At 43.4% G+C, this 115279-nt stretch carries 91 protein-coding genes and 1 riboswitch; of the genes, 48 read left to right on the top strand and 43 right to left on the bottom strand.

Translation table 11 applies throughout. The features are described 5' to 3' along the window. Nucleotides 1-315 precede the first annotated feature (315 nt). On the bottom strand, nucleotides 316-1749 hold the full coding sequence (locus ABYU67_RS02215) for a solute carrier family 23 protein (RefSeq protein WP_372843385.1): 1434 nt from the start codon (nucleotides 1747-1749) through the stop codon (nucleotides 316-318). Nucleotides 1750-2361: 612 nt separating this feature from the next. Between ABYU67_RS02215 and ABYU67_RS02210 the strand changes: the two genes are divergently transcribed. Next, nucleotides 2362-3795, top strand: a complete 1434-nt coding sequence (locus ABYU67_RS02210) for an L-serine ammonia-lyase (protein WP_372843384.1) — start codon at nucleotides 2362-2364, stop codon at nucleotides 3793-3795. Between the two features lie 111 nt (nucleotides 3796-3906). On the opposite strand, the gene ABYU67_RS02205 is transcribed toward ABYU67_RS02210, so the two are convergent. The 3 genes from ABYU67_RS02205 to xthA form a co-directional block, all read right to left on the bottom strand. Continuing rightward, complete coding sequence (locus ABYU67_RS02205) at nucleotides 3907-4305, bottom strand: DUF4377 domain-containing protein (RefSeq protein WP_372843383.1); 399 nt, start codon at nucleotides 4303-4305, stop codon at nucleotides 3907-3909. 313 nt (nucleotides 4306-4618) lie between these two features. After that, nucleotides 4619-5842, bottom strand: coding sequence for a bifunctional glutamate N-acetyltransferase/amino-acid acetyltransferase ArgJ (gene argJ, locus ABYU67_RS02200; protein ID WP_372843382.1), 1224 nt, complete (start codon nucleotides 5840-5842; stop codon nucleotides 4619-4621). Nucleotides 5843-5904: 62 nt separating this feature from the next. Continuing rightward, nucleotides 5905-6729, bottom strand: coding sequence for an exodeoxyribonuclease III (gene xthA / locus ABYU67_RS02195; RefSeq protein ID WP_372843381.1), 825 nt, complete (start codon nucleotides 6727-6729; stop codon nucleotides 5905-5907). 330 nt (nucleotides 6730-7059) lie between these two features. Here xthA and ABYU67_RS02190 point away from each other — a divergent pair, with 330 nt between their 5' ends. From ABYU67_RS02190 to ABYU67_RS02180, 3 genes are all read left to right on the top strand, one after another. Further along, on the top strand, nucleotides 7060-7629 hold the full coding sequence (locus tag ABYU67_RS02190) for a thioesterase family protein (RefSeq protein WP_372843380.1): 570 nt from the start codon (nucleotides 7060-7062) through the stop codon (nucleotides 7627-7629). A gap of 446 nt (nucleotides 7630-8075) precedes the next feature. Continuing rightward, nucleotides 8076-9773, top strand: a complete 1698-nt coding sequence (locus tag ABYU67_RS02185) for an AMP-binding protein (protein ID WP_372843379.1) — start codon at nucleotides 8076-8078, stop codon at nucleotides 9771-9773. Between the two features lie 605 nt (nucleotides 9774-10378). After that, nucleotides 10379-12079 carry an AMP-binding protein gene (locus tag ABYU67_RS02180; protein ID WP_372843378.1) on the top strand — a complete coding sequence of 567 codons (1701 nt, stop codon included), beginning with the start codon at nucleotides 10379-10381 and terminating at the stop codon, nucleotides 12077-12079. Between the two features lie 98 nt (nucleotides 12080-12177). On the opposite strand, the gene ABYU67_RS02175 is transcribed toward ABYU67_RS02180, so the two are convergent. The 5 genes from ABYU67_RS02175 to sohB form a co-directional block, all read right to left on the bottom strand. Then, the gene (locus ABYU67_RS02175) at nucleotides 12178-13047 is read right to left on the bottom strand and encodes an SDR family oxidoreductase (RefSeq protein WP_372843377.1); all 870 of its coding nucleotides are present in this window, start codon (nucleotides 13045-13047) and stop codon (nucleotides 12178-12180) included. A gap of 138 nt (nucleotides 13048-13185) precedes the next feature. Beyond that, nucleotides 13186-13950, bottom strand: a complete 765-nt coding sequence (locus tag ABYU67_RS02170) for a histidine phosphatase family protein (protein WP_372843376.1) — start codon at nucleotides 13948-13950, stop codon at nucleotides 13186-13188. 102 nt (nucleotides 13951-14052) lie between these two features. Beyond that, nucleotides 14053-15342, bottom strand: coding sequence for a phosphotransferase family protein (locus ABYU67_RS02165; RefSeq protein WP_372843375.1), 1290 nt, complete (start codon nucleotides 15340-15342; stop codon nucleotides 14053-14055). A 111-nt stretch (nucleotides 15343-15453) separates the two neighbouring features. Beyond that, a complete protein-coding gene (locus ABYU67_RS02160) occupies nucleotides 15454-16704 on the bottom strand; it encodes an acyl-CoA dehydrogenase family protein (protein WP_372843391.1) in 1251 nt (416 codons plus the stop codon). A 247-nt stretch (nucleotides 16705-16951) separates the two neighbouring features. Continuing rightward, nucleotides 16952-17926 carry a protease SohB gene (gene sohB, locus ABYU67_RS02155; RefSeq protein ID WP_372843374.1) on the bottom strand — a complete coding sequence of 325 codons (975 nt, stop codon included), beginning with the start codon at nucleotides 17924-17926 and terminating at the stop codon, nucleotides 16952-16954. 387 nt (nucleotides 17927-18313) lie between these two features. On the opposite strand from sohB, the gene aspS reads away from it, so the two are divergent. The 6 genes from aspS (at nucleotide 18314) to ABYU67_RS02125 (ending at nucleotide 25253) form a co-directional block, all read left to right on the top strand. After that, nucleotides 18314-20140, top strand: a complete 1827-nt coding sequence (gene aspS / locus ABYU67_RS02150) for an aspartate--tRNA ligase (RefSeq protein WP_372843373.1) — start codon at nucleotides 18314-18316, stop codon at nucleotides 20138-20140. A gap of 67 nt (nucleotides 20141-20207) precedes the next feature. After that, entirely contained in the window at nucleotides 20208-21134 is a 927-nt protein-coding gene (locus ABYU67_RS02145) for a lysophospholipid acyltransferase family protein (RefSeq protein ID WP_372843372.1), read from the top strand. Nucleotides 21135-21248: 114 nt separating this feature from the next. After that, complete coding sequence (locus ABYU67_RS02140) at nucleotides 21249-22049, top strand: glycosyltransferase (RefSeq protein WP_372843371.1); 801 nt, start codon at nucleotides 21249-21251, stop codon at nucleotides 22047-22049. Nucleotides 22050-22902: 853 nt separating this feature from the next. Beyond that, nucleotides 22903-24513: a glycosyltransferase family 2 protein gene (locus tag ABYU67_RS02135; RefSeq protein ID WP_372843370.1), complete on the top strand. Its 1611-nt coding sequence runs from the start codon at nucleotides 22903-22905 to the stop codon at nucleotides 24511-24513. Then, complete coding sequence (locus ABYU67_RS02130; protein WP_372843390.1) at nucleotides 24514-24618, top strand: glycosyltransferase family 25 protein; 105 nt, start codon at nucleotides 24514-24516, stop codon at nucleotides 24616-24618. A 44-nt stretch (nucleotides 24619-24662) separates the two neighbouring features. Beyond that, nucleotides 24663-25253 carry a glycosyltransferase family 25 protein gene (locus ABYU67_RS02125; RefSeq protein WP_372843369.1) on the top strand — a complete coding sequence of 197 codons (591 nt, stop codon included), beginning with the start codon at nucleotides 24663-24665 and terminating at the stop codon, nucleotides 25251-25253. 43 nt (nucleotides 25254-25296) lie between these two features. Here ABYU67_RS02125 and ABYU67_RS02120 read toward each other — a convergent pair whose 3' ends face one another. From ABYU67_RS02120 to glnE, 4 genes are all read right to left on the bottom strand, one after another. After that, on the bottom strand, nucleotides 25297-26277 hold the full coding sequence (locus tag ABYU67_RS02120; RefSeq protein ID WP_372843368.1) for a glycosyltransferase family 4 protein: 981 nt from the start codon (nucleotides 26275-26277) through the stop codon (nucleotides 25297-25299). An 11-nt stretch (nucleotides 26278-26288) separates the two neighbouring features. After that, nucleotides 26289-27257 carry a glycosyltransferase family 4 protein gene (locus ABYU67_RS02115; protein WP_372843389.1) on the bottom strand — a complete coding sequence of 323 codons (969 nt, stop codon included), beginning with the start codon at nucleotides 27255-27257 and terminating at the stop codon, nucleotides 26289-26291. 203 nt (nucleotides 27258-27460) lie between these two features. After that, nucleotides 27461-28390 (bottom strand): branched-chain amino acid transaminase, encoded by a 930-nt coding sequence (locus ABYU67_RS02110; RefSeq protein ID WP_372843367.1) that lies wholly within the window; start codon nucleotides 28388-28390, stop codon nucleotides 27461-27463. A 241-nt stretch (nucleotides 28391-28631) separates the two neighbouring features. Continuing rightward, nucleotides 28632-31478 (bottom strand): bifunctional [glutamate--ammonia ligase]-adenylyl-L-tyrosine phosphorylase/[glutamate--ammonia-ligase] adenylyltransferase, encoded by a 2847-nt coding sequence (glnE, locus tag ABYU67_RS02105; RefSeq protein WP_372843366.1) that lies wholly within the window; start codon nucleotides 31476-31478, stop codon nucleotides 28632-28634. 276 nt (nucleotides 31479-31754) lie between these two features. On the opposite strand from glnE, the gene tusD reads away from it, so the two are divergent. The 4 genes from tusD to ABYU67_RS02085 all read left to right on the top strand — a co-directional run bounded on the left by tusD (nucleotide 31755) and on the right by ABYU67_RS02085 (nucleotide 33321). Continuing rightward, on the top strand, nucleotides 31755-32186 hold the full coding sequence (gene tusD, locus ABYU67_RS02100; protein WP_372843365.1) for a sulfurtransferase complex subunit TusD: 432 nt from the start codon (nucleotides 31755-31757) through the stop codon (nucleotides 32184-32186). Nucleotides 32187-32207: 21 nt separating this feature from the next. Continuing rightward, complete coding sequence (locus tag ABYU67_RS02095; RefSeq protein WP_372843364.1) at nucleotides 32208-32531, top strand: hypothetical protein; 324 nt, start codon at nucleotides 32208-32210, stop codon at nucleotides 32529-32531. A gap of 83 nt (nucleotides 32532-32614) precedes the next feature. Continuing rightward, nucleotides 32615-32953 (top strand): hypothetical protein, encoded by a 339-nt coding sequence (locus tag ABYU67_RS02090; RefSeq protein ID WP_372843363.1) that lies wholly within the window; start codon nucleotides 32615-32617, stop codon nucleotides 32951-32953. 14 nt (nucleotides 32954-32967) lie between these two features. After that, entirely contained in the window at nucleotides 32968-33321 is a 354-nt protein-coding gene (locus ABYU67_RS02085; protein ID WP_372843388.1) for a TusE/DsrC/DsvC family sulfur relay protein, read from the top strand. A gap of 59 nt (nucleotides 33322-33380) precedes the next feature. Here the strand turns inward: ABYU67_RS02085 and ABYU67_RS02080 are convergent, their stop codons facing one another. Next, the gene (locus ABYU67_RS02080; protein ID WP_372843362.1) at nucleotides 33381-33941 is read right to left on the bottom strand and encodes a tRNA (cytidine(34)-2'-O)-methyltransferase; all 561 of its coding nucleotides are present in this window, start codon (nucleotides 33939-33941) and stop codon (nucleotides 33381-33383) included. 261 nt (nucleotides 33942-34202) lie between these two features. Between ABYU67_RS02080 and ABYU67_RS02075 the strand changes: the two genes are divergently transcribed. After that, nucleotides 34203-34343, top strand: a complete 141-nt coding sequence (locus ABYU67_RS02075) for an entericidin A/B family lipoprotein (RefSeq protein ID WP_011280495.1) — start codon at nucleotides 34203-34205, stop codon at nucleotides 34341-34343. A 118-nt stretch (nucleotides 34344-34461) separates the two neighbouring features. Here ABYU67_RS02075 and hemW read toward each other — a convergent pair whose 3' ends face one another. Next, nucleotides 34462-35799, bottom strand: a complete 1338-nt coding sequence (hemW, locus tag ABYU67_RS02070) for a radical SAM family heme chaperone HemW (protein WP_372843361.1) — start codon at nucleotides 35797-35799, stop codon at nucleotides 34462-34464. Nucleotides 35800-36038: 239 nt separating this feature from the next. On the opposite strand from hemW, the gene ABYU67_RS02065 reads away from it, so the two are divergent. The 4 genes from ABYU67_RS02065 (at nucleotide 36039) to accC (ending at nucleotide 40548) form a co-directional block, all read left to right on the top strand. Next, nucleotides 36039-36536, top strand: coding sequence for an EVE domain-containing protein (locus ABYU67_RS02065; protein WP_372843360.1), 498 nt, complete (start codon nucleotides 36039-36041; stop codon nucleotides 36534-36536). A gap of 382 nt (nucleotides 36537-36918) precedes the next feature. Further along, nucleotides 36919-38286, top strand: coding sequence for an MATE family efflux transporter (locus ABYU67_RS02060; RefSeq protein WP_372843387.1), 1368 nt, complete (start codon nucleotides 36919-36921; stop codon nucleotides 38284-38286). 261 nt (nucleotides 38287-38547) lie between these two features. Further along, nucleotides 38548-38976 (top strand): acetyl-CoA carboxylase biotin carboxyl carrier protein, encoded by a 429-nt coding sequence (accB, locus tag ABYU67_RS02055; protein WP_372843359.1) that lies wholly within the window; start codon nucleotides 38548-38550, stop codon nucleotides 38974-38976. Between the two features lie 210 nt (nucleotides 38977-39186). Beyond that, nucleotides 39187-40548, top strand: coding sequence for an acetyl-CoA carboxylase biotin carboxylase subunit (accC, locus tag ABYU67_RS02050; RefSeq protein WP_372843358.1), 1362 nt, complete (start codon nucleotides 39187-39189; stop codon nucleotides 40546-40548). A gap of 139 nt (nucleotides 40549-40687) precedes the next feature. On the opposite strand, the gene ABYU67_RS02045 is transcribed toward accC, so the two are convergent. After that, a complete protein-coding gene (locus tag ABYU67_RS02045; RefSeq protein WP_372843357.1) occupies nucleotides 40688-41302 on the bottom strand; it encodes a hypothetical protein in 615 nt (204 codons plus the stop codon). Between the two features lie 276 nt (nucleotides 41303-41578). Next, a complete protein-coding gene (gene leuA, locus ABYU67_RS02040) occupies nucleotides 41579-43363 on the bottom strand; it encodes a 2-isopropylmalate synthase (RefSeq protein ID WP_372843356.1) in 1785 nt (594 codons plus the stop codon). 217 nt (nucleotides 43364-43580) lie between these two features. Between leuA and ABYU67_RS02035 the strand changes: the two genes are divergently transcribed. Next, entirely contained in the window at nucleotides 43581-44069 is a 489-nt protein-coding gene (locus ABYU67_RS02035; protein ID WP_372843354.1) for an Lrp/AsnC family transcriptional regulator, read from the top strand. 45 nt (nucleotides 44070-44114) lie between these two features. On the opposite strand, the gene ABYU67_RS02030 is transcribed toward ABYU67_RS02035, so the two are convergent. The 5 genes from ABYU67_RS02030 to ABYU67_RS02010 form a co-directional block, all read right to left on the bottom strand. Continuing rightward, complete coding sequence (locus ABYU67_RS02030; protein WP_372843352.1) at nucleotides 44115-45371, bottom strand: YbfB/YjiJ family MFS transporter; 1257 nt, start codon at nucleotides 45369-45371, stop codon at nucleotides 44115-44117. 163 nt (nucleotides 45372-45534) lie between these two features. Further along, nucleotides 45535-46857 carry an ABC1 kinase family protein gene (locus tag ABYU67_RS02025; protein WP_372843350.1) on the bottom strand — a complete coding sequence of 441 codons (1323 nt, stop codon included), beginning with the start codon at nucleotides 46855-46857 and terminating at the stop codon, nucleotides 45535-45537. A gap of 73 nt (nucleotides 46858-46930) precedes the next feature. Then, complete coding sequence (locus tag ABYU67_RS02020) at nucleotides 46931-47728, bottom strand: ThiF family adenylyltransferase (protein WP_372843348.1); 798 nt, start codon at nucleotides 47726-47728, stop codon at nucleotides 46931-46933. A gap of 15 nt (nucleotides 47729-47743) precedes the next feature. Next, a complete protein-coding gene (gene prmC, locus ABYU67_RS02015; protein WP_372843346.1) occupies nucleotides 47744-48667 on the bottom strand; it encodes a peptide chain release factor N(5)-glutamine methyltransferase in 924 nt (307 codons plus the stop codon). Between the two features lie 47 nt (nucleotides 48668-48714). Then, a complete protein-coding gene (locus ABYU67_RS02010; RefSeq protein ID WP_372843345.1) occupies nucleotides 48715-50382 on the bottom strand; it encodes an MFS transporter in 1668 nt (555 codons plus the stop codon). Nucleotides 50383-50878: 496 nt separating this feature from the next. On the opposite strand from ABYU67_RS02010, the gene ABYU67_RS02005 reads away from it, so the two are divergent. Both ABYU67_RS02005 and ABYU67_RS02000 read left to right on the top strand, forming a co-directional pair. Further along, complete coding sequence (locus ABYU67_RS02005) at nucleotides 50879-51808, top strand: LysR substrate-binding domain-containing protein (protein WP_201609724.1); 930 nt, start codon at nucleotides 50879-50881, stop codon at nucleotides 51806-51808. 355 nt (nucleotides 51809-52163) lie between these two features. Continuing rightward, a complete protein-coding gene (locus tag ABYU67_RS02000) occupies nucleotides 52164-53171 on the top strand; it encodes an LLM class flavin-dependent oxidoreductase (protein ID WP_372843343.1) in 1008 nt (335 codons plus the stop codon). A gap of 137 nt (nucleotides 53172-53308) precedes the next feature. On the opposite strand, the gene ABYU67_RS01995 is transcribed toward ABYU67_RS02000, so the two are convergent. From ABYU67_RS01995 to ispF, 5 genes are all read right to left on the bottom strand, one after another. Then, nucleotides 53309-54268 carry an AEC family transporter gene (locus ABYU67_RS01995; RefSeq protein WP_372843341.1) on the bottom strand — a complete coding sequence of 320 codons (960 nt, stop codon included), beginning with the start codon at nucleotides 54266-54268 and terminating at the stop codon, nucleotides 53309-53311. 222 nt (nucleotides 54269-54490) lie between these two features. Further along, a complete protein-coding gene (mnmG, locus tag ABYU67_RS01990; RefSeq protein WP_372843339.1) occupies nucleotides 54491-56389 on the bottom strand; it encodes a tRNA uridine-5-carboxymethylaminomethyl(34) synthesis enzyme MnmG in 1899 nt (632 codons plus the stop codon). 242 nt (nucleotides 56390-56631) lie between these two features. Next, entirely contained in the window at nucleotides 56632-57162 is a 531-nt protein-coding gene (locus ABYU67_RS01985; protein WP_372843338.1) for a hypothetical protein, read from the bottom strand. Between the two features lie 264 nt (nucleotides 57163-57426). Beyond that, nucleotides 57427-57777: a Grx4 family monothiol glutaredoxin gene (grxD, locus tag ABYU67_RS01980; RefSeq protein ID WP_372843337.1), complete on the bottom strand. Its 351-nt coding sequence runs from the start codon at nucleotides 57775-57777 to the stop codon at nucleotides 57427-57429. 109 nt (nucleotides 57778-57886) lie between these two features. After that, a complete protein-coding gene (ispF, locus tag ABYU67_RS01975) occupies nucleotides 57887-58420 on the bottom strand; it encodes a 2-C-methyl-D-erythritol 2,4-cyclodiphosphate synthase (protein WP_372843336.1) in 534 nt (177 codons plus the stop codon). Between the two features lie 256 nt (nucleotides 58421-58676). On the opposite strand from ispF, the gene mnmA reads away from it, so the two are divergent. Both mnmA and purB read left to right on the top strand, forming a co-directional pair. Continuing rightward, nucleotides 58677-59903: a tRNA 2-thiouridine(34) synthase MnmA gene (gene mnmA, locus ABYU67_RS01970; protein ID WP_372843335.1), complete on the top strand. Its 1227-nt coding sequence runs from the start codon at nucleotides 58677-58679 to the stop codon at nucleotides 59901-59903. Between the two features lie 115 nt (nucleotides 59904-60018). Beyond that, nucleotides 60019-61410, top strand: coding sequence for an adenylosuccinate lyase (purB, locus tag ABYU67_RS01965; RefSeq protein WP_372843334.1), 1392 nt, complete (start codon nucleotides 60019-60021; stop codon nucleotides 61408-61410). A gap of 142 nt (nucleotides 61411-61552) precedes the next feature. Here purB and ABYU67_RS01960 read toward each other — a convergent pair whose 3' ends face one another. Continuing rightward, nucleotides 61553-61735, bottom strand: a complete 183-nt coding sequence (locus tag ABYU67_RS01960; protein WP_372843333.1) for an NF038104 family lipoprotein — start codon at nucleotides 61733-61735, stop codon at nucleotides 61553-61555. 152 nt (nucleotides 61736-61887) lie between these two features. Between ABYU67_RS01960 and ABYU67_RS01955 the strand changes: the two genes are divergently transcribed. Continuing rightward, nucleotides 61888-63060, top strand: coding sequence for a JmjC domain-containing protein (locus ABYU67_RS01955; RefSeq protein ID WP_372843332.1), 1173 nt, complete (start codon nucleotides 61888-61890; stop codon nucleotides 63058-63060). Between the two features lie 158 nt (nucleotides 63061-63218). On the opposite strand, the gene guaD is transcribed toward ABYU67_RS01955, so the two are convergent. The 7 genes from guaD to ABYU67_RS01920 all read right to left on the bottom strand — a co-directional run bounded on the left by guaD (nucleotide 63219) and on the right by ABYU67_RS01920 (nucleotide 77011). Then, nucleotides 63219-64676: a guanine deaminase gene (gene guaD, locus ABYU67_RS01950; protein WP_372843331.1), complete on the bottom strand. Its 1458-nt coding sequence runs from the start codon at nucleotides 64674-64676 to the stop codon at nucleotides 63219-63221. Between the two features lie 220 nt (nucleotides 64677-64896). Further along, nucleotides 64897-65880: an XdhC family protein gene (locus ABYU67_RS01945; RefSeq protein ID WP_372843330.1), complete on the bottom strand. Its 984-nt coding sequence runs from the start codon at nucleotides 65878-65880 to the stop codon at nucleotides 64897-64899. After that, entirely contained in the window at nucleotides 65873-68443 is a 2571-nt protein-coding gene (gene xdhB / locus ABYU67_RS01940) for a xanthine dehydrogenase molybdopterin binding subunit (RefSeq protein ID WP_372843329.1), read from the bottom strand. The genes ABYU67_RS01945 and xdhB overlap by 8 nt, the downstream gene beginning before the upstream one ends. A gap of 157 nt (nucleotides 68444-68600) precedes the next feature. After that, the gene (locus tag ABYU67_RS01935) at nucleotides 68601-70256 is read right to left on the bottom strand and encodes a xanthine dehydrogenase small subunit (RefSeq protein ID WP_372843328.1); all 1656 of its coding nucleotides are present in this window, start codon (nucleotides 70254-70256) and stop codon (nucleotides 68601-68603) included. Between the two features lie 757 nt (nucleotides 70257-71013). After that, nucleotides 71014-71703 carry a 1-pyrroline-5-carboxylate dehydrogenase gene (locus ABYU67_RS01930; RefSeq protein ID WP_372843327.1) on the bottom strand — a complete coding sequence of 230 codons (690 nt, stop codon included), beginning with the start codon at nucleotides 71701-71703 and terminating at the stop codon, nucleotides 71014-71016. An 11-nt stretch (nucleotides 71704-71714) separates the two neighbouring features. After that, the gene (gene putA, locus ABYU67_RS01925) at nucleotides 71715-74972 is read right to left on the bottom strand and encodes a bifunctional proline dehydrogenase/L-glutamate gamma-semialdehyde dehydrogenase PutA (RefSeq protein ID WP_372843326.1); all 3258 of its coding nucleotides are present in this window, start codon (nucleotides 74970-74972) and stop codon (nucleotides 71715-71717) included. A gap of 743 nt (nucleotides 74973-75715) precedes the next feature. Then, complete coding sequence (locus tag ABYU67_RS01920) at nucleotides 75716-77011, bottom strand: NCS2 family permease (RefSeq protein ID WP_372843325.1); 1296 nt, start codon at nucleotides 77009-77011, stop codon at nucleotides 75716-75718. Between the two features lie 512 nt (nucleotides 77012-77523). Here ABYU67_RS01920 and tolQ point away from each other — a divergent pair. The 5 genes from tolQ (at nucleotide 77524) to ABYU67_RS01895 (ending at nucleotide 81254) form a co-directional block, all read left to right on the top strand. Next, a complete protein-coding gene (gene tolQ, locus ABYU67_RS01915) occupies nucleotides 77524-78255 on the top strand; it encodes a protein TolQ (RefSeq protein ID WP_372843324.1) in 732 nt (243 codons plus the stop codon). Continuing rightward, complete coding sequence (gene tolR / locus ABYU67_RS01910; RefSeq protein ID WP_372843323.1) at nucleotides 78252-78710, top strand: protein TolR; 459 nt, start codon at nucleotides 78252-78254, stop codon at nucleotides 78708-78710. The genes tolQ and tolR overlap by 4 nt, the downstream gene beginning before the upstream one ends. Nucleotides 78711-78802: 92 nt before the next feature. Continuing rightward, a complete protein-coding gene (locus ABYU67_RS01905; protein ID WP_372843322.1) occupies nucleotides 78803-79825 on the top strand; it encodes a cell envelope integrity protein TolA in 1023 nt (340 codons plus the stop codon). Nucleotides 79826-79961: 136 nt separating this feature from the next. Next, nucleotides 79962-81008 carry a translocation protein TolB gene (locus tag ABYU67_RS01900; protein WP_372843321.1) on the top strand — a complete coding sequence of 349 codons (1047 nt, stop codon included), beginning with the start codon at nucleotides 79962-79964 and terminating at the stop codon, nucleotides 81006-81008. Nucleotides 81009-81041: 33 nt separating this feature from the next. Continuing rightward, nucleotides 81042-81254, top strand: coding sequence for a hypothetical protein (locus ABYU67_RS01895; RefSeq protein ID WP_372843320.1), 213 nt, complete (start codon nucleotides 81042-81044; stop codon nucleotides 81252-81254). Nucleotides 81255-81371: 117 nt separating this feature from the next. Here ABYU67_RS01895 and ABYU67_RS01890 read toward each other — a convergent pair whose 3' ends face one another. From ABYU67_RS01890 to ABYU67_RS01880, 3 genes are all read right to left on the bottom strand, one after another. Then, a complete protein-coding gene (locus tag ABYU67_RS01890; protein ID WP_372843319.1) occupies nucleotides 81372-82019 on the bottom strand; it encodes a cytochrome c in 648 nt (215 codons plus the stop codon). Nucleotides 82020-82063: 44 nt separating this feature from the next. Then, the gene (locus ABYU67_RS01885) at nucleotides 82064-83665 is read right to left on the bottom strand and encodes a flavin monoamine oxidase family protein (protein WP_372843318.1); all 1602 of its coding nucleotides are present in this window, start codon (nucleotides 83663-83665) and stop codon (nucleotides 82064-82066) included. Nucleotides 83666-83859: 194 nt separating this feature from the next. Beyond that, nucleotides 83860-85314 (bottom strand): cytochrome c, encoded by a 1455-nt coding sequence (locus tag ABYU67_RS01880; protein WP_372843317.1) that lies wholly within the window; start codon nucleotides 85312-85314, stop codon nucleotides 83860-83862. 582 nt (nucleotides 85315-85896) lie between these two features. On the opposite strand from ABYU67_RS01880, the gene ABYU67_RS01875 reads away from it, so the two are divergent. After that, nucleotides 85897-86067: a hypothetical protein gene (locus ABYU67_RS01875; protein ID WP_372843316.1), complete on the top strand. Its 171-nt coding sequence runs from the start codon at nucleotides 85897-85899 to the stop codon at nucleotides 86065-86067. 147 nt (nucleotides 86068-86214) lie between these two features. On the opposite strand, the gene ABYU67_RS01870 is transcribed toward ABYU67_RS01875, so the two are convergent. From ABYU67_RS01870 to ABYU67_RS01860, 3 genes are all read right to left on the bottom strand, one after another. Then, nucleotides 86215-86841 carry a flavodoxin family protein gene (locus ABYU67_RS01870; RefSeq protein ID WP_372843315.1) on the bottom strand — a complete coding sequence of 209 codons (627 nt, stop codon included), beginning with the start codon at nucleotides 86839-86841 and terminating at the stop codon, nucleotides 86215-86217. 138 nt (nucleotides 86842-86979) lie between these two features. Continuing rightward, a complete protein-coding gene (locus tag ABYU67_RS01865) occupies nucleotides 86980-87951 on the bottom strand; it encodes a polyphenol oxidase family protein (RefSeq protein ID WP_372843314.1) in 972 nt (323 codons plus the stop codon). A gap of 66 nt (nucleotides 87952-88017) precedes the next feature. Further along, nucleotides 88018-89175 carry an RluA family pseudouridine synthase gene (locus ABYU67_RS01860; protein ID WP_372843313.1) on the bottom strand — a complete coding sequence of 386 codons (1158 nt, stop codon included), beginning with the start codon at nucleotides 89173-89175 and terminating at the stop codon, nucleotides 88018-88020. Nucleotides 89176-89962: 787 nt separating this feature from the next. On the opposite strand from ABYU67_RS01860, the gene ABYU67_RS01855 reads away from it, so the two are divergent. The 15 genes from ABYU67_RS01855 (at nucleotide 89963) to yfaE (ending at nucleotide 107088) form a co-directional block, all read left to right on the top strand. Then, nucleotides 89963-91060, top strand: coding sequence for an outer membrane protein assembly factor BamD (locus tag ABYU67_RS01855; protein ID WP_372843312.1), 1098 nt, complete (start codon nucleotides 89963-89965; stop codon nucleotides 91058-91060). A gap of 199 nt (nucleotides 91061-91259) precedes the next feature. Next, nucleotides 91260-93383: a DNA primase gene (locus tag ABYU67_RS01850; protein ID WP_372843311.1), complete on the top strand. Its 2124-nt coding sequence runs from the start codon at nucleotides 91260-91262 to the stop codon at nucleotides 93381-93383. A 553-nt stretch (nucleotides 93384-93936) separates the two neighbouring features. After that, nucleotides 93937-95862: an RNA polymerase sigma factor RpoD gene (gene rpoD, locus ABYU67_RS01845; protein ID WP_372843310.1), complete on the top strand. Its 1926-nt coding sequence runs from the start codon at nucleotides 93937-93939 to the stop codon at nucleotides 95860-95862. Nucleotides 95863-96239: 377 nt separating this feature from the next. Next, nucleotides 96240-97487, top strand: a complete 1248-nt coding sequence (locus ABYU67_RS01840; RefSeq protein WP_372843309.1) for a multidrug effflux MFS transporter — start codon at nucleotides 96240-96242, stop codon at nucleotides 97485-97487. Beyond that, the gene (locus ABYU67_RS01835; protein WP_372843307.1) at nucleotides 97474-98064 is read left to right on the top strand and encodes a TetR/AcrR family transcriptional regulator; all 591 of its coding nucleotides are present in this window, start codon (nucleotides 97474-97476) and stop codon (nucleotides 98062-98064) included. Before ABYU67_RS01840 ends, ABYU67_RS01835 begins: the two co-directional genes overlap by 14 nt. 341 nt (nucleotides 98065-98405) lie before the next feature. Then, a riboswitch (TPP riboswitch) is annotated at nucleotides 98406-98524 on the top strand. A gap of 123 nt (nucleotides 98525-98647) precedes the next feature. Next, the gene (gene tenA, locus ABYU67_RS01830) at nucleotides 98648-99295 is read left to right on the top strand and encodes a thiaminase II (RefSeq protein WP_372843306.1); all 648 of its coding nucleotides are present in this window, start codon (nucleotides 98648-98650) and stop codon (nucleotides 99293-99295) included. A 101-nt stretch (nucleotides 99296-99396) separates the two neighbouring features. Then, nucleotides 99397-100095, top strand: a complete 699-nt coding sequence (locus ABYU67_RS01825) for a class I SAM-dependent methyltransferase (protein ID WP_372843305.1) — start codon at nucleotides 99397-99399, stop codon at nucleotides 100093-100095. Nucleotides 100096-100339: 244 nt separating this feature from the next. Next, a complete protein-coding gene (locus ABYU67_RS01820; RefSeq protein WP_372843386.1) occupies nucleotides 100340-100645 on the top strand; it encodes a YbeD family protein in 306 nt (101 codons plus the stop codon). A gap of 562 nt (nucleotides 100646-101207) precedes the next feature. Then, a complete protein-coding gene (gene nrdA / locus ABYU67_RS01815) occupies nucleotides 101208-103484 on the top strand; it encodes a class 1a ribonucleoside-diphosphate reductase subunit alpha (RefSeq protein WP_372843304.1) in 2277 nt (758 codons plus the stop codon). Between the two features lie 144 nt (nucleotides 103485-103628). Continuing rightward, nucleotides 103629-104510 carry a P63C domain-containing protein gene (locus ABYU67_RS01810; RefSeq protein WP_372843303.1) on the top strand — a complete coding sequence of 294 codons (882 nt, stop codon included), beginning with the start codon at nucleotides 103629-103631 and terminating at the stop codon, nucleotides 104508-104510. Between the two features lie 113 nt (nucleotides 104511-104623). Further along, nucleotides 104624-104875 (top strand): type II toxin-antitoxin system Phd/YefM family antitoxin, encoded by a 252-nt coding sequence (locus tag ABYU67_RS01805; protein WP_372843302.1) that lies wholly within the window; start codon nucleotides 104624-104626, stop codon nucleotides 104873-104875. Beyond that, nucleotides 104865-105152, top strand: a complete 288-nt coding sequence (locus tag ABYU67_RS01800) for a type II toxin-antitoxin system RelE/ParE family toxin (RefSeq protein WP_372843301.1) — start codon at nucleotides 104865-104867, stop codon at nucleotides 105150-105152. The genes ABYU67_RS01805 and ABYU67_RS01800 overlap by 11 nt, the downstream gene beginning before the upstream one ends. 38 nt (nucleotides 105153-105190) lie before the next feature. Continuing rightward, nucleotides 105191-105544, top strand: coding sequence for a hypothetical protein (locus ABYU67_RS01795; protein ID WP_372843300.1), 354 nt, complete (start codon nucleotides 105191-105193; stop codon nucleotides 105542-105544). 91 nt (nucleotides 105545-105635) lie between these two features. Further along, complete coding sequence (gene nrdB, locus ABYU67_RS01790; RefSeq protein ID WP_372843299.1) at nucleotides 105636-106769, top strand: class Ia ribonucleoside-diphosphate reductase subunit beta; 1134 nt, start codon at nucleotides 105636-105638, stop codon at nucleotides 106767-106769. A gap of 52 nt (nucleotides 106770-106821) precedes the next feature. Next, a complete protein-coding gene (gene yfaE / locus ABYU67_RS01785; RefSeq protein ID WP_372843298.1) occupies nucleotides 106822-107088 on the top strand; it encodes a class I ribonucleotide reductase maintenance protein YfaE in 267 nt (88 codons plus the stop codon). Nucleotides 107089-107209: 121 nt separating this feature from the next. Here the strand turns inward: yfaE and ABYU67_RS01780 are convergent, their stop codons facing one another. Beyond that, entirely contained in the window at nucleotides 107210-108538 is a 1329-nt protein-coding gene (locus ABYU67_RS01780; protein WP_372843296.1) for a S1C family serine protease, read from the bottom strand. 266 nt (nucleotides 108539-108804) lie between these two features. Here ABYU67_RS01780 and ABYU67_RS01775 point away from each other — a divergent pair, with 266 nt between their 5' ends. Both ABYU67_RS01775 and ABYU67_RS01770 read left to right on the top strand, forming a co-directional pair. Further along, nucleotides 108805-109623, top strand: a complete 819-nt coding sequence (locus ABYU67_RS01775; protein WP_372843294.1) for a Nif3-like dinuclear metal center hexameric protein — start codon at nucleotides 108805-108807, stop codon at nucleotides 109621-109623. A gap of 1119 nt (nucleotides 109624-110742) precedes the next feature. Further along, nucleotides 110743-111951: a transglycosylase SLT domain-containing protein gene (locus ABYU67_RS01770; protein ID WP_372843292.1), complete on the top strand. Its 1209-nt coding sequence runs from the start codon at nucleotides 110743-110745 to the stop codon at nucleotides 111949-111951. Between the two features lie 97 nt (nucleotides 111952-112048). On the opposite strand, the gene ABYU67_RS01765 is transcribed toward ABYU67_RS01770, so the two are convergent. After that, on the bottom strand, nucleotides 112049-115102 hold the full coding sequence (locus ABYU67_RS01765; protein WP_372843290.1) for a LysM peptidoglycan-binding domain-containing protein: 3054 nt from the start codon (nucleotides 115100-115102) through the stop codon (nucleotides 112049-112051). Nucleotides 115103-115279 lie beyond the last annotated feature (177 nt).

The raw sequence follows: 115279 nt of genomic DNA, 5'->3' as shown, positions 1-115279 counted from the left end.
TGCCATTATTGTCTGATATCTTCTTGACAGCTTCTGCTTTAAATTCGTCACTGTAGATTCTTACTTTCTTGATCATGATAAACTCCGATTAATACGCTTAGTTTACCAAGTTTACCTCTACGGTTTCTTCAGCATAGCTCAACGTGCCCTACGCCGTTATCGGTTTTTTGCACGGTTTTATAAGCGTGATTATAAATAAAGCTTGGCTATGATAACCATCATAAATAAGCGCCATAATAGAAAAAAGCCACAATAAATATTGTGGCTTTTACTTATCAATATAGCGAGTCATTTTAAGCTAAAGATCGCTAAGAACTACGTTTTTTGACGATTAAACAAGGCGTTGAGGACAATTGCCGTCAAGGTAGCCGTACCGATACCACCCAAATCAAAGCCGCCTAGATGTAAGCTAAAGTTACCGGTTCCCATGATAACAGTGACGGCTGCAATGATAAGATTGCTGTTTTTACTAAAGTCGATATGGTTGTCTATCCAAATTTTCGCACCAGCAATCGCAATCAAACCAAAGACCACAATAGAGGCACCGCCCAATAATGCGGGTGGAATGGTTTGAATAATCGCGCCAAATTTCGGTGACAAGCCCAGCATGATAGCAACCAAACCTGCTACGACAAAAATAGTCGTGCTATATACTTTGGTTACCGCCATCACACCGATATTTTCAGCATAAGTCGTCACTCCTGTCCCACCAAAACCTGCCGAAAAAGTCGTCGCTAAGCCATCAGCAAAGAAGGCGCGCCCCATATAAGGCGTGACTCGCGCTTTCGTCATGCCTTCTACCGCTTTAAAATGTCCCAAATTTTCAGCAACTAAAATAAAGGCAACGGGTGCAATTAATATAATGGCGCTCATCTCAAAACGCGGCGCATGAATACTTGGAAGACCAAACCATGACGCCGCCGACACAGCACTAAAATCAATCGGCACGCCGTAGCCCAGTATATTAGTCATCACAAAATAAGCGATATAAGACAATATTAAGCCAACTAATAACAGCAAACGGCGTAGCATGCCGCGGGTAAATACCGCGACCCCACTGATCAGCAATACCGTCAGCGTGGCCATCCATGCATCAAACTGGTTGGCAGATACTCCTTGAATGGTGACGGGCGCTAAATTAAGACCAATGATCATTACAATCGCACCGGTAACAATCGGTGGCATCAAGCGCTCAATCCAGCCTGTACCCGTCTTCATGACTAGCAGACCTATCAATGCATAAATAATACCGCAGGCCATAATGCCGCCGAGTGCAACATTCAGATTGGCATTAAACCCTACGTCAGCATATGCCGTCACGGCAATGACGGGACCAATAAAAGCAAAACTCGATCCCAAATAACTTGGCATACGTCCACCGGTAATCATAAAAAACATCACCGTACAAATACCAGACATCAAAATAGCTAAGTTAGGGTCAAAGCCCATCAATAATGGCGCAAGCACGGTCGCCCCAAACATTGCAAAGGTATGCTGTATACCCAGTAGCATGCTTTTGGAAGGCGGTAAATACTCATTGATACCGACCGGATCACGATCCAAATCACCACTATACGGACGCCATATTGGAAACCAGCGACCATTATCAAAGTCTGGATTGTGCGGTAAATTCATTGTCGCAGAATTAGTTGCAACCTCAATACCTGCTGCTTCTAAGGCATTTGGCGTTAATGGTTCTTTTTGATTATGCAGCGTTGATTGAGACGAGTTTTCGGGAGGGGTTATCATGCGCGATTGTCCTATGGGCTTAAGCTAATAATAACAGGCTAATAATAACTCACTGATGATACAGACTAATAATAGCTTAAATAAATAAAGAGGTGACAAACAATGGGGTTTACTTTAAGTGCTGTGATAAGCAATGGTTATTATATGAGACGGTTGTCTATTTTCGCTGAATATTACTGTTTCGCAAGAATACGCTTATTATTGCTATGTTTTTCTACACTTTCTTGATATCTCCAATCAGCTGTTTGGAGATATCCTAATATTAGGCCTTATCTTATAGAATCACTATATTTTTCTAGCTGTATTGACTAAGATATGCTTTACTAAATTCATCGCTTTAGCTGCTCATACCCTGTATTGTATAACGACAGCTAACTTACAGGATGTTACATAAGCGTTGATGCCGAGCATCATAACGGAATTTAATAATAAACAACAGCTATTATTTACCCGTCACTCGAACGAACACGTTTAAACATCTCCATAGACAATGTACTAAATTTATCGATGATCGATAATTATTATTTATTGTTGCCCATTATCATTTTATATGGGCGCCATGGTCTTTGTTATGCGGTTTTTCTGAATCCCCTTTATTTTTGGTAACTTATTATGATTAGTGTCTTTGATTTATTTAAGATCGGCGTTGGCCCTTCAAGCTCTCATACGGTTGGACCTATGATAGCGGCTAACTTATTTGTGCAGTCACTCCTAAAGCAAACCAACCTGAGCGACATCCAGTCTTTAGAGATTGAGCTGTATGGTTCGCTTGCGGCAACTGGTAAAGGGCATGCTACAGATACTGCTATATTGCTAGGCTTACTCGGTCATGCACCTAGTACCATTGATACACGTTTGACCAGTGAATATCTGGCACCGATCTTTTCAGACCATCAGCTCAATATCGCAGGCGAGCACGTTATTACTTTTGATACCGCTCGTGATATTCACTGGTATGATGAAACCGTCCTTCCCTATCATCCGAACGCCATGACTATTCGTGTGTCTTTGGCAGATGATAGCCACTATCAGCAGACCTATTATTCTGTCGGTGGCGGCTTTGTTATCAATGAAGAGGATGCGACCAATCCTGATGAAGACAACGCCACACCGACTATCGATATGATTCCTTATCCTTTTAATAGTGCTGCAGAGCTGTTAGAGCAATGCCGTCAGCATCACTTAAGTGTAAGCGAGCTGGTACTGGCAAATGAATGCCATTACCGCGAGCAGTCAGAAGTGTTCGCGTATTTAGACTCTATTTGGGAGTCGATGCAAGATTGTGTGACCCGTGGCTGCCAGAACAGCGGTATTTTACCGGGTGGCTTAGATGTGAGACGCCGTGCGCAGGCCCTATATGTACAGCTATGCGCTGAAAAAGACCAACCCATTGCGAAAAATGACAAATTGGTGGCGATGGATTGGATTGATTTATACGCTTTGGCAGTTAATGAAGAAAACGCCAATGGTGGCAATGTGGTCACCGCTCCTACCAATGGGGCAGCAGGTATCATTCCTGCAGTGATGCATTATTATCGCGATTTTTTATCAAACTATAGCCTTGATGGCGCGCGCAAGTTTTTGTTAAATGCTACAGCAATTGGCAGCTTAATCAAACAAAACGCTTCAATATCAGGCGCTGAAGTGGGCTGTCAAGGCGAAGTCGGTTCAGCTTGTGCAATGGCGGCCTCTGCACTGGCAGAGATCCTAGGTGGCGATCCTGCCAAATGCCTTAATGCCGCCGAGATTGGTATTGAGCACAATTTGGGTCTGACTTGCGATCCTGTTGGCGGCTTAGTGCAAGTTCCTTGCATCGAGCGCAATGCCATGGGCGCAGTCAAAGCGGTCAATGCTGCGCGTCTTGCCTGCCGTGGCAATGGTCAACATTTTGTCTCTTTAGACAAAGTCATTGAAACCATGAAAGTGACTGGCGCTGATATGCTGGATAAATATAAAGAAACGTCTCGCGGTGGATTGGCGGTATATGCCGACAATCGCATACCAACTGCCACTCATGGGGTCAGCGTAAAATATAGCCAATGTTAATATTTTGGTAATTATTGATTGTATGAGAGACATAAAAGCTCATTATAAAAAAGACCTCTATTGATTAGAGGTCTTTTTTTAAACTAACTATAGTGATTGATCGATTAGCAATTATTCTGCTTTTTTCGATACCACTTCATTTAGTATCCAAACAGGCTTAACTTTGTTAGTGACTTCATCCATCATCGCTTCTTGGCGAACGTCAAGAATATAACGATAGTTTGGCTCATAAGTAAAGCCTTGAATACTGCCATTTAAAGGCGTGTAGTTCTTTTGATAGGTTTGGCGATATTGCAAGCACTCTGACTCAATCATAGAGCCATTAGAAGCTTGTAGCTCACAAACTGCTTTGAGTGGAGCAACTTCTATTTTGAAACTTGGAATGTTGATGACTTTCACAATTGTTGGTTGACCTTCAACGACCATAGTACGTGCATCATCTGTCGCCATCGTTGAACAACCTGACAAAACAAACGTCGTCATTACTGCTGCTAATGCTAATTTTTTCATTATAAAATCCTCAATTTATTCGTAGTTATTGTGTTTTTTGGCTACGTTTTACTCTTTTTAGAATAAACGTTTTTAGATAGCACTTATCATTAACTCAATCAGTATAGGGTGCAAGGTAACTGCAGCTCTACAACTGCTTTGTAACGTAACGTCAGCTTTTGCAACGCATGTTAATCAATAGTAAATAAGTATTTTTGCTATTATTGACACAAATATCCCACTTTTAATACTCTTACTTCGAAGTTTTAGATAAAAAAAACGCTCAGAATCATAATGACTCTGAGCGCTTTTTATTAATAAGTATCAAAATCGTTTAGCTACGATAGTCCGCATTTATTTTGACATAATCATAAGATAAATCGCAGGTGTATACCGTGTCATGGGCATCACCGCGCGCAAGATCGATATGAATGGTAATCTCAGGACGACTCATGACCATCTTGCCAGCCTCTTCCCTGTAGCTTGATGCCACACCACCGTTTTGACATATCATCACCTCGTCTAAATAGACATCGACTTGTTCAGTATCCAGATCTTCAATACCAGCATAACCGACAGCGGCTAATATACGTCCCCAATTGGCATCACTGGCAAAAAATGCCGTCTTGACCAAGGGTGAATGCGCAACCGCATATGCAACATCGCAGCACTCTTGCGTGGTTTTACCACCTGTGACTTTTACCGTCATAAACTTAGTAGCGCCTTCACCATCACGTACGATCAATTGTGCCAAGCGTATAAAAACTTCAGCTAAGGCCTCGAACACCGGCTGATAGTGAGGATGCTCAGGGCTGTCAATGACATCTGAGCTCGCCGCACCTGTCGCTATCAATACACAACAGTCATTGGTCGAAGTATCACCATCGACCGTAATACGGTTAAAAGACTGCTCATTGATAGCACTTAACATCTCTTGTAATAAGTCAGCGGCGATATTGGCGTCAGTTGCCACATAGCCAAGCATGGTCGCCATATTTGGACGTATCATGCCTGAGCCTTTTGACATGCCAGTAATATGATAGCTAGTGTCGGCAATATCTACTTTTTGGCTGGCAAGCTTTGGAATGGTATCTGTGGTGCGGATACCGTTCGCGGCAGCAAGCCAATTATCAGGCGCTAGATTGGCTAATGCGTTATCTAAACCTGCGATAATTGCCTCACTATTTAGCGGCTCGCCAATCACACCCGTCGAAAATGGCAATACCGTATCACTATCCACGCCAGCTTTGGCAGCCAATGCCGCACAAATATCTGCGGCGCGGCGCTTACCATTAGCACCCGTACCCGCATTAGCATTACCCGTATTGGTTACCAAATAACGCGGTGTCGCTTTAGCAAAGTGCTCACGCAATATACGGACAGGCGCTGCACAAAATGTGTTTTTGGTGGTCACAACTGCCGTGGCTGCATCAGCCGCTATTTCAATGACCACGAGATCATCTCGATCTTTATAACGGACACCTGCTGCGGTGGCGCTTAATTTAATGCCTTCAATAGGATAAATCGTCTCAGGTACTGCAACATTACCAACCGCCATAGCTCAATCCTTATTTATTCATATTTATTGGTGATACCGTTTTGCCTATCATGCCAAAAATATTATACTTTATTTAAATCAAATGCTGTCCAAATGGGGGCATGATCAGAGGGTTTTTCCATAGCGCGCAGCTCGTAGCTGATACCCGCGTCAACACAACACTCAACCAAATCAGGCGTACATAAAATGTGATCGATGCGCAGTCCACGCTTAGGATCATCGTCAAAACCACGACTACGATAATCAAACCAGCTGTATAATTCGGTACTTTCTGGATAATGCAAACGGTAGGTATCGGTCAGCTCACGTGACATCAGATTACGGTACCACTCACGCTCCTCTGGCAAAAAGGATGTTTTCCTGTTTTTTAACCAGCGCTTCGCATTTACTTCACCGATTCCGATATCGATATCTTCTGGGGCAATATTCATATCACCCATAATCACCAGCGAGCGCCCTTCTGCTTTTAGGGTATCAATATATGCCATTAAATCGGCATAATAGGCGCGTTTCATCGGGAATTTGGTCGGATGATCTTGGCTCTCTCCTTGTGGAAAATAGCCATTGAGCACATCAATCTCACGCCCATCAAACTCGTAACGCGCATGAATAAAACGTTTTTGCGCCTCTGCATCTTCTCCCGGGAAGCCTTTTTGCACAAAAATAGGCGCAACTTTTGATAATAATGCTACCCCGTAATGTGCCTTTTGTCCAAAATACTCAACATGATAGCCCAAGCCTTCTATATCTTTTAAGGGGAACTGCTCATCATGTACCTTGGTTTCTTGCAGACCCATGACATCAGGATCGATAATATCTCGCACCGCCTCCAGCTGATGTTGGCGGGCTCGGATACCATTGATATTAAAACAAACAAAACGGGTCATAAATTATCCTATACTAATAAATGAAAAAACGGTACTTCTATAAGCAATGCTATTTTGAATAACAGTTTTGATAAAAAAGTTTTAGGGTATGCTAATAAACCGATCTAAGATAAATACGCTATGATAGCAGACTTAGAAAGCGCCACTGTTGCGCCCTTTTATATCTTGAGTGAGAGTGGTTATTGACCATCTGACGCTCTCAATCTATGCGCACTCACCTCATCGCTGTCTATCACTATTCAGCATTATTTTTATAAAAGACTACTTATCGAACAGCGGTATCTAATCAACTAATAACACCTTATCATTAAAAATCTATTGAGCATTATTATGACAAAAGCAAACGATAAAAATTCAACTTCCGTATCAAAGCCTCTTACAACCACACCATTATTTGCGACCAACTATAAGGTCTATATCAATCATACTGACGCTGGCGGTATAGTCTATCATGCCAATCACTTGGTGTTCTTTGAAAACTGCCGCCGGGATTGGTTTACTGAGCTTGGTTTAAATGGTTATTTTTTGGAGACCAATGACGGTCAGATTCAGCATTTTGTCGTCACGCAAGCGGACTTACAATATAAACGCGCTATTTTATTAGACGAAGTCATTAATGTCCGCATTGATAACGTTGAGATCAAACCTGCTAGCATTGTATTTTATCAAAGTATCTATCGTCAGCCCGCTCAGAATGACACTGCTGATAACTCTAAAGCCATTTTGCTAAGCAGTACTAAAATCGTTGTCGCCTGCGTACAAAACCAAATCACACCGGATGCTATAGATAATGATGGGTCACATAAAACCAACATCAATACCGCGCCAATGCGCCCTATTCGCGTACCAAACAAACTACGTGTAGCTATTGAGCAAGCTAGTTCAGCAGCTAATAAATAGCTTCTATAACAATTAATTTCTTAAATACTTTTAAAAAAAGCTGCTCTTTCTATGGAGGTCGTAAGTAAAGTCATATTATATTCACATAAAAGAATACTAGCTGTACTGAGCAGTACTCTTATCATCGTAGTTCCTTGAGCGATATTCATGCTAACGTATTGCTTAAATGTATCATTATATATTTGATATATTATTTTTTTGTGGCAGATAATCGGTAAAAATTCACTCAGCTGTTTTTTAAGCTTTATTATCTAGCTTTTTAACAAAACACTTATTTTTACTATTGATTGATGCCAGATAAACCAATACAACCAGTAGTCTGTCAATAAATAAGGATGTTATCAAATTCAGTGACAATTTTATGTCAGCGCTGTTTTTTTATTGACACGGACCTGACTGCTTAGCTAGCAACATTTAACCTCTCTCATATTTCAAGGACGCTGACTATGACGCCAAACAAACCTTGGCTTGCAAATTATCCCACTGGTGTGCCAAAGACGATTGATCCAGACAAATATAGCAGTATCATGGAGCTATATGAAGAGTGCTTCGATCGCTTTCGCATGCATCCGATGACCATCTGTATGGGCGTCACTCATACCTATGATGATGTTGATAAAGCCTCTATCGCGGTTGCTGCATGGTTACAGGCAAAAGGTCTGCCCCAAGGTAGCGTGGTTGCTCTTATGATGCCAAACGTGCCGCAGTACTTGCCAACGATGATTGGCATTTTGCGCGCCGGTTATATCTGTACCCCTGTAAATCCTTTGTATACTGGTCGCGAGCTGCGCCATCAATTGAACGACTCTGGCGCTCAGGTTATTTTTGTCGTCGATAACTTTGCGCAGGCACTTGAGCAGGTCATTGAAGAAACCCATATCAAACACATTGTCCTATCAAAAATGGGCGATATGATGGGTCTAAAAGGTATTTTGGTCAATACCATTATCCGTCAGGTCAAACGCTTGGTACCCAAGTATAATCTGGACGACCCAAAATACGACGTCACCAAATTCCCTAATGTACTCAAAAAAGGCAAAAACCTGTCGTTCCAAAAGCCAAAACTGTCTTTGAGTCAAACCGCCTTTTTACAATATACCGGTGGTACAACAGGGCTGTCTAAAGGCGCTATTTTATCTCAGCGTAATATCGTCGCAGGCGCTATGCAGTCTGAGGCTTGGACTCGCCCTATTACCTCTGAGATTAATGAGGTATATATCAATATGGTGATGGCATTGCCGCTATATCATATTTTTGCCTTTATGCTAAGCTCACTGGGTATGCGTGCCGGTTATACCTTCATCTTGATTCCTAACCCACGTGATATACCAGGGTTTGTTAAAACGTTATCCAAACAGCCGTTCCATATTTTCCCTGCGGTCAATACCTTATTTAAAGGCTTACTTGACAATCCGAACTTTAAAAACTTAGATTTTAGCTCGCTACGTATCTCACAAGCAGGCGGTATGGCAGCGACTGAGCAAACAGCCAGACGCTGGCTTGAGACCACAGGCTGCCCTATGATTGAGGGTTGGGGAATGACAGAAGGGGTGGCTGTTGGTACCGCTAATGTCATCACTGATCGTAAGTTTAATGGTACGATTGGCGTCCCTGTGCCTAGTGTGGATGTCATTATTATCGATGACGAGGGCAATCCGGTCGGCGCCAATCAAGCGGGCGAGATGTGTGTCAAAGGACCTAACGTCACCTCAGGCTATCTCAATAGAGACAGTAGTGATGACTTTACCAAAGATGGTTACTTCCGCACAGGCGATATTGTCAGCATGGACGAAAAAGGCTACTTTAGACTCCTAGATCGTAAAAAAGACATGATTTTGGTATCAGGGTTTAATGTGTTTCCAAATGAGATTGAATCGGTCATGCTTGATTGTGACGGCATTATTGATTGTGCTGTCATTGGTATCCCTGATGAGAACCAAGGTGAAGCGGTCAAAATCTACGTCGTCCCTGCGGACAATAATGTCACCACAAGCTCCATTAAAGAGTTTGCGTTAGACAATATGACCGGCTATAAATGTCCACGTTATATTGAGTTTGTGACTGAGCTGCCAAAAAGCAACGTTGGTAAAGTATTGCGCCAAAAACTTCGTGAGAAGCATATGATAGACAATCCGCAGTTGTAATCAAAGCTGATTTTTAATGGTTAAAATAAAAGCGCCTTACATTAAATGTAAGGCGCTTTTATTTTAACCATAATCTCAATGATTTTAAACTTTATACCCGTAGCGCCTTATGATATTTATACTTATTTTTTTACGACTGACTGTATCTTATCTCTGCAATCGCTTGACGAGACTTACTGAAAACATATATTTTTTAATATATCAAGTAGAACGGCAAACTCTCAAGTTCTTTTATAGCAATAACTCTCTTAAATACACTTATGTTAATGTATTGCCAAAATATGTTACGCTATTATTTATGATGTTAAATCAGTCACCCATTTAACTAGGCTTATAGGCTTAAATGGGTAATCTTAAAACAGCAGTACATTTTTCAAAAATAATTACAAACCAGTTATTTACTCATTCAGATACTTTTTCTGTATGAGTAAATATATTTTAGTTCAATCACCTTGTATAAAGGCCGCCGTATTTTAGCAGTTTGTGAATAAATGGGATAGCACTCGACAATCCATCGCACAGCTTGCGATGACTGGTATTGTTGACATGGATGTGACTACTTTTGTATCGAGCCTTAACTGATCGCGAATTTAAGGACACTCAGTATGAAAACAGACAAACCTTGGCTTGCTCAATATCCAGAAAATGTACCCAAGACTATTAATCCTGATCAGTATGAAAGCCTCATCGAGTTGTATGAAGAGTGTTTTGACCGTTTTCGTATGCATCCTATGACCATCTGTATGGGCGTCTCTCATACTTATGGAGACGTAGACAAAGCGTCTCTTGCTGTCGCTGCTTGGTTGCAAGCACAAGATATCCCTAAAGGTAGCGTTGTGGCAGTCATGATGCCAAACGTGCCGCAATACTTGCCAACCATGATTGGTATCTTGCGCGCAGGCTACGTTTGCACCCCTATCAACCCGCTATACACGGGTCGTGAGCTACGTCATCAGCTTAATGATTCGGGCGCTCAGGTTATTTTTGTCGTCGATAACTTTGCTCAAGCACTCGAGCAGGTCATCGAAGAGACCAATATCAGACGTATTGTTCTCTCAAAAATGGGCGATATGATGGGATTAAAAGGTATCTTAGTCAATACCGTTATTCGTCAGGTCAAACGCTTGGTGCCTAAGTACAATTTGAATGATCCTAAATACAATGTTACCAAATTCCCTGATGTGCTTAAAAAAGGCAAAACCTTACCTTTTCAAACACCAAAAACCTCACTACAACAAACCGCTATTTTACAGTATACCGGTGGTACAACAGGGCTGTCTAAAGGGGCTATCTTAACTCAGCGTAACGTTGTCGCGGCCGCCATGCAATCAGAAGCATGGTATCGCCCTATTACCTCAGAGATTAATGAGGTATATATCAATATGGTGATGGCATTGCCGCTATATCACATATTTGCCTTTATGCTAAGCTTGCTAGGTATGCGTTCAGGCTATACTTTTATATTGATACCCAACCCAAGAGACATGCCCGGATTTGTCAAAACCCTCTCAAAACAGCCGTTCCATATTTTCCCTGCGGTCAACACCTTATTTAAAGGCTTGCTGGATCAACCAAGCTTTAAAAGTTTGGATTTTAGCGCATTACGTATCTCACAAGCAGGCGGTATGGCCGCGACTGAGCAGACAGCAGCGCGCTGGTTAGAAGTTACTGGTTGCCCGATGGTTGAGGGTTGGGGTATGACGGAAGGGGTTGCCGCGGGTACTGCTAACGTCATTACTGATCGCAAGTTTAATGGCACGATTGGCATTCCTGTACCTAGTGTCGATGTCATCGTGGTTGATGACAATGGCGAGCGCGTAGGTTTCAATCAATCTGGTGAAATGTGCATTAAGGGACCAAATATCACCTCAGGCTATTTTAATAAAGACAACACCAATGATTTTACTAAAGAGGGCTATTTCCGTACTGGCGACATCATTAGTATGGATGAAAAAGGCTATATCACCTTACTTGATCGCAAAAAAGATATGATTTTGGTATCAGGTTTTAATGTCTTTCCAAATGAGATTGAGTCCGTCATGCTCGATTGCAAAGGTATTATTGATTGTGCTGTCATCGGTATCCCTGATGAACACCAAGGCGAAGCGGTCAAAATTTATATCGTTCCTGCTGACAACAATGTGACCAAGAGTGATATTAAAGAATTTGCTTTGGACAATTTGACAGGCTATAAATGTCCGCGTCATATCGAATTTGTGAGTGAGTTGCCAAAGAGTAATGTTGGTAAAATATTGCGTCAAAAACTGCGTGAAAAACACATGGCAGACAACCCTCAAACGTTATAATCTCTAAAATCCATACACATTAATACCCATAAAAAACCCCTCTATATCAGCATATAGAGGGGTTTTTATGGGTATTAATACTATTAATATCACTTATGCTAACTGACTTTATTGACTACCTGCAATGGCAAGTGCTTCATTGCTTGACCGACGATAGACCATGGTAGACTGGGCACACAAGCTTCATCAATCTCAGCTTCAATCGCTGCAACGATGGATTTGGTGCCTGTATCTGCATCTACTTCAAAGGGTAATGGCTTGGCATTTTCATTGATTTCAGTACGGATATAACCTGGATAAATGGTAGACACTTTGATAGGCAATTTGGTCAACAACATGTCCGCACGGATACCCTCTGCCAAATGTGCCAAACCTGCCTTACTCGCACCATAGGCAGTTAAGTGCTTAGGTAATCCACGCATCGCTGACATACTAGATATCACGACCAGATGACCGCTGTTTTGTGCGCGAAAAATATTCATCGCCGCCTCACACTGCGCAAGCGCTGAGATAAAGTTGACCTCAACCGTACGGCGGTTGGTATCGAAGCGCCCTTTACCAATACGGCGGCTCTCGCCGATGCCTGCATTGACCACAACACGATCAATATGATTAAAGTCAGCTTTAAAGGCATCAAATACTGCAAAAATAGCATCGTAATCACTGACATCTAGCACACGGTACTCGATACGAATATCAGGATATTGTGCCATCAGCTCTGACTGTAGATTCTCTAGGCGGTCGGTACGGCGTGCACAAATAGCGAGGTTATAACCAAGCTTAGCAAACAATCTTGCCATGCCCTCGCCCAATCCTGAGCTGGCACCCGTGATTAATACCGTTTTTTCACGACCAACCTGCTGTTTCTCTAAACCTTTTAGATAACGTGCTGGTTGTACCGCGCCAAACAATTGATTTTTACTTTTTGTGGCTTTTTTTGTCACTAGGCTTAGTAATTTATTTTGCATGAACATTCCTTTATATATCAATGATAGCCTCAAGATAACGCAAACCCTGCCAACTGTCTATCTGGCTTTGGTGTCATCTGTGCTAATCACTAGCCGCTATAGCCTTTTTATAGCAAGGTTTTAGCAATTCATCTTCAATTATCGCCATGTGACAAAACGCTTACCATCAGCGAATAAATGACTGTATTCATTTAATGACAGTAAATGCGAATGCTGCTCTTTTAAAGTAATAGAGGTCACCCCCGTATTAACCAAGCTTTTATTCAACTGATATGCAGTTTGACTGCCTTGTTGCAAAAGTTGCGACGTAATAGCCGCAATCACACCGCCTGAAGTAAATACCAACACCGTACTATCACGATCTAAATTTAGCGTTGCCACCTGTAGCCGTATTTGCTCAAGCGCTTGCTTAGCGCGCTCATTGAACTGTGACCAGCTTTCAATATAATCCTGATCATAATCGCCACCATGCCAGCGCTGCATCGCTTTATCAAAAAGCTCTGCCAAACGTACCATCGGCACCTTCGCCTTAGCAATCTCAGCTGCAATGGATGCTCGATTGCTAAAAGCAGGATCTGATTTAATAAACACATCTTGATGATTAAATTCATCAAACTGCGGCAAAATATAGCTATCAGGCTCATCTATCTTAATAGCGGGCAATATAGGCGTATCGTTCTCACTATTAACCATAACAGCAGACTGATAACGCTGCCAAAAATGCCGTGCAGAGTCCTGTTGCCTAACCAAACTCCCCGTAAAAATCGCATCGATGCGGCGCTGGGTCGCGGCATAATGCTGGCCGAGCATTTGCGCCTGCTTGCCACCCAAGTCTGAAAGTTGATCGTAATTCTCTTGTCCAAAGGACGCTTGGCCATGACGTGCCAAAAGAAGGGTTGTCATAAGATACTGCCTCATTAATGATGCTTTTATAATGTTTAAACGTCCTAGCTTTGTAACCTTTAAGCTATTTAAAGCTACTTTGTTAAAGCTACTTTGAGCTACTTACTTTTCAGCTTTAGACACGCTTTGTGCAAAATAACTCTTTGGTAATATACCTTTGATAACCGCTTGTATAGGACTTGGCAGCTGCTCAATCATCGCAGCATCAACACCCATATCTTGTAAATGCGGTTGTACTCGGCTGCTAAACAAAACCTCACCTTCGTACTGCGCAATCAGCTTAAGACATTTGGCATGTAGTACGTGCACAATAATCCAGAAGTTTTTAAAGGCTGGATTGGTCGTTTGTTTATGATAGTAACGATAGTAAATCTGCTGCACAATACCTGCCAGACGGAACAAACCAAACACTTCATAAAACGTCCAATTGTCTATCTTGAGACCCGATTGTTTAAGATAGTAATCCACCACTTCATCACGGGTCATCATGCCTTTTAAATGCGTCGGCTGACGGCGTGACTGCTTCATAATGATGTTGTCATCTTCTTCAATCCAGTAAGCTAAAGCGCTGCCCAAATCCATTAACGGATCACCCAATGTCGCCATTTCCCAGTCAAGCACGCCGATAACCTTGGTTGGATCTGCTGCATCCAAAATCACGTTATCAAAACGCCAATCATTGTGAATGAGGCAAGTCTTACTATCAGCAGGCGTATGCTTGCCAAGCCATTGACGAACTAAGGCAAAGCTTGGGACATTAGGGGTTTTGGCTTTCACATAACGCTTGTCCCAACCAGTTACTTGGCGTTCGCAATAACCTTCACCACGTCCCAGACTGACCAAGTCAGGATGCGCTTTATAATCGACTTGATGCAGGTCAATTAAAGCATCGATCACATTGGTACATAATGCCTGTGTTTGCGCCACATCTAAATCGATGCCTTTTGGCAAATTGGCACGAGGAATAATACCCTCCATACGCTCCATGACATAGAAATCGGCACCGATAACCGCTTCATCCGTACATAGCGCGACCATTTTTGGCACATAAGGATAAGCATCTTCCAAGGCTTTTTGTACGGTGTACTCGCGTACCATATCGTGTGCTGACTTGGCTTTGGTCCCCTTTGGTGGGCGACGTAAAATAAGGTCTTGGCTTTTATTTTGAGCATTACCCTCACCTTCATATTGCAGCCGGTAAGTCCAGTTTGAAGCACCACCAGAGAATTGAGTAACGACTGGCATACCTGTTACATCGATACCTTGTTCGCGTAGCCAGTTACTAACCGCTTTAGCATCGAGCTCCTCACCTTCGCGGACATCGCCGCCTTTATCCAACACTTTATTAGCTACTTCTTTATTTATATTTTCGCTCTGACTGGCAGTTGCCATAAGATGTTCCTTATCGTGTGGTCAATTATTGTTATCCATCATTACAGGGATGAAAAATTCACTATTAAAGGCTTAATAGTGAATTTTTAGAGGTACTATTTTAACGTTATATTAAGATTTAGCAGGTTTCGACGAACGACTAAAACCCTGACGCTTAAGCTCTAATTTTGCAATCATGATTTTATGTACCTCATCAGGACCGTCAGCCAGACGTAGCGCTCGAGCTTGCGCATAAAATGACGGCAGCATGGTATCTTGGCAAACGCCCATGCCACCATGGATTTGAATTGCCATATCAACCACTTCTTGTAACACCGTCGGTGCAACGACTTTAATGGCAGAGATTTCAGTCAATGCTGCTTTGGTGCCTTGCGCGTCCATTTTTTGCGCTGCATATAATGTCAACAAACGCGCTTGGTCAATTTTGATACGAGCCTCAGCGAGTCGCTCAAAATTACCGCCTAGTTGTAATAATGGCTTACCAAAAGCCGTACGTGCCATACCGCGTTTTACGGCCAGCTCTAGCGACTTTTCAGCAGCACCAATACAACGCATACAATGATGAATACGACCTGGTCCTAGGCGACCTTGGGCAATCTCAAAACCCATACCAGCTCCGCCAATAAAGTGGCTAACGGGCACACGTACATTATGAAAGCTGACCTCGCCATGACCGTGCGGCGCATCATAATCGCCAAATACTTTGAGCATACGCTCGATATTGATGCCCTCTGTTTTTGCTGGTACCAACACCATCGAGTGCTGATGATGACGGTCTTTATTCTCATCTGGGGTATACGCCATGACAATCAAAACATCTACTGCTGGGTCGCCCAGACCTGATGACCACCATTTACTGCCATTGATGATAATCTCATCACCATCGACCACAGCTGTTGCTTGCATATTGGTCGCATCACTCGATGCCACATCAGGCTCAGTCATACAAAACACCGAGCGCGTTTTACCTTCTAAGATTGGCGTAAGCCACTTATCTAGCTGCTCTTGTGACCCATAACGCCATAACAGCTCCATATTGCCGCTATCAGGCGCATTACAGTTAAACACATAAGGCGCTAGTAAGCTGCGACCCGTCAGCTCAGCAATCGGTGCATAATCGGTAACCGAAAGACCAGCACCTAAAGTATCATCTGGCAAAAACAGATTCCATAAACCCGCTTCACGTGCTTGCTTACGTAAGCTTTCATACTGCTTAGGCCATTGCCAATTTTTCCAATGACCATCAGGATTTTGCGCATGACAATCTGCCCAAAACTGTGCTTCGATCGGCTCGATATAGGTTTCGATAAAGGCTTTTACTTGAGCATGGATGGCTTGACCATGTTCTGTTGCTGTAAACATCAAGGCGCTGCTAGACATAATGACTTCCCTATCCTTATTAATTATTTCAATCGCATTTTTATAAACATCTTCATAGTGTACGTACGTAAACTCTGTATCGTATGCTCCATTTATAACACAGCGATTATTTTTAAACAGCAAAAAGGCGCGACCCGTTAGGACACGCCTTTTACAAAATACAAACAATGTACGGATTTAGGTTAAAACTCTAAAGAGTAGTCATGCAATTGGCACTTATCTCTCAATCTTATTTAAGGATATTTAAACGGTTATTAAAGTCAAATCGTGCTAATGCCTCTGGCAGCTTATCAATTGCCATACCAAGCGTTGCTTCTGCCGCTTGCGACAGACCCAACTTTTCTGCAAGCGTTGGCTTTTGGCGTGATTGCAGCGCATATACCTCGTTGTGTTCCATACGCTCTAATAGATAGCTGTCTGATGTCTGTAGCTTATCTACCAAGTTCAAATGCAGCGCATCTTCACCGTACCAATGCTCACCTGTTGCAACTTTATCTACATCAAGCATGCCGCGGTAACGATTGACAAAGTGCTTAAACAACTCATGTGTCTGCTCTAGCTCTTCTTGGTATTTGGCACGATCTTCATCATCGTTTTCACCAAATACTGTCACGGTACGTTTGTAATCACCAGCCGTAAACATCTCATAATCGACATCATGATTTTTTAGCCATTTATGAAAATTGGGCAGTTGTGATACCACACCGATGGAGCCAATAATAGCGAATGGCGCCGCCACAATATTATCCGCTACGCAGGCCATCATATAGCCGCCGCTGGCTGCAACCTTGTCGACACAGACGGTGAGTTTTAAACCGGCATCCTTTAGGCGAGCCAGTTGTGCCGCTGCCAAACCATAGCCATGAACCAAGCCGCCGCCCGACTCTAGACGAACTACAACTTCATCGCCTTTATTCGCCGTACTGATAAGTGTGCTAATCTCTTCACGCAGATGTTTAACAGCAGTTGCTTTGATATCACCATCAAAGTCAAGTACAAAAACCTGCTGCTTACTATCACTATTTTTTTTCTTGTTTTTCGTCTTTAATGCTTGTTTTGCTTTTTTAGCCAAAGCCTTTTTGAATTGCTTGAGGGCAGCTTTACCTTGAGTCGCTTCCATCAAAACTTCACGGCGCTGCTCTTGGTTTTTATTGAGATGGATAACTCTTAGCTCAACAGGATTTTTAGAGGGGTTAAAAAGCATGAGGACGTTTCCTTAAGTGATTGAGACAGTCTTAGTCTTGGTATGATTTTATAAGTCAGTGTAATTTTATAAGTTAGGCTGATATGCGCACGCGCGCTTATATTTTCAAGCAAAGGAGCAATATTTAATCTAATGCAATTGTTACGGGATAAATACGGCTTATAGCCATCTTTACTGAGTCTTGATTGGGCTGATTCGGTTGTATAACAAAGGCAGATTAGGCATAATATACGTTTACATCAAATTTTCTGTAGCCAACGTGATGACTATTTGTCTTAATCGCGTTGTTTGTGCTTCTTTTAACCATCAACTGATTTGGTTAAAAGAAGCGCAGCGATGGCTGCATTATTGTATTTCGAATTGGGCTGACAACTGGATAATTATATTATGACGCATAGCGAATACCGAGACGAATATTGCGGAGCCGTAACCGAAAGCTTAATTGAGCAAACCATTAGTGTCGTAGGCTGGGTACATCGTCGTCGCGATCACGGTGGTGTGATTTTCTTAGACATGCGTGATCGCGCTGGTATCTTGCAGGTAGTTGTCGATCCTGATACTCCAGAAGCGTTCGCCACTGCTGATGCGGTACGTCCTGAATATGTATTAAAAATCACAGGTCGTGTTCGTCAACGCTACGCGGGCACTGAAAACGCTAATATGACCAGTGGTCAAATTGAGCTATTGGGCAAAGAGATTGAAGTATTGGCAAAGTCTGAGACGCCGCCGTTCCCATTGAATGATGAGAAAAGCACAGTATCAGAAGATTTGCGTCTCAAATATCGCTATCTTGATATGCGCCGTCCGCAAATGCAAGAGCGCATGGTCTTCCGTGCCAAAGCCACCTCAGCGATTCGTCGTTATCTAGACGATCATGGCTTTTTGGACGTAGAAACCCCTATCTTGACTCGTGCAACGCCAGAGGGCGCACGTGATTATCTGGTGCCTTCACGTACCCGTCCGGGTAACTTCTTTGCCCTGCCGCAGTCACCACAGCTGTTTAAGCAATTGTTAATGGTGTCAGGTTTTGACCGTTATTATCAAATCGCTAAATGCTTCCGTGATGAAGACTTACGTGCAGATCGTCAGCCTGAATTTACCCAAGTCGATATCGAGACTTCTTTCTTAAATGAAGAAGAGATCATGAATATCAACGAAGGTCTGATTAAGCATGTCTTCAAAACCATGATGGACGTAGAGTTTGAGCAATTTCCGCGTATGACTTACGCTGAAGCCATGCGTGACTATGCTTCAGACAAGCCTGACTTACGTATTCCTCTTAAATTGATTGACGTTGCTGATTTAATGAAAGACGTTGACTTTAAAGTGTTTGCCGGTCCTGCTAACGACCCTAAAGGCCGTGTTGCTGCCCTACGCATACCAGGTGGCGCTTCATTAAGCCGTAAGCAAATTGATGCTTATACCAAGTTCGTTGGTATCTATGGTGCACGCGGTTTGGCTTATATTAAAGTCAATGACGCTAGCAACATCAATAACGGCGTTGATAAAGAATCTGGTTTACAGTCTCCTATCATCAAAAATATGACCGATGAAGTACTTACAAGCTTAATCGAACGTACGGGCGCCCAAAGTAACGATATTATCTTCTTTGGTGCCGATAAAGCCAGTGTGGTCAATGATGCTATCGGTGCGTTACGTCAAAAGATTGGTCTAGATTTAGAGATGACCACTTGTGAGTGGGCGCCACTGTGGGTAACTGACTTCCCGATGTTTGAAGAGACTGAAGATGGGCGCTGGACATCCATGCATCATCCGTTTACTAAGCCAAAAGGGTCAGTTGAAGAATTAAAAACCAACCCTGAATCTGCGCTTTCTATCGCTTATGATATGGTATTAAACGGCACTGAAGTGGGCGGTGGTAGTTTACGTATCAATACGCTTGAGATGCAAACCGCTGTATTTGAAGCATTAGGTATCGATGATCAAGAAGCAGAAGACAAGTTTGGCTTCTTACTTGATGCCTTAAAATTCGGTGCGCCGCCGCATGGTGGTTTGGCTTTTGGTTTGGATCGCTTAATCATGCTAATGGTAGGTGCAACCTCTATCCGTGACGTGATTGCTTTCCCTAAAACCAAAACTGCTGAATGTCCGTTAACGCAAGCACCGGCTGAAGTCAATACCAAACAGCTACGTGAGCTTGGCATCCGTGTCCGTGACAAGGTACAAGCTGACACCAGTAAGTCTGCTGAATAATTAGTCTGATCATGCAAAGCTATTTTTTACAGTGCTTGTTATGTGATTCATTACTGTGTGACTGGTCATGAATCCGTATCGTATTTTCAAAATCGTGCCACTGTCTGTCTTACAGATGCTGGCACGTTTTGTTGCATGGATAATTTTAAGGATGCCAAGCGCGAGTATCATGCGCACGGTTAAAATCAACATAGCACTGATAGCGCCGGCATTATCTGAGCTACAAAAACAGGCGTTGACCAAAGAGATTATCTATCATCAATGCTTAACCAGCATTGAATCAATCAAAAGTTGGGCGATGCCACCTGATTGGAGTATCGCTCAAATTTGTGATGTCCATAATAAAGACATCTTACTTGAGGGACTTGCAAGCCCCAATGGAATGCTTGCCATCGTACCGCATCTGGGTACGTGGGAGATGATGAATGCGTGGCTCAATCAATTTGGCTCGCCAACCATCATGTATAAGCCCGTAAAAGGTGATATTACCAACGATTTTATATTACAAGGTCGTGCCCGCCTCAATGCAACATTAGTTCCGACAGATGGTAGCGGCGTCAAGGCGGTATTTAAAACCCTCAAACAAGGGGGTTTTAGTATTGTCTTACCTGACCATGTTCCTGACCCATCAGGTGGTGTCATTGTGCCATTTTTTGGTATTGAGACATTAACCAGTACTCTGGCCTCCAAACTAGCTAGCAAGACCAAATGCGCTTTAGTGGGCTTATCTTGTATACGTCGTGATGATGGACGTGGCTTTGACATCTATTGCTATAAACTCGATGACCCAGCCCTGTATGATCGCGATACTGCAACGGCAGCCTATGCACTTAATCAGGCCATGGAGCGTATGATTGAAGACAATTACAGTCATTATATGTGGGGCTATCGACGCTTCAAGCATATTCCTATCATAGACAATCCTTATAACACCGATGAAGCCAATCTAGCGGCATTTATTCGCAAATATAATGCTAGTGCCGATAACCGATAAAATCATTAAAACCAAGACAGTGAAATGTGTACACTACTAATATCCTCTTTATTCTATTCTTCTTTATCAATTTCATAAGAGTTAGTCCCTTATTTATACAAATATGAGTGTTCTATGGCAACTGACATGAATCAAAACTTACCAACCAATCAAACGCAAATACATAGTGAAAACTCCGAACAGCGTTATATCATTTGTATGAAATGGGGTGATAAATACGGGGCTGAATATGTCAATCGTCTGTATAACATGGTCCGTCGCAACTTGACGTTGGACTTTCAGATGGTTTGCTTGACTGATGACAGTACAGGTATCAATCCTGCTGTTATCTGCCACCCTATCCCTGAGATGGATCTGCCAGCTGGTCCTGAGCGTGGCTGGAAGAAACTGACGACCTTTAAGCCAGAGCTGTATGACCTCAAAGGCGTCGCCTTATTCTTAGATATTGATATTGTGATCGTTGATAATATCGATGGATTCTTCACTTATAAAGCTGAGCATGAAGATAGCGTCGTCATCATCCGTGACTGGAAAAAGCCTTGGCGCATGATTGGCAATAGCTCGGTATATCGCTTCAATATCGGTATGAATACGTATCCTGATTTATTAGCAAATTTTGAGCGTAATTTTGATACTATTCGCACGCAAGTTCGTCATGAGCAAGCTTATCTGTCTAATTATTTGCGTGAGCATCATCATTTAGAATACTGGGATAAAGACTGGTGTGTCAGCTTTAAATATCAGTGTATTGCCCCGATTCCGTTCAATCTAGTACGGGCACCTACTTTGCCAAATAATGCTAAAATCGTTATCTTCCATGGTGAGATCAATCCACCAGATGCCATCAATGGCGGCGGCGGTAAATGGTATCGTCATGTGAAGCCAAGCCCTTGGTTGAAGGAGCATTGGGTATAATTTGATTATCAAACCCTCAATACTTTAAAATTTCTGAAGTTGAAATTAGGATTGTCCCTTATGATTGAGTTTGAGATTGGTCATCAGTCTTTCTCTATTCGCGCGTTTCACGCATAAGAAAGCCAATAGAACCTTGACCGACAAACTGTCAATATCATTGCCGAGTAATATTTTAAAGAATATTAGATACAGCTACTATTTTTATTAATAGTTGACAGACCATGCGGTGGGAAAGCAAATGATTCAGAATTTAGTCGCTTATTGTTAAAAGACCTGTCACGACACCAAGCACCTATCAGATATTCTTTAGACATTACACACAACTTTATAGAAGCCGGCACAGTGGATAACGGCTATATTTAAATCTTATGCTTCAATGATAACATAACCAAAGCGCTCATAGTTTAAAGTCATAACAAGCAGTACGCACCAGCAATGCTCGCTGCAACCTGTTTATAAGCAGCAGCTTGGCGAGTTTCTATATTAAACAGCGGTTATTGTAAGGGGCGATCAATAATGCATACGATAATCTAAGCGCATATTCGCCATACCTTTTAAGCAAAGCACATGGACATCGTAATCCATATCTATATAGGCACGCGCTAATATCATGACCATACATTATGTATTGCACCCTTCTGACGCTTTTGATATCAGTAAAATAACTGTTTAATATTGCAGCGCTCTATCTTTGTATGCTAGTCTCCTCTATTTTTAGATTACGAACTAGAGTGTATTAAAACACTTTCTTCTCAACTCTCTAATATTATTAAATCAGTAAGCTGTAGGCTACTATCTTTTAGGATAGTAGTCCTTATTTTGATACAAATCACTATCTACAGGAGCATAAGGTGTGAATCATGTAAAAGATATTAGGTCATACCGCTTATCAGTAGTAATAATAGTTAAAAATGAAGCCAAAAACCTTGCTATTACTCTACCTTCTCTACAAGGATTGGCTGATGAAATTATTGTATTAGACTCGGGCAGTACCGATAACAGCCGTCAGCTTGTAGAGCAATATGGCGGAACATGGTATGTCAATACAGACTGGCAAGGATTTGGCAAACAACGTCAACTGGCACAGTCGTATGCAACTGGTGATTGGATTTTTGCATTAGATGCTGATGAAGAAGTTACTCCTGAACTGAAGAAAAGTATATTAGAGGTCATCACACAAAAACCTGCTAATACAGTCTATGGCATCAAGCGTATCGACTGTATTTTTGGTCATGAAATTGACCCTAGCTATTGGGCAATAAAAGCACATTGGCGCTTATATCCCAATCATTTTTCATATAATGATAATCTCGTTCATGAGTCTGTCATTCTAAATAATGCTATTACCAATACGTTAAACGGTTTTATGCGCCATCATACAGCCGAAACCCCACTATTTTGGCTAGAAAAACGCTTAGATTATGCAAAGGCATGGGCTGAAGATCGTCACAAGAAAGGTAAAAAAACTAGCTTTTACAAGCTTATTTTAAATCCACTTTGGGCATTTATTAAGCAGTATTTCATAGATGGACGCTTCTTAAAAGGCAAATACGGACTTATATATTCACTGCTATTTACCCAATATACTTTCAATAAATACGCTATTTTATATGATCTAACTCACAATCAAGCAGAGCAAACGTTTATAGAAACGTTAAAAATAGCTGAAAACCTACAGCCGATAGATGTATCGAAAAAGCAGAGCAGCTTGTCTTTAGTAATGATTGTGAAAAACGAAGCCAAGCATTTAGAAGCGTGTCTGAAAACGGTGCAAGATATTGTCGATGAAATCATTATTTTGGATTCTGGTAGTACAGATGGCACTGAAGCGATTGCCCGGCAGTATGGTGCTAAATGGCATGTCAGTGAGCAGTGGCAAGGATTTGGTAAACAGCGACAGTTGGCACAATTTTATGCTACTTGTGATTACGTCTTAGTACTCGATGCAGATGAGCGTCTAGAGAGTGATTTACGACATTCTATTATTAATTTGTTAAATGAGCCGCTACAGACCGATAAAGTATTCAGTGTGGCACGTGTCAATCAATTTTGTGGCGTCGAAGTACAAAATCGTATGTGGTATACAGATAAACTAGCACGCTTATACGCCAACCGATCATTTAAATACTCTGATTTAGATGTTCATGAGTCATTAGATCAAAAAGGCATGCCAAGTGAGGTGTTGCAGGGTTACTTATTACACATCACCAATGATAATTTACATCATTTTTTGATGAAAAACGTGCGCTATAGTCATGATTGGGCACAAGATAAACACCTTAAAGGAAAAAAAATAACGCTATTAGGAGTGTTATTACGCTCTTGGTTTTCTTTCTTTCGCGAATACATCATGCGAGCTGACCTATTAGGCGGAGCCTACGGTTATATTCTAGCTTTTGCCTCGCTAGGTTATACTATGGATAAATACATCATGCTCTGGCAACTTAACCAAGAAAAAAAGTAAATACAGAACTGTGTCATCAGCCTAACAACCGCGACTGATCGTCATCCGCACATCACTGAAGCATTTACAAAGCAAAACATCCCTTTTGAGTTTTTGATGCGATAGCAGTTCTTCAACTGGAGGAAGCATCTAGAACATTAGATTTACGCTTGGCAGAAAGTGGGCGTTTATTGCCTATAGAAAAAGCTTGTTTTTTAAGCCATGTTTGCTTATGGCAAAAAGCCATAGACGACAATCTCGAATATATGTCAATATTTGAGGACGATATTTATTTAGGGAAAAATGCTGATAATTTTTTAACTGAGTACAGATGGATATCAGAAAACCTTACTGACATGGATGTTATTAAGTTAGAAATAACTCTTGAAAAAACTCATTTTAATCAAGCATCAATTAGCTATGAGAACTGGCACTTTTCTCGCCTGAAAAGCTGTCATACAGGAACAGCTGCTTACATTATCTCAAAAAAGGCAGCCAAGACCTTTATTCAGCATGTCCGAGCTTTGAGTGCAACTGACTATATAGTAATGGATCACTTAATATTTGGTAAGTTATTAGCTGTTACCTATATTTATCAATTATCTCCTTCTTTAAGTGTCCAATCTACCATTTTAGAGCCAGAAAACCCTACTTTAGAAAGCGATATAAGTAAGGCTCGCCTAGCACATAATAATAGCATGATTAAAAACCCAAGAGACCTCAAACACTTTTTCAGAAAAAATAAAACGAAGTGTAAGTAAACGTATGTTTTATACTATTGTACCTTTCGACTAATTCACTAAATCAGCTTCTCATTTTTAATCTGTCTTTAATATTTGCTTTGGCCTTTGGTTTTTCCGTATTAAGTGCTTCACCTGCAAGCACTTTTTCATAACATTGCATATAACCTTTTGCCATAGCCACATGACTAAAGTATGTCTGTGCATGATGGTGGCAAGCGCGCCTATCAAATCTATCAATATTTTTGGTCGCATCAATAAGCTCAGCATAACTGCTGGATACAATACCAATATCACCTTGCGTGATAATATCTGGTAAAGATCCAAAAGGTGTTGCCAATACAGGACAACCAAGATATAAACTTTCAATCACTGCCAAGCCAAAAGGCTCGTGCCACAATACGGGAAAGAGCAATCCTTTAGAATGACGAACCAACTGACTCTTTTGCTCACCACCAACCATTCCATGAAACGTCAGATTTGAAGACATATAAAAGTAAGGGTTTCGGCGGATATTAAAACGTTCACCACCTAAGATATGTAGCGGTATATCCGCTTGCTTTGCTATTTTTACAGTTCCCTGCAGGTTTTTAATGCGCCAAGAAGCTTTTGCTAAAAAATGAACATAATTTTTAGGACTAAAGTTTGGCTCACCATAATCATTCCAATATAGGCCATTGTGGACATAGCAGCTGGCATTATAGTTTTCCGCATGCTTCTTCGATAAGTAGATCGTATTGACAGGATATTCTTGTTCAATCTCGCTGTTACTGTGTTCAGTACAAACGAATGGGATGTCAATATCTCCATCATAGCGAAAATGAAAATGAATGATATCTGCCCACCCTTCTATCTGCTTTTCTAAAGACAGCTGCTCATCGAAATAGATCGCATCCTCATGTGAGCTTTTGTGCTTGGTTAAAAACCTAACTTCATGCCCTAGTGATTTTTGTCCTTGATACAATCCCCACAACACGCGTTCAGTACCCCCATAATCTTTAGGCGGGATACTTAACTGAGTCAAAAGCACATGTAATATTTTCATCATCTAACCTTTTAATCTTTTAAGACAAACTCATAGGGGAGGTTTTTAGTTACCTCAGGAGCTGTCTTATGTAAAGTATGACCATTTAAGACTTTTTCATAATAATATAAGTAGTTTTTACTCATCACTAGGTGACTAAATGTGTCTCGTGCATAATCATGACAGCGCTGACGACTAAATTGTCCAATATTTTTTAGAGTATCTATCATCACAGTTTTACTATCGGTACTAATACCAACATCTTGATTAATGAGCTCTGGCAGAGAACCACATCGACTACCAATAACAGGGCAGCCTAAATATAAGCTTTCAATCATAGCTAAGCCAAAAGCTTCATTTGTTAATACGGGAAAAATTAATGCTTGCGAGTTGCGAATAACCTGATTCTTTTTGTCACCGCCAAGCATGCCATAAAACTTAAGGTCATTACCTGGATAAACGTAAGGTTGGTATTTGCCGTCTTTACGCCATTTTAGGCAGTAACGTTTGCTACCAATGGCATGCAATTTTTTATTTGCTTTTCTTGCAATATCCACACTGTCTTTTAAATTTTTATCTTTATATTTTGCATTTGCTAAAAAATGTACATAGTTTTCTGGCTGTTTTATATTAGGTCGACCATAATCTTCCCAGTATAAACCATTATAAACATACGCTTCCCCACCACTACGTTCAGCATGTAACTTTCCCAAAAAGATAGTGTTTTTAGGAAATATAGCGGGGGTAATCTGTTGATTATGTGTTGTACAGACAAAAGGAGTTTTTAATGTTCCTTGAAATAAGAAGTGAAAGTGAATAACATCGGCCCACCCTTCTACTTGATCTTCAATTCTCTGAGAAGGGTTATATAAAATTGAATCAGGATGTTGGTTTTGATATTTGGTCATAAACTTAACGTCATGCCCCAACTCCTTTTGCCCTTTATATAGTGCCCAGACAACTCGTTCGGTGCCGCCATATTTTAAAGGCGGTATAGGCATTCTAGTTAACAGAACATGAAGGATTTTCACAGTTACCTCAAGATGATAGACATTAAAAGCGGATCAAGAAAACAGTTCATAAAGCAGTTATTACTGATTTTTTGTGCAACTACTATATGTTGTTTATATTTAAAAAATTGATTTAGTCATAAAAAAGCTGGACAGTAATGTCCAGCTTTTTTCAAGAAGATAAACTAATACACCTAATCAATAAAGCTTAACCAATCCATATACTGCTCATTACGCCCATGTACCACATCAAAGTACAAGGTTTGCAGCTTTTCGGTCAACGGACCGCGACCACCATTACCGATGGTACGATCATCGTATTCACGAATAGGCGTGACTTCAGCAGCGGTACCAGTCATAAATATCTCATCCGCTAGGTAAAACTCATCACGAGTGATACGACGCTCAATGACTTTAATACCTAAGTCATGAGCGAACTGAATGATAGTACGACGCGTGATGCCATCTAATGCACCGCCTGCTAAGTCTGGTGTATGTAACACGCCATCTTTAACTAAGAATAAGTTCTCACCTGCGCCTTGGCACACAAAACCTTGTGGATCCATCAAGATGGCTTCGTCATAACCATTACGGGTAACTTCTTGGTTAGCCATAATAGATACTGGATAATTGCTTGAGGCTTTCGCTTTACACATGGTTACGTTTGGCATGTGATGGGTGTATGACGAGGTCTTAACTCGGATGCCGTTTTTGATACCTTCTTCACCCAAATAAGCGCCCCAATGCCAAGCGCCAACCATCGCATTGACGCTGTTGTCACGTGACGACAAGCCAAGTTTTTCTGCGCCAATCCAAATCAGTGGGCGAATATACGCTTCTGCTAGATTGTTTTGTTTGACCACATCTTTTTGTGCTTGCTCAAGGGTTGCCGCATCAAAAGGCACATCTAGCTGGAAAATTTTAGCCGAGCCTAGCAGGCGCTCAGTATGCTCTTTTAGACGAAAAATCGCGGTACGATTATCAGCAGTTTGATAAGCACGCACGCCTTCAAATACCGCTATACCGTAATGTAGGCTGTGGGTAAATATATGAACCTTGGCATCTGGCTGATCAATCATCGTGCCATTCATCCAAAGCTTGCCTTCCTGTGTTGCCATATTCATCTAATAATCCTTATGCTAGCGCTAACGTCTAACTTTTTTTGTTGAGTGTTAAGTAAATGTTTCAATTAAAATTTTATAATGATACTGAGTGCCTGTTTTAATGCACGAATATCCTGTGCAAATTTAATGCGCAAATGATTATATCACCAGCACGCCAAGCAAATGAAATATTTTAGTTCATTACGACAGTGCCTTTATTTATACAGCGTTAAATATCAATGCCAAGACCGTTTTAGCACTGCTATTCAGCCGATTCCACACCCATTAGTTGCTGCCACTGTGTCTGTACCAGTGTACGGGTTTCGGTCCAAAGCGACTCATCGACCAATAATGTCTGCTCGGATAATGCCAACTGATGCGTCGCGGCGCGGATGCGTAAATACGCATCGGTCAAATCTTGACAGATCTCACTCTCCCAAATACCTAATGCCGCCATCTCTTCAAAGATACGGACGTTATCACTCCATTTGGTCAAGGTTGGATGCTCATGCGAATAGGCCAATACGGCAAATTGCGCCAAAAACTCGATATCAACGATACCGCCTGCATCTTGCTTAAGATGAAACTTACCCGCTTGCTGCTGCCATTGACTGGTACCCAGATGCTTTTGCATTTTAATACGCATACTGGTTACTTCAATACGAACTTGCTCAATCGTGCGCGGTAATGCCAAAACAGTACGGCGAATATCACAAAAACGGGCTGTGACGCGTTTGTCACCGCAGATTGCCCGAGCCCGCACCAACGCTTGATGCTCCCAAGACCACGCTTTCTCAAGCTGATAGGTTTCAAACGCATGACAAGACACCACCATCATGCCAGCATTGCCTGAGGGACGCAGGCGCATATCCACCTCATAAGCACGGCCATCACGGGTTTGGGTATTTAGATAGGTCATAAGCTTTTGTGCCAAGCGTGCCGCAAACTTCATACCGCTGACCGATTTCTCACCCGTGGTCATACCCTGCTCTTTTATCTTATGCAAAAATACCAAGTCTAAGTCTGATGAATAAGACAACTCAAGCCCGCCAAGCTTGCCATAACCGATAATCGCAAAGCCGCAGTCCGCTTCGGTGACCGGATCGCCATCTTGACCAATAGGATACCCATAACGTTTGACAATCTCGGCAAAAGCACGCTCAAGCGCCGCTTCTAATACTACCTCAGCAATATAGGTTAAAGAGTCCGATACCTTCATGATGGGACGTTCAGCGAGTACGTCACTGGCAGCAACCGCCAATACTTGATTCTTTTTAAACAGTCGCAGGACGCTGAGTAACGACTCTTCATCATCAGGCTCTACTCTTAATAACTGCTGACGCAAGATATCACGCAGCTCAAGCTTGTCCGGTAAATGCCGATAACGTTGCTGTAAAAAGGTATCCAATAACACTGGATACTGCGCCAACTCTTTGGCAATCCAAGGGCTAGCGGATAACATCGGAATCAACTCAACCGTGGCATTTGGGTTTTCTGCAATCATCACTAAGTAGATAGAACGACGACAAATCGCCTCAAGCAAAGCAATCAAGCGTGGTAAGGCAGTATTCGCCAGTTGCTGCTGATCTTGATGAGCAAGTAGCGCATGTACAATGACTGGATACGCTCCATCCAAGCGCTCACGCGCCTCATCGCTTAAATTGGCAACCATCTTTGACTGCCAAAAATTTTGCAATTGAGCATGATTCTCATCCGTCAAAACATCATGTAAACGGGCAACTTGCTCATCCAAGTTGGCAGGTTCAAGCTCATCATCATGAGCCGGCACTTGCCTTTCAGTCACCATGCGCTCAAACGGCACATTGACATGATAGCGGTGATGGTTCAGGGTAGCTAATAACCCCTCCCACTCTTTGAACCCAAGCGTCAGTGCCAGATTGTGCTGCCAATATACATCGTGAGGGAGGCGCTGGGTTTGCTGGTCATTAATCGCCTGAATACCGTGCTCAAGCCGGCGTAAAAACCGATAAGCGCTCTGCAGATTTTGATAAGTGATTGCTTCTAAATACTTAAGCTCATATAGCGCCTGCATCGCCTTCAAGCAAGACTTAACCTGTAGCTGTGGATGCCGTCCGCCATAAATCAGCTGAAAGGCTTGGACGATAAACTCGATATCTCGGATACCGCCAGCGCCAAGCTTGATATTGTCCAAATCTTCGCGCTGTGCCACTTGGTTTTGAATCAGAGACTTCATCTCTCTGAGTGCTGAAAAAGCACTATAGTCGACATAATATCGAAAGACAAACGGCTTAATAAGCGCCTGAATATCCTCATAAAACGGCTGCTCTATATGACCAACCACGCGCGCCTTTAACCAAGCAAACCGCTCCCATGCCCGCCCATGCTGAGCAAAGTATTTTTGTAATGCCGACAGATGAATTGCCAAATCGCTACCATCGCCCCATGGACGCAGGCGCATATCTACTCGAAACACAAAACCATCTGCGGTATTGTTATCAAGCAGCCTGATGATACCTTGACCGAGCCGCGTCATAAACCGCTTATTATCAATACTACGCGTGCCTTTGGCTTTATCACCGTCAGTCTCACCGCGTGCCTGATGAATAAAAATTAGGTCAATATCACTCGATAAATTCAGCTCATGAGCGCCAAGCTTGCCCATCGCCATGATTGCCATATCATCAACTTGTACATTGCCCATCTCATTTATAAAGGTAGGCTGACCATATTGAGTCACCAGCTGCTGATAGGTATAGTCTTTGGCAAATAAAATACAACCATCAGCAAATTCAGACAATTCATCGGTCAGCTGCTCAAGCGCAATCACCGCCAATGCGTCTTGCCATACCCAGCGCATCATAAGCAGCATGCGCAAGTTGCGTAAGCCACTCATCACTTTGGTTTCGTGACCAAGCTGGTAGTTTTCATCTAAAGTATAATCTTGAATAAGATCGTCAATTTGCTGGCGCGTTAAGGTTGTATCCAAAGGATAGCTGCGTAAAAACGTCTGGCAGGCACCCGTGCGACTTTGCCATACCTGATAGGCAAACTCACTGGCAGTTTGCAGTACTTTTAGCTGTTCTGATGTGGGCTGATAGCCGTTACCATTGGGGGTGGTAGATAGCATAATGATATTACCTCATTGCAGCATAGAGCCATAAGCCTACGTGAACTGGGCGAATAAGTTTATTGTTTTTTCTTACGGGACGGTCATAACTGCTATGAATCAGCGAGACACCATGCTTTTATAGTAACATAAATAAGGCCATGTGCAGCTAAGAGCAAGCATACTTGCAAAAAATGAAAAAGCGCTGAATGATGCTACAATATACGTCAATAAGGTCTCAGTCCTTTTAACCATTCATTTATTCAATGCTTATTCTTACTATGTGATACCGCGATTATGACAACCTCAACACCCCTACTTTTAATCACCGCTGACCCAAGCCATCCACTTGCCCATTTGGCATTACGCTATGCGCGCGCTTATTTACAAAACGCCTCTTTAGCCGATAATACGCCTAATAGCACCACTCATGAAAATCCCACATTAAACCTCTTTTTTTATGCAGATGCAGCACATACTGCCAATCGTTTACGCTGGCAATCCGCCGATCAGACAAATATTACCCAAGAGTGGCAGGCACTTGCTGAGCAATATAATCTTGTGCTGCCGGTGTGCGTCAGTACGGCACTTAGCCGCGGTATCAGTGATACGGACAATAGCACACGCCATCAGTTAGAGACAGAGAACCTAGCGACAGGTTTTAAACTCGTAGGTCTGAGTGAGCTTGCGATGATGATGCAAGGCGACTGCCGATTACTACAATTCTAATAAAAAATTAGGAACACCCCCATGAAACTTCTCATTCGACTGCATACGCCCACTGAGATGGCAAGCTATGAAGGCTGTGCGCTGGCTTTGACATTAGCGACTTTTGGACATGAGGTGCAGCTGTATTTGGATGCACCCGTTTTTGGATTTTTAATGCAGCCAGATTCACGCTTGCAAGGTATGATTCAAGCGCTTGAGCTTTATGATATGCCGCCTGCGTGGCTACCTGATGATGTTTTTAGTGGCTGGATAGCGGGCATGCTACCAACGGACTTGGCAGCGCAGTTGGTTTTGATTCCAGAAGAAGTAAATTTACAAGCATTTGAGCAAATTCTGACTTTTTAAACTTAGAACCATCTCTAGCAAAGCTGATGTACCATTTTATGGTTTTAAACCTATAGATAGATAGCAACCAATCGGACACAAGTATGGCAACTTTATATCAATTACATAGCAGTATGGATACGCTCAGACGCACTACAGAACAAATGGCTCTATCATGGCAGGCAGGCGATAGCATCCTTTTATTGGGCACGACCGTTGCGTATATAGATTGGTTCAATGCGTATTTGGGTGATATCGAAAATACGGAGATAGATACCATTGCTGGTATTTATGCGCTTGCCGATGATGTGGCACAGTTGCATGAAAATACCGCAGCAAAGCTTAATCTAGCAGCAAAGCTCACTGGTATTTTAAGTGATGCAGAATGGGTCGCGATGACCCAAGACAGCCAATTTGATAAAGTGGTAACGATTGCCTTATGAGTATTTCTACTGACATGTCGCCATCCTTGCTGAGCCCAATCGATGTATCATTAGACGATGTTGCATTGGATCAAGATGGACATTTATGCGACCATACTGTCTGGACGCCAATTATTGCACAGCAGCTAGCCAATACTTTGGACGTGCATTTAAATGCTGAGCACTTGGCCATATTGCAGCAAGTACGAGCGTTTTTTATAAAATTTAATCATGCCCCCGCTACCCGCCCGTTGATCAAATGGCTGCAACAGACTTTGCCCGATAATGACATCAGCAATCAAAAGCTACAGCAGCTATTTAATACAGGTCTGGTCGCCCGCCACGTCAATCGTCTCGCTGGGCTACCCAAACCGCCGAATTGCTTATAAATGCTCATAAAAAAGGCAGATAAATTCTTTTATTTATCTGTCTTTTTATAATACAAGTACTATTTTGGGTCGTAGACAGTCAAGGTTTCATAGCCGATACTACGACCCTCATCACCCCTAAAGCCTTGCTGTCGCCATACTTCATATAAGCATATTGCCACGCTGTTCGACAGATTCAAACTGCGCGAATCTGCTAACATCGGCAATCGTAGCCAGTTATCAGCGCCAATATCTTCACGTATATCCTCTGCCAGTCCCGCTGTTTCTGAGCCAAAAACCATGGCCACGTTATTTTTAGACAACTCACTGCCCGACTCTGCCAACGCTTGCCCGCCAAAATCATATTCATAAAAAGGCTGACTTAACTTGGTCGTTAATGCCGTAATGGTATGGCAGTCAGCATCTTGCAGTGCTTGCTTTGTTATTAACCAATTGTCATGTACTTGCAGATGGGCATACTCATGATAATCCAATCCTGCACGGCGCAATTTTTTATCATCCAACTCAAACCCTAATGGTTTGACCAAATGCAACTGCGCCCCACTATTGGCACACAGACGAATGATATTGCCGGTATTACTGGGCATTTTTGGCGCTACCAGCACGATATGAATGGTCATACTCTCTCCGTCATTAGGATTAGGGTTGTTTTTCTGGCTTATATGGCAAGGGTAATTAAAAGTTACAGTTTACTGCCAATAATTACATTTTGATACTGGGCACGTATTTTAACTTTCATTATGATGGCTATAACGGACAACGGGATAATATAAAAACATTGTCATCGTCTGTTATCATCTTGCAGTGCAACTTAGGATTAACATTAGGTTTCACTGTAATTATACTACTTATCTATCTCTGTCTTTTTTGAGGAATATACCATGAAAAAATTAGTTATCGCATCTTTGGCTGCTATGTTTGTACTAACTGGTTGTAATACTTTTAAAGGTCTAGGCCAAGACGTATCAAGCGCTGGTAGCGCTGTAAGTGGTACGGCACAAGAAGTACAGAACAAAATCTAAGCTGTGAATATTTAGATTATTTAAAGGGCTTATCATTTATGTGGTAAGCCCTTTTTCTTAAGCTTAAACCTTATACAGTAGCGCTTTTTCATTTTAGGCCCTTAATCAGACCATTACGCTATAAGAACGCTCTTAACATTTGATTGAGATATCTTTTACCAAGCTCGGTTGGTTGCAACTGCTCCGAATGATCTATCAATAGACCTTGCTCGATCATTCTAGTAACTTGTATTGCAATGCTGTCATAACTTAACCCCGTACGTGCTTCAAATAACGACCATGCTACGCCACCATGTAAACGTAAGGCATTGAGCATAAACTCACTAACCAGCTCCTCTTGATCAATGGCTTGCCAGCCAATCATCTTTGGCGCTTGTCTTACTTGTACTAAACTCAACTCTTGCTCTTTGGCTTCGTGATACTCCATATAATCTTTTGGCATACGGGATTTACTAAAGCGATAGATACCTGATTGTGTGTTTTCGCTATCCATACTCCATACATCGGCAGGCATATGATTGCTTATATTTTGCCCAACAATATCTTGTCCGACAGTCGCTTTGCCATGCGCACCTGCTCCGATTGCTAAATAGTCACCAAACTGCCAATAATTGACGTTATGACGACATGGCTTATCTGCTGACCCAGACCACGCAGACACTTCATAATGGTTATAGCCTAAATCCTTTAATAACGTCTGACCCGCTTGTTCGATATCTGCCAAACGATCCTCATCAGGTAAAATCGGCTGACTGCGATAAAAAACGGTATTTGGCTCAATGGTCAGCTGATACCATGAAATATGAGTCGCACCAGCGTCGTGTGCCATCTGAATATCATCTAACGCTTCGCTCGTGGTTTGTCCTGGTAATCCATGCATTAGATCTACGTTCACACGCGAAAACCCTGCTTCTCGAGCCGCTTTAATCGCAGAGAGCGCCTGGATAGGATTGTGAATACGCCCAAGCGTGGTTAACTGTTCAGCAGAAAAGCTCTGCACACCGATCGACAAACGATTGATCCCGACTGCCAAATACTCAGCAAATGGCGCATGCTCAAGAGTGCCTGGATTTGCCTCCATCGTCACCTCAATATCATGTGCAAATCTAAAAATCTTACGCAATTGGGTAAACAAGCGCTGATACTGCACAATGGGCAACAATGAGGGCGTACCGCCGCCGATAAATATAGAGCTGACCTCGCGACCTTGGGTCAATATCTGCTGCATAGCAGCATCTTTTAATAGCGCATCTACATATTCGTCATACATGGACAGCTGACTATCAACTGGCAACTCATGTGAATTAAAATCGCAGTAAGGGCATTTTTTGACACACCATGGGATATGGATATATAACGCCAACGGAATGTCGCTTACCTCTATCGTATGGGTAGAGTGCTCATCATAAGCAGGTTTTGCTTGCTGAGACAGCTGATTGGGTTTGATATTTGACATAAGCGCACTTATCTATAAATAGGTTGCTGCTATCAGTAGCAGAAAATACCGCTAGGATAACGGCTAAGTACTGTAAAAAAAAGCTTAACTTTAAGAAAAAGCTATGGATAACAAAATCAATGACAAACTTTTATGTTAAAGACCTTTAGTAATGGGCAAAATAACTTAGGATCACCATCACTATATAAAACACTGATCAATGAATAAGTGTTAAAAAAAGATAAAAAGGATCAAAAAGCATGGCATATTGGCTTATAAAATCTAACCCAAGCTGTTTTGGTATAAAAGATTTAAAAGAGGCAGGCACTGAGATGTGGGATGGGGTGCGCAATTACCGAGCTCGCAATTTTATGCGTGATGATATGCAAGTGGGTGACAAGGCATTCTTTTATCATTCCAGTGCTAAGCCTTCTGGCGTTGCTGGTGTCGTAACCATTAGCAGAGCGGGCTATCCTGACACCACCCAGTTTTATCCTGAGCACCGACATTACGACCCTAAAGCAACTGCGGATAAGCCGCGTTGGTACATGGTAGATGTGACCTTTGAGCAAACTTTTAATGATATTTTGCCGCTGTCAGAGCTAAAGTTTTTGCCCGCCCTCGAAGACTCTTTGCTACTTAAAAAAGGCTGTGAGCAATTGACCATCATACCACTTGAGCCTAAACACTGGTATGCGATTATGGATATGGCAGAAAAGCTTCATTTACTGTCAGAAGATACTGACTCTATTGAATAAATCACTCTGGCTGACAAGTACCAAAATTGATGTTTGATTCTTCTATCAAGTGCTTAGTACAGCCGTATCTCCAACTTTTACCAAACCGTTCTAACACGTTTACATCATAGCCTAACTTCTTTACCATTTGATTAACTGCTGACCTGTCACTTCATTACTTGAGTTGACGGGTTATTTTTATTTTTGCAGCAGTGATTATTTTTTTACACTGTATCTTGAGTCTTATTAAAAATGGACTTGCTCATATTATTTATCGGAGTATTATCGACGCACAAACCTTCTGTTTTACCATCTCGCTATTGATTTATTAATGATCCTATTCGTTCATTAATAACATTTATTTATCAAAAATAATTATTGTAAAGAATAAAAGTTGCTCATTATGGTTTTCCCATTGTCTTTTGTAGATTTTAAAAGTTACAGTTTACGCTTAGGTATACTCGCGCTTCCCATTTTAATTACCCAATTTTGTCAAGCAGCGCTTGGGGTTGTCGATGCCATTATGGCAGGTCAGGTTTCGGCGCTTGATTTAGCAGCCGTCGCTGTTGGTTCTGGCATCTGGCTACCATTGTTTTTATTAGCCACAGGTATTTTGATTGCGACGACGCCTCTGATTGGTGAAGCCATTGGTCAAAGCCAACTTGATAAAGTGCCGCATATCACCCAGCAGTCATTATGGACGGCTGGTGTCATTGGCATCCTAGGTTTTATCATTGTCAATTTGGCACCCAATGTCCTTGGTATTATGGGTGTTCCTGAAAACATCCAACCGATAGCGACGCAGTATCTGCATGGCGTATCATTTGGTTTTCCTGCGATTGCGGTTTATGCGGTGCTGCGTAGTTACTGTGAAGCGCTTGGTCGACCTGAGCCGGTGACGGTTATTAGTATCATAGGTTTGCTTGCAGATATCCCGCTTAACTATATATTTATCCACGGTCTGTTTGGTATGCCTGAGATGGGCGGTGCTGGCTGCGGTGTGGCAACCGCCATCGTTTTGTGGATTAACGTTTTATTATTAGCCGCTTATACCAGCTTTACTAAGCGTCAACAGTTTGCCAGTACGCGCTTTTTTTATGCCTTTGCCAGCCCCAATCGGGTACAAATCAAAAAACTGCTCAAGCTTGGTATTCCAATTGGCGTTTCTATCTTTTTTGAAGCCAGTCTATTTAGCTTAGGCGCATTGGTGATTAGCCCGCTGGGTGAAATAGCAACTGCATCGCACCAAGTCGCCCTCTCAGTGACCTCGCAGCTGTTTATGATTCCCATTTCGGTTGCGATGGCTCTGACTATTATGGTGTCCAATCGCTTTGGTGAAAAAAACCTGATGGCACTGCGTCAAGTACAAGCTACCGGTCTTATATGGACTATCCTCATTGCGTTTGCCTGTATGATTGGGGTGTGGTTATTTAGACCGCAATTGGCAGCAGCGTTCACTGACAATCCTGTGGTACGAGCACAAGCCATGCATCTGCTGGTCTTTGCGCTCGCGTATCAGCTGTTTGATGGCTGGCAAGTCAACGTTGCGGGCATATTACGCGGCATGCAAGATACAACGATACCGATGTGGGTGACGTTATTTTGTTATTGGATAGTGGCGCTGCCCCTTGGTATTTATTTGGTACGTTTTACTGAGCTTGGGGCGCAAGGTTTTTGGATGGCGTTAATCACAGGGCTATTCTTATCGTCTATTCTGCTGACCATACGTCTGCGCTACCAACAAAAGCGCTTATTGGCGATGTGGGGTTAACGATACCGTTAGATTTACACAAGTTTGTCTAAATGTTATCGCTAATAATCATCACTGGCGCTCGCAAGTCACATAGACTATGATAAATTCTTGAGCATTTCTTACTCAAACGGGCGCTTACGTCATAATATGTAAAAAAACTCAGTTAACAACTGTACATCGATTGCTCATTGCCGTGAATATAGGTATCATTAGCAATTATCTACACAATATTTAGTTACACTATTTTTCTCGAATTTGTTACAAGGCAAAAATACGATTATGGATATTGAAAAAATACGCACCCTTATTGCACTCATGGAAGAAAGCGAACTGGTTAATTTAGAAATCAGCTCAGACGACGAGCACATCAGTTTGACTCGCCATTATGATGCACCAGCGCCTACCATGATGGCCGCACCTGCTGCTGGCCCTGCGCCTGTTGCTGCTGAAGGCAAGCCTGCGACGAAAGCAGGTAGCGTTGAGACGTCGCCTATGGTTGGCGTTTATTACTCAGCCCCTAGCCCTAATGATCCACCATTTATTAAGGTTGGTCAAAAAGTACAGGCTGGTGATACGCTTGGTATCATCGAAGCGATGAAAATCATGAACCCGCTTGAAGCAACACAAAGCGGTGTCATTGATGAGATTTTGGTCAATAATTCTGAAGTGGTACAGTTCGGTCAGCCTGTCGTACGCTATAAAGCGTAACCAGATTTGCCAACCTTTACCTCGTTATGAGGGAGCGTGTGCTATTTAGTAGGCAATATCAATTTTTTTACTTAGGCTATTTTAGCTCAACCTGATTTTATCTATGCTTAAATATCGCAAAGTTGGATAATAACTGGGTTTAATAATAAATTTGATATTGCTCAGCATAGCACCTCCATTAAAAAACGCCGCTTCAACAAGGATGACCCCATGATAAAAAAACTGCTCATCGCCAATAGAGGTGAGATCGCCCTACGTATCGTTCGTGCCTGCAAAGCCCTTGGTATCAAAACCGTTGGCGTTTACTCTACGGCCGATGCCAATTTGATGCATTTACGCTTTGTTGACGAAGCCATCTGTATCGGCGAGCCAAATGCCAGTCAAAGCTACCTAAATATCAATACTATTTTGACCGCGGCGGAAATCACTGGCGCTGATGCCATCCATCCCGGTTATGGTTTTTTGGCTGAAAATGCTGAGTTTGCTGAACGTATTGAAGAAGCTGGATTGACCTTTGTAGGTCCTACCGCAGATCATATTCGCCTGATGGGCAATAAGGTTTCCGCTATCAATGCCATGAAAAAGGCAGGTGTTCCGACAGTACCGGGTTCAGTAGGTGCGGTAACACTACACAATGCTGAAGAACAAGCACGCAATATTGGCTTTCCTTTGTTGATTAAAGCGGCATCGGGTGGCGGTGGTCGTGGTATGCGTGTGGTTGAGCGTTTTGAAGAAATTATCGGTCAAGTGCAAGCGGCTAAGCAAGAAGCTGAATTGTGGTTTGGTGACGATACGGTTTATATGGAACGCTATCTTCAAAATCCGCGCCATGTAGAAATACAAGTACTTGGTGACGGTAATGGTAATGCCATTCATTTATATGACAGAGACTGCTCATTGCAGCGTCGTCATCAAAAAGTGTTAGAAGAAGCCCCAGCCCCTGATATTCCTGATGATGTCCGTCAGCCTATCTTAGATGCCTGCGTAAAAGCCTGTAAGCTGGTCAAATACCGCGGTGCTGGTACTTTTGAGTTTTTGTTTGAAAACAATGAGTACTTCTTTATTGAGATGAACACTCGTGTGCAAGTTGAGCATACCATTACTGAGATGATCACGGGCATCGATGTGGTCGTTGAACAATTAAAAATTGCAGCGGGCTACGGCTTATCTTATCGCCAAAGTGAAATTGAAATTCAAGGTCATGCGATCGAATGTCGTATCAATGCTGAAGATCCAGTGACGTTCATGCCTTCGCCGGGTAAAGTGACTCAGCTGTATTCACCTAGTGGAGCTGGTGTGCGTTTTGACTCACATCTGTATCCTGGTTATGAGATTCCAAGCTACTATGATTCACTGATTGGTAAGCTTATTTGTCATGGTCAAACGCGTCAGCAAGCGATCTCTAAAACCCTGCAGGCACTTGATGAATTGGTTATTGAAGGTATCAAAACCAATATCCCGCTGCACCGTGATGTGATCTTATCGGATGATAGCTTTGTCAATGAAGCACAAAATATCCACTATCTTGAAAGAGAGCTGTTGACTGCGAATAAAGAAAAAGCCAGCTTGTAAACTGACTATCGCACTCAAGCACTTGTATCATCAAGAACTGCCTTCACTAAAAAACCGCTATCTATATGGATAGCGGTTTTTTAGTGAATATTATAAGCAACTCCAAATTAAGCAACTCCAAATGATGAAAAAACTGCTGCTATGGCAGGATTCTAGTAAAGTTCATAAAGCACTCTGTGCCATCAGGGTCAGCGCACCACTGCATTTGATCGCCATCATGATTTAAAAATGCAATCAATGCCTCATTGCTCTGATCTATCTGGTTACCTGAGCAATCTATTTCATTATTATCATAAACCGTTTTAATGGCAATGATAGGTAGCCCCTCTTCACGATGGGTAATCAGATAACGTCCATAAGTCCATTCTTTGCCACTGACAGACCACATCTCATTATCAGCAGCAAAGTTATATAGCTCACGGCATTGAGCAGATTTCTTAGCTGATGGGATGGTTTTTCTGTTGGTATCCGGCTGAATATTAATAAGGCGTTTCTCGTTTTGTGTCAATAGTCCTGCACCGGCATCGACTTTAGGTTCGTCACTTTTAAGCTGACTCTTATCTTTTAACGCTGCTTGTCGCGCTTGTGCTTCTTTGGTCATCGTGATACTGCTGTCTAAATCAATCTCCCACTGCCCAGCAATCGCAGGACTGATATGCGTGGTGATGGTCGGCTTATTAACTGCTTTACCGTTTACTGGCAACGACGCCAAAATAGCAGCTAATGAAAATGAAGCAAAGGAGAGAGGTTCCATAGTTAACCTTGTTATTTATACTATTATAATAATGAATGCTATGTACATTAGCGTAAGTCTTAGTCACTAAAAACACAAGTAACATTATGCTATTAGGCTCTACCCTTCTGAGTGATAATCATCTCAGTAAAACTCTCAGTTACCTAGTAACTCCTTAGTTTTAAAAATAAAAAATAACGCCATGGCTCTGAGCGGCTTAGCGCAATGAGTCATGACGTTATTTTTATAGCACCCTAAGCTTCTATGCCTAAATAGTGCTTGTTCAGTATTTAGCTATCAAGCCGCGACAGTGCTAACTGCTTGAGCAAAAGCCGATAAAGCACCTTTAAGCATGGCCGATACTGTGCTGCTACAAGTACCGATACCAGAATATACTTCACCATCGACATTGAGCTGGATATAGGCGGCGGCATTGGCATTGGTCTTATTGTCACTATTGTTATCATCGTCGATACCATTACCACTGTTGTGCTGTGGATTGATGGCATGCTCAGCATAGTTTATAACATGGATTGATTTGCCTGTATGCTGTGCTAAGCCATCAATAAACGAAGATAATGGACCGTTACCATTACCATCTATAGTGATGGTATCACCATTCATCTGCACCTGACCGTTAAAGTAGACTTCACCGCCTTTATTATTGACCGTATAGTCTAACAGCTCAAAACTGCCTTGCTGTAAATAAGTATCTTCAAAGGTTTGTAAGATTTCATCATTTTGCAATTCGCGAGCCGCCGTTTCAGCTTGTTTTTGTACCACACCACTAAAGTCAATTTGCATCCAACGTGGCAAATTAAAGCCGTAATTGCGCTGTAGAATATAGGCAACCCCGCCTTTACCAGATTGGCTATTAATACGTACCACATCCTGATAGCTGCGACCGATATGCGCCGGATCAATCGGCAAATAGGCTACATCCCAGACGTTTTCTGTTTCATCAACATGCTTCTCGTTATAATCGAGGCATTTTTTGATCGCATCTTGGTGCGAGCCACTAAAGGCGGTGAATACCAGCTCACCCACATAAGGATGGCGCGGATGTAGTGGCAAATTATTGCACTCACTCACAACCTGTACAATCTCACTCATATTACTAAAATCAAGCTTAGGATCGATACCTTGGCTAAATAAATTCATCGCCATGACCATGATATCCATGTTGCCAGTACGCTCGCCATTACCGAGCAAGGTACCTTCAATACGATCAGCGCCAGCAAGTACGCCAAGCTCAGCGGCCGCAACCGCACAGCCACGGTCATTATGGGTATGTAAGCTAATGGTCACATGCTCACGCTTGGCAAGGTTACGACAAAAATACTCAACTTGATCAGCAAATAAATTGGGCATTGACGCCTCAACAGTCGCTGGCAAATTCAAGATGACTTCTTGACCATGCTCTGGCTGCCATACATCACAAACAGCATCACAGACTTCTACGGCATAGTCGGTTTCTGTTTGGCTAAAGCTCTCTGGTGAATACTGGAATACCCACTCTGTTTCTGGATATTTTGCCGCATACTCCACCAATAATTTGGCACCAGTCACAGCAATCTCTTTGATATCTTCTTTGTCTTTGCCATATACTTTTTCGCGCTGAATACGGCACGTTGAATTATAGACGTGTACGATGGCACGTTTAGCACCTTTTAACGACTCAAAAGTACGAGCAATCAAATGCTCGCGTGCCTGCACCAATACTTGCAAAGTAACGTCATCAGGCACATGGTTTTCTTCAATCAATTTACGAGCAAAATCAAACTCTACTTGCGCCGCTGATGGGAACCCTATTTCAATCTCTTTAAAACCCACACCAACTAAGGTTTCAAAAAAACGCATTTTTTGCTCAATGGTCATCGGATCAATCAATGCCTGATTGCCATCACGCAGATCCACACTTGCCCATATCGGTGATTTCTCTAGCGTTTTGCTCGGCCATGTACGATCTGGCAACAGTGGCGCAAATGCAAAGGGGCGATATTTACGGAAATCGAAAGCGGCTTTTTTGGGTGTAGTCGTTGCAGCGGCTGGCGCTACAGGGCGTGTTGCATGGTCAGACATAATCAATCCTTAGATGGCATTAGGGTTGTATTTTTGATGAGGCAATCAATGCCAAAATCCTGCTTTATCATACGAGATAATACGAACTTATGCCATTATAATATCAAAGTTTATAAGGTGAATATCGGCTTTATAGCCAGTATATTTGCATATTATTAGTGAATTCCACTAAAATAATACATATTATTAATACAATCTACCAATATAGGTGCTTTTTATGCAACATACTCATTCTAAGCAGTTGTTAATCACAGATATTGATGACACTGACAGACGCTTATTGCGCTTATTGCAAACCGATGCCCGTATGAGCATTACTGAGCTTGCTGAACATGTCAATCTATCGGCAACCCCTTGCGCGCGCCGTATTAAGCGCTTAGAAGATAGCGGCATTATCACCGGTTATCATACCCAAACCAATGCCCAAAAACTTGGCTACCCTTTAGCTGTATTTATTGCGATTAGTATGGATCGTCATACCGCTGACCGTTTTGAGCAGTTTGAGCGCAAAGTTAGAAGTTTTGATGAGGTGATTAGCTGCAGCATTGTCACTGGTCGCTCTGAGGATTACTTAATCAAAGTACGCGTGCGCGATATGGCACATTATGAGGAGTTTTTATTGCACAGACTAAATCGCATCGAGGGCGTGGCCCAAGTCCATACCAGTTTTGAGCTGCAAGAGGTATTTAGTCGCAGTATGGTGTAGTCATACTTATGTTATCAGCTTAAAAGGCTCCTTTGCCTAGATGATTTATCTAGACGACTTTCCTACCTTTATTTGACGCCAAAAACAGAAGACCAATACCAATCCTATTAATAGCCCGATTGCCGCTACCAGTAGTCCAGCATTAAAATTATCATTGTCACCAGCCAGCGCTACTGTTACCAACGGTCCGATAAACTGCCCTAATGCATATGCCAACGTTGCCAGCCCTATCAGTAGGTTTGAATAAGTAGGATTGATGTTTTTGATAATTGTCAGCGTCATAGAAACCATACCGACGAAAGTTAATCCCAAAATCATCGCGTTACCATATAAGCCAATGGGACCATCAATCCCTATAGGTAAGTACATACCAAGCGCTTGTAATAACGTCAATCCCATCAAGGTCTTGACCTCACCAATACGCTTGGCAAGGGCGCCCCATATTGGGTTTGAAATCATAGCGAAAATACCGACCACCAACCAAATGGACAGTCCAGCACAAGCCTCTGTAGTAAGCCGCTGCGCTGCCATGACGGGTAAAAAAGTCGCTGAGGTTATATAGCCAAATCCTGCCAATACATAGCTAGCCAGCAATAATGCAATGGCTTTATGATGACCAACAATGGCTTCATATAAAGAGCGTTTAAAGTTGCGATAGGTTTGGCGAATGGAAGAGGCTTGATCCTTGCCTAACTCAAAAGCCATGGCGTCCACTGGGCGTATGGCATACAACAGCCATAAGACAGGTAAGCCAATTATACCAGCCACCAGCCATATCACCTCAAAATGATAACCAAGGCTCAATAACCACCATGTCAAGATAGCGGAGGCGCTAATACCAACGCCAATACCTGCATAATGCACCGTTGAGAGCACTGAGCGGCGCTCATCACTGAGGCTTTGGATAACAAATGATGAGCTTAAAATCATCGCTATGCCGCTTGCGATACCTGATAATAGCCGAACGATATACCATAGGTTTAATGACATATTTGGCACGACCAATAGCATGGTCGTGATGACACTGACTATCGTCCATAAAATGAGCATGCGCCATGTCAAACGCTGCGGCACAAACATCGCAATGAGCGCACCGATAAAGTAGCCAATATAATTGATAGAGGCAAGCCAACCAGCTATGGTCGTCGATAAGGGCAACTGGGTCATGATATCAGGCAAGGTTGCGGTAAATAAAAAGCGCCCAAACCCCATGACCACTGCCATGCAGTACATACCAATTAGCGCAATAGCGGTTTCATTGGTGATAATAATAGCAGCACGGCTTTTTAGAGCAGTCATCATGACAGAGCCATTTTGTGGCAGTAAGCACACAATCCTTTGTGTTAAAAAATTCAGCAATTGTAAACGGATAGTTATGTATAGTACAAGATGATGGAGTCGCTGCTATTAAGATCTATACTACTGACTAAAAAGTATCTATCAAGCAAGGCTAGCTATTCCTAATCTAGACCGTCTCACTGTGCCCCAACATCTGTACGCGCTGATCACTAAACATATCCATATCAGGGGCAAGCGTGCGCATAAAGCGGTCAAAATAGAGCATTTGCTTGGTTAGTAAAGCAAAGTCACGCGGAAAATGAATGCCATGACGTTTGCCAACCTCAACGATTTCTAGCATCATTTTATTAAGCTCATCCGCCTGCTCTTTACTATTAAAAGGCACACCGCTAGTAAATGCCTTATCCTCTGCCATGATAGTCTTCATCATACGCTGCAAATCATCACCCAGTGCCATGACATCGACCTGATTACCGCCATGAGTCATCTCCATATCGACCATATTACGCGCCATCGCATGATAGTCATTGTCTTGCAGGGCTTGCATCATGCCCATGCAGGCGCGCCAACTCTCAGCCTTTAATTTACCGACAATACCAAAATCTAAAAATCCGATACGTCCATCAGTCAGTAGCATGAGATTGCCAGCATGCAAATCAGCATGGAAACTATTGCATAACATCAGGCTTGCAAACCAGGTATTGAGCGTATCTGCCATCACTTGCGCAGGGTCAGCACAATACTGACGCATCAAAGATTCATCTACCATAGAGACGCCATATAAGCGGCTCATGGTCAACACACGCTTGGTGGTCAGTGCCTCGTATACGGTTGGCGCAACCACGCGCGTATTGCCTGATACTGCCAAGAACTGCTGAAAATCACGAATATTTTGCGCTTCAGCAATAAAGTCTGTCTCTGCAAGCATGCGCAAACGAATCTCATCGATAATCGGTGCAATACTGGCAAATTTCATCGACGGCATTAGCAGCTCAACCAATTTTGTCACCCCATGCAATACGCCCAAATCCGTTTGCATGATGGTTTCGACACCAGGTTTCTGTACCTTTAATACCACTTCCTCACCATTATGCAAACGCGCTGCATGAACTTGGGCGATAGAAGCTGATGCCAATGGCTTTTTATCAATATGAGCAAACATATCATCAAGGGTCTGTCCGTCAACAGCCAGCTCTTCTTTTAACACCTGTTCGATATAAGTATAAGATAAGGGCGTCGTTTGATCTAAGCAGCTCTGAAACGCTTGTACATAGTCGCGCGGGAATAATGACGGCGTACTGGCAATAAACTGCCCGATTTTGATATAAGTGGTGCCCAGTTGCTCAAAGGTCTCTTTTAAGAGCATGGCATCAGGTTTTTCGCCTTTTGCGACTCTCAGCGCAGATAGACCAGCGACACTTGCCGTTTGTCGAACCCGATTGACGACATTAAAGGTATGTTTTAATAAATGCGGACGATGTATTTTCATAAAAAACAACTGTGCTTATATAAAGGATATTTGAGGATGAGTGAGGATAATGCTTTATAGCAAACGATAAAAATTAACAAAGGCTATTGCAGACAGGGCACTCGATATCTTTTCGATAGCCCATCAAGCGCTGCTGCATCTGATTACCATCCCATAACAGCAGTTTATTTGTCAGTGGATTTTTGGTTAATCCTAAATATTGCAAGGCCGCATTGGCTTGTAGATTACCCATGATAGCGGTCGTACTGGCAAGTACGCCTGAATTGGCACAGGTACGCTCATCTGCCGCGGCATCGGGTATCACTGAGCCAAACACACAGTGGTAGCAGCCTGTATTTAATTGCGGCTCATACAATGCTAACTGCCCTTGCATGGCAATAGCAGATGCTGACAATAATGGAATCTGATAACGGACACTGATACGATTGATAATATCACGGGTAGCAAAATTATCAGTGCAGTCTAATAGCAGATCAGGCTTACCAGATGCCATATCAAGCAGCTCATAAGCGTTGTCTGTACTCAGGCGCGCGACCGTTCCGCGCGCAATTATCAAAGGATTGATACGCACTAGCATTTTCGCCGCGGTCAGTGCTTTAGACTTACCGATATCATCAGGTAAAAATAAGGTTTGACGCTGCAAATTACTGGCCTCAATCACATCATCATCGATCAGATGCACCTGCCCTAACCCTGCTCGCACCAGTGTCTCAGACGCCGGACAGCCAAGACCGCCTGCGCCTATCATAACGATACGCGATGCTTTTAGACGTAGCTGAGCATCAATATCCCAACCATCTAGCAGTATCTGACGTGCATAACGCAGCAGCTCATCATCTGACAACATCTCTGTTTCTACCAACTTACTCATATTTATAACCACTCATTAAGATTTAAGCGGATGTTTATTCAATTGTCCAAGCGTCACTCTATCGTTTGAGCCAAAATCTTTAACCGTTTGGATATTACCAAAGTCATTATCGGCAAATAATTGGCGCACAGCAAATCCTTGGTCAAAGCCATGCTCAATCGCCAATAATCCGCCTATTTTTAGATATTTAGGGGCTTGTTGGGCGATATGCTCAATATCAGCAAGCCCATGATTGGGTGCACTCAGAGCGCTCATAGGTTCAGCTACCAAACGTACTAAATGCTCATCGGCTTCATCGATATAAGGCGGGTTTGAGACAATCACATCAAATAACTGCTCATCTTGAGTCGATAGTGCCTCGTACCAGCTACTATGAATAAACTCAATGTCTACCGCATTATTAACGGCATTATGCTGAGCAATCTTTATTGCCTCTGTTGATAGATCAACGGCAACGACTTGCCAGCGTATTTGTTTTAACTTATCAGCCAGCTTTAGCTCATGGGCAAGGCTGATAGCAATACAACCAGAACCTGTGCCCAAGTCTAGCAGACGCTTCTTAATCGTCTGCTCAGATTGCGCGACAGGCTGGGCGTTTATCCATGCCAGTACCGTTTCTACCAATACCTCAGTATCAGGTCTGGGTATCAGCGTATGCTCATTCACCGCAAATGTCAGCGACCAAAACTCTTGCTCACCTGTTAGATAAGCTAAGGGTATGCCCTGCTGCATTTTGATGATACCTGCATTAAACTGCTCAAGCTCGCTATCGGTCAGTTGATAATTTTCATCAGTAATTAAAAACGAGCTTGGCTGCCCAATGACAAATAACAACCAATCAGTGAGCCAAAATGGCGGTACAGATAACTCTTTCGCCATTTGCGGCGCTTGCTGTTTGATTTTCTCTATCGTAATGCTTGCTGCTTTGGGCACTGTCATAAATGACTCTTAATGATTGTCTCTGGTTTACCTTTAAAACCCGCGCTCTACTCTGAGGCGCGCGGCGGCTCATTGGTATTGGTTAAATTAGGGTTGGCTTTGGTTAATTCAACGCCTTCATGACTGCTATTACTGCCATCATTACTATCGTTGCTATCACTGTAAAAGTCATCGTTATCACCAATAACGATATACTTATCAACATAATAAATCAGCGCTAAAATAGGAATGCCAATTAAAAAGGTAAACATAAAGAAGAATGGATAGCTGGTACTGTCAACGATGGTACCTGAGTAACCACCAACTACTTTTGGTAGTAAAGTCATGAGTGATGAGAATATCGAGTACTGCACGGCGGTAAAGCGAATGGAGGTTAATGCAGATAAAAAGGCAATAAATACCGCACTCGCAAGACCAGCAGCCAAGTTATCAAGAATCACTGCCAAATACATGTAAGGTAAGCTACCAGGATGATAGGTCAGTAGGATAAATAATAAGTTGGTCACACAGGCAAGAATTGCCCCGACCATCATGGCGCGCATGATACGCATTTTTTGGGCCAATAAACCACCCAAAAAACCACCTGCAATCGCCATAACAACGCCAACCAGCTTGACGGCATTGGCAATATCAACTTTGGTAAATTGCATATCTTGATAAAAGACGTTAGAGATGACCCCAGCGACAATATCGGATATACGGTATAAACCAATGAGCGCCAGTAATAATAAAGCCTTTTTGCCATAACGACGGAAAAAGTCAGCAACAGGCTCAATCCATGTGGTCTTAGCAAACTCTTGCTCTACAAGGTTTGCTTTTACTAAACCGTAACCAATAGCCAACGCCGCAGCCAAGCTCGCTAGCATGCGCACCACTTCGTTTATAAAGCCTGCAAACACACCTTCTGTCTCAGGTAATACCAATCCTGCATTGGCAAATACCAACACAAAACCTATGACTGAGATAGCAAATACCAATACCAAACGGGTATAGTCTGAATTTTTACGCTCAACCACGACTTGTTGTCTAATCGGCTCATGGATCACTAAAGTGGTAATAACCCCAATACCCATGATCGCGGCCATAATCCAGTAAGTATTTCGCCAAGCTTCATAGCTATAAAAGCTCTCCGTAGAACCAAAATAATCAGCCAAATACAATGCCCCAGCGCCAGCAACGATCATCCCGATACGATAACCGGTCACATACATGGCAGACAATACTGCCTGTAAGCTTGGCGGCGCCAATTCAATACGGTACGCATCGATAACAATATCTTGTGTCGCTGATGAAAAGCCAAGCAGTACTGCGCCCACGGCCATCAGCACTAGGCTGCCCTCATTCGCTGGATTGACACTCGCCATGATACAAATGGCGGCAATAATCATCACCTGCGACACTAGTATCCAGCTGCGCCTACGACCTAAGAGCTTGGTTAGTATCGGTAAGGGTATCGCATCAATTAAGGGCGCCCAAATAAACTTAAAAGCATATCCAAGTGCCGCCCAGCTAAACATGGTCACCACGCTACGATCAATCCCTGCTTCACGCAGCCATAATGACAAGCTTGAGAAAATCAGCAAGATAGGAATGCCGGCGACAAAGCCTAAAAACAGCATGATAATCGAACGTCGATCAAGATATGCCTGCAAAGATTCGCTAAGTGACTTCTTGGCAATCGGAGGATTGGGCGGAATAGGTTTGACTGCAGACATAATAACTCACCAAAATTTAGACAAAGAATACGACAGCGCGCTATCTTTTATCCAAAAATCCTATCTACCGGCAGTGTGCTATTGAGATTATCAGGATAAAAAGGGACAAAAAATCGCCTAGCTCTGTACAAAGAAAATGCTACTTGCTGCAAAATTGAATAATGGTACTTGAGAACGTCTATCTTGACTAGATGTTTTTGCATTAACTGCTTGATTGAGCGTATCGGCTACACTCTATGACTAGCCTTGTTAATCGTGTGTATCTCAACCTTACTTAATTATAAACCATCCTCTTCTCTTTATAGATTTTCCCATGGATTTTTCATATGAGCTATCCCTCAATAAAATCTCTATATTCCTTATCTACATAAATAGATACCTATTTATTATATACAAGAATAATAGCTTTGATTTACACTAACGACTTATTGAATATTTCTAGGTTTTTATTTTTATATACAGATGGGTTTGTATATTTATACAATAGGGTTAAGTGATGGCAATCGACGTAGTGGTCAATCAGCGACATCTGCAAATTCAACTCAAACAGTTGGAGACCGTGTGGCATACCGTAATCAATGGCTACAACTTAAGTCAAGCAGCTACGGTACTGCATACCAGCCAATCAAGTCTATCTAAGCATATCGCAGCGCTTGAAAACCAGCTTAAAACTGAAGTATTCGTGCGCCAAGGCAAACGTTTGACTGGGCTTACGACCATGGGTACGGCGCTTATGCCGCATATCGAATCTATCTTTGCTGAGATTCGTACCATTGAAAACTTAAGCTTGGATTTTAATAACCCCAATATTGGCACGCTGACGATTGCTACCACTCACACGCAGGCACGTTATGTACTGCCAGAGGTGGTTAAAGCTTTTAAAGAGCGCTTTCCTAAAGTCAATCTCATCTTGCAGCAAGCAGACCCTGAAACCATCGCCCAAATGGTGATACGTGGACAAGCCGATATTGGTATTGCGACCGAGTCGTTGTTACACAATAACTATCTACGCTGCTATCGCTATTATGACTGGACGCACCGCGTTATTGTGCCAAGTGATCATGAACTTGCCGGCCTAGAATCTATCGACTTACCAACCCTTGCCAGCTATCCGATCGTGACCTATCACGGTGGTTTTACGGGGCGCGGCGCCATTGACAAGACCTTTAGTGACGCAGGACTTGAGCCAGATATTGTCCTCGCTGCACTTGATGCCGATGTGATTAGCACTTATGTAGGACTGGGATTAGGCATTGGTATTATTGCCGAAATGGCATTTGAGCCAAGTCACTACCAAAATTTAACGGCTATTCCAGTAGACCACTTTGGTCGCTTTACCAGTTGGATGGCGGTACGTGATGATGCAGAGATTCGTCAATATGGACGCGCCTTTATGGAGCTATGCCAAAAACAGTTTAGTCAATAGCTATTAATTTAATCAGTAGCTGGTTAAGTAGCTGCATTTGAGCAATGAACACCGACTTCAAGTATCGAGGCTAAATAATCGCCTTGCTAACCAATAAAAACAGCACCGTTATCACTGATAGCGGTGTTTTTCTTTTATGAGGCTATCAATTTCGGTAAGACACCTGCGCGGCACTCTTATATGCGCCTCGAATTATTACGATTTGTTATCACCTTGGGCATTGACCTTTATATTCTCTATAACTGCCCCATCATATGAGCTACTGAATAATCAGCATACTTTTTTATTACTGATGTTTAAAAAAACCAACTATAAAAATGTCGTTGAATGGCGCCATCATAACCATAGGTGAATTATGAGCAACACAATCCCACTATCTTTTTTAGATTTGGCTCCCGTCCCCGAGGGCAAAACCATTGCTGAAGGTATCGCTCAAACCGTTGAGACCGCGCAGCAAGCCGAAAAATCCGGTCTAAACCGGTACTGGATGGCAGAACATCATAATATGCCCGGTATCGCTAGCGCAGCGACGTCAGTGCTGCTGTCACATATCGGTGCTCAGACCAAGCGTATACGTATTGGCGCAGGCGGCGTGATGCTGCCCAATCATGCACCGCTTGTTATCGCAGAGCAGTTTGGTACTTTGCAAGCTTTATACGGCGATCGCGTAGATTTGGGTTTGGGTCGTGCGCCCGGTACCGATGGTGCTACCTTTCAAGCATTACGTCGCCAGATGCAAGATGCTGATCGCTTTCCACAAGATGTGCAAGAGTTGATGTACTTTTTGGGAAATGGTACAGACGATAGTCCGGTACAGGCGTTCCCCGGTGCAAAATCAAACATTCCTATCTGGATATTGGGTTCGTCTCTTTTTGGGGCAACCTTAGCAGCACACTTAGGATTGCCATATGTCTTTGCCTCGCACTTTGCACCGCAAATGCTTGGGCAAGCCATCAATGCTTATCGCGAACAATTTAGACCATCAGCTTATTTAGACAAGCCCTATGTCATGCTAGCGGCGAATTTATTGCTGGCAGATGACGATGCAACCGCCCATTATCACTTTACTTCAGCGCAGCAGAGCTTTGTGCGTTTGCGCCGTGGTGAAACCGGTCAAATGCCAAAGCCTACTCATAATATGGATAGTATTTGGAGTGCGGCTGAGAAAATGATGGTAGATAGTGCATTGTCGGTAGCATTTATCGGCTCTGTTGCAACCGTCAAACCCAAGCTTGCAGCGTTCCTTGCTACCCATCAGCCAGATGAGCTGATTGTGACAGCAAATATCTATGACCAAGCAGCACGGGTGCGCTCGCTTGAGCTTGTCTCTGAGCTTGATTTGTTTGACTTACAGCCAACGTAAATATTTGCATAATACTAAAAAGCCTCCCCTTCTATAAAGATGAGGAGGCTTTTTAGTTAGAGCTTTAGAAGCAATTAATAAAGGTCTTTTAATTGAATCATTGTTTGATACGTCTGTGGTCATTTATCAAGCCATGGTTAAATTAGCCCCATGGCGCGCAGTATTGCCGCGCCAATCGCCATACCAAACATACCTACGACGGTGGTAAACGCTAAAATATTAGCGGCCAATATATCATTCCCACCCATGGCCTTTGCCATCACATAACTGGCAGCGGCAGTCGGTGACGCCACCATTAAAAACAGCACACCCATATGCATACCCGATAAGCCAAAGCCCAGCCCAACGGCAATAGCAACCACAGGGGCAATGACAATACGCCCAATACTGGCCTGCATGGATAACCCCGACAAATGTAGCATCGACCTTAAATCAATACTTGCTCCAGCGCAAATCAATGCCAGCGGTAGTGCCACCGCTGCTAGCAAATCGCCGGTCTTATGAATCACGCCCGTAATCGGCGGCAGCGATAACGCCTTATAAGCAAATGCTGCGACCAAGGCGATGATTAATGGATTGGTAAACAGCTTTTTGACAATCATGGTACTACGACTGAGCCACGTATCGTCCGTGCTTTTAGACACACGACTTAGGGTAATGACAGCTAAGATATTAAATAATATCGTCACCACCCCCATATAAACGGCGCCAATACTTAAGCCTTGCTCACCATAGGCGTTGGCAACGGTTGCCAGTCCGATAATCGCCATATTACTACGAAAGATACCTTGTACAAACACCCCTTGGTCAGCTGGCTTACTGATAAAGCGGTTGGCATAGAGCTCAGAACCGATAAACAAGATAAAGGTCACCACAATGCCTGCAATAATTAACACCATTTGCTTGGCATAATCGACCTCACTGTCAACGACGCTAAAAAACAATAAGCAAGGCAAACAATAGTTAAAAACGAAGCTGGAAGCTTGATCGATAAACGCTTGACTCACCTCGCCGCGTCGCTGCATAAAAAAACCCAACCCCATTAAAAATAGGTTAGGCAGGACAATGGTGATGGCAAAAATAATAGCAGCGGTCATAAATAAGCTCAACGGGGTAACAAGCTCACCATATTATGAACAACAGCGAGATAAATAATGAATAAGTGAGATGAGTTGTCGCATTAGTATAGAGACAAAACAGCCAGCAAGACAAGCGGGTACGCAGCTTTCTTTTTATCCCAATAATAATTGGCTAAAAAAAAGCCCATAATGAGGTGTCATTATGGGCTTTTTACGTTTATGTCATTATAACAACACGCCTTATGACGCGTTTAATGCTGCTTGTACTTTTTTCTGTTTTTTAACGGTCATCGCTAATAACTGAATAGCAGCAGGCGTGACTCCGCTAATGCGTCCCGCTTGGGCAAGCGTTGCAGGACGGATCTGCGCCAGTTTCTGCACAATCTCATTGGATAAGCCCGATACCACACTATAATCAAAATCCAGTGGTAATGCGGTATTCTCCAAACGCTTCATCTGGTCGATGTCTTCTTGCTGACGATCAATATAGCCTGCATATTTGACAGAAATCTCAATCTGCTCACCGACTTGACTATCAACCTCTGAGTCTGTAATCGCTGCAATATCATTAAAGTGAATTTGTGGGCGTTTCAATAAATCATAAGCATTTGATTCTTTAGACAGCACCTCTCCTGTTTGCTCTGTGACTTTCGCCCCTAGCGCATTGGTAGGCGTCGCCCAAATATCTTTTAGACGTGCGGTTTCTGAGGCTATCGCTTCCATCTTTTCTTCATAAGCCTGCCAGCGCACATCATCTACCAAGCCAAGCTTACGACCAGTTTCGGTTAAGCGTTGATCAGCATTGTCTTCACGTAACAGCAAACGATACTCAGCACGACTGGTAAACATACGATATGGTTCAGTGGTGCCATGGGTAATCAAATCATCGACCAGTACGCCAAGATACGCTTCATCGCGGCGCGGCGTCCAAACATCAAACTCACTGTTTTCACAAGTGACCAGTGCCGCATTGGTACCTGCTAATAGACCTTGTACGCCCGCTTCTTCATAGCCTGTCGTACCATTGATTTGCCCAGCAAAATACAAGCGCTCAATCGACTTGGTCTCTAAAGTTGGCTTTAAGCTCTGTGGATCGAAATAATCATACTCAATCGCATAGCCTGGGCGGGTGATATGCGCGTTCTCTAAGCCTTTCATACTATGGATAAAGTCTAACTGCACATCGAATGGTAAGCTGGTTGAAATACCATTTGGATATAGCTCATGCGTGGTCAAACCTTCTGGCTCGATAAAGATTTGATGACTGTCTTTATCGGCAAAACGGTGGATTTTGTCTTCAATAGATGGACAATAACGCGGACCTACGCCTTCGATTTTGCCAGAGAACATCGGTGAGCGATCAAGGTTTTCACGAATGATGTCATGAGTACGGGCATTGGTATGGGTGATATAGCAATTGACCTGCTCAGGATGCATAGACACATCGCCCATATAGCTCATGACTGGGAGCGGCGTGTCACCCGGCTGTACAGTCATCACACTAAAATCAACACTGCGCGCATCAATACGCGCAGGCGTACCCGTCTTTAAGCGACCAACAGGGAGTTTCAGCTCACGTAAACGATCAGCAAGCTTAATAGACGGCTGATCACCTGCGCGCCCTCCTTTTGAGCTCTCAAGACCAATATGAATCACCCCACCTAAAAACGTACCTGAGGTTAATACCACCGTTTGCGTCTTAAAAACAATACCCGTCGCAGTCACAACCGCTGTGGCTCGACCGTTTTCAACCAAGATATCATCAGCCGCTTGCTGAAAGATATCAAGATTTGGCTGATTCTCAAGCGTATGACGAATAGCAGCTTTGTAAAGAATACGATCTGCTTGCGCGCGCGTGGCTCGTACAGCGGCACCCTTACGGCTATTGAGTACGCGAAACTGGATACCTGACTTATCCGTTGCCAGTGCCATGGCGCCGCCAAGCGCATCAATCTCACGCACCAAATGCGACTTACCGATACCACCAATCGCGGGGTTACAGCTCATCTGCCCTAGCGTCTCAATATTATGCGTCAATAGTAAAGTTTGCGCACCCATACGTGCGGCCGCCAGAGCCGCTTCTGTACCAGCATGACCGCCGCCGATCACTACCACGTCGTAATTTTTTGGGTATTGCATGTATGCCTCACTTGACTGTCAACGCTACCATAAGCCAAAAGCTATGTTCAAATAGCTTGGCTACAGGTAAATAAACGTCAGTCGAATTTAAAAAGAGATAACGACTCAGAGCCGCCGTTAAAGATAGGTTAGATAGCCGGTAATTATAACAATTTTTTGCCGCTTAAAAAACGTTAGAACAAAAACTATTAAAATTAAGTTTGAGCATCAGCAAACATAGCCATCAATAGTCTAATAAACAGCTATGAGTTACCAGGACTGAGCGGTACAATTTGGTCTGATTGACCACTGCTCAGCATATGCTGACTGCCATAACCTTCTGGATTGATCTGTAAATAGGCATTCATCAGACCAATAGCATCACCATCATCACTGGCTAAAATCTGCTCTTTAATCATGTCAACGGGCGGTAGTAGCAGGTTTTTTAATAATGCTAAACGCTGCTGATTGTCGCCTTTATTAACGACCAGCTCAATCAGTTGACGCGCATCGATGGGCAAATCTGGCGTATTTTGTGCCAATAGCGCCAAATGATAGGCACCAGCAGTATCTTGATCAGCGACGATACGCTGTTCAATCGCAATATAAGTGGCTTCGGTAGCACCGCCTGCCACACTCAGCTGATGGATACATTTAAGGGCAGAATTTGGCTCACAATCTGCAATATCGATAATACGTAGTGATTCAGTTTTTAGATGCTCGCGACGTTTTTCAATCGCAGCTTGCTCGGCATCTTGTGTTTGTGCTGCTTGGCTGTTTAACTCTTTAGTCATAGAAGGCTCTTATTATTGATTGAGTGTGTCAGTATTTCTCAATGCTTCGCTGCTTCGATGTTTCAAACATCGATATTAAGAATAATATGGGGACAAAGTTGGCAAAAACAATTTACTTTAAACAATTGAACGTGCTGCCTATCAATATTAAAAAATAAAAATCCGAGCCACCTTTGATAAGGTAGCTCGGATTTGGAGCTTAAATGTGAACGTTACTTATATCAACATTCAAATATCAAACGCTAATATATAGTATGTTAGATATTAAGCAGCTGGGCTGTTTGCTTCTACCAATGGCTTAAGCTCGCCTGATTGGTACATTTGCAAGATGATATCTGATCCGCCCATCAACTCGCCATCGATCCACAGCTGCGGAAAAGTTGGCCAATTGGCGATTTGTGGTAACGTTGCACGGATCTCTGGGTTTTCTAAGATATTGACAAACGCAAATGGACGACCAATTTGCGTTAAGACTTCAATCGCTTTGGCAGAAAAACCACACTGTGGAAACTGTGGTGTGCCTTTCATATACAAAATGACTTTGTTGTCTTTGATTTGGTTACGAATCAGTTGTTCAATATCATTGGCAGCCGTATTTGGGGTTTGCTCGCTCATAAAAACTCCTATTTATATAAAAGACATTTAACATTAAATTTTTCGTTTGGCTGCTATATGGGGCAGTATCAACCAGATTGCAAGTTATTTTGATAGCTGGCAGCCATAATCATAGGCTCTGATCTGCTATTGTAGATGAAACGCCAGACGCATTCGGCACCAATAATACCACGGCATTGGCCATAATACCCTCTTGGCGACCGGTAAAGCCCAATTTTTCAGTGGTGGTTGCCTTTACACTGATATTACTCACATCGGTCTGCAAGTCGCTCGCGATATTGGCGCGCATGGCTAAATTATGCGGTGCCAGTTTGGGGCGCTCACACATCACGGTGATATCAGCATTGCCTAACATATAACCGGCAGCCAATACTTTTCCATACACATAACGAAGCAATACGCGCGAATCTAAACCAGCATTTGCCGCATCGGTATCTGGAAAATGTTGCCCGATATCACCGAGTGCCAAGGCGCCAAGCAACGCATCGGCAAGCGCATGCAATACCACATCACCATCAGAGTGCGCAAGCAAACTGTGCGTATGATCGATCGGCACACCTGCCAGCACTACATATTGCTGCTGCTGACCGTTGTTATGAAACGCATGAACATCAATACCTTGACCAATTTTTATCATTCTCATTCCAAATAAATTAATGGTGATTAGGATAATTGAAAACCATTATCTAAATTTTTAAAGCGGTTTTATAGCCAGTAAGATGCCATAGCTCGCCACCAGTTTCAATTAACTGGTATAATATGACGCTTATTTTATCATAATACCCAGTCTAAAAGAAAAACCGGCACTAGCAACTTGCTCAGCTTATCATGATAGCTCCTGCATTTAGCGTCTGTGCCATTATAAATCTTGGACAAAGTATAAATAGTTGAGCCGCTTTATGTCAGCCATACCAAACGCTTCTAACACCTCAGTCTCTGCTGCTTTTGACGCCCATCGTCCCTTAACGCTTGCCGATATCGATAACCCTAGCACTAAGCATGTGATTGTCGGGATGTCAGGCGGAGTCGACTCTTCTGTCTCTGCTGTATTACTTCAGCAGGCAGGCTTTGTGGTCGAAGGTCTTTTTATGAAAAACTGGGAAGAAGATGACGGCACGGAATACTGTACCGCGATGGATGACTTGGCTGACGCGCAAGCAGTGTGCGACAAAATTGGCATAAAGCTGCATACCGCCAACTTTGCCATGGAGTATTGGGATCGTGTTTTTGAGCATTTTTTAGCAGAATATAAAGCCGGACGTACACCCAATCCAGACATCCTATGCAACAAAGAGATTAAGTTTAAAGCATTTTTAGACTATGCCTTGACGCTTGGCGCTGATTATATCGCTACTGGTCACTATACCCGCCGCAGTGTGAATTATGAGAATAGTAATGGTATTGAAGTAGCGCAGCTGCTGCGCGGACTTGATAACAATAAAGACCAAAGCTACTTCTTACATGCCGTAGGCGGTGATAAAATTGCCAAAACTTTATTTCCAGTTGGTGAGCTTGAAAAGCCAGTGGTACGTCAAATCGCTGAAGAGCATGACCTGATTACCGCCAATAAAAAGGACTCAACTGGTATTTGTTTTATTGGCGAGCGCCGTTTTAAAGACTTTTTACAGCAGTACTTGCCGGCACAAAAAGGCGATATCGTCACTGACGATGGTCATATCATTGGTACGCATGACGGTCTGATGTATTACACCTTAGGTCAGCGCGGCGGTATCGGTATTGGCGGTGTCAAAGACCGTCCTGAAGAGCCGTGGTTTGTGCTCGCAAAAGACCTAGATAACAATCGTCTTATTGTCGGTCAAGGTCACGAGCATCCTATGATGCTGAGCAATGAGCTGCAAGCTTATAAGCTTGATTGGATAGACGGTCTACCACCTACTGATATCTTTAGTCCTGATGGTTTGCGCTGTATGGCAAAATCTCGCTACCGTCAGCCCGACCAAGCCTGTACTGTATTTGCTAGCAATGAAGACGGCTCTGAGGTACGAGTCGTTTTTGATGAGCAACAACGCGCCGTTACCCCCGGTCAATCAGCCGTATTTTATATCGATGAGGTTTGCTTAGGTGGCGGTGTGATTGCCGCTATTGATGCGCCTTGTGGATTTTAAAGCTATTTTTCTGTAAAAATTAAACGTTGTATTATTTGTTAGTTTGTAGTCATTCTTAATTTCCAACCCTTCTGATCACTACTTGTTACTACTTGACACTACTTAAGGTATCTTTATGAATTTACTTACCGCCCTATCCCCAATCGATGGCCGTTATGCATCTAAAGCCGACAGCTTACGCCCTTATTTATCTGAATTTGGTCTAATTAAAGCCCGCGTCACGGTTGAGATTCGCTGGTTACAGTCATTAGCGGAAAACAATGCGATTGGTGAATTGGCAGCATTTGATACCGAGACCAATGCGTTTTTGAATGCTATCGTTGATGATTTTAGCGAAGCTGATGCACAAGCGATTAAAGATATCGAAGCAACCACCAACCATGATGTCAAAGCGGTTGAGTATTTTATCAAAGACAAATTCCGTGGTCAGGCAGCGCTTGAAGATTCATTAGAATTTATTCATTTTGCTTGTACCAGTGAAGACATTAACAACCTATCTTACGCATTAATGCTAAAAGACAGCCGCGACATCGTCGTTGCCAAAATGCAGCAAGTCACAGATAGCATCGTTGACTTAGCAATTGCTCATGCTGACCAACCGATGTTATCACGTACGCATGGTCAAACTGCTAGCCCGACAACTTTAGGTAAAGAGATGGCAAACGTCGCTTATCGTCTAGCCCGTCAAATCAAGCAAGTCGGTGAAGTTGAGCTACTTGGTAAAATCAATGGTGCCGTTGGTAATTATAACGCCCATTATGCTTCATACCCTGATGTTGATTGGCAGACCCATGCTGAGCAATTTATCAATGAGCGTCTAGAATTGACATTTAATCCGTACACCACGCAAATTGAGCCGCACGATTATATCGCTGAGTTGTTCGACGTGGTAAAACGTTTTAACACTATTCTTATCGATTTCAACCGTGATATTTGGCAATATATTAGCTTAGGCTATTTCAAACAGCGCCTAAAAGATGGTGAAGTTGGCTCTTCTACGATGCCGCATAAAGTCAATCCAATTGATTTCGAAAACTCTGAAGGTAACTTGGGCGTAGCCAATGCAATGCTTGCTCACTTAGGTGAAAAACTGCCAATTTCACGTATGCAGCGCGACTTGTCTGACTCTACCGTATTACGCAATATCGGTGTTGGTTTGGCGCAAAGTATGATTGCTTATGATGCGTGCCTAAAAGGCGTAGGCAAACTTGAATTAAATGCCCAGCGTCTAAACGATGATTTGGACAGCGCCCAAGAAGTATTGGCAGAGCCGATTCAAACCGTGATGCGTCGCTACCGTGTTGAAAACCCATACGAGAAGCTAAAAGCTCTCACCCGTGGTAATGCGATGACCCGTGAAGCCATGCTGACTTTCGTTGAGAGCGATGAGCTGTCTGCGGTGAGCGATGCTGATAAAGCGCGCCTACGCGAGATGACACCAGCGACTTATGTGGGTAATGCGGCTGAACAAGCACGCACGATTAAAGAGTGGATTGCTAAAATTTAACTGGCAACCAGCTCATCTTTATAAAGTGTGAAAAAGCTATAAATGAGCACTCATTTATAGCTTGATAAAAAACCTTACTCTAAATGCTATAAGTTATCTTTAAAGATGCGTCTTTGAAAATACATAGCTTTTGGGTAAGGTTTTATTTTTTATCTTCATCATCACTGTCACCCGGTATAATAGCCTTGCCTACAGCAACCGTACCCTTTACCACGCCTTTAGTGGTTTTATAAGCGATTTTGGCAGGTACTGTCACTATCTTATGCACACAGGCTTGTAATAAAAACACACTGACGATAATGACGATAAAATGCAGTTTTTTCATAAATACCCTAAGAATTATTGGATGCTCTGATAATAGTCTTTAATACTATGATAGTAGCTATCAGATGGATTATCATCATAAACTATTAGAGCTGCCCTATAAAGCATCCCTCGTTACTTCTCTGATACCCATTTTCAAATACGGATTTACCCATGACTTCTATACTCATTTGTTTACCAGATTCCATCACACCAGAACAATTTTTAAATGACTATTGGCAAAAAAAACCGCTGTTGATTAAGCAAGGCCTACCACAATTAATTGGTATGTTTGAGCCAGAGGATATTTTAGGCTTATCAATAGATGAAGACGCGACCGCAAGGCTACTCACTCAAGCTGCCAGCAAGCAAGACGGTCAGCCTCAATGGCAACTTAAAAAAAGCCCGCTAGCTGAAGCAGATTTTGATAGTTTGCCTGAGCAATGGTCGGTATTGGTACAGAACCTTGAGCAATGGTCGCCGGAACTTGGCGCTCTCTGGCAAGCGCTTGATTTTATCCCGCAGTGGCAGCGCGACGATATTATGGTCTCTTATGCGCCAAAAGGCGGCTCAGTTGGCAAGCATTATGATGATTATGATGTGTTTTTAGCGCAAGGTTATGGCTCTAGACGCTGGCAGTTGGGTAAGTTTTGTGATGAGCAAACCCAATTTGTCGCCGATGAGCCAATACGTCTATTTGATGATATGGGCGAGATTATCTTTGATGAGATATTAGAAGCCGGTGATGTGCTGTATGTACCGCCAAAGTTAGCGCATTTTGGCGTGGCGCAAGATGATTGCCTAACCTTCTCATTTGGCTGCCGTCGTCCGAACTTGATGCAAATCATTGACAGCCTTGCCGATGTGGCAACCAATGACAGCGCTTTATTTATCCCGATGTTATTGCCACAAGCTGTGCAAGCATCAGGTGAATTAAAAACCGACAGTGTCGAGGCGATTAAAACGCAATTATTACAACTACTCCAATCTGAGCGCGGTGATACGATTATTCGCCAAGCTGTGTCTGAAGTGGTCAGCAAGCGTCAATATGATGTGCTCGTCCCTGAAGAATCGCTAACGACCGATGATATGATAGCTGCATTGGCAGCTGGCGCGACGTTACAAGCCGATTATAGCAATCGCTTGTTATATACCCAAGTGGATAATGACATCGTTTTATATGCCAATGGGCAACGCCTAGATGATTTGCATGAAACATCTATAGCACTACTCGTGCGCTTATCGAATGGCGAGCATTTAACCCTTGACGATATGGAAGGGGTTGACCCTGACGAAGTCATGGAGTGGCTAGAAAATGGTTGGATATGGATGAATCATCCAGAGTAATGACATAGTCTTTAGTTAATTCTACAGCACATTGGCTATTAAGCACTATCTAAGAAACATCAGCGTCTATTTACTAAGATTTAAATGTCTTAATAAATAGGCGTTGATTTTTATGTAAAAATTCTTATTTAAGCTAAAAATACTTTCAACACTTCCCTTTATGCAGCAACCGCCTTTTTATAACGACTCACGCCAGCGATAATCGTTTCTTCAATCACTCTATCATCACCTAACATCATCAGCACAAATAACTGCTCATCAAGCGACTTGGTCTGTGTCATACGGCGCTCCATTAAATCAGTACCACCCATATCTATCACCACAAAATCTGCTTCTTTATTCGGCATAAAGTTACCGATTTTATTATCTAATAACAGTGACTGCGCGTTGCCTAAAGTAATTTGATATAAGCCTTGATGCGCCGATAGCGGATTACTCTGTAATTGCTGAACTTTATAGGCTTCTGATAACGTAGTAAGCATCGATAAACTGGTACCTGCACCGACGTCGGTTGCGATACTGACGCCGGTATAACTTAGGGTTTTGGATAAATCAAACAGTCCACTACCTAAAAATAAATTGGACGTCGGGCAATGAGCTATTTGGGTGCCAGTATCACGTAGCACTTCATACTCCGATGTCGAGAGATGGATACCATGCGCTAGTGTCGTATGCCGACCAAGTAAGCCCATATCGTGATAAACGTCGAGATAACCTTTATGGTTGGGGTAAAGCTCACGTACAAAGGCAATTTCATCAAGGTTTTCAGCCAGATGTGTTTGTAGATAAACGCTGTCATAGCTGCGATATAGCTCACCTGTCATTTGCAATTGCTTCGGCGACGAGGTAATGGCAAATCTTGGCGTAATCGCCACATGCTGACGTCCTCGCTCATGCCATTTATCAATGATATTCTGCGTATCGCGAATGCCCTGCTCTGTTGGCACACATAGACGCTCAGGGGCGTTTTGATCCATCAATACATTACCCGTAATCATACGAGTATTCAGACGGCAGCTTTCGTTAAAGAACGACTCTACTGACTGCGGATGACTGGTAGAGAACACTAAGGCGCTCGTTGTGCCGTTAGCCAGCAGCTGCTTTAAAAAGAATTTTGCGGTATCATCAGCAATCTTTGCATCGCCAAAATTGGCTTCAGTCACAAAGGTATAGTTATTCAGCCAATCAAGCAATTGCTCACCAAACGCAGCAATCATATCTATCTGCGGATAATGCACATGAGTGTCGATAAAACCTGGCATGATAAGCTTATCTTTATAATCATGAATCTGTACTGGTGCTTTGGCTTCTTGACTACTGGCGTTGCCGTACTGCGACATAATTGAAGTACAATCACCATAACCTACCACACGACCAGTTGCATCATCGACCACCAAGGCACCATTGGCAATATACTCAGGATAAACCTTGACCCCTGCCACCACCGGCAGCAAGGTAACGTTTTTATCGACCACCGTAATGCTAGGTCGCTCAGCATTGGTTAAATGAGCATCAGTTAAAGCATCTGTCTCTAAATGAGCACGCTTGGCTCTGGTGGCCAGATTCTCTTCTGTTAAATAATGCAGCAACTGTGCTTGATAAATATGTATAGTCATAAAAAATCTCACAATAAAGGATAAGTATGTTAGTTAAAGATTCATCCACATCATCTGTCTACCCAAGTACAAGCACATAAATATAGGCACATAAATACAAGCACAAAGTTACTGAGCGCAGCCTACATCTTGTGATGGCTGACAAGCTAAAACCAAGGTCTTAATGCATTTAGGGCAGATAGATGAAGAATGAAAAACGGCTAATTAGGGTTTATGTTGGTTATAAATCATGATAAAGCTGCATCATTTGCGCCGCGATAGAGATAGCGACCGCCATTGGCTCTTTTCCGCCCGTATTAAGACCGATTGGCATGGTCAGTTTATCAACGACCTGCTCACTATAGTCACGCTGTAGTAAGCGATCTCTAAAACGCTTGGCTTTGGTCGCTGAGCTGATACAGCCAAGATAAGGCAAGAAGCTGCTATCTATGCCTGTTTTCCCATAAGCATCGAGCGTGGCACGTACCAAATCAAAATCAAGGCTGTGATCATGAGTCATGACCAGGATAAAATACTGAGTACCCTTTTTTGTTGATGCATTCAAAGCATTTTGAATGCTTTTAGCGACAAACGGTTGGATAAAATCAACCGGATCTTCATCAATATGCGGGCGAATATGAGGAGGCAATTGATAACTCGCTTGCCCCTCTGCAGTATCGGCATTATAGGTCAAATACCGCTCAAACATCTCAGCTCGGCTGTCTACCCAGTCAACTTGACAAGGCAGCTCAGCAAGAATACTCATCAATGCAGCCGCTACATGTCCTGCACCAAATACCAGTAAGGTCATGGGCGGCGTCACATTAAAGCATTCAAACATTACCGTGACGCTACCACCGCAGCATTGAGCCAATGTAGCGCCCAATGGATAATGCTTGGTATATACGGCATCACGGCTTACTGCGTGGGCCTTTGCAGACTTGCCCTCTTTTAATGGCTGGGTACTTCTTGTTTCAGTCATATCAAGCTCGCCATTTAGCAACTGCCGAGCAGTTGTTGTCACGTCATGTTCGAGGCTGCCGCCTCCTAAGGTGTCACAGCATGCATCAAGCGTCACAATCATTTTGGATTGAAGCTCACGAGGTGCTGAGCCATTGACCGCAATGACAGTGGCCAAAACATGTGCAATACCTTGCTGCTGATAGTGCGCCAGTCCGTCATACCATTTTGTTAGGGGCATCGGTGCGATGAGTGACTTATTCACTATGCGCCGGTCCACGAGCCGTTGATACATTTGGGTTTTCTATCGCTTCAGGCTGATCATCCGTTAACTTGCCGACGACTTCTGGGGGATTAATATCTTTGCCATGTGCGACCTGCTGCGGCTTGACTTTATCATCATCAATACCGCCATCATCATTGGTTACTGTCAGACTTGCGATCGTACCAGTATCCGTTTTGACAGCGATATCCCACGCTTGACCCTGCATACGCATGACAGATTTTAATACCGCTTCTGGCGTTGCCGGCATGGTCAGCTCAGGGTTTTTCTGATAACCCCCTAAGCTTGCAACCGCGTTATTAATCGCGCACCAAACACTAGCCGCTAGCATAAATGGTGGCTCACCAACGGCTTTGGAGTTATAAATGGTCTGCTCTTCATTTTTACGTTCAAACAGCTTAACGCTCCACTGTTTAGGTAAATCATGGGCGGTTGGAATTTTATAATTGGCAGCGCCATTGGATGCAAGGTTGCCTTTCTTATCCCAAACCAGCTCTTCAGCGGTCAACCAGCCCATACCTTGCACAAAACCGCCCTCAATCTGCCCGATATCAATCGCAGGATTGATCGACTGCCCCACATCATGCAAGATATCGCAGCGCAATACTTTATATTCACCCGTTAGGATATCAATCTCAACCTCAGAACAAGACGCGCCCAAGGCAAAGTAAAAGAACGGACGACCCCATGCTTTTGAGCGATCATAAAATATCTTGGGGGTTTTGTAGTAGCCAGTAGACGACAAGCTAACGCGGTGCTGGTATGCCAGCAATACCATCTCTGCAAAGGTCAGTGTTTCTTTATCACCGATATGGACATGATTGCACTCAAATTTGATATCTGCTGCATTTACGTCAAAATGTTCAGCAGCAAACTCAACCAAACGCTCTCTGATGATAATACAAGCGTTCTGCGCCGCTTTACCATTGATATCAGTGCCTGACGACGCCGCCGTTGGCGAGGTATTGGGTACTTTATCGGTACGAGTTGCGGTTACCTTTACGGTATCCAAATCTACATCAAATTCATTAGCAACGATTTGGGCAATCTTAATATATAGCCCTTGCCCCATCTCAGTACCGCCATGATTGATCTGAATGGTGCCGTCAGTATAGATATGCACCAGAGCACCCGCTTGATTTAGCATCTGCACTGTAAATGAGATACCAAATTTGACCGGCGTTAACGCCATACCATAACGTTTGTCACTGCCCTCAGCTTCCGCTTTTTGATTGGCGGCTGTGATTTGCGCGCGGCGCTGATCATACTCATTATCATCGGCAAGCGTCTGCATAATGGTTGCCAAATCAAAGTGCTCAATCGGCTGCCCATAATGGGTACTTTGACCATTTTGATATAGATTTGCCAAGCGTACCTGCAGAGGATCTTTGCCCAAACTATAGGCAATATCATCCATCATATATTCAGCGGTCAGCAAACCTTGGGGACCACCGAAACCTCGATAAGCGGTATTTGATACCGTATGCGTCTTGCAGCGATGACCTGCGATTTGCGCAGCTGGATAATAATAGGCGTTGTCACAGTGGAACATTGCCCGATCGACGATGGCATCCGACAAATCTGGTGAATAACCGCACAGCCCTGACAATTGCATATCAACGCCAAGTACTTGACCAGCATCATTGACACCGACCTCATAGCGATTGGCAAATTCATGGCGTTTACCCGTTACCACCATGTCATCTTGGCGGTCTAAGCGCATACTGACCGGCACATTATGACGTTTGGCAACGATACCGCACAGACAGGCCCATGCTGCCGCTTGGGTTTCTTTACCGCCAAAACCACCGCCCATGCGGCGCACTACTGTCGTCACCGCATGAAAAGGCAAATCAACCACTTCTGCGACCAGCTGCTGTACCTCACTCGGGTGCTGTGAAGAGGTATAGACTTCAAGTCCGCCATCATCGCAAGGGACGACATATGACACCTGCCCTTCCAAATAAAAATGCTCTTGACCCAGCATATGGATGTGCCCAGCGATACGAATAGGCGCACCCTCAAGCTCAGCCTGAGCATCGCCGCGGGTCATAAAATGACTTGGACGCACAAATTGTTCTTGCTTTAGCGCCTCATCAATTGTCAAAATCGCCGCTAATGGCTCATATTCTACAATAGCCTTAAGCGCGGCTTTCTTGGCCGCACGGTGACTGGTGGCAACCACCGTAAAGAGCGTTTGACCGACATATTCTGTAATTTGATCGACCATCAGGGGATCGCCATCAAACACAGGGCCAATATCCGTTTTGGCGGGTAAGTCTTTAAAAGTAATGACGTCGATTACCCCGTCTGCTGCTTGTACGGCACTCAAATCCATACTTAAAACACGAGCATGCGCGTGGGCACTTTTACCTATAGCCAAATGCAGGGTATTTTGTGGTTTTAGCATATCGTCTACATAAGTAGCAGTGCCCATGACATGGCTAACGGCACTGTCATGTTTGGCTTGGCTGCCAATCTTATCTTTTGGTGGACGTTGTCTGCGGGTACTATATCTGTCAAATAATGAAGAATGGTGGCTCATGATGGCTCTCTCTTATATTTTTAGCAAAACCTATCGATCTAGCAATAGCGTTTTGACGGTATCTTTTGGTGATGCAAAAGTGAGTTTAGTAAATACAGTCAAATAAGTTTTAACAGGACTGTCTACTCAGCCTCTGCCGCGTCTACTTTTTATGTAGTTACGCATCGACCGTTTGCACATCAGCAATCAATTGCTTGCCGCACTTAATGATTAGCCGCTGCATCACATGCATACGATACTCTCGGCTGGCTCTCACATCGGTCATCGGCGAGACATCTTTAGATAGCATTTGTGCCGCTTGCTCAAAGCTGGCAACATGCGCCGCTTGCCCAATCAGGGCCTCTTGACACTCTACCGCCAATAAAGGTATCGCTGCCATACCCCCAAGTCCAAATTTTGCATTTTGGATAGTCATACCATCCATTGACAAATCGAGTCTCGCCGCCAGCAGACAAGCTGAAATATCATCTTCGTAACGCTTACTAATTTTATGAATATAGAGATACTGATGCTCTTGCATCAGCGGAATATGAAGGGCAACCACGTAACTACCCGCTCGCAGCTTGGTCTTTTTGTAATCTAAAAAGAAGTCTGATAAAGGGATAATCTCATCAATATAAGACACTTGATTTGAGTGGTCATTTTGAACATTGATATCGTCAGAGGCGCTGTTAATAGTAGCGCAATGACGCAAATGAATATGAGCATCTAATGCTAATAGCACGGGAGGCAAATCGCCAATCGGCGAGGCATTAGCGACGTTACCGCCGATGGTGCCCATATTACGGATTTGCGGAGAAGCAATACGTTCAAATAAATTGGCAAATTCAGGAAAATGCTGCTCAAGGACTGGGAACATGCTCTTATAGCTCATGCCAGCACCCAATACTAAAGCTTGTACTTCGCTAGCACCAGTTGACTGCTCATCCGTATTTAAGCTTAGAGCCTGTAGCGACCAAGATTTTAGCTCATCAATCGCCGACAGTTGTACGATAACATCGTGATCGACCAGATGCTGCGTCACACTCAAGCCCAAGTCCGTACCGCCTGCCCAAATGGTCGCTTTTGGCTTAGCTGCTAGTACTTGATTCAGCTCATCAATCGATTGCGGAATAAACAGCGTGCGCGAATCTTGTGTCAGTGCAGGTTCGATGAAGTTGGTTGTTGTTACTGAAGATAAAGGCTGCTTATGCTTGCTGCTTGCCATGGCATCGGTTGCCAAATGAATGCTTAAATTTTTTGCTGCCGTTTTATCCGTATCTCTTTGCTTACCGATAGCACTCATTGCCAAGCCCGCCTCAATAATCGGACGATAGCCCGTACAGCGGCACAGATTCCCTGCGATAGAAGCCACGATATCATCGTAGCTTAACTCATCTGTGATTGTCCCCTTTGCAACTTGCAAACGATGATTCTCGTAGGTACTGGCTAGCGTCATCACAAATCCAGGCGTACAAAAGCCGCACTGCGAGCCATGGCATTCGACCATCGCTTGCTGCGCAGGATGCAATAAAGCACGTTCTGGATGATGTTCAGGATTGTCCGCGATATAAGCGGCCGTCATCAGATGATGACCATCCATCAATGACAGTAGCGTGATACAGGCATTCAGCGTATAAAAGGGCGCATCAGCAGTATCTGCACTGCTGGGTAAGCGCTGCGCCATCACCGTGCAAGCGCCGCAGTCGCCACTACCGCAGCCTTCTTTAGTATCAGTCTGGCGTTCGTGCAAGCGCAAATACTCAAGCACCGTAGTATTCGGATTGAGGTCAGTTAATTGCTTATATTGGCCGTTCAAATAAAAATGAATCATAGCAATGCTCAGCTGTCAGAATAAAAGGAAGATAAAAGACTGCTTTATCTTTAATCGAATAATAAAAACTTAACAATCAGTATCTTAAAGGATATGCGCACACAGATACGCTGCCCTTAAGTGAGTACTTAATTACCATGTTAATAAATTTATACGATGATGATCATCATACCTACATCAATACTGAAAGTTATAACTGTATTGAATAAGCTGACTGCCTATCTGACTACTGACTTGCTCAGGCTTAATCTGTTTGCGGTTTGAGCTTTTTTATTTACCAATGATGCATATACATCTTTAGTAAATATAAAAGCATTATTATGGGTTTGAGTGACATCTTAGTGATGACTCTATCGGAAAATCGAGGGATATAAGCACCGCTAAAGCATCCTATGCAGGCTTAGATTATGTCAACATTCCGTGTTACACGTACTTATCAACCTTTTAGTCAATAATTGCTGACTAAGCGGTTAACTTATATTATCACCATCTTTGTTTAACTTACAACTCAAAAAACACCTTATTTTGGTCAAAAATCCAAGAAAATTCATTACTAAAGTTGGTATTTAGTAAAAAGATCTGTCTTTTTTACCCTAAATGTACGCATAAAAAAACGATCAGCAATTACTCACCAAATATTTGGGAATAATAACTGACCGTCATTTTTACTATTCAAACTATTTCTGTACCGCTACTGACATCCTTTTAGTTGTCTATAAGAATATCAATGGCCTGCCCTAAATTATTGCTGTGTCTGCTATGTACCAAGCTCTAATAAGCTTGCATTTCCGCCAATAGCAGTGGTATTAATGGTTTTCACACGCTCAGTGACGAAGCGGTATAGATAATCAGGCGTCAACATCTCTGAGAAGCCGTCCATATCAGTGACGCTAATAACTTGCGTCAACATACCATCAGTTTTGGCAAGCTCTTGACTGACCGCTTGTACTTCTTGTTTATTACCAGAAACGGCAACTTGCGCAAGGCGATCGATATATAAAAGCGTGACAGTTTGCGAGTCATTGGCGACACTCAGCACATCATCACTGATGCCGCTCTCATAAAGAATCTTTGCCGCTTCAACACACATCTCATCTTGGCTTGGGCAATGCAGTATCACCTCATTACCCGTTAGTAAGGCTGCTAATAATTGCCCAAGTACGGCCATCGCGCGAGCAGATTCGCCGCCAACAACCATGGTCTTACCGCGACCCGTTACGTACAGATCATTTGACTCACCCGTAGCACCAGTCATACGGTGCTCTTCGTCAAGCATGGGGGCGGCGCTCAATAAATGATTGAATAGGCGCTTCGCTTTATTGGCATCACCGGTCAATAATGCCAGTCTTGGTGCCGCTTCTTGCAGATAAGTGGCACGGTTCACGGCGCCAAGTAAACGCCAAGTTTCACAAACTTGGCCATGATTTTTTTTGAATTCAGTCGCCATAGTGCTACTCCTTATGCGATTATTGTTTGAGTACTGGTTGCCGTGGTATTGTCTATCAGAGTTACTTGCTCATCAGCCAATTGCTCTGTCGTTAAGCTCATCAGACGGGCAACATAGTGCGGACCACCTGCTTTTGGACCTGTGCCCGATAGGCCACAGCCACCGAACGGCTGTACGTTAACGACCGCGCCGATCTGGTTGCGGTTGATATAAGTATTACCGACAAAGGCACGGCGCTCAATATGCTCTACGGTGTTTTCGATACGACTATGAATCCCTAAAGTCAAACCAAAACCGGTTGCATTGATGGCATCAATCAGCTTATTTAGATCACGTGCATCATAACGCATTACATGCAAAATAGGACCAAAATGCTCACCGCCGATCACATCGATACTCTTGACTTCAATCGCCGTTGGCAATACAAACGTTGATTGTTCTTGACTGACTTCTGAGCTGGCACTCATCGGTGTCTGTGCCAAAATCGTCGCTGTTGGCTCAGCGCGCATGCGTTCGATATGCGCTTCAAGTCCACGTTTGGCATCAATATCAATCACAGGGCCCACATCTGTGGTTGCATATAGCGGATTGCCAACGACCAATTCAGCCATATTACCTTGTAGCAGCTCAATCAAATCCTCTGCCATCTCTTCTTGCACACACAAGATACGGCACGCTGAACAGCGCTGACCAGCTGAGCCAAAGGCAGATAGCACCGCATCTCTCACTACTTGCTCAGGCAATGCCGTTGAATCCACGATCATGGCATTTTGTCCGCCAGTCTCGGCGATAAAGACCGGCAGCTCACCGCTGACTTGAGCATGAGCGTTTAAGCTTTGGTTGATGCGCTGCGCCGTTTGAGTAGAGCCAGTAAAGATAACGCCTGCGATATTATCAGCAGCAGTCAATGCAGCGCCAACGTCGCCTGCACCAATCACAAGTTGCAACGCTGCTACTGGCACGCCAGCTTGATACATAAGCTGCGCAGCAAAATGGGCAATGAGGCTGGTTTGCTCAGCAGGTTTTGCCACTACAGTATTACCTGCAGCCAGTGCCGCAACCACTTGGCCTGTATAAATAGCCAATGGAAAGTTCCAAGGACTGATACAAATAAAGGTGCCACGGGCTTTATAAACTTGACGCGATGGCTTGCCTGCCAAATCAGTAAACTCATAGACGACATCATCTAGACGCTCTGCTTCATCGGCATAAAAACGGCAAAAATCTACCGCTTCTTTAATCTCATCAATGCTATCTTGTAGGGTTTTACCAGCTTCAACTTGGCATAATGCCATCAGCTCTGCATAGTTTTCTTCATACAATTCCGCTATTTTACGCAGTATCGCCGCACGCTTAGTAGCAGCAACTGCTTGCCACGCGCCTTGTCCAGCGACTGCCGCCGCAATGGCTTGCTGTGCGATAGCAGCATTGGCATAAACGACTTCACCAGCGATGACATCGTGGTTCCAAGGCGCACGTACAGCTTGCTTGTCAAGCGCTTGAGTGTCACCATCTACTGTATTATCAGCGACTGCATTGCCATTAATAACAGAAGTCGCCGACCACGTCTTATGTAAATGGCTGTCGATAGCCGCTTTAAACGGTATCCACTGCGACTCTACAAAGATATTGGGACCAAAGCTGGCTTGGCGCGCACCATAAATAGCCAACGGTAGCGGGATATCTGGATTATGCAGCGTTGCATTGGCAAGTAGCTTGTCATATGGATGCACAGTTAGCTTATCAATCGGATAAGACTTGTCTAATAGCTGATGCACAAACGAGCTATTGGCACCGTTTTCGAGCAATCGACGTACTAGATATGGTAGCAGATCTTTATGAGCGCCAACTGGCGCATAGATACGCACAGGGATTTGATAGGCCTGTAAAATATGGTCATACAGCGCATCACCCATACCATGCAGGCGCTGAAACTCAAAGTCTCTATGCGAGCTCATGGTCATGATTGATGCAAGGGTATGGGCATTATGAGTGGCAAACTGTGGCCAGATTAAGCCGCGCAAATGCTCTGACAATAAAAAGCGTGCACAAGCAAGGTAGGCAGTATCCGTGCCCTCTTTACGTGTCCAAACCGGATAGCCTGAGAGACCTTTTTGCTGAGCAAGCTTGATTTCTGTGTCCCAATAAGCGCCTTTTACCAGACGTACAGGAATGCGGTCGCCAACCTCAGTCGCCAAGCGTGCAAGCCACGCTAAGATGGCAATGGCACGCTTTGAGTAACCTTGAACGACCAAGCCAAGACCATCCCAATCAGCGGTTAGATTATCACGGTATAGAGATTCAAATAATTTTAATGATATTTCAAGACGATCGGCTTCTTCAGCATCAATACTGATGTCGACATTGACCTCACGCGCCGCTTCAATCAACAACAGGCAGCGTTGACGTAGCAATCCCATGACCTGCGCTTCTTGGGTGGCTTCATAGCGCGGGTGCAATGCGGACAACTTGATAGACACTGACGGCTTTGGCATGCCTTCTTTGACCTTGACACTTGCGGTGGCTTTGATCGCATGCAGATAATCGTTAAAGTATTTCTCGGCATCTTTGTGGGTAATTGCCGCCTCACCTAGCATATCGAATGAGTAGGTATAACCTTTATTACGATATGGTTGGCTGTTTTTATTAGCGCCTTCGATGGTTTCGCCAAGGACAAACTGATGCCCCATGATGCGCATGGCTTTTTGCATGGCACTACGAATAACAGGCTCGCCCATCTTCTTGGTCATACGGTCCAAGAATCCAGATGCTGTGGTATCACTATCGATACTCACCACGCGACCTGTCATCATCATGCCCCACGTTGAGGCATTGACCATAAAACCATTGTCATTTTTTAAATGTTTTTTCCAGTCGGCAACGCTCATCTTGTCATGAATCAGCGCATCAGCCGTATAGTTGTCGGGCACACGAATCAAGGCTTCTGCCAAGCTCATGAGCAAAACACCTTCTTGGGTATCAAGGCTATACTCAAGCAATAATGAGTCGACCATTTTAACCGCTTTACCATCATTACGCACATGCTCAACCAGCTGGCGCGTTTGCGTCGCTGCACTGTCACGCTCGACATCCGTTGGTTTGGCAAGTGGCAATAACTGCGTCAACCAGCGCTCTTCATCCACGCTATACAAAGGCGATATACGCGTATGCAGCTCTGCTGCTGACTGAGCAATATAGGCTGGTGACAACAAATCGATCGGATTAAACAAAATCGGCTCTTGCGGGGTAAATTGCTCTACTGGGTTCATAACAACTCCATAACTTGAAAATCCATCATAAGGGATGCGCTGGGGCTTTTTAACATTGAGACACTTTGTTATCGTGACGCTAAGCCTTTGAAATATCTCATTATCTACCCTATCAAAAACGACTTTTAATCACAATCAGCTGTTAGGTAGCGCAAGTGATCTAGCGACGATAAAATAAATGATAATGAGCAGACCAAACGACAGTAATTAAAAACACGAGAAAATCCAGCATAAGCTGGAAAAGGTCAAGTATCTCGTTTGACTGTACAACGGACGACGTCAACAATACAAAGGCAACAACATAAAACTAAGCGGCATTAGTGCCTTCTTCTTGTTCGTAGTGAAAGGAGAGTGTTTGCAATATAAAGTAGCAATATGCAAAGCGGATTCACTGATAAGAAAAACCTCTACGGCGTTGATTGAGGTGATGCGCTTAATATCCGCATATTACCATGAAACAAATTTTCAAACTAACAATATTACGCATTTTAGCCAATTATAATAGTGTTAAAAAACAAACAGTTATTAACGCATTTATAAACGTGACGCTTTGGTTGTAATTTCTGGTTTACTATTCATCATTAATTGTTTTATGAATCAAATAGTTGGCGCTACTGTCTTGATATAATAAGAATATCAAATACCAAAAAGCCCCTCTTATCATTTGATAATAAGAAGGGCTTAACTGACATCTCTATAGCAATATCAATCGTACTTAACAGTGTGCGTCGGTTGATTAAAAACTAGATAAAGATGATTTTAGCCAGTAAGACTGCCGTCAATAGCAAAACAGGAATACTAACATCAGAGAATTTACCAGCCACTACTTTGATGGCAGTATAAGTGATAAAGCCAAGCGCAATACCATCAGCGACAGAATAAGTCAAAGGCGTAAACAATAGCACTACCACGACTGGCGCGGCTTCTGTCAAATCATTCCATTTGACGCCTTTCAATGTCTCCATCATGAGTACGGCGACATAAAAGATAGCACCGGCCGTCGCATATCCCGGAATCATACCAGCAAGTGGTGAAAAGAATAAGCTGAGTAAAAACAATACCCCAACCGTCACCGCCATCAAACCAGTACGACCACCTGCAGCAATACCTGAAACACTTTCAACAAAACTGGTTGTTGATGAGGTACCAAGTACCGTACCTGCTACCGTTGCCGTCGAATCTGCTAGTAATGCTTTGCCCATATTTGGGATTTTACCATCTTTACCAATCAAACCTGCTTGAGTGGTAGTGGCAATCAGCGTGCCTGCTGTATCGAATAAATCAACGAATAAGAAAGCAAAGATAACACTGATCATCGCTACATCAAAAGCGCCAGCAATATCAAGCTGCATCAGTGTTGGCGCAATAGGCGGCGGCGCTGAGATAATACCTGTAAACTGGGTATGTCCTGTGACAAGACTGATAAGCGCGACCAATAAGATACCAATCGTCACCGCACCTGGTACTCTTTTGTATGACAAACCAACAATGACAATAAAACCAAGGGCTGCCATCGCCGGTGAAAACGAGGTCATGTCACCAAGTCCTACCAGCGTCGCATCATTATTGACGATGACGCCTGAGGTTTGAAGCGAGATAAAGGCTAAAAACGCGCCAATACCAGCGACAACCCCTTGTTTGATACTGGTCGGAATAGAATTGATAATGATTTCACGGATTTTAAATAAACTGAGTAGGATAAAGATACAACCTGACAAAAATACTGCGCCAAGCGCCGTTTGCCAAGCATAGCCCATTCCTAAAACCACGCCATAAGTAAAGAAGGCGTTGAGTCCCATGCCAGGTGCTAGGGCCACTGGCAGGCGGGCATAAATACCCATAATAAAACAACCAATCGCTGCGGCAAGACAGGTGGCTACGAATACCGCGCCTTTATCCATACCGGCATCAGCAAGTATGTTAGGGTTGACAAATATGATGTAAGCCATCGTCAAGAACGTGGTTACACCTGCTAAAATCTCTGTTTTGATCGTGGTATTGTGCCCATCGATCCCAAAATATCGTTCAATTGCGTTCATAGGAGTCGCTTCCAAATTGCAGTGAGTAAATTATCATTATCAAATGGTACTGATAAATGTCGCTTCCAAATTGCGACGATAAAGGCCGCTTTTAACTCAAACATAAAAAATACACCTAAATAGCGACGATAAATGACGCTTCCAAATTGCGACTGTAAATGACGCTTATAAACTACGGTTGAAGATGATGTTTTTAATCCTTTAGCCACACAATATTTGCCAAAAATAAAACCACTGTGAAAAATTACAGCAACAAATCATAACACTTTATGAAACTGAATAGATAATTTCAATGAGTGCAATGAACTTTTCAGTGAAAGAGCAAAAAATAGTTGACCATATGGACAATATTATAAAATAATCGCTCTGTCACCATAAATTTTACAAAAAAAATGACTCAGTATGTAATTAACACATTATTAATGATATTTACCAAGATTAGCAGTACACTAGGGGGTTAATATGAGCACCCTATTTTAATGACTATTATTAATTATCCATGAGTCCTTTACATGCCTGAATCCTTAAATATTATCGACCTTATTACTCAAGCGAGCCTGCTGGTTCAGATTGTCATGGCGCTACTATTATTAGCATCGTTACTCAGTTGGGTGATTATCTTTCGTATGAGTGCACGTCTTGGCACTGCTAGAAATTTTGACCAACAGTTTGAGGCATGGTTTTGGTCGGGTGAGGACTTGGCAAAATTGTATCAAGGTATTCAAGGTTCACCTGAGCGCCAAGGACTTGAGCAGATTTTCTATGTTGGCTTCTCTGAATATTTAAGAATGCATAAAAAACGCCAACCAAAGGATGACATCATCGATGGCGTTGAGCGCAAATTAAGGGTTGGTCTAGGTCGTCAGCAGCTACTTTTGGAATCAGGACTGACAACGCTTGCCAGTATCGGCTCTGTTGCGCCTTACGTCGGTCTGTTTGGTACTGTTTGGGGTATCATGAATGCCTTTTTGGGCTTATCACAAAACGAGCAGGCGACCCTAGCTGCTGTGGCACCGGGTATCGCTGAAGCACTGATTGCCACCGCTATGGGTTTGTTTGCTGCGATTCCTGCAGTATTGGCTTATAACCACTTTACCGCCAAATCTGGCCGTTTATATGACTCACGTGCTCTGTTCTGTGATGAGATGACCGGTATGCTCCAGCGCGAAACCAGTAACGAAAGCCCGCAGCCTAGCACTCAAGTAAGCAAAGCCAATCAGGGTACTCAGGTGGCTGGTCTATGAAACAAAGCCCCTATCGCCGTGAGAAAAAAGCGCTGAATGCGGAGATGAACGTTGTTCCTTATATCGACGTCATGCTGGTGCTGCTGGTGATATTTATGGTGACCGCGCCGATGCTAATTACTGGCGTCGATGTTGACTTGCCAAAAGAGCAAACCAACACCATGAGTCAAAGCCAGCTACCCGTCATTGTATCTTTAACGGGTAACGGCGAGATCTTTATCAGTTATGAGAGCAATGTTGACCTACCTGTTAGTGAGCCTGAGCTGATTGATATCCTGTCGACTTTGCAAAGCCAGAGCAGCGATGCCGGTGCACAACCCGTACAAGTAATGATTAATGCTGACCAAAACAATCAGTATGGCGCTATCATGACCTTGATGGCAACATTGCAGCAAGCTGGTATCCAAAAGGTCGGGCTATTAACCGGTGCACCATTGCCTACACCAGCAGTTTAAAGATTCTATACTGTCAAGAAACAGTCTTTTTGGTGTAGGCGATTATAATAAAGCAGATAAGCTGATGCAGCTGATCTTTTAGTATCACGTTTTTGAGTATCACGACCATGCACAAGGCTCCAACCGTTTATGTACCAACCGAACCCGAAGGCAATGGGCTAACTTTACCCACGCTGCTCAGTTTGCTGGCACATGGTCTTGTCATTGGCATCCTTATCTATACCTATCAAAATATGGACGTTGAGACTGCAGGCAGTCTTGAAACCACTATGGTATCTCCTGAACAGTTGGCGCAGATGCAAGGTCAAATCCTTGCCAATCGCGCCGCAGCAGCCAGTGCCATGCAAGCAGAAAGTGGCGCAAGTAGCACCGCTATGCCAACCGAAGCCTTTGATGGTAGCGTCAGCACTCCAAATCCTGCTCAACCAAACTCTCAGCAAGTGCCTGTCTTTACACGCTCAGATGAGTCCGCTACCAGTCCAATGCTCATGAGTGAGGAGCAGCATCAACGCCTACTTGAACAAAATCAAGAGTATGAGCGCAGTATGGCTGAGTGGGCCGCGCGATTAGACGAGTCTGTCTTAGAAGAGCATGACCAAATCGAGAAGGAAAGACGACAGCAGCTGATTGAAGAACAAAAAAGGCTTGGAGATTTTCGTAATAAACAAAATAATCCACCTAAAATTAAGCGCCCAACTGCCACCGACCGAAATATAGAAATCAATACGGGCGGCTCTAGTGGTTCAGGTCAAACTTTGAGTCTATCAAACGATGGGCAGTCAACTTTATCCGGTGATAGCACCACCTCAAGCCCTACAAAAGGCAACAGCCGCTCAGCGTCAGGTGGCAGTCGCGGTGCTAGTAATAGTGAAATCATTAACCTTATCAGACGTAACTATAACCCACCGACTGCCGCAAAGGGCTCAACCCAGCGTGCGACGCTCACAATTACGGTCAATGCCAGCGGTAATATCACCAATGTCACTGCCTCAGGACCGGATGAGGCGGTTAATGAAGCCGCCAAACAAGCCGTACTAAATACTGGCAGCTTACCAATCGATGCTGACGATCCAAAATATCCTACCTTTACCGTTCAGTTTAAAGGCAGCAATTAATCAGTTGCTCATGTTTTATATTATTGATAACGTTACCTTAAACAGCTTGTACTGTAGAAGGCACTGCCTTATCTTTATGACGGACTAATAACCTATAAAAATAACACTCATACTGTTTTAGGAGCTTAACTTACTCATGCGCACTCATAAAAAACTACTCATCTCCTTAATTACTAGCGCCACAAGCTTACTTATCGCGCCCAGTGTGTTGGCAGCGCCTGTCGTTTTAGAACTGGATTACGATATTCCTGTGCAACAAAACCAAGTGGCGTTTGTGCCTTTTGCTGGTGATAGCGTATTGTCACCTATTATTGTCAATGACTTAAGTAAAACTGAGCTCAAAGTCACCAGTCAAAATCTGCCACAGCAGCCGCGCAGTAGCAGTGAGCTGGCAGGGACATTACCGGTATGGCAAAGTATGGGCATCCCCTATCTTGTCGTGGGTAGCACGCGCAGTAGCCGCGGTAAAGTGGTGACCGATTATGAAGTGATTGAGGTTAAAACAGGACGCGTGATCGAAGGCAAACAAACGTTAACCGCTGATAATAACAAAGACAGCATGCGCTATGCTGGCCACGTCATCGCGGATAAAGTCTATGAGCTGATTACCGGCATTCCAGGTGATTTCTCAGGGCGCATTGCTTATATTGAAGAAACTGGCACTGGTAAAGCAAAAGTATCGCGCTTAAAGGTGATGGATGCCGATGGCGAAAACGCCAAAACCATTACTGAGGTTGCAGGCTCTATCTTTTCTCCAGCTTGGTCACCCGATGGCAATCGTATCGCCTACGCAGTACAGCGTGACAAATCGTACCCGGTCATTTATGTACAAAGCGTGAGCGGCGGCGGTGCTACACCATTGACCCCATTCCCTGGTAGCAACTTAAGTCCTTCGTTCTCACCAGATGGCAGCAAAATACTGTTTTCTAGTAGCTTTGAAGGCAGTGCTGATATTTATGAGATGAGTGCCAGCGGCGGTCAACCAAGACGACTGACCAATTGGCCAAGCAGTGAAGTACAGCCAAGCTACGCACCAGATGGCAGATCCTTTGTGTTTGTCTCTGACAAAGCTGGATTTAATAAGCCGCAAATTTATCGTTATGAATTTGGTTCAGGGCGCATCACCAAGGTGTCAAATAGTGGTTACGCAACCAGTCCGCAATTTAGTAGTGATGGCACCTAGATTGCCTTTTTAAATGGGCGCTCAGCAGCGGTTATGAATAGCGGCGGCGCAGTCACTGCCAATTTGGGCAATACCGGTATTGATGAAGCACCGAGCTTTTCGCCCAATGGTAAACGTGTCGTTTATGCTTCAAAGCAAGGCGGTAAAGGCGTACTGACCATCAAATCCTTAAATGGCGGCGAAGCCTTTGGCAAATCTGGCCAAGGTACGATTCGCTCACCGGTCTGGTCAGCCAGTCCTAGATAGAGCTAGAAATTCGTAATGTCTTAACCAAGAAAAGCGCCCAATCGATGATTGGGCGCTTTTTTATAGGAGAGTAAATCGAACAGCTTTTATTCTAAGGAAACATTGTTCACAGCAACACTATTCACTGGGATCATAGCCTGGCGGATTGGCATGTCTTAGCTTGGCCACGTTTTCAGCGGTCACTGTATCAGTGTAACCATTTAAGTCACTGACAACATACTGTGTCACTGCTGCCATTTGCTCATCATTCATCATCATATGAAAAGATGGCATACCGCGAAAACCATTGATGAGAATATCAATGATGTAATATTTTGACTGCATTTTGCTGTTATTAGCCAGCGGCGGATAATAACCTGCACCATAAGCGCCCTCACCTTTATGCATATGACAGCCGGCACAAGAATAATGATAAAGCTTTTTACCATCCGTTGTCACAAAGGCATTGGACCCTTCAAACTTTGCTTCCCATTCATTAAGACTGGGGTCATTTTCCATATTGGGTAGTGAGCTGTCATCGACGATATTGACAGGCTGCGCTTTTAGCTCGTCACGGCTCATATAGACGGCGCCCCAGCTGCCTGTATTGCGACTTGCTTGATAGTCAACTACTTGCGCAGCATCATGCTTGCTGGCTATCGTCTCCACGTCCTCAGCTTCTTGACTACAGCCTAATAATACTGAGCTGCTACTCAACAGCATAAACATCAGCATTTTAAGTTTCATATTTTTCATGATGGGTGTTTTCATGATTATAGTATCCATACCAGTCTCTGAATTTATAATTATCATCTTTATTAGCGCCGCATTTAACCCAGCATTTTTGCTTTTTTATGCAAGCGTTTTGCGGCATCCATACCAGATAATATAGCCCCTTCCTGCCAAGCAGGGATATGCGAGCAATGCTCACCGGTCAACACAATACGGTTGTCTATGCTACACAAGTTATCGTAATGCTGCTCACGACTCGACTCACTCCAAATACCATAGCAGCCGAGTGTCCATGGGATACGGTGCCAGACAACGGATGTTCCGGCGCGGAATTCTTTTGGATACTGCGGATGGATATATTTGCCATAAGCAAGCGCTACGTTGATACGCTCTTGCGGGGTTAGGGTGTTAAATTTATAAGAAGTCGCTCCAAACCCATAGGCACCTAACAGCACACCTGTGCCTGTCTTAAACATATCTTCTGAAGGATAAGCAATCTGGGTAATCGGCATATTGGTATAGGTTAAGCCACCATAAATCCATTCGTCCTCTTCCCAAAAGCGGCGGTTAAATTCCAAACCAACTTTATAAGAAGTATCGTAAGGAACTGCTGCCATCGCTTGTTTCATCGGCTTTGAGACATTGATATCCAGCTGAGTTAATACCGTCAAAGGTATATTACAGACACACCAATCCGCTCGAATGGTTTTGGTTGCGCCATCGGGGCTGTTACTATCTACGTAATCAACGGTAACGCCCGTATCATCTTGATGAATCTTAGTGACTTTGGCATTGAACTCAATCATATCGCGGCACTCGCGAGTGAAGGCATCACCAATTTTACCCATACCGCCTACCGGCTGAAACATGGTTGGCTGATGTCCATAGGTCATATGATTGCTATAAATATCCGCCCACATACCTGAATCCAATATCTCACTGATTGGTAACGGTTTTGACGGCTTTTCGTTTGGCATCAGTCCACCACCTGGAAACACACTAAAGCCACGATGTTTGGTGGTCTCGTTGCTGGCACGGTAGCGATAATCCTTATCGAGTACACCCCAGCCTTTTAATCCTTCTAGTAGCTTTTCTTTATCCTCAGTATTGACTGAACGGTCAAGACCACCAACGTTGACTGACTTTGATAATAGCTCTGCCACATGCCCTTGAATGTCATTTTTGATGTCGCCCAAACGCTGCGGCACGCCATTAAAGTGCGTAGTACGGTGCAAATAAGCACGGTCATTGGTTTGGATAAAGGGCTGCATCTCAACACCAAACTGCTTACAATAATGAAAGACAGCATAGTGATGGCTTGGCAGACGCCATGGTCCACCATTGAAGTAATTGCCTTGTTCAAAATCACAGGTGACCTCTTCGCCGCCAAGCTCAGTATATTTATCACCGCTGTTTAGTGTCCAGCTACGACCGCCACCACGGTTTTGAAATTCGAGCACTTTGACATTGTAGCCCGCTTTGCGCAGCTCATAAGCAGCAGTCAATCCTCCAAGACCAGCACCAAGAATGACAATACTCGCGCCAGCAGGGGCGCCTTTAAGATCCATGGTCTCTTTAAAACTGGACTCTGAGGCAAAGCCTAATGTCGTCATTGCTTGATACATGGCGGTTGCGCCCGCTGTCTTACCAATCATCGAGAGCAATTGGCGGCGTGTGGGCGATTGAAGCATGTCTTTCATAATAATATCCTTAAAGTAGACAGGGGTGCAGGATGTAAGCGCCTCTTTATCACTGTATTTGGCTTATTTGTCTCTACTGTATTTCGTTGCCAAATAATAGCGCTTTATCCTAGTGCCCCACTCCTTGTCTTATAATCAGTATCTAGTGTTGTAATAGTTGTATCTACGCTGCTTGGTAAAAAGTATAACCTACATCAATGGCGGCGCTTAGAGCGTATGATGGCTCGAATAATAAATATAATGACAGCAATAGCGATGAGGATACCCAATATCGCCAGTAAGCCTGCATATTTAATTAACAATGGCTTTTCGGCACTCGTGGCAGCGATACGCTCGACATCGGCAGCGCTGACATCGCTGCTTGCAAGACCGCCAAAGCTTACCCGTACATAGTTGGCGATACTGGCAATTTGCTCGCTGCTCAGCTCATCAGAGAAGGCTGGCATAATCGGTGACGTATTGGTGCTGCCAACGACCCCATGCAAAATCATGTTGACGAGCACATCAGGCTTATCACGGCGCAGACTGCTTAGGCCTACGATGGGTGAATACTGTGCATCAGGTTGCCCATACCCGTCTACGCCATGACAGCTACCACATGTTGCCAAATACAAAGCTTCTGGTGAATTGCTGCCCTTGCTCACAGCGGTCTTTGCTTGAGCCAAATAATCTTTTTGCGCAAGTAAATCATGGGTGATAGACTCGTTTACACGAGTTGGCAAACGTGAGACATCGACGGCAGATACCTTATCATCGGTTTGAATGGCGGGTACTGCTTTTAGATAAGCGGCTATCGCACTTAAGTCTTCTTGCTTTAAATACTGAGTGCTGTGCGCGACCGCCTCACCCATTGGACCACCAGCATAAGCGCGCTGATCAAGCTCGCCTGTGCGCAGATAAGTAATGATATCTTGCTCACTCCAGCTACCGATACCGCTCGACTCATCAGGGGTAATATTGGGCGCGTACCAGTGCCCGAGCTGCGCGCCAGATAAATACATTTTTTTATCGAAGCCCATGGTACTGTTACGCGGCGTATGACAAGTACCGCAGTGCTCTAGATTGTTAACCAGATACTCACCGCGCTTTTGCGTCTCATTGAGACCATCACGCCCCTCAGTAGAAGGAACATTTAGAAAGTTCCAACCGAGCATGAGCGCACGAATATTAAATGGAAACGGCAAATCAGTTTTGTGCTGTGGCGCTTCATCTACTACTGGTACGGTTTGCAGATAGGCAAATAGCGCGCTGATGTCTTCTTCTGTCATGCCACTATAAGAAGGATATGGCATCGCCGGATATAACATATGACTTGGCGCACGGCCCTTTTGTAGGGCATTTGTTAGATCTTTTTCGGTATAGTTTCCGATGCCGTAACGTTTGGAGGGCGTGATATTGGTAGAATAAACCTCCCCCATGGGCGTCTCTATTGCCGTACCGCCAGTATAGTCCTCACCATGACACGCCATACAGTCCGCTGCCCGAGCAATATAGGCGCCTCGATTAACGAGGGCGCTATTGGCGGGACTGATATTAGGTAAAGTAGCATTGGGTAAAGTTGTATTCGTATAACCTGTGTCGTCAGCCATGGCAGTGCTGGAAGCAATGCTAATGGCAAGCATCGATAACATCATAGAAAATCGCTTCATAATTCCCTCATCTCGCTAACATCTCATATATTTTTATGGTTGCTGCGCATAACATCCACTGTCGTTCAAAATTTTTATCATTGTTATTTGCTATTATCAGGGCAAGGTAAAACAGTGATAAAGCCTCTGTTTATAAATCCTTGCTAAATAATGTCCGTATACCCTCACTACTGTAAGACTATTTCCCCTCTATTACTTGAATAATAACGCATTGCTATCATTTTTTTACAAAACTTAAAAAGAGAAATAATCGAATATATTTTTTAATAACCAGCTATACTTTTTTATATTATAAATTTATATAAATAATAAATACTTTATAAAACAAGGAGTAAAACTATAAAAATGGATCGTTGCATAATTATAAATATTAATTGTGAATCAATTGTGGCTAGTCCATGAGGTTAATGGCTCATCCCAACTGGTTTCGACTGTACATAATGGATACATAACGTCAATTCTAAATACTTCTCATAGTGCCTACGACTGCCACTTATCGTGAGATAATCTCTTGCACAATCTTGTACATTGGTTATGATGAGCGCTATTTTACCGTTACCGCTTACCTATTGAGACATCATTATGAAGTCATTAACCCTACCCTATATATTTATAGCCGTTTTGTTTATGACAGGTTGTCAGTCGTTTCAGTTTGTCGAAAGCCCGATTCCTGTCAAGAATGCTCCGAGCAAAAACCTATTGGTCAAAACAGTTTCAGTTACGGATATGACTGGTGAAAATAGCGAGCACTAAAAGCGCTATAAACAGCCAATAATAAAAAAGCAGATATCTATTTGATATCTGCTTTTTGGTATTTACTACTGCATCAATAGTTTTTGGACTTTTGTGAAGTATAGTGAATTTAGTATTAAAACGATATGGCCTAATAGCGTATCTATTTTATTTGGAATCGACGATAGGTTGATGTTTGATGATGGTTTTTGCCAGATGATCACCAAACCAAATCGCTGTATCTATATCGCCTGCGCCTGGTGTTTCTTGAGGTGGACCATCAAGCGACTGGGTCATCAAACCCAAATTACTCGATAAACGGTTAAGATCATGAGGCTCATGACCAGTCGGTCTGAGTGGCAATCCTATCCAGTTCATGCCATGCTGCATGCTATAAAGACAAATCTGCTGTAGTACGGCAAGCTTATCGCCGCTAAGCCCACCTGAGTTGGCAAAACCAGCCGCCCATTTGCCTTGCCACTTACCATGATACCAACGCTTCGATGTCGCATCCATAAAGGTTTTAAAACCTGCTGTCACACTGCCCATATATACCGCACTACCAAAAACCAGCAGGTCTGCTTGATCTAAAAAATCCCAATCGACATCATTGACATCAACCGCCTTGACGCTTACTTCAGGCAGCTGCTGCCGCGCGCCCGTCACGATGGCCTCGGCGACGCGCTTAGTATGACCATAGTTGCTATGATAAATTACAGCCATTGATATGTTGGCTACGCTAGGAGCAGACTCATCAAGAGGCGGTACAATGGACGGTGTAACAGATGTATTCATATAAACTCTAATAATGGCTATAAATAATAAAATAATACGTTAGGCTGACGACCATGGATATGGATGATAAAAAGAGACCTTTATCATACGGTGGCAACTATTTTAAATAACTATATTCTAATTACCCTAATTTAATAACTATATAGAAGCACTGCGGATAATAATCAAGGCCATCCGCCCTGTCGCAGGTTGCTGCAAATGGGTTTGACGTCGATAAGAATAGTAATGGCCGCCCGCATAGCTACAAGGGATAGAGGACTCATTGCCAATGACAATCCCTGCTGCGACCAATTGATCAGTAGTAATTTTTGGCAAATCTATTTTAATCTTTTCTGCATAGGTTTCTGCACAGATCGTTCCTTGGTCTGATAACTTATCTGCTGTACTTGTTATCATTGACTCACTAGCACGTGACGCTATCACATAGCGCTGATCAAAATTCTTTATCGCATCTGCCATCAAGGCGTTATTCGCAATACAACCTGCCAATAACTTATCGCGAACATTGCCATCGACTTCGTAATTATCCTGACTGATACAAACACCTATCCATGCCATAATCTGACCGCTATCATGAAAGCGTTCAGCAGTTGCCTTAATCACACCGCACGCTAACCCTTGCCAGCCTGCATGAATAGCCGCTATTTGTCCCGTTGCTGGCTGATATAAAACAATCGGCACACAATCAGCTGTCATTATGGCAAGCCCAGTACCGTCTTGCCTGCTCACCATAGCATCAGCTGCCACGGGTGCCATACTTAGCGTAGTGGCGTCGATATCATAGATATCATTACCATGGACTTGATTAACCCAATGTAGCGCTTTGACAGGAACGCTATGCATGGGTAGGTTTTGCTGCGCTATCAACTGCTCATTTATTGCAGCAAGCACATGCATCCGATTGTTTAATACTGAACTTGCATCATCATTGACATGCAGACCCAAGTTCAGCTCGCCGTAATCTGCTTGCAGTCGCTCATGTGGCTGCTGAGCTATTTTGGACCCAGCTATATCCGTACTTGAGCCGTCTATAGCAGAAAAAGCGGCCGTTTGAAACACAGCCACATCATCAAGCTGCGCTAGCAATGTCAGGGGAAGCGTATTTTTCATAGCGGATATACCGTTTTAATCAAACGTTTTTATAGCATTTATTTATCAGTGCTTATCTATCAATGCTTACTCTTCATCATAATTGTCACTTAATACTGCCATGAGCTGCTGCATATCTTCAGGCATCGGGGTGGTGACTTCGATGTCTTCACCAGTCGTTGGATGAACAAAACCCAACGTATAAGCATGAAGTGCTTGACGGGGGAAGCTATTAATCGCTTGACGCTGTGCTTCTGTTAGTCCAGCACGCAGCTGACGACGACCGCCATAGACTCTATCACCGACGATAGGATAAGTAATATGACTTAGATGCACACGAATCTGATGCGTACGACCCGTCTCAAGCCCGATATCGAGCAAACAATAATTGTCGTTCAGCGCAGTCACATTCAATAAATGGGTCACAGCTTCGCGCCCTGCCGTCATTACCGTCATTTTGGTACGCTGATTACGATGGCGTCCGATTGGCGCGTCAATACGGCGATGGCGCGATAAGCTTGCCGCATCGCCAGCGACCACACATTGGTAATGACGATAAACTGACTTGTCTTTTAGCTGCTCCATCAGCGCAAGCTGGGCGGGCTTGGTCTTACCAATCAATAATAACCCTGAGGTATCCTTATCAATACGGTGGACTAAGCCTGCTCGCGGCAAATGGTGCTGCTGAGGATAGTGGTATAGAAGCGCATTGACCAAAGTACCAGTTTGATTGCCGGCGCCTGGATGTACCACCATACCGACGGGCTTATTGATGACCAATACATCATCATCTTCATAAACCACATCGATTGCGATATCTTCTGGCTGATCCTCACTATGCTGCTCTAAAGTCGTCGACAGATGCAACATATCACCGGCTTTGACGCGAACCTTGGGTTTTTGTACGCTGCCGTTATAAAGTAAGCTGCCATCGCTGACCCAGCCTTGTAACTGGACACGTGAAAAATCAGTAAATATCTTTGATGCCAGCTTATCAATACGCAAACCTGCTTCATCTTCTGTAACCGTGTGCATCACATCAATCACGACAGGCACAGCTTGCCCTGCGACCGAAGCCTCATCATCGCCATGGTCGTCTTCATCATGAAGCATCTCATCATCTGACAAGTCTTCGGACACATGCTCGTCGTCCATATGCTCGTCAAACTGCTTATTGGTGGTTAATAATTCGTTGGGTATCGTTGATTCTGGCACAGGTGAACCTTGCGTTGATAAGTTTGTCATTGATGAATCTTCAGTAGATTGATTCGCGGGTAAATTGGTAGTCATAGCATCATTATTCATAACAAATTTATATAGTAAAGTCTCTGACAATATTTAGTCGAAGCACTTCATAAAAAAACAGATTGCACTTATAAAGCATAAATAGACCATAAAGAATAATCGTGGTCAAAAATGGCAATGTTATCGCTCTAGTGTAACATGCTGAGCGTTTAAGCCCTATAGAAGCCGTCGGTTATCTGGCAATTTATAGTACTCATTAGCTCTCTAAAATATAACTTGGCTGTAATTTACTGTATATTTATCACTGTCGGCACTATTGAATATCGCTCGCTACAGCCGCTCATGCTAAACTAGCGGACGCAAATCTTGATAAGACTGCTATATAACGATTATATATCTAAGGTATCACTGAACAAAAATGCCTTATAGAATAAGCATACGATGTGCCTAACTACAAAATAGCGTACGAAAAAATAGACGCAGCAAATGTTATTCTATAAAGTAAGCCATGTTTTGCTGTATGCTATGGCATTGTGCCGCTATTGAAGATTTTATAACAGCGTTACATTTGCTGCACATCCTATTGGGTGGCATTTTACAAAGCAATTTTTTACTACCTTAAAACACTATTATGTACCACCCGGTTTTTACGATAATACACATGCTCAGTGATTGGCATGTAAAATGATAGACCATTACTGATGCACTGAGCATCGTTTTTATCATCAATCTACTAAATAGTATGATAGCGTCGCTGCTATTATGCGTCTTGTGTCGGAGAAGAAGTATGCAAGCTGTTGGCAATACGTTTATCAAACTGTCCTCAATCACCTTACTTGCCCTAAGTGTCAACTTAGTGGGTTGTCAAACCTTTAAAAACCTTACCGGCGGTAAAGACGTGGATGCGGTTGTCACTGCTGAGAAGTCAGAGCAAGCGTATTATAATGACGCAATTGCTCAGATTGATAAAGGTCGCTATACCCAAGCAATCGAAGATTTAACCAACTTGCGTACCTTTTATCCGACTGGGCAGTATGCAGAACAAGCACTGCTCGATATGATGTATGCACAGTATGCCAGTGGCAAATATGAAACTGCGGCTGCCAGTGCTGAGCAGTTCATTCGTCTGTACCCATCGAACCCACAGGTCAGCTACGCTTACTATGTGCGCGGCGTTGCCAATATGCAAGGCTCCTCTGAAGGTCTAAAACTGTTTAAACTGAACCAAGCGGAGCGCGATACTGCCTACTACCGTATTGCTTTTGCCAATTTCCAAGAGCTGTTGAACAAATACCCAAACAGCCCTTATGCACCTGATGCCGCTCAGCGCATGACTTTTATTTATAATCAGTTTGCAGAAAGTGAGATGAGCGCCGCCAACTGGTATATTGAGCGTGAAGCCTATGTGGCAGCGGTCAATCGTGCCAAATGGGTTTTCCAATATTATCCGCTTAGCGAATCTGTGCCAGATGCGATTGCCGTCCTTGCTTATAGCCATGAAAAATTGGGTCTAACTGATTTGGCAAAAGAGTATAAAACCCTATTGCAAATAAACTATCCAAACATGCTAAACGCTGATGGACGTGTGAAGCTCAATACCAAACGTGAGCGCTCTTTAGTAAACAAATTGACTTTTGGGCAGCTGAGTCGTTTTGATAAAGACACTTCAGTTTCCACTGCCAACTATAGCGGTGCGACCAAAACTCAAGTCATTCGTAACGCCAATCAATTGAGATTGCCAAGTGACAATGCTACAAACTCTACGAATGCTGCAAATACAGCAGCCCCAAGCAGCACTGCTCCGCTGCGCCTAACTGATGACAATCGTCGTGTCCGTTTAGGGGCGGTTGAAAATGACAGCACCGATATGACCGATAGCAATTAATCGTATCTTGGTATAATTGATTAACAGCGCTTATGCGCTTTAATCAGTCATGCTGTTATGGCTTCAAACGTAAGACGTCAGATGTCAGACGTCAACTAAAAATAAGGTCAACGATAGGGTTGGCCTTATTTTTTCTGTTTTGGTTTTTGCATTATTTTGAGCATCAACAATACTGTACCTATGGTAAACTGTTTTTCGCATGAGTATCCCAAATCACATCCTTGAACAATTAAATAGCCAAGCTGATTTAGTCAGTATCATTGGGCGTCATACTACGCTTAAACGTGCTGGTAGTGAGTATAAAGGCTGTTGCCCTTTTCATGGTGAAAAATCACCGTCTTTTTATGTCAATCCACAAAAAAACATCTACCACTGCTTTGGCTGTAGTGTTGGCGGTAATGCCATCAGTTTCTTACGTGATTATGAAAATCTCACCTTTATCGAAGCGGTCAATGAGCTGTCAAAGCAGACAGGCATTGAGGTACCAAAAGAAGAGCAGCAAAACGTCAGCTATCAGCGTAGCAAAAAACCGCCAACGGTACAGCCAGTAGCAGTAGCAGTCGCGCAAGTACCAAATAAGTCTGTTAGTCCTGTACAATCATCGACTGATACGCCATCAGCGCACGTGACACTAGACTATAGCGATAGCAGCTATGAAAACTACCCGCCTCTAGATCTGGATGCCTATGATTCTTTGCCTTATGCAGCAGAGAGTTATGACGCAGAATACCAAGACGATGATAGCTATCCACCTGCATGGTTATCTGGAGATGATACCGCTCTCTACAATGACAATAGTCTCTCTGATAAAGATGGCAACTTATATGAGCTATTAGAGCAGATCCAGCAGTTTTATCAGCACAATCTCACGATCCATCCGCATGCCAAGCATTATTTTTTATCGCGCGGTATCACAGAGGATATCTTTGAGACTTTTGGCTTGGGCTATGCGCCCTTTGGCTGGCAACATCTTGAGCATCAATTCCCACAAGATATCGAAGGTCTCAAAGCGCTTGGCTTAGTACGTAAGTCGGAATCCGGACGTGATTATGACCTACTTCGTGATCGGGTTATTTTTCCCATTCGCGACAACCAAGGGCGCACCATTGGGTTTGGTGGTCGGGCGCTTGATGATGAGGTCAAGCCCAAATATATCAACTCCTCCGACTCGCCCGTCTTTCATAAGCAGCATGTACTCTATGGTTATTATGAATCACGCCAAAAACGTGCAAATGACTGGCTAGTGGTTGAAGGCTATATGGATGTCATTGCCCTATATCAAGCCGGTATCTATGGTGCTATTGCTTCCATGGGCACGGCGATCAATGAGAGCCAAATCTCACGCTTACTGACGTTAAATCCTACTTTGACGTTAAGCTTTGATGGCGACAGCGCCGGACAAAAAGCCGCTTGGCGCACCCTTGAGGTGGCGCTACCAGTGCTCAGTGATGACAAAGAGCTGCGGTTTTTAACCTTACCCAATAATCATGATCCCGACACCTTTATAAAAAGTCAGGGCGCGGATGCCATGCGTGAGCAAATCACCAATGCCATGCCGCTATCACAGTATATCTTTGCTTATTTAAGCGAGCGTTATGATTTGACCTTGGTAGAGGGCAAAGCCAAGCTTATGTCGCAAGTGCGTGCCTTGACCACCGCTTTGCCAAAAGGCAGTAGCTTTCGCTATCTACTAAACAATGATATCTATCAAAAGCTAGGCGGCAAACGCAATCAAAATAAAGAGGCAAGGGATGCGCTGCTAGATTTTGATGGTGAGATGACCATCAGTCAGCAATTGCAGCTGTGCTTTGTCTTTCAACCGCGTGCTTTAATTGATGACCCTATTGAAGTCATTTGGCAGCAGGCTGGTATCAATGACTTACAGCTACCGGCGCATATTAAACAGAAAGCCTCGGCTGACATTTTACGCCCGCTTGCTTGGGAGGATATGCAGGATGCTGCGCTACTCGATGTCGTTAGCAATATTAAGCGCTGCCTAAATTATTTGCCAAAAGATGCCAATGCAGCGGCGCACTTTATCTTATCCAATGTCAAACCCAGTACCCAAGAGACGCTTAGTCGTGATTGGGGTGGTTTTTATAAAGCCCTTACCACGCGCAATATCTTAAGCCTCGATGGTTTGGTTGAAGAATTGGTCAGCCAGTTAATTGAACGTCATATGAAGAAAAAAATCCAAGATTTGGTTAAAAATCCCGACAATATAAAACTGGCGATTGTCCGTAAACAATCCCAGTTATTAAATGACTGGCTACGCGCGCAGCAAGCCGAGCAATCGGCACAGATGGCAACGGTTAAATCTTAATATGGTGATTAGATTGTATTTATAAAACAGCGGCCCTTTAAAAGGGTCGACATTGTCCCCACTATTAATGATTATGCCCTGTTGTCTTAGTTTATTAGAACAGGCCGTTATTAAAACCATATTTAACGGAGTATAGCTGTTAAATAATCCGTAAAAAACAGTGGGTAGATATCACTACCTCGTGCTTGAATACACTGGTCTGTGTTAAACTATGTCGCTAACTATTTATAGCATGGCTTAATGAATAACGACAAAATGATGATACGCCCGTATGATTGAGCACAGTTTTAGGTATAAATTTTTAAATGTTATCGTTAAATCGCATTTTAGAACATCTATTTTTAGGTACTAGCCTTTTAAAAATGGTTGAGCGTTAGCGGTTTTATAGCATTGTAATTGTAGTATTTTGAGCCTTTATTCATATCCACTCATTTTTGATATTATTGACTACCTTTACGCCATATTTTGATCAATCGATTGATAAGATCAACGCACCCAGCGAGCGATAGCCAGTCACAATATAAAAATGTCCGATGCAAGTAAGCGAGTATTTATGAACGATAAGTCAGTTTCTAAGTCCACATCTCAACTGGCCACCTTAATCCAAATGGGTAAAGAGCAAGGGTATTTGACCTATGCTGAGGTGAATGACCAACTGCCCGACTCTATTACCGAAAGCGATCAGATCGAAGATATTGTACAAATGCTAACCGACGTTGGCATCAAAATCTTTGAATCTGCGCCTGATGCCGATGACATCTTGATGAACGACGATTCAAGTGATGATGACATGGCAGCCGATGAGGCCGCAGCAGTACTCGCCTCTGTTGAGACTGAGCCTGGTCGCACCACTGACCCTGTGCGTATGTATATGCGTGAGATGGGTACGGTTGATCTATTGACCCGTGAAGGCGAGATTGCCATTGCCAAGCGTATCGAAGAAGGTATTCGTGACGTACAGCATGCCATGTCTTACTGGCCGGGTACGGTACAGTTCGTCCTTGACGAGTACCAAAAAGTCCAAGACGGCGAGAAAAAACTGTCTGACGTCATCACAGGTTTCTTAGATCCTGAAACCGAAGAAGACAAAATCGCCGCTCAAGAAGCCAAAGACGCAGCAAAAGAAGAGCGCGAGCGCATAAAAGAAGAAAAAGAAAACCCACCGATCATCAAAGAAAAACTTAAAGTGAAATCTGCGCTTGATGAGGATGATGACGACGAGGACGAAGTAGAAGTCGAAGAGGACGCTGAAGAAGAAACCAGCGGTATCGATCCAGAAGAGGTGCGCCTGCGCCTAGAAGAGATCGAGCACTTATTTATCAAAGCCAAGCAAGCCTTGCTCGACTATGGTCGCGGTAGTGCGCAGGCCAACGCAGCTTATGAAGAACTGGCTAGCCGCTTTATGATGCTAAAGCTCAATAACCGCCTGTCTGACCAAGTGATGGCCATCATGCATGATGTCTATGATGACGTGCGTAAGCATGAGCGTCAAATCATGCGTTTGGTGATTCGCCGTGGTCGTATGCCGCGTGAAGAGTTCCGTAAGACCTTCCCAAGCAATGAAACCAACGTTGATTGGTTGATTGAGCGTATCAAAGGTAAGCCTGCTTTTGCCGGTACACTAGAAAAAGTCGCCGACGATGTGATTCTTTTACAACGTGCTATCCGTGATTACGAGCATAAGCTTGAGATGGAAATCCACGATATGAAAGATGTGGCACGCCGTATGGCCGTTGGTGAAGCCAAAGCCCGCCGTGCCAAAAAAGAGATGGTTGAAGCCAACTTACGTCTGGTTATCTCAATCGCTAAGAAATACACCAACCGTGGTCTACAATTCTTGGATTTGATTCAAGAAGGTAATATTGGTCTAATGAAAGCGGTCGATAAATTTGAATATCGCCGCGGTTACAAGTTCTCAACCTATGCTACTTGGTGGATTCGTCAGGCGATTACCCGCTCTATCGCAGATCAGGCGCGTACCATTCGTATCCCTGTGCATATGATTGAGACGATCAATAAAATCAACCGCGTTTCTCGCCAGCTATTGCAAGAAATGGGGCGCGAGCCGACGCCTGAAGAGTTAGGCGAACGCTTAGAGATGGACGAAACCAAAGTCCGTAAAGTGCTAAAAATCGCCAAAGAGCCTATCTCGATGGAAACCCCAATCGGTGATGATGAAGACTCGCACCTAGGCGACTTCATTGAAGATGGGACGATTTCAAGCCCTGTTGACGATGCGACAGCAGCGGGTCTACGTGAAGCGACGCGTGATGTGCTAGGCAACTTGACTGAGCGTGAAGCACGCGTGCTAAAAATGCGTTTTGGTATCGATATGCCAACCGATCATACCTTAGAGGAAGTTGGTAAGCAGTTTGATGTGACACGTGAGCGTATCCGTCAGATTGAAGCAAAAGCACTGCGTAAACTCCGTCATCCTTCACGCTCTGAGCATCTGCGCTCATTCCTTGAAAATGACTAATTTAACTAGTAGGTGCTAAACATATACCGACGTTCTTAATGACAAACCAAAAAAGCTGAGCATGTCTCAGCTTTTTTGTGCCTGTTATTTGATGGCTATTAGCTTTTATAGTCAGTGAAAAGTAATACCGATACATCACGCACTGCTGATATCAATTTTTCTTACTTGCTGTGCCTGCGCAGACAGAGGCTATAAAAAATTGATATCAGCAATACCGTAGCGTTTTAGGATATTTTGACTATATTTATTAAATATAGAGCCGCTATAGCATGACATAAGCAATTAATTCATAAAAACATTGCCTTTATTTAAAATAGCGAGTATAACTACCTACCGTTCGGTAGTTAAAAAATTAAATAGATAAATAGCGCACTCTTATGAATAAGCAAACCAATGTAAAACACATCAGTATCAAAACCGTCATCTCTCTTGCCATCATTGTGGCGCTTGGCCCTGCAGCGATTGATATGTACTTGGCCTCAATGCCAAATATGGCAACAGACCTCAATACCTCCTACGCCACCACACAAATCACGTTGACCGTCTTTCTTATCTTTATGGGTTTGGGACAGCTGATATTTGGTCCAGTATCTGATGCCATAGGGCGAATAGCACCATTATTTGCAGGCTTGCTGGCATATATTGGTGCTTCCGTGTGGGCGATGTGGTCACAAAGTATTGAAAGCCTAATTTTTGCTCGTATCTTGCAAGGTCTTGGCGCCTCTATGGCTATCGTGGTGGTGATGAGTATGGTGCGCGACTTAGTCGATGGATCAAAAGCGGCACAAATTTATGCTTTATTAAATACCATTGTGGCATTAGGTCCAATCGTCGCTCCAGCAATCGGTGGTATCGTCGGTGCGCATTATGGTTGGCGCGGCGTCATGTTTGTTTTGGCGGCGTTAGGTATCATCGTGCTGATTAATACGCTGTTGAATATCAAAGAAACCTTGCCGAAAGACGAGCGCATTCAATTAAATATAAAAAACATTACCGGCATCTATGTCGGTATATTAAAGAACAAAACCTTTGTTTTTAACCTATTTGCGCTATCTGCGGTGTATTTCTTTTTGTTTGCCTACATCGGTGGTTCTGCTTATGTTTATCAAACCGACTACGGTCTTAGCCTAGAGCAATTTGGTTTTGTCTTTGGCTTGACCAGTATCAGTCTGATTTTAGGTGCATCTTCCACCGCTTATTTGGTCAAAAAAATATCAGCATCACATTTGGCTTTAATTGGCGCCGGTGTCATGATGCTTGGTAGTGCCATCTGCATTGTCGCTTATCTGCTATCGATGGGTTTGGTCGGTATTGTCACTGGCATTGCCTTGGGACTATTTGGTCTTGGCGTATTAGAAGCGACGTTGATGGCGATTGCAATGGACTCGCAGCGCAGCGCTTTAGGTTCAAGCGCAGCTTTATTGGGCGCCATTCCTATGTTACTCTCATCTACTGCCACACCCATCGCTGGACAATTGGTCGAAATAAACACCTTATACTGGTTAATCTTGCTAGGTGCCATGGGACCGATTATTTTGATACTGGTCTATCTCGGTTCTAGAAGCTTAAAACCTTATAACACTGCCGCCACACCATCATTAGAGGAGGCCTATGCAAAGTCATAAACCACGCTCAATCGCTAAGCAACGTATTATTGATGCCGCGTTTGAGCCTTTCTTTATGCACGGCTATGAGGGCGCATCACTCAGTGATATTGCCAAGGCTGTGGGCATCCGCAAAGCCTCCCTCTATACGCATTTTGCCAGCAAAGAAGCGATATTTTTAGAATTACTGAAAGATGCGCTCGAGTCAGAATGTACATTTATTAAGTCATGCTTTGCTACAACTAATGAATTTTCTGCTCCCGGTGAGGCGTATTGCCATGCTTTTGAAGCGCGTTATGAAAGCGCGATTACCTTACGGTTTTTAATTCGCATGGCCTATGCCGCACCTGTGCATTTGACCGATACCAGCGCGGCGACTTTTAATGTCTATATAAAGGTGTTGACTGAGCACATACAGCTGGCTCTACAGCCTTATCAGCTCGACTCTGAGCAGCTAGAGCTGTATACCGATGCTTATCTGGGCGTGGTCGATAGCTTAAGTGTAGAGCTGCTATATGCAGAAGGCTTATATGATCGCCGTTTTAAAGCCATGTTGATGCTCTACCATACTGCTATTGAACAGCTTACTAAAAAATAGATTTTTCAATGTAGGTCGCCTTTATTGATGGTTGTTTGGACATCACTTGCTAATGATGGCTGAGTTCGCCTATCATAGGGCTGATCTTATTAAGCTATTTTGAAATGCTGCTTGTAAACTATGCTTAAACACGAACTAATTAAACAGTAGCTCAAAGCTATATTAGAATTACTTTAAAGTCGATACAATTTTAAAATCGATACAGTGCGACTGGGATGAATTTTTCGTCGCCTCTGTGATAACAGCAAGCAAGGAAAATTTATACCAGTCGCACATAGCTATAGCGTATCGCTTTTATTTTGAACTGACTATATCTGAATTTTATATTTATTATTAAAAAACAAACCTTGTCGGGGTGCTCTGATTTTTAACGCTTTAACTACAATCAAAATCATGGCTGAGAGTTACCCGCGAACCTGATGCAGTTAGCACTGACGTAGGAAACAAGCGTGTCGATAGATAAGTCACATTTACTTCATATTTTGCCAATCTATTTAAATTAGACTGGCAAATTTTTTGTGCCCTATCTCTTCTCGTTTTCTGCCATTTGCTTGCTCGCGTTTTATGAAAGTAAGTGAAAACTATGGATTACCAAACGCTACGTCACAATTGCCCCACATGGGATGATTATATTCAGCATGATTTTGTCAAGCAGCTGACCGCTGGCACGCTTGCCGCTGACAGCTTTCGTCACTATCTTGTGCAAGACTATTTATACTTAATTCAATATACCCGCGTAATGGCGCTGAGCGTATATAAGAGTGACACGCTGGCACAAATGCGCGTCGGTCAAGCAGGTATTAATGCCATGCTCGATATGGAAATCGCCATGTATTTGGATTTCTGCCGTCAGTGGAATATACCACTTGCACAAGTAGAAAACTCTCCTGAATCTGCCGTAACCATCGCCTATAGCCGCTATATATTAGACGCTGCTATGTCAGGCTCGTTGGCTGAGCTTTATGCAGCGATTGCGCCTTGCTTAATGGGCTATGGGGAAATTGGTAAACGTATCAAAGATGAGGGTTTCATCACAGGCAACCCTTATCAACCATGGATTGATGTGTTTTCTAGTGAGGAGTTTCAAGTAATTACCGCGCAAAACGAAGCACAGATTAATACGCTGTTAGCCGAAGCCAGCCCTGCTCAAGCAGACAAGTTCCAGCGGTTATTTAACAATGCCGCACGTATGGAAGTGAATTTTTGGCAGCAGGCGTTAGATTTGTCATAGCCCCTATTTTTATAGCAAATACTTTTTTAGCTCATATTTCTTATAAGTAAAATTCGACTTAATCCTGAATATAATAATAGATATACCTAAGGAGAAACATCATGGCAGCATTCGATGAACACGCAAGCGCGTACGACAGCTGGTTTTTTGACAATAAAAACCTACTGACCAGTGAGCTAAAGCTGGTCGCCCATTTCTTAGATAAAGATAGCGAGATATTGTCTATCGGCTGTGGTAGCGGTCTTTTCGAATCATTATTAGCCAAAGATTACGGCATTCATATCACGCATGGTATCGAGCCATCAAAAGACATGGCTGAAGTCGCTGAAAAGCGCGGCTTGCAAGTAGATATCAGCCCTGCTGAAACCTGCGAGATTGAGCCTAATAAATTTGATATCATTATGTTTAATGGCAGTGTCAGCTATATCAGCGATTTGGATATCTGTATTAAAAAGGCATTTGATGCCCTAAAAACTGGCGGCAAGCTTATCCTGATTGATGTGCCAAAAGAAAGCGGATTTGCCAGCTTATACAATTTGGCCAGCGCGGTAGATACGTGGGAACATCCACTACTCGAACACATCTCCCCTGCTGACCCTTATCCTATTGAGCTGGTTAAGTCAGCAAACTGGCGTACCTCTGACGAAAAAATCGCTTTGATGCAAGCCAATGGCTTTGTCGATTTTGAATACGCGCAAACTTTATTGACCCATCCTATGTATGCCAATGACAAAGTACAAGAGGTCATCGAAGGTTATGATCGCGGTGATTATGTGGCAGTGTGCGGTTATAAAAAATAGCGATTTTAATAGGAGTTATTACTGGGCAACTCTTGAATAACATGATGAGTGTCCTTATAAATGGCGAATAAAGCGCTAACCTGCATAATCCATAAGCTCATATTTTCGAAAAAATAAGGACAACATCATGACTGATGATCCAAAAAACACCACTGATCAGATTAACAATTCAAATAGCACAAACCAACGTAGCAACAAGCAAGAGCAAACGACTAAAAAAGAGGTCAACGTTTCTCAAATATCGTTGGACAATGATAAAATCAAAGGCAAAAAGACCGACATTCAAAATCCTGAATTGTGGGATTTCCCGATGAACTACCCGATGAGTATCATCGGCAATGAAGGTGAGCATGAGACGTTATTAAACGAAGTCAAACTCATTTTGGGCAGCCAGTTTCCTGATTTTGACTTAGCATCTATGCAAGTCAAACCATCAAAAACCGGGCGCTTCCATTCTATACGGGTGAACTTATACTTAACGACTGCTGAGCAAGTAAATATTCTATATGCCGCACTTGATGCTGCTAAAACCGTGCGCATTGTGATGTAACTTATCAGCAGGTTGGCAACATCTCGATGCCACCTTGCAAGCCCTACTCTTATGAGCGTATATTCGCGTAAGATAATGACAATCGTCACTCATTTGGGTGGCGATTTTTTATGATTTGGTGTACAATCTGCGCCCGCATTCTGCTTGCCATGACCACGTATATTAGTCAACAATTTACGAGAGAATGAAAATCAAAGTATGAGTAGATTTTTACAAAACTTTTATTATGAGGCTCATTTGCGTCTAACCCTTATGCCATCGTCCTTTGCCCAAAGTTGGGCAACTGATAAGTCCTCAGCAACATAGTTTGCCGCTAAAATCAATATAGCATTTTCAAAATTTTCCCGCTATATTGTGTCCACTTACTAATAAAAACGCTATATGTAGTGCTCAGTGATTTCACCCATCACTATGAGCCTAGGCAAGCTTTTGCCTTAAAAAACACACTCTTATGAGTATATATAGCGTTATAAAGAATGTTTGCCGGTTTTATAGCGCGCAGCATCACGATAAGTCATTAAATAATTAAATGATTACCAAGCAATCAACTTACGAGGTCAGCATGACACATATCGATAAAATCCAAGTAACCAAACGTGATGGACGTTTAGAGCTTATAGAGTTAGATAAGATTCACAAGGTTATTGAGTGGGCAGCTCACGGTTTAGATAATGTGTCGGTATCACAAGTGGAGCTAAAGTCGCACATTCAGTTTTATGAAGGCATCAAAACCCGTGATATTCACGAAACCATCATCAAGTCAGCAGCTGACCTTATCTCTGAAGAGACACCTGACTATCAGTATTTGGCGGCACGTTTGGCCATCTTCCATTTGCGTAAAATTGCGTATAACAAATTCACCCCGCCGCACCTCTATAACCATGTCAAAAAGCTGACTGAGGCTGGTAAATATGATGAGCATATCCTAGCTGACTATAGCCGTGCCGAGTTTGATGAATTAGAAGAATATCTTGATCATTGGCGCGATATGAACCTTGCTTATGCTGCCGTTGAGCAAATGGCGGGTAAATACCTTGTACAAGATCGTGTCACCAAGACTGTGTTTGAGAGCCCGCAGTTCTTATATATGCTGGTCGGTATGTGTTTGTTCGCAAGCTATGATAAAGCCGAGCGTCTAAACTACGTCAAACGCTTCTATGATGCGACCTCAGAGTTCAAGATCTCACTACCGACGCCTATCATGTCAGGTGTGCGCACGCCATCGCGCCAGTTTAGCTCGTGCGTCTTGATCGAATGTGGTGATAGCCTAGACTCTATTAACGCCACCACCAGCGCCATCGTACGCTATGTGTCACAGCGCGCTGGTATCGGCATCAATGCTGGTCGTATCCGCGCCCTTGGTAGCCCTATCCGTGGCGGCGAAGCGCAGCATACTGGCTGTATCCCGTTCTATAAATTGTTCCAAACTGCCGTTAAATGCTGTTCACAAGGCGGCGTCCGCGGCGGTGCAGCAACGTTATTTTACCCATTATGGCATTTAGAAGTTGAGTCATTATTGGTACTCAAAAACAATCGCGGTGTTGAAGATAACCGTGTCCGTCATATGGACTACGGTGTTCAGTTAAATAAAACCATGTATACGCGTCTGATTAAGGGTCAAGATATCTCGCTATTTTCACCAAGCGACACACCGGGTCTATACGATGCATTTTTTGAAGATCAAGACACCTTTGAAGCGCTCTATACCAAATACGAAAATGACCCAAGCATTCGTAGTCGTCAAATTCCAGCGGCAGATTTGTTCAGCCTAATGATGCAAGAGCGCGCCAGCACCGGTCGTATCTATATCCAAAACGTCGACCATTGCAACACCCATAGCCCATTTGACGCGACGGTTGCCCCGATTCGCCAGTCAAACCTTTGTATGGAAATCGCGCTACCGACCAAGCCACTTGAGAACATCAATGACGAAGAAGGCGAAATTGCCCTTTGTACCCTATCAGCGGTCAACTTAGGTAAAGTTGAAAACGTCAGCGATATCGAAGAGCCAGCTGAGCTAATCGTGCGTGCGCTTGATGCCCTGCTCGACTATCAAGACTATCCGGTAAAAGCCGCTGAAAACGGCAGTATGCGTCGCCGTACACTAGGCGTAGGCGTGATTAACTATGCCTATTACCTTGCGAAAAATGGCGTGCGCTATTCAGACGACAGCGCATTAGGTCTGACCCATCAAACCTTTGAAGCGCTACAATACTATCTCTTAAAAGCGTCAAACAAATTGGCAAAAGAGCAAGGCGCATGCCCTGCGTTCAATGAGACTACCTACTCGCAAGGTATATTGCCGATTGATACGTACAAAAAAGACTTGGATAAAATCTGCCAAGAGCCGCTACATCTTGATTGGGAGACGCTACGCACTGAAATCACCACGCACGGTCTACGCAACTCTACCCTAACCGCCTTGATGCCGTCTGAGACCTCTAGTCAGATCGCTAATGCCACCAATGGTATCGAGCCGCCACGTGGTCTGGTGTCTATCAAAGCGTCAAAAGACGGTATCCTCAAGCAAGTGGTGCCTGAGATTGATAAGTTAAAAGGTCAGTACGAGCTACTGTGGCAAATGCCGAACAATGATGGCTATATCAAGCTGGTCGCTGTCATGCAAAAATTCGTCGATCAAAGTATCTCTGCCAATACCAACTACGATCCTGTTCGTTATGAAGGTGGCCGTGTACCGATGAAGATATTGCTAAAAGACTTGCTAAACGCGTATAAGCTTGGCGTGAAGACGTTGTATTACCATAACACCCGTGATGGTGCGAACGATGCGCAGGCGGATATGGAAGATGATTGTGCTGGCGGGGCTTGTAAGATTTAAGGTGAGAACCGTTAAAAAATTGCATGTCAATTTTAGGTTCGCAAGAGAAATTCTTTAAATAGAATTTCTGATGGATGGCGGGTTTAGCTTTTGGGTTAAGCTCGCTGTTTCTTGCTATATCAGCTAACATAAAAAGGACTTTTTATGCTCGTTTCAGAATATACAGGCACAATAAAAATTGCCGATGCAGAATTAGAATGTGCCGTTCTTAGTGATGGTCGAAGAATAATTAAGCATTCAGATGTTTTTAAAGCTTTGGGTAGAGAAGTACGAGGTAACGCACGTTTACCTGACACCCCCTCTTTTATGGATGCTAAAAATTTACAACCATTTATTTCTGATGAACTTAACGAAGTAAAAGAAAAAATATTTTACCAAGATGAAAACGGTAAAAGTTTTCAAGGCTTTGATGCCATAATTATCCCATTGGTTTGTGAGCTATATATATTAGCCGATGAAGCAGGTGCAGTAACATACAAAAACCAGAAAGACACTGCTATGCAAGCCTCAATTATTATCAGATCTTTAGCTAAAGTTGGTATCGTTGCATTAGTAGATGAGGCTACTGGTTATCAAAATATTCGTAAGGCAGAAGCTTTACAAGAAATTCTCAATTTTTATATTACTAAAGATCTTCTTGCATGGACTAAAACATTCCCCGATGAGTTTTATGAGCAAATATTTAGATTAAAAGATTGGAAGTGGAGCACATTTAATAGACCTGGTGTTGTTGGTACCTATACTAACGATATAGTTTACGATCGAATGGCAGTTGGTTTAGTTAATGAGCTAAAAACACTCAACCCAAGAGATGAAAAAGGCCTTGCCAAACATAGGGACCATCAACATTTATCAGAAAATCAAGGAAGAAAAGCACTTGAAATGCATTTGCATGCTGTAATTGGCTTAATGAGAGCATCTGATAACTGGGAAGAATTTATGTATTCTGTAAATAAAGCTTATCCAAAGAAAGGCTCTATTGGTGATTTATTTCCTGAAACTTTAAACCCTAAAAACCGTGGCTAGTTTAACGGTGCGCGAGACGCACCCTACAAAATATATAGATTAACAATTAAGACCTAATTTTCGTGCTAAAATTAGCCCTATATTTAGAGCCTAATATTAGCGGAGAATGAATCATGCAACCAATATTTGCGACACAGACAGCCAGTATCTCAGAGTTAAAGACCAACCCTTCGGCACTAATTAAACAGTCGGATGGTGAGTCTATTGCTATTTTAAACCACAATAAACCCGTGGCTTACTTAGTATCGACAGATATGTATGAGCGTATGATGGAAGCGATGGATGATATGGCATTAAGCCAAACGGTTAGTGCACGGATGAATGATGGTCAAATACCTATAAAGGTAACATTGGATGACTTATGATCTTGAGTTTCACCCTTTAGCATTAAAAGAATGGAAAAAGTTAGCACCCAGTATTCAGCAGCAGTTTAAGAAAAAATTACAGCAGCGACTAGAAAACCCTCGTGTGCCTGCGTTAAGACTATCAGGACATACAGACGCCTATAAAATCAAACTACGCACCATAGGCTATCGTCTGGTTTACACCGTCAAAGATGATGTCATCGTTGTATACGTGCTAGCAGTCGGCAAGAGAGAAAACAATAAGGTATATGAAAGCCTTATGTCGCGCCAACCATAATAGAAACAGACAGAATAAAAATGACGGAGGTCATAGACGTGCAATATACCGCAATCATCAAAGACGGTGGTTTGTTTATCCCTAACGTATTTTCAGACCTAAATGATGGTGGCTCACATATAGTCCAAGTCACAGTCGATATTGAAGAGGTTCGTCAGCAGTTAAGTAGCAGCGAAGTGGCGAAGGTGGATGCGCCAAGACCAGCAAAAAAGTCAATCAAGAAGCCGCCAAAAAAACCAGTACAGAAAGCCGCAGAGGTGGACTTGAGTACGCTGCGTAAGAGCGCTATCGATGAGCTAGAAGGATTGGACGATAGTGAGCTGAGCGAGATATTTAAAGCCTATATGAATGACGGACATGAACAGACACAGATAGCATTAGAAAATTTATAAGCTATCATTGCGGATATAGTAACGAGCGTATTTTAAAAATAGCAGAGCCAATTTTAGATTAACCATTTGTATAACTTATAAAGGTAGCACGATGACATATTCGATTTTTTCCCAGACGCCAAACAATGCGCTAACAGAGCCGATGTTTTTTGGTAATCCGGTCAACGTAGCACGTTACGACCAACAAAAGCACCCTATCTTTGAGCAGTTGATTGAAAAGCAATTGTCGTTCTTTTGGCGTCCAGAAGAAGTTGATGTGTCACGTGATCGTATGGATTATGGCAATCTATCGTCACACGAGCAGCATATCTTTATCAGTAACCTAAAATATCAGACCTTGCTCGACTCTATCCAAGGTCGTAGCCCAAACGTCGTGCTATTGCCATTGGTTTCTATCCCTGAGCTTGAGACATGGATTGAGACATGGACGTTTTCTGAGACCATTCATTCGCGCAGCTATACTCATATCATCCGTAATATCGTCAATGATCCGGGTATCGTCTTTGATGACATCATGCAAAACGAGCACATCTTAGGACGCGCCGCCGACATCGCCAAGTACTACGATGACTTGTATTACAACTCATCACTATACAATATGTATGGCGAAGGCACGCATACCATCAATGGTAAAGAAGTGACCGTTAGCTTAAAATCGCTGAAAAAGCAGCTATATTTATGCTTAATGGCGGTTAACGTCTTAGAAGCCATTCGTTTTTATGTATCGTTTGCCTGCTCATTTGCCTTTGCTGAGCGTAAGCTGATGGAAGGTAATGCTAAGATCATTAAGCTAATCGCTCGTGATGAGGCGCTGCATTTAACGGGTACGCAGCATATTCTAAACCTTATGCGTATCGGTCGTGATGATCCAGAGATGGTTGAGATTGCCAAAGAATGCTATGAAGAAAGCATTGAGATATTCCGTAAAGCGGCTGAGCAAGAAAAAGAATGGGCAGGTTATCTATTTAAAGATGGCTCAATGATTGGTCTAAATAAAGACATTCTTTGCCAATATATCGAATATATTACCAACTTACGTATGGAAGCGGTTGGCTTGCCAGTGGCATTCCCGAACTCAAAATCAAATCCGATCCCGTGGATCAATACGTGGTTGTCATCTGATAACGTCCAAGTTGCGCCGCAAGAGACGGAGATCAGCTCATACTTGGTCGGTCAGATTGATTCAGATTTATCAGACAGCGATTTTGATGACTTTGAGCTTTAGAGACAGCATAAAAGACAGCAAAAAATGCTAGGGAAACAAACAGGATAAGACTATGACTTGGGTAATGACGAGTAAGAAGCAATTTTACTTGCATGACGATGAAAGCCTACTTGATGGACTACTGCGCACCGGACATGATATCAATTATCAGTGTAAGGAGGGCTATTGTGGCAGCTGCCGAATCAAGCATATTGCCAGCTCACATGTTATTGATTATCCGTTTGAACCCCTAGCTATGATTGAAAAAGATGAGATCCTACCCTGCTGCTGTAGAGTACAAGGCGTCATTTATGTCAATCATGAGCTGATAGAGAAGTAGCTGCTAAGCTCATAAAGCCTTTATTCAAGTCTCAATAAAAAAGCGCGCTATCTTATGGATAGCGCGCTTTTTGTGGTTAGGCTTAGAGAACAGAGATATCAGTAACGCACTTTTTTATAATTTATAAAGGAGCACCGTCTCTTTCGAACAATAACAACAGCTCTTCACGCATACGGTCACGTTCAGCCTCTGACATCATAGGGACATTTTGTTCTGGTGCTTGTAGCGTTGGAGGCTGCGCACCGCCAAGCGTCTCATCTTGAATCACAACGGGCACGGTGACGGGTTCTTCAACCGGACGCTCTTCTAATAATATCTTCACTTGCGCGTTCTTACCTTGACGCAATATTTGCGCGTGCAGCGTGGTATTAGGCGCTTTACGTGCAACATACTGGATTAAGGTATTGGCATCTGTCATCTCAACCCCATCAATGGTCAAGACAATATCACCAACTTTTAGACCGCTCTTAGCAGCTGGGCTTTTAGGGACGACATTAAGTACTTCAACGCCTGTTGACGATTCAAGCTGTGTAGGATCACGCAGTTGTGACTGTATCTCAATACCGAGCCAGCCTCGACTGACCTTACCATCTTTAATCAGCGCATTCATCACCTGTTCTACGATAGCGGTAGGAATGGCAAAGCCAATACCCATAGAGCCACCAGAGCGCGAGTAGATAGCGGTATTGATACCAATCAGCTCACCGCGAGCATCAACCAAGGCACCGCCTGAGTTACCCGGATTGATAGCAGCATCGGTCTGAATAAAGTCTTCAAACTTATTGACCCCAAGCCCTGTACGTCCGGTCGCTGAAATAATACCTTGAGTCACTGTTTGACCAACCCCAAACGGATTACCAATCGCTAGTGCCACATCGCCCACCCGCGTTGGTTTTTCGCGGAAACCGAGCGGAGTCAGACCGGTCATATCGACTTTAATTACTGCCAAATCGCTGTCTGGATCCGTACCAATTAATTTCGCACGGCTTTTGCGACCGTCATTAAAAGCAACGGTAATTTCATCGGCTTTTTCAATCACATGGGCATTGGTAACGATATAACCATCATCTGATACGATAACGCCTGAGCCTAGATTGGTATTGCCCTGCTCTTCTGATGGTCCACCATGGAACTCAAAAAACCGGCGTAATACCGGATCGTTCATATAGGGGTGCTCTGCCATCGTCTGCGTGGTATAGATATTGACCACCGACTGTGAGGCGCGAGCCACGCCATTATGATATGAGGCAATAGGTGTGGGTGTGTCTGATACTGGCTCAGAAGCTTGCTGCTCAGCGGGGGTGGTCCTTGGTGGCTCCCATTTTGCCTCTGATGCTGTCTTCATACTCGCAAATAACCAAATAAAGGTGGCAGTGACCACCAACAGTAAAATCCAAGGCAACCATTTTACTAGACCAGCCTTGTTATTGGCATTCGGGGATGACGACATATAAAAAACCTCTATTATTTCACCTAGACAATCGGTAATGAGCCATATCAAGCGCACGCCTTAATATGAGGCACTTCCACCTAGGTAAATTATAGCTGTCCTCATAATACAATGGTAGCGCATCGTGTACCGTTTCAGTTATTGGGCTTGTCTATTCTCTTGCCGCATCATGTTAAAATGACGATTATAAGAAACCATTCATTATTTATAGATGATTGAGCCAAGATAATCATCCATTGAAACCTGTATATGTATAAAGGAAGCCCATGAGCACACACGATATTCTTACCGCATCATCGAATACCCACCTTACCGCCCAATCTTTAACTGAATTTTGCGATGATTATTTATCAGCGAATGCTTTTAAAGATTATGCACCAAATGGTCTACAAGTAGATGGCGGGCAGCCTATTCAGCGTATTATCACTGGTGTGACGGCTTGTGATGCGCTAATCGACGCTGCCATTGCTGATCACGCTGAAGCAATCATGGTGCATCATGGCTATTTTTGGAAAGGTGAACCTGCTCCATTGACTGGTATGAAGGGTCAACGTATTCGTAAGCTTATGCAGCATGGTATCTCTATGATCGGTTATCATCTACCGCTTGACGCCCACCCTATCATTGGTAACAACGCTAAGCTGGCTGAGTTATTAGACATGACCATCATCGGCGCACTTTATCCAGCTGAAACACATCCGGTTGGTAATATTGCTACTTGTATACCGCAGACCGCTCAAAGCCTTATCACTCAGATTACTCAAGCATTAGGGCGCATACCCTTACATATTGCCGCTGATTATAAAACTCATACTAGTACCAGTGATAAATTAATCGAACGAGTTGGACTCTGTACAGGCGGCGCACAAGATATGATTGAGCAAGCGGCATTGATGGGCTGTGATGCGTTTATTTCAGGGGAGATATCAGAGCGTACCACTCATATCGCCCGTGAACTTGGCATTGATTATTTTGCCTGTGGCCATCATGCGACAGAACGCGGCGGTATTGAGGCACTTGGCAAACTTGTTGCACAGCAATTTGACTTACCCGTGACCTTTATCGATATTGATAATCCTGCTTAAGCCGCAAAACTTCAGTTTTTCTTATAGTGCATTCAGTATTAAAACGATACAGCGGGACTGGAATAAATTTTACGCAGCCTCTGTCGGCTTAGGCGCAGCATGCCAGAAAAATTTATCCCAGTTCCGCGTTGCATTATAACGTATCAGTTTTATTGAGAATCGACTATAAAAAAGGCAAATAAACATATTTTTTTACCTGCCTTTTTTGTTTTTATCATCAATAAAACAAACATATATTCACCAAATAGAAATTATGCTTCTAAAAACAGCCTGAATTTTTACCGTCTATAGCACTATTGTTAAGTTTTATCACTATTTTCTTAACTATACTTGAATAATCGGATGAATATCTGCATATTACTACCTGTAGAAAGAACGTCTTGTCATGAGACTTCCCATTATTACAGCTTCCGGTTATGGCACTAAAATAAGAGTCACTGCCCAAAATCCTATTATATTTTATCTTTCAATAAAGTTTTGGACAGTGACTAGTACCCTATCATCACCGATGATACGCTTTTAACAGCGCGGTATACTCTATTTTCGTGCTGCAGTAATGAGACAGCAAACGCGTCTGATTGGCTCATTTATAAGCCTCAATATCAGATAGACGAACTTGCTTCTTTTTATTGCTAGAAAAACGCTATCGATCGCCATTTATTCTAAATAAATTAAGAATAATAAGCCCTTGATACCAGCATAACGATGTTTAAGTATATTGATACTTTACTCATGCTATGTTTTTCTAATAATTTATTCATGACCTTACCTACGTTTTGTAGTGTCGTTTAAATATTTTTAATCAACAATCACATCTATCATCGATGAAGGAATCATCTAAAGCCCCTTCACGGTGACTTGCAGCCTTTTTTTAGCAAGAGTATTTTTAAGTGATGTTTTATACGCTTAAGCCTTGAGCGATAAGGTTGTAGATTAAGATTGTACGGCTCTATTTGAACGAGATGCTAGGGCTGATATGCTCAATACATGCGTCAATACTGCATGATTGTAGGGTTATCAGTCAAAGTATCTAAAATGCACAATCACCTATGCTGCTCTTAGCATGAGGTGAGCGTACATTTTTGTGGTAAGTAGGATGGCTAAAACTAGGAGACATCCATGCAGCGAATTACTTATCGTGCGAAAGCATCTGCGCGAGGGGCTAAACGCCGTATATCATATGTATTGCGTCCATCTAAACGCTTGCTAAACACCAAAAGTAACATCGTTCCAGCTATAACACCAATCAAAATAACACGTTTTGCCAAAACCAAGAAGTTGGCGCAAATCTCAAGCATAGCCTTACTCTCACTCCCTGCTGAGAGTTTGACGACCATGAATACCCAAGTACCCGCTTATGACCACGTCATGCTCGATAAAACTTTGACGATTGCCGCTGTTCTAGGCGATAGCACTTATTTTGCGACCGATGGTTTTCAACATGGCTTTGGCTACGATTTAGTACGTAGCTATGCTGATGAGCTTGGGGTAGAAGTCACCCTAAAAGCTTATGCCGATGAGGAAGCCGCGCTAAGGGCATTACAATCAGGCGATGCGGATATGGCATTGACCACGGCCAGCACTCAATTGAAAAGCCAGCTAAATTTGTCATCTATTAATGTCAGCTGTGGTTATGATGCCAGTTTGACCAAAAATGGCTTGCATCCCAAAGTCAGCTGGACGTTTAATTCTGCCAGTGATCCGTTATCACAAAAAGCCAGCTATTTTTTATGTGATAGCATCAAGCTTGATAACACACAAAAGCTTGCCGCCTTTTATAATCAAGACTTATTAAAAGATGCCTATAGCCAAGACCATTTTAAGACCACACTGACAGAAAAGCTGCCTGATTATCGCTCTTCCTTTGAAGAGCAAGCGCGTAACTATAATCACGATTGGGAGCTTTTGGTTGCTATAGGCTATCAAGAGTCGCATTTAGATGCCAACGCCGTCTCTCCGACCGGTGTGCGTGGCCTTATGATGCTAACCAACAGTACAGCAAAGGCAATGGGCGTCTCAGATCGGGTTGATCCTTACCAAAGTATCGGTGGCGGCGCTCGTTACTTAGAGCAGATGAAAGATGACTTTGCTGATGTGCCAAAAACGGATCGTATTTGGTTTGCGCTGGCGGCTTATAACATGGGCCCAAATGCGGTCAAAGGTATTCAGCGTAAACTAAGCGCAAAAGGCATTGATGATAAAAGCTGGGCAAATATTTATGCCTATCTATCTGAGAATCAAGCGTCAAATAGCCGTTATGGTCAAGCGATGCATTATGTCAGTAATATCAGAAGCTATCTTGAAACGATAAAAACCGCCACGGTTTAATCAGAGTGAGAGATTAACCCTTGATACCACCATAAAAAAAGCTGCTCTTATTAAAGAGCAGCTTTTTTATGACAGCATTGATACTAATACAAACAAATTAGCGATTAGGCACCGTTAAGCGTTGACCGCGTTGCAGCATCGTATCGACTGCAATGTTATTCATATCTGCAAGCTCTTTGGTTGAAACGTCATATTTACGTGCCAATCCGATCAAGCTGTCTCCTGCGCCAACCGTATAGCTGACCGTTACTTTTGGTACTTTAATGGTTTGACCACGTTGTAACTGAGCTTTGATCGACAAATCATTGGTAGCAGCCAAATCTTCAACTGAAACACCAAAGCGACGCGATAAGGCAATGAGTCCATCGCCAGACTGCACCTTATAGCTTTCTGTATTGCCAAGCTTTTTGCCACTATTACTACTAACAACTGGTGCGCTCTCTTCCTTGCTGGTCGTCTCTGTACTCACCGAGCTCACACTCTTACTAGCAGAAGCACTCACGCTACCTTTTGCAGGAATGGTGATCGTACGACCAAGTATCAAGTTGGAATTGGTCTTAAGGTTATTGGCTGCTGCCAAATCACTCAAGCCAATATTGTAGCGCTGAGCTACACCCGTCAACGTATCGCCTGATTTTACCTTATAGCTGACTGCCTCATCGTTTAGCTGACGATCAACCAACTCTTTTGATACAGGAACTTTAATGGTTTGACCACGCTGCAAACGTGCTTTAGCATCAAAATTACTGTTTACGGCTGCAATGTCTTCTGCGCTCACCCCAACACTGTTGGCAATGCCAATCAAAGTATCGCCTGATTTGACTTTATAATTACTGGTTGGCGCTGAGCTTGAACTGTTGGCTTTGGTTGTGATGTTGCTACTAGCAGGGCGCTGCTGTGTAGTCGTAGGTGCGTTGTTAGAAGTAAAATCTACGCTTGCAGGTACTTTTAAGGTTTGACCGACATATAATGAATCTGTCGTGCCAATGTCATTTAGGCTAGCCAATGTCTCAGTGGTTACATTAAACTGACGCGCAAGTGCAATCAAGCCATCACCCGCTTTGACTTTATAGTTTTTGGTCGCAGTAGATGACTTCTTCGCTTTGGTAGATGGCGCGGCAGGAGTGCTGACTGGCGCTGTTACCTTACCTGGGATAAGCCATAGTTTCTGACCTCTTAATAGGTCAGCACGGCTACTCAAATTATTGTAACTTGCTAGCTGCGTAACGGATAAGCCAAAACGATTGGCAGTACCTATTAGCGTATCGCCGCCTTGTACCACATAACTATCTGGTTGGCTGACACTTGCTTCACTAGCATTGTTGATTGGTGTAATTGTTTTAGCATTATACAAATACAAGGTACTACCAGATAGCAGCTTGGCACTGGCATCCATCTGATTCCATTCGGCAATATCACGCCAGCTAACACCAGCGCGGCTGGCGATATTCGCCAAAGTATCGCCACGTTTGACCGTATAAGTGGTACGTGTGCCTTGAGGTTTTGGCTTACTAACCGAGGTTTTTGGGAAGCTCAGCTTTTTCTCTTTCCCTGTCGCTTCTAGGACAGATTGCTGTGTCTGTACAGCTGATAGATTGATATTACCATCAGCATTAACGACATTGGTTTCAGGTGTACTAATGCGGATTTGACTGGCAATAAAGTCACGCTCCGCTTTACTTAGTGGCGGCTCTTGAATGATGGTATTGTTTTGAGTAATTTGCGCCGATGTGGTCGGCAAGCTATTACTACTAATTAGCTCAGCATTGATTCTTTTGGTTTCAGCTGAGGTTAAAGGCGGCTCTGTCCGTACTGAGGCGCTGCTACTATAAACTGAGCTGCTAGTCGTTGACGACGAGGGGGGAATATAGCTGGTGGTTTGCTGCGGTACACTGGCACTTGCGGCATAATCTGCAAGCCCTTTACCCGTAGATGGCAATGAAGTGCTGCCAGTATAGGGCTTATTATTATAGCTTGGGGTTGTTGACCCAGAGTAGCTTGGGGTCGTCGTAACAGCATTATTCGACGCAAGGATATTGCTACTGCCGTTGCCTCTTAACGCACTTAGCTTCGCATCTGTCGTGAGACTGACATCATTAGGGATAATAATACGCTGTGGACCTGATGCGTCGATACGTGCTGAGGTTAACGCCGTATTTAATCTTTCTAGCTCATCATAGCTAACACCGGTGACTTGCGACACTTCGGCTAAGCTGACGCCATAGTTAACAGGCACACTACGAAAATGCTGACGGTTGGCAATAGCGGGCAGATAAACACCATATTGCTCAGGCTTGGCGACGATTTCGGCAACTGCCAAAAAGCGCGGTACATAGTTCATAGTCTCTGTTGGCAATCTAAGCGACCAATAGTCAGTCGGTAGACCTTGGGCTCTATTAGCATCGATCGCCTTTTGTACACGACCAGGACCGGCATTATAAGCGGCCAATGCCAGCTCCCATGAGCCAAACTGGTTATGTAATGCGGTCAAAAAGTCATAAGCGGCACGGGTGGACTCGATGACATCACGGCGACCATCGTAAGTGCTGCTTTGATTAAGACCGTAGATGCGCCCCGTACTTGGAATAAACTGCCATAAACCTGCTGCAGCAGCACTACTAGTACCGCTTGGATCATAGGAGCTTTCAATTACAGGTAGCAAGGCAAGCTCGGTGGGGATATTACGACGCTCAGCTTCTCGCACGGTGTGGTATAGATAGCGACTGGCACGCGCTGTCAAACGATTTAGATAATCCTGTCTACTGGTAAACCAGCCTTTTTGCCCTTCAATACGCTGATTATAAACTGGTCGTCCACCATTCATACGGTAGCCTGCGCGCAGACGATTCCATAAATCACCATATTGCTGAATAGCAAGTTTATTGCCTTCAACCATGGTCATGTCGGTGGCTTCTAATAAATCAGCAAGCTCATCTAAGCTTTCGGCATCCAAAAATGCGGTTGAATAATCTGCATTTCCTGTTGGCTGGGTTTGCGCGGTAGGACGCTTAGTCACCACAGCTGTGCTGCCAGTTGCCCCCGTCTTTTTCACCGCTGATGTATTACTACACGCACTGATAAGGAGGGTTGACACTGCAAGCGTCAATGGTAAAGCTATAAAAGAGCGATAGTTGGATGACTCAGTAGACATGATAATGGCATTTTCCTAACAACGAGAAGTGATGAAATAAAGTTGATTGACAGTATAGTACGCAACCCCAAACAAAGACTAGCTCAATGTAAAAGATAGTGCACAAATTTAATATGCCCTACCCTTTATGGCTAAAGGTTGTGCTTACCAGCTGACTTGCTTATTAGATAAAAACTA

This window comes from Psychrobacter sp., from assembly GCF_041554015.1.
GTDB lineage: Bacteria > Pseudomonadota > Gammaproteobacteria > Pseudomonadales > Moraxellaceae > Psychrobacter.
Note: the sequence above shows the minus strand (reverse complement) of the source record. Positions and strands in the feature narration are given on the sequence as shown.

Excerpts from the sequence above, each read along its gene's own strand:
- ABYU67_RS02145 (WP_372843372.1), top strand. The coding sequence starts at position 20,208 with ATGAATCCGTATCGTATTTTCAAAATCGTGCCACTGTCTGTCTTACAG.
- xdhB (WP_372843329.1), bottom strand. The coding sequence starts at position 68,443 with ATGAGCCACCATTCTTCATTATTTGACAGATATAGTACCCGCAGACAA.
- grxD (WP_372843337.1), bottom strand. The coding sequence starts at position 57,777 with ATGAGCGAGCAAACCCCAAATACGGCTGCCAATGATATTGAACAACTG.
- ABYU67_RS02180 (WP_372843378.1), top strand. The coding sequence starts at position 10,379 with ATGAAAACAGACAAACCTTGGCTTGCTCAATATCCAGAAAATGTACCC.
- ABYU67_RS02065 (WP_372843360.1), top strand. The coding sequence starts at position 36,039 with ATGGCATATTGGCTTATAAAATCTAACCCAAGCTGTTTTGGTATAAAA.
- nrdA (WP_372843304.1), top strand. The coding sequence starts at position 101,208 with ATGACACATATCGATAAAATCCAAGTAACCAAACGTGATGGACGTTTA.
- tolR (WP_372843323.1), top strand. The coding sequence starts at position 78,252 with ATGAAACAAAGCCCCTATCGCCGTGAGAAAAAAGCGCTGAATGCGGAG.
- ABYU67_RS01770 (WP_372843292.1), top strand. The coding sequence starts at position 110,743 with ATGCAGCGAATTACTTATCGTGCGAAAGCATCTGCGCGAGGGGCTAAA.
- argJ (WP_372843382.1), bottom strand. The coding sequence starts at position 5,842 with ATGGCGGTTGGTAATGTTGCAGTACCTGAGACGATTTATCCTATTGAA.
- ABYU67_RS01765 (WP_372843290.1), bottom strand. The coding sequence starts at position 115,102 with ATGTCTACTGAGTCATCCAACTATCGCTCTTTTATAGCTTTACCATTG.
- ABYU67_RS02215 (WP_372843385.1), bottom strand. The coding sequence starts at position 1,749 with ATGATAACCCCTCCCGAAAACTCGTCTCAATCAACGCTGCATAATCAA.
- ABYU67_RS01930 (WP_372843327.1), bottom strand. The coding sequence starts at position 71,703 with ATGGCGACTGAATTCAAAAAAAATCATGGCCAAGTTTGTGAAACTTGG.
- ABYU67_RS02080 (WP_372843362.1), bottom strand. The coding sequence starts at position 33,941 with ATGACCATTCATATCGTGCTGGTAGCGCCAAAAATGCCCAGTAATACC.
- ABYU67_RS02000 (WP_372843343.1), top strand. The coding sequence starts at position 52,164 with ATGAGCAACACAATCCCACTATCTTTTTTAGATTTGGCTCCCGTCCCC.
- ABYU67_RS01955 (WP_372843332.1), top strand. The coding sequence starts at position 61,888 with ATGACTTCTATACTCATTTGTTTACCAGATTCCATCACACCAGAACAA.
- ABYU67_RS02120 (WP_372843368.1), bottom strand. The coding sequence starts at position 26,277 with ATGAAAATATTACATGTGCTTTTGACTCAGTTAAGTATCCCGCCTAAA.
- ABYU67_RS01880 (WP_372843317.1), bottom strand. The coding sequence starts at position 85,314 with ATGAAGCGATTTTCTATGATGTTATCGATGCTTGCCATTAGCATTGCT.
- hemW (WP_372843361.1), bottom strand. The coding sequence starts at position 35,799 with ATGTCAAATATCAAACCCAATCAGCTGTCTCAGCAAGCAAAACCTGCT.
- ABYU67_RS02210 (WP_372843384.1), top strand. The coding sequence starts at position 2,362 with ATGATTAGTGTCTTTGATTTATTTAAGATCGGCGTTGGCCCTTCAAGC.
- ABYU67_RS01835 (WP_372843307.1), top strand. The coding sequence starts at position 97,474 with ATGCAAAGTCATAAACCACGCTCAATCGCTAAGCAACGTATTATTGAT.
- ABYU67_RS02045 (WP_372843357.1), bottom strand. The coding sequence starts at position 41,302 with ATGGAACCTCTCTCCTTTGCTTCATTTTCATTAGCTGCTATTTTGGCG.
- ABYU67_RS02060 (WP_372843387.1), top strand. The coding sequence starts at position 36,919 with ATGGTTTTCCCATTGTCTTTTGTAGATTTTAAAAGTTACAGTTTACGC.
- ABYU67_RS01780 (WP_372843296.1), bottom strand. The coding sequence starts at position 108,538 with ATGTCGTCATCCCCGAATGCCAATAACAAGGCTGGTCTAGTAAAATGG.
- ABYU67_RS01870 (WP_372843315.1), bottom strand. The coding sequence starts at position 86,841 with ATGAATACATCTGTTACACCGTCCATTGTACCGCCTCTTGATGAGTCT.
- mnmA (WP_372843335.1), top strand. The coding sequence starts at position 58,677 with ATGTCAGCCATACCAAACGCTTCTAACACCTCAGTCTCTGCTGCTTTT.
- ABYU67_RS02165 (WP_372843375.1), bottom strand. The coding sequence starts at position 15,342 with ATGGCAACTGCCAGTCAGAGCGAAAATATAAATAAAGAAGTAGCTAAT.
- purB (WP_372843334.1), top strand. The coding sequence starts at position 60,019 with ATGAATTTACTTACCGCCCTATCCCCAATCGATGGCCGTTATGCATCT.
- prmC (WP_372843346.1), bottom strand. The coding sequence starts at position 48,667 with ATGACAGTGCCCAAAGCAGCAAGCATTACGATAGAGAAAATCAAACAG.
- putA (WP_372843326.1), bottom strand. The coding sequence starts at position 74,972 with ATGAACCCAGTAGAGCAATTTACCCCGCAAGAGCCGATTTTGTTTAAT.
- accB (WP_372843359.1), top strand. The coding sequence starts at position 38,548 with ATGGATATTGAAAAAATACGCACCCTTATTGCACTCATGGAAGAAAGC.
- ABYU67_RS02030 (WP_372843352.1), bottom strand. The coding sequence starts at position 45,371 with ATGATGACTGCTCTAAAAAGCCGTGCTGCTATTATTATCACCAATGAA.
- yfaE (WP_372843298.1), top strand. The coding sequence starts at position 106,822 with ATGACTTGGGTAATGACGAGTAAGAAGCAATTTTACTTGCATGACGAT.
- guaD (WP_372843331.1), bottom strand. The coding sequence starts at position 64,676 with ATGACTATACATATTTATCAAGCACAGTTGCTGCATTATTTAACAGAA.
- glnE (WP_372843366.1), bottom strand. The coding sequence starts at position 31,478 with ATGCTATCTACCACCCCCAATGGTAACGGCTATCAGCCCACATCAGAA.
- ABYU67_RS01800 (WP_372843301.1), top strand. The coding sequence starts at position 104,865 with ATGACTTATGATCTTGAGTTTCACCCTTTAGCATTAAAAGAATGGAAA.
- ABYU67_RS02110 (WP_372843367.1), bottom strand. The coding sequence starts at position 28,390 with ATGAATATGGCAACACAGGAAGGCAAGCTTTGGATGAATGGCACGATG.
- ABYU67_RS02085 (WP_372843388.1), top strand. The coding sequence starts at position 32,968 with ATGTCGCCATCCTTGCTGAGCCCAATCGATGTATCATTAGACGATGTT.
- ABYU67_RS02005 (WP_201609724.1), top strand. The coding sequence starts at position 50,879 with ATGGCAATCGACGTAGTGGTCAATCAGCGACATCTGCAAATTCAACTC.
- ABYU67_RS02205 (WP_372843383.1), bottom strand. The coding sequence starts at position 4,305 with ATGAAAAAATTAGCATTAGCAGCAGTAATGACGACGTTTGTTTTGTCA.
- sohB (WP_372843374.1), bottom strand. The coding sequence starts at position 17,926 with ATGCTTTTTAACCCCTCTAAAAATCCTGTTGAGCTAAGAGTTATCCAT.
- ABYU67_RS01860 (WP_372843313.1), bottom strand. The coding sequence starts at position 89,175 with ATGACAAACTTATCAACGCAAGGTTCACCTGTGCCAGAATCAACGATA.
- ABYU67_RS01885 (WP_372843318.1), bottom strand. The coding sequence starts at position 83,665 with ATGAAAGACATGCTTCAATCGCCCACACGCCGCCAATTGCTCTCGATG.
- ABYU67_RS02090 (WP_372843363.1), top strand. The coding sequence starts at position 32,615 with ATGGCAACTTTATATCAATTACATAGCAGTATGGATACGCTCAGACGC.
- ABYU67_RS01895 (WP_372843320.1), top strand. The coding sequence starts at position 81,042 with ATGAATAGCGGCGGCGCAGTCACTGCCAATTTGGGCAATACCGGTATT.
- ABYU67_RS01775 (WP_372843294.1), top strand. The coding sequence starts at position 108,805 with ATGAGCACACACGATATTCTTACCGCATCATCGAATACCCACCTTACC.
- ABYU67_RS01920 (WP_372843325.1), bottom strand. The coding sequence starts at position 77,011 with ATGAACGCAATTGAACGATATTTTGGGATCGATGGGCACAATACCACG.
- aspS (WP_372843373.1), top strand. The coding sequence starts at position 18,314 with ATGACGCATAGCGAATACCGAGACGAATATTGCGGAGCCGTAACCGAA.
- ABYU67_RS01840 (WP_372843309.1), top strand. The coding sequence starts at position 96,240 with ATGAATAAGCAAACCAATGTAAAACACATCAGTATCAAAACCGTCATC.
- ABYU67_RS01865 (WP_372843314.1), bottom strand. The coding sequence starts at position 87,951 with ATGAAAAATACGCTTCCCCTGACATTGCTAGCGCAGCTTGATGATGTG.
- xthA (WP_372843381.1), bottom strand. The coding sequence starts at position 6,729 with ATGACCCGTTTTGTTTGTTTTAATATCAATGGTATCCGAGCCCGCCAA.
- ABYU67_RS02035 (WP_372843354.1), top strand. The coding sequence starts at position 43,581 with ATGCAACATACTCATTCTAAGCAGTTGTTAATCACAGATATTGATGAC.
- ABYU67_RS02020 (WP_372843348.1), bottom strand. The coding sequence starts at position 47,728 with ATGAGTAAGTTGGTAGAAACAGAGATGTTGTCAGATGATGAGCTGCTG.
- tolQ (WP_372843324.1), top strand. The coding sequence starts at position 77,524 with ATGCCTGAATCCTTAAATATTATCGACCTTATTACTCAAGCGAGCCTG.
- ABYU67_RS01810 (WP_372843303.1), top strand. The coding sequence starts at position 103,629 with ATGCTCGTTTCAGAATATACAGGCACAATAAAAATTGCCGATGCAGAA.
- ABYU67_RS02010 (WP_372843345.1), bottom strand. The coding sequence starts at position 50,382 with ATGTCTGCAGTCAAACCTATTCCGCCCAATCCTCCGATTGCCAAGAAG.
- ABYU67_RS01850 (WP_372843311.1), top strand. The coding sequence starts at position 91,260 with ATGAGTATCCCAAATCACATCCTTGAACAATTAAATAGCCAAGCTGAT.
- rpoD (WP_372843310.1), top strand. The coding sequence starts at position 93,937 with ATGAACGATAAGTCAGTTTCTAAGTCCACATCTCAACTGGCCACCTTA.
- ABYU67_RS01890 (WP_372843319.1), bottom strand. The coding sequence starts at position 82,019 with ATGGATACTATAATCATGAAAACACCCATCATGAAAAATATGAAACTT.
- ispF (WP_372843336.1), bottom strand. The coding sequence starts at position 58,420 with ATGAGAATGATAAAAATTGGTCAAGGTATTGATGTTCATGCGTTTCAT.
- tenA (WP_372843306.1), top strand. The coding sequence starts at position 98,648 with ATGGATTACCAAACGCTACGTCACAATTGCCCCACATGGGATGATTAT.
- ABYU67_RS01960 (WP_372843333.1), bottom strand. The coding sequence starts at position 61,735 with ATGAAAAAACTGCATTTTATCGTCATTATCGTCAGTGTGTTTTTATTA.
- ABYU67_RS01900 (WP_372843321.1), top strand. The coding sequence starts at position 79,962 with ATGCGCACTCATAAAAAACTACTCATCTCCTTAATTACTAGCGCCACA.
- leuA (WP_372843356.1), bottom strand. The coding sequence starts at position 43,363 with ATGTCTGACCATGCAACACGCCCTGTAGCGCCAGCCGCTGCAACGACT.
- ABYU67_RS01805 (WP_372843302.1), top strand. The coding sequence starts at position 104,624 with ATGCAACCAATATTTGCGACACAGACAGCCAGTATCTCAGAGTTAAAG.
- ABYU67_RS01985 (WP_372843338.1), bottom strand. The coding sequence starts at position 57,162 with ATGACTAAAGAGTTAAACAGCCAAGCAGCACAAACACAAGATGCCGAG.
- ABYU67_RS02170 (WP_372843376.1), bottom strand. The coding sequence starts at position 13,950 with ATGACAACCCTTCTTTTGGCACGTCATGGCCAAGCGTCCTTTGGACAA.
- ABYU67_RS01995 (WP_372843341.1), bottom strand. The coding sequence starts at position 54,268 with ATGACCGCTGCTATTATTTTTGCCATCACCATTGTCCTGCCTAACCTA.
- ABYU67_RS02095 (WP_372843364.1), top strand. The coding sequence starts at position 32,208 with ATGAAACTTCTCATTCGACTGCATACGCCCACTGAGATGGCAAGCTAT.
- ABYU67_RS02185 (WP_372843379.1), top strand. The coding sequence starts at position 8,076 with ATGACGCCAAACAAACCTTGGCTTGCAAATTATCCCACTGGTGTGCCA.
- mnmG (WP_372843339.1), bottom strand. The coding sequence starts at position 56,389 with ATGCAATACCCAAAAAATTACGACGTGGTAGTGATCGGCGGCGGTCAT.
- ABYU67_RS01825 (WP_372843305.1), top strand. The coding sequence starts at position 99,397 with ATGGCAGCATTCGATGAACACGCAAGCGCGTACGACAGCTGGTTTTTT.
- ABYU67_RS02115 (WP_372843389.1), bottom strand. The coding sequence starts at position 27,257 with ATGCCTATACCGCCTTTAAAATATGGCGGCACCGAACGAGTTGTCTGG.
- ABYU67_RS01935 (WP_372843328.1), bottom strand. The coding sequence starts at position 70,256 with ATGATTCATTTTTATTTGAACGGCCAATATAAGCAATTAACTGACCTC.
- accC (WP_372843358.1), top strand. The coding sequence starts at position 39,187 with ATGATAAAAAAACTGCTCATCGCCAATAGAGGTGAGATCGCCCTACGT.
- ABYU67_RS02025 (WP_372843350.1), bottom strand. The coding sequence starts at position 46,857 with ATGAAAATACATCGTCCGCATTTATTAAAACATACCTTTAATGTCGTC.
- ABYU67_RS01875 (WP_372843316.1), top strand. The coding sequence starts at position 85,897 with ATGAAGTCATTAACCCTACCCTATATATTTATAGCCGTTTTGTTTATG.
- tusD (WP_372843365.1), top strand. The coding sequence starts at position 31,755 with ATGACAACCTCAACACCCCTACTTTTAATCACCGCTGACCCAAGCCAT.
- ABYU67_RS02075 (WP_011280495.1), top strand. The coding sequence starts at position 34,203 with ATGAAAAAATTAGTTATCGCATCTTTGGCTGCTATGTTTGTACTAACT.
- ABYU67_RS02175 (WP_372843377.1), bottom strand. The coding sequence starts at position 13,047 with ATGCAAAATAAATTACTAAGCCTAGTGACAAAAAAAGCCACAAAAAGT.
- ABYU67_RS01855 (WP_372843312.1), top strand. The coding sequence starts at position 89,963 with ATGCAAGCTGTTGGCAATACGTTTATCAAACTGTCCTCAATCACCTTA.
- nrdB (WP_372843299.1), top strand. The coding sequence starts at position 105,636 with ATGACATATTCGATTTTTTCCCAGACGCCAAACAATGCGCTAACAGAG.
- ABYU67_RS02140 (WP_372843371.1), top strand. The coding sequence starts at position 21,249 with ATGGCAACTGACATGAATCAAAACTTACCAACCAATCAAACGCAAATA.
- ABYU67_RS02190 (WP_372843380.1), top strand. The coding sequence starts at position 7,060 with ATGACAAAAGCAAACGATAAAAATTCAACTTCCGTATCAAAGCCTCTT.
- ABYU67_RS02160 (WP_372843391.1), bottom strand. The coding sequence starts at position 16,704 with ATGTTTACAGCAACAGAACATGGTCAAGCCATCCATGCTCAAGTAAAA.